The following is a 115,343-nucleotide window of genomic DNA, read 5'->3' as shown; positions in this document are numbered from 1 at the left end:
CGCGCGGCTTTCGACCTGCGAGCCGAGCGAGTGGACCCATACGTAATCGTCCGCCAGCGCAGCGCGCAGGAATGCCACGTCGCCGCTGCGCAGCGCTTCCTCGTACCGGCGGTCGTGGTCGACCAACGCGGCTGTGGGCTGGCAAGGTACTCCCAGCGCGGCGCATGGCAGCAGGCTGGCGAGGAGGGGCAGGAGACGTTTCATTGGCGTCCACGGTGCGGAAAAACGGGCCTCCAGTGTACGCCAATCGTCGCTCGCAGCGTCGCGGTCTACTCGGCCGCCGGCGCCGGCAGGAACAGCAAGACGATCAACGCGGCCAGCACGATCACGCCGCCGGCCCCGAAGATGCTGGCGATCGCATGCCGGTACACGGCCACCGCCGTGGCCTGCACCGCGGATGCCGCGAAGCCGCCATGCGGGTCGGCCGCACGGACGGCGGCGATGCCGTGCGCATGCAGCTGGCGCGCCAGGATCGCGCCGGAACCCGTCACACCCAGCAGGCCGCCCAGCGACCGGAAGAATGTCAGCATCGCCGTGCCGACGCCGCGGCGCGCCGGCGGCAGCGCGCCCTGCACGACAATCGTCATGTTCGGCATCACGAGCCCCAGGCCGAGGCCCAGCGTGAAGATCGGCGGCTCGATCACCGCATAGCCCATCCCCGCATCCATCGCCCACGCCAGCAGCGCGAACGACGCGGCGGCCAGCGCCAGGCCGGCGACCTGCGTGCGCTTGTAGTGGTGCGCCTGCCCCGCCAGCCGGCCGTTGACGGTGGACGACAGGATCATCCCCGCCATCATCGCCACCGTCATGAAGCCCGACTGCGCCGGCGAATTGCCCATCACGAGCTGGAAGAACAGCGGGAAGAACACGCTGGCGCCCATCAGGCCGACGAAGGTCAGCAGCATCACGGTGCTGGCGATGTTGAACACACGGTTGCGGAACAGGTCCGGCGGCAGCACCGGCTCGGCCGCACGGCGCACGTGCACGACGAGCCACGCGCCCAGCACGACGGCCAGCAGCGCGCACGCCTTGACCTCGATGCCATCCCAGGCCCACTCGGTGCCGCCCAGCGCGAGGATCAGCAGCAGCGCCACGATCGTGCCGGTCATCAGGATCGAGCCCAGGTAGTCGATGCGGTGCGCATGCGTGGCGGCGGGCTTGCGCAGCGAACGCGCCAGCGCGCGGAACGCGACGGCGCCCACCGGCAGGTTGATGAAGAAGATCCAGTGCCAGGACAGCAGGTCCGTGACGACGCCGCCCAGCACCGGCCCGAGTACGCTGGCGACGGCGTAGACGATCGCGATCGAGCCCTGGCGCTTGGCGCGCTCGGCGGGCGGCACCAGGTCGCCGATGATGATCTGCGCCAGCGGCATGAAGCCGCCCGCCCCCAGGCCCTGGATGGCGCGGAACACGATCAGCTGCGTCATGTCCTGCGCGAAGCCGCACAGCACGGAGCCGACGAGGAACGTGATCAACGCCGTGAACACCATGGGCCGCCGGCCGTACTGGTCGGCCAGCTTGCCGTACAGCGGCATCGTCGCCGTCGAGGCCAGCACGAAGGCCGTGACGACCCACGACAGATGGGCCATGCCGCCCAGGTCGGAGACGATGCGCGGCAGCGCCGTTGCCACGATGCTTTGCTCGAGCGCGCCCAGGCCGAGCATCGTCAGCAGCGCGAAGTAGACGGCACGGATCTCCTCGCGGGTGACGGGAGCGGCCGGATCGGTATGGATCGCGTGGTTCATGGTTGGGCAATGATGGTCAATGGTTCGATGGCCGCCTCCAGCGCTTCCAGCTGGGCGGGTGTCAGGCGGGCGACGCGCTGCGCCAGCCAGTCCAGTCGGCGGGCGCGGAGCTGGCGCAGCCGCGTGCGGCCGGCGGCGCTCACCTGCAGGCCGCTGCGGCGCCGGTCTTCCGCAAGGGGCGCCATGCGCTCGACGAAGCCGGCCTCCTCCAGCGCCTTCACCTGGCCACTGATCGTCGGCCCGCGCACGTTCTGCAGGCGCGCCAGCTCGGCCACGCCGATGCCGGGGTTTTCCTCGATGGTCCACAGCAGATGCGTCTGCACCATCGACAGGCCCGTGGTGTCGTCGGCCGCGTCGCGGCGCATTTCGCGCACCAGCAGCTTGAGCGCGGTGCGCAGCTCTTCCGACAGCGCCTCTACCCGCTGCGCGTCTGTTTTCCGGTCCGTCATCTCATCTTTCATATAGGTAGGCTACCTATCTATATTAGCGCGATCGGCGCGCGCCCGCAAGCGCGCGCCGACTGCTCATCCTGGTGAGCGAATGGCGGGTGGCGATGGCGGGCGGCACCGTTGCGCCTTACCATGAACGATCGCCACCGCCGTCGACTTGCCGCGCACCTGCCCATGCCCACCACTGCCCGCTTTCGCCCTGCCCCTTGGCGCCTTGCCCCTTGCCGCCTCCTCCCATTGCTGCTGGCCGCCATGCTGACGATGGCGGCCGCCGCGCCGATCGACCGCCAGGCCGTCGTCGCGCGCCACGATCCGCACCTCACCAGGCTCGATCCGATGGCGCCGCTATCGGTCGGCAACGGTCGCTTCGCGTTCACGGCCGACGTGACGGGCCTGCAGACGTTCGCCGACCATTACTGGAAGACGGGCACACCGACGGAAACCCAGGCGCGCTGGTCGTGGCACGAAAACGCCAACCCGCACGGCTATAAACTGGCCGACGCGAACCGCCCGTTCACGGCGCACGGCCGTACCCAGGGCTATCCGACCAATCAGGGAACGCCGGCCGGCCAGTGGCTGCGCGAGAACCCGCATACGCAGCCGCTGCCTCGGATCGCCTTCGTGCTGGCCGGGGCCGCGGCGCGTCCGCTCGAACCGGGCGACGCGACGGGCATCGACCAGCGCCTGGACCTGTGGCAGGGCCGCCTGTCCAGTCGCTGGCAGCTGCGCGGGCAACCGGTCAGCGTGACGAGCGCCGTCGCGCCGGACAGCGACACACTTGCATTGCGCATTCGCTCACCGCTGCTGGCGAACGGCACGCTGGCCGTGCGCATCGCGCTGCCACTCGGTTACGACCTGAAGGTGAAGCACAACCCGCCGCTGGACTGGTCGCAACCGAATCTGCATCGCACCACCGTGCTGGGCCAGGACGAGCGGCAGCTGGCCGTCGAACACGTGCGCGATGCGGCCCGCTATGCGATGACGGTGGCAGGCGCGGCGCCACTGAATATCGCACGGCCGGACACGCATACGTTCATCGTCACGCCGGCACGGGGCGAGACGCTCGACCTGACCGTGTCGTTCGCCCAGCAGGGCCGCGCCGCGGCGGCAGCCGCCGACGACGTGTTCGCGGCCAGCGCCGCGCACTGGCGGGCGTACTGGCAAAGCGGCGCCGCGATCGATTTCGCCGGCAGCACGGACCCGCGCGCGCCGGAACTGGAGCGGCGGGTCGTGCTGTCGCAATACCTGGCCGGCATCCAGCTGGGCGACACCTTGCCGGCGCAGGAAAGCGGACTGACGACGGCCACGTGGTACGGCAAGCACCACACGGAAATGGTGTGGTGGCACACGGCGCACTTCGCGCTGTGGGGCCGGCCCGAGTACACGGCGCGCACGCTGTCATGGTTTCAACGAACCCTGCCCAGCGCCCGCGCGGTGGCGGCGGAACGGGGCCTGCAGGGCGCGCGCTGGATGAAGATGACGGGCCCGGAGGGGCGCGAGAGCCCGGGCGGCAACCCACTCATTGCGTGGAACCAGCCGCACCCGATCCATCTCGCCGAGCTGCTGTACCGCGCCGACCCGTCGCGCGCCACGCTGGAGAAATACCGCGAGCTGGTGATGGAGACGGCGGCCGCGATGGCCTCGATGCTGCATTGGGACCCGCGCGGCGAGCGTTACGTGCTCGGCCCGCCGATGTGGATCGCGCAGGAGATCTATGACCAGTCGACCAGCATGAACCCCACCTATGAGCTGAGCTACTGGGCGCGCGGCCTGGAGATCGCCCAGCAGTGGCGCGAGCGCCTCGGCCTGCCGCGCGACCCCGACTGGGAGCAGCGCCGCACTCACCTGGCCGCGCTGCCGCAAAAGGACGGCAAGTACGTCGCCATCGAAAGCACGCCCGACACGTGGGACAACGTGGCGAGCCGCCACGACCACCCGTCGTTCCTGATGGCGTATGGGCAGCTGCCGGGCGACGGCGTCGATACCGCGACGATGCGCCGCACGCTGGACGCCGTGCTGAAGAACTGGGATTGGGAGACGAAGATCTGGGGCTGGGACTACCCGATGATCGCGATGACGGCCGCGCGCCTGGGCGCCACCGAGCAGGCGGTGGACGTGCTGCTGAAGTCCGATGGACCGAACAACGGCTACACGGCGGCCGGCCACAACCCGAACAAGGGCCTGCCCGTCTACCTGCCCGGCAACGGCGCGCTGCTGGCGGCTGTCGCGATGATGGCCGGCGGCTGGGACGGCGCGCCGAACCGCGCGGCGCCCGGGTTTCCGGACAACGGCAAGTGGGTCGTCAGGGCGGAGGGGTTCCGGAAGCTGCCGTAGCACCCAGCGGCAATATTTCCTAAAATTGGGGTCTGACCCCGATTTCAAGAAATATGGCTACCGAAAATATCGTCGATCACGTGCGCGGGGCGCTGCAGCCGCTGGCCGATCCTGAACAGGCGCGGCGGATGAGCGATTACCTGCGCGGCCAGTTCCCCTTCCTCGGCATCCCTACGCCGCAGCGCCGCGCCGCCATCGGCAAGATCGGTGCGGACCTCGACCAGCCGACGCTGCTCGACGCGGCCGAGCGCCTGTGGGACCTGCCCCAGCGCGAGTACAAATACGCGGCGGCCGATATGCTGGCCGGCGCGGCACGCCGGCTCGATGCCGATGCCCTCGCGCCGCTCATCGCGCTGGCACAGCGCGAGCCATGGTGGGACACGGTGGATGCGCTGGCCGGCGTGGTCGGCACCATCGTGCGCCGGCAGCGCGCTGCAGATCCGCGGGCCGTGCAGGCGATGGACGACGCCCTCCTCCACCCGTCGCTGTGGGTGCGCCGCATCGCCATGCTGCACCAGCGCGGCTGGCGGCTGGAGACGGATGAAGCGCGCCTGTTCCGCTACGCGCTTGCGCTGGCGAACGAAGAGGATTTCTTCCTCCGCAAGGCCATCGGCTGGGCGCTGCGCGATTACGCGCGCTGGAATCCGCCCGCCTTCGCCGCCTTCCTCGCCGAACATCGCGGCCGGTTTGCTCCGCTGACGGTGCGCGAGGCCAGCCGGCACATGGAGGCGGAAGACTAACGCACCGCCGCCGTCCGCGCCGCGCTCCACTTCGCGTATGCGGCCAGCGCCGTCGCAGGGCCGTTCCCGTACCAGCCATAGCCATCGCGCCGCTCGCGCGTCAGCTCGTTGACGTCCGTGTGGATCGTGCGATCGCGGTCGCCGAAGATCGGCTGCATCGTGCCGATGTCGTACATACGCGCCCACAGCGGGCCATTGCCCGGCTTCGGCACCAGGTGCCGCCCGTCCGCACCGTTCTTCGCGCCGTTCTTTGTATACTCGACGTCGTAGACGGCCACGCGCTTCAGCCATGCGATGCCGGCATCGACGGCGGCGACGACGCCAGGCGCCGGCCGCCGCAACCGCATCAGCATCGTCAACAGGCGCGACGTCTCGCTGCTCGACAGCGCCACCGGCTCGAAATTGCGCGCGCCGACGGGGGCGAGCGTCAACGCGTCGTGCTGCTGGCACCAGCCGGTGGGCACGCCGTTCACGCGGATCTGGCTGGCCAGGATCACGCCGATCGCGCGCTCGTGCGCCACGCCCGCGCGCTGCGCCAGGTCCGCCGGCACGAAGGCGTAGTCGCCCTGCCGCTGCGCCACCGTGTCCAACAGTTCGGTCACCTGCACCAGTGCGTTGTCATTGAACGTGATCGCGTCGTGGTAGCCGCCCTGCAGCGGATACACTTGCGGGAAGCCGCCGTTCGGATACTGGGCGCTGAGCAGGTAGCCCACGCCCTTCGCGAACGCGGCGCGGTAAGGTTCGCCCGCCGCACCTGGCAGCGCCGCCTGCACGCGGGCGAGGAAGCGCAGTTCCGTCGTCGTCGCATCGTTGTCGATGGTGCCCACATAGCTCCAGCCGTCCGTGCGCGTGACCACGCCGCCGCGCGGATCGTCGTCCACCGGCGCATAGTGCTCGCCGCGCTGGCGCAGCGGGCCGCTGCGGTCGACGTTCTTGCCCCATCCGCCGGCCGGCGTCTGGAAGCTGACGATGTTGTCGGCCACGTGCCGCGCCTGCGGCGACGCATACCAGGCGGCCGGCCGGTCCAGCGGCATGCCGGACTCGCCCTTCAGGTGCGCCGCCGCGCCACTCGTGGTGCCGCCGGCTGCCCGCTCGGCCGCCAGGGCCGCCTTGTCGCGTTCCATCAGCATGCGCGAGCGCTCCAGGTAGGCCCGCCATGCGGCCCGCTCCGCTTCCGGCAGCGCGGCCAGCCGCGCCTCCGTGACCGGCTGCGCCGGCGTCATCGTGCCGATCACCGTGGCCGTCGCCGGCAGCGCCACGCCCAGCGCCAGCGTAACCGCGGCACTCAGCAAAAAACGTTTCATCTCCACTCGCTCTCCTTCGTTCAACGCACGCGCACGATGCGCAGCGCCATGTACGGGCGGCCCGGCAGCGCGATGCCGCGGCCGTCCTTGTCCGCGTACGTGTAATCGTCGCGCTTCTTGATTTCAAACGTGCCGGGCACCGGCGTGACCGTCATGTTCCACGTGTCGATCACTTCGGCGCGGAAGTTCATGCCGTCCGCCAGCCCCGTCTTGAACAGCACGAACGGCCAGTTGGTCGGCCGCTCGCGGTTGAAGTAGCCCAGGTAGTACTCGCCGTGTTTGCCGGCGAACGGGTGGTCCTGCCATTTGTCGATCGGCTCCAGGCCCTCCAGCGGGCTGTCGGACAGGATCTTGCGGAAGAACGCCAGCCGCGCGGGGCTCTTGCCGCGCAACGTGCCGCCCTTCGCGAGCCACACCATGCCCTGCGGGTCCTGGTATGCCTCCCCGTGACCGACGTACGATCCCGCGATCGCGCCGTTCCAGAAGCGCAGGACCATCTCTTCCGGCGTCAGCTGGCCCCAGCGGCGCGTGAAGTCGCCTTCGTATTTCACTTCGTCGTACACGACGGGCTTCTCGTACACGTCGCGGTACAGCACCGCACGCTCCGGGTCGAGCGTGGCGGCGCCGTGCTGGATCGACACGTGCGTGACCCACGGCTTCGTGTGGTTGTACAGCCGGAACGCGTTGTGGATCGAGCGCAGGTGATCATACGGATCGGCGGCCTGCACGAGCTGGAAGTAATGGTCCCAGTCGTCCATCCGCTTTTCGGTCACGAAGTCGAACTCGTTCGCCATCGACCACCACACATTGCGATAAGCGGCAAGCCGCGCGACCGCATAGCGCAGGTAGCGGTCGTTGGCGGCCGCCGGCAGCCGGTCGAAGCCCCATTTGCCCTTGTCGTAAGGGTGGAACAGGATCAGGTCCGCTTCGATGCCCAGCGCGCGCAGCTGCGCGACGCGCTTGTCGAGGTTGCGCCAGAACGCCACGTCGAAGCGCTCCAGGTCCCAGTTGCGCGGTGGCGTGCCGGCGAACGGAAAGCGCAGCGTGCCGGCCTTGTCGTCGTTGTTCGGGAAGATCGCCATGCGGATCTTGTTGAAGGGCGCGCCGGCCAACGTGCGCAAGGTTTGCTCCTGCAGCGCGTCGCCCTGGTGGATCCACGCGTAGCTCGTCGTGCCCACCTGCCAGAACGGCGTGCCGTCGCCATACCCGAAGTGGAACTTGTTACGCACCGCGACGGGACCGTGGTTGCCCGGTGCCGGCTGCACCACCGTGAAGCTGCCCTGTTTACCATGCAGCGCGGGACGATTGCTGCGCGTCTCGTAGGTCCACTGGCCCACCGCATCGGGCATGAAGCGGATCTTGTAGTGGCCGTCGCCGTCGTAGAAGCCAGTTGCCGCAATGCTGCGCGCCCCCTGGCGGAACACGGCGGACAGTTCGACATCCACGAACGGGTTGCCGTCGCTCGGGCCGGCCAGCGCGACTTCCAGCGTGCCCCAGCGCTCGACCGGTGCAGCGGGGGGCGTGACGCCAAAGTCGTCGGCCGATGCCAGCGCGGCGCACAGTGCCAGCGCGCAGGCCAGCAACACTCTTACAAGCATGTTCATGCCTTACCCCGACAGCTTGCGATCGTAGCGCTTGCCGCCGATCGTCACATTGCTCAAGACGACGTCGCGCGCATTGTGCACGTACCACGGCGCATCGGCCCGCACCGGCGTGCCGAAGTCGCAGTCGCGGATCGTCACGTTGCGCACCGGGAGTACGGGCTTGCCCGCCGGCCCGTTGTAGCTGTTCGCGACGGGACCCAGCACGACGAACGCCTGGTAGCAGCCGAAGCTGCCTTCCGGCGTCTTCACGTTCGACACGGCGATACCGGAGATGTGCACGTCCGACACCTCCGGCGGCCTGTCGCGCACCAGGTCGAACGACGGCGTGTAGTCGCAATCGAACGTGATGACGGCACCGCCACCCGTCGGCACCGTCTTCGCGGGCACGGGCCCGCCGGGAATCGGCGTGTAGAAGCCGGGCTTGATCCGCACGCCGTTCGGCAGCTTCAGGTTGCGCACGTAGAAGTGGCGCAGGTACCCGCCCCGGTTCATATTCGTTTTCAGCCGCACGACGGTATTGAGCGGATCGGTGGCCCAGTGCTCGTTGCGCACGTCCAGGTTTTGCGCATACACGTGCTCGATGCCGGCCGACATCTCGCTGCCCAAGGTGACGGCGCCATGGCCGCTGTTCATCACCGAGTTCTGGATGACGACGTCGCGCGTGGGCCCATAACCCGTATCGCGGTTCTTGCCGGCCTTGATCGCGATGCAGTCGTCGCCCGTGTTGAACCAGCAGCCGTCGACCAGCACCGTGTCGCACGACTCGGGGTCGAAGCCGTCCGAATTCGGCCCGATCGACTCCATCCGCACCTTCGAGAACTGCACGTTGCGGCACTTGACGGGATGGTGGATCCAGAACGGCGCGTTGACGGCCAGGTAGCCCTGCATCAGCACGTTCTCGCAATCGACGAACTCGATCATCGACGGGCGCAGGTAGTGGCCCAGCCCGAACACCCGCTTGTCCGCCGGCACGCCGGCTTCGGACAGCGCCGGCAGATACTTCTCGTCGCTGCGCGCGTTCGGCCGGTCGCCCACGATGCGCGCCAGGGTCGCCGCGTCCAGGTGCGGCACGACGGCGGCCAGCGGCGCATTCGCGGGATTGTCGACGCCCTGGTGCAGCGCGCCGGGCAGCGCCGCCTTCTGGTTCATGCCCCACCATCCCGGCCCGCTGCCGTCCTCGAACGGCACGCCGGCCTGGCCATCGAGCACGCTGGTCCAGTCCTCGCCCGTCAGCGCGATGTTCTTCTGGCCGCGGGCGTACACGAGCGGCGAGAAATTCAGGCAGTCGTTGCCCTGCCAGCGCGACAGCACCAGCTTGCCGTTCGCGCCGCAATCGAACTCGCCGTCGCGCGCATAGTCGCGCGGGTTGGCGGAAAAGTACACGCGCGCGCCGGCCGCGAGGTGCACGCGCACGTTCGACAGCAAGGTGATCGGCCCCTTCAGGTACCAGTCGCCGGCCGGGATCAGCACGCGCCCGCCGCCCGCCTCGTGCGCCGCACGGACCGCGGCGCTCAAGCCCGGATGGCTGTCGTGCGTGCCCGGCACCGGCGTCGTGACGAGGCCCGGCTCGCGCACCTTCGGCTGCCCCTTCACCTGGTGCACCTTGCACGGCTTCGCGCCGTAGGCGGTGATGACGAAGTCCCGGTCCGGAATGGGCAGCGGCTTGTCGAACACGGCGGCGATGCGGCGGGCACGGTCCCACGGGTCGGGCGATTGCGCCAGCGCGGGCAAGGCTGGCAGCGCGGTCAGCGCAGCCGCACCCTTGAGCAGGATGCGCCGTTGCGCGAAGCTGGTATCTGTCATGTCGGTCCTCCGGTGATTGATTCAGGCGAGCCGCACGATGCGGATCGCCATGTAGGGGCGGCCGGGCAGCGCGATGGCGCGGCCGTCCTTGTCCGCGTACGTGTAGTCGTCGCGCTTCGTGATCTCGAATGTGTTGGCGAGCGGCGTCACGGTCATGTTCCACGTGTCGATCACGTCGGCGCGAAAGCGCATGCCGTCCGCCAGCGCCGTCTTGAACAGCACGAACGGCCAAGTGGTGGGCGCCGCCGTGCCGAAGTAGCCGAGATAGTACTGCCCGTGCTTGCCGGCGAACGGGTGGTCCTGCCACTTGTCGATCGGCTCCAGTCCCTCCGGCGGACCGTCCTCCAGGATGCGGCGGAACAACGCCAGCCGTGGCGGACTGCCGCCCTTCAGCGTGCCGCCGCGCGACCACCAGACGATCTCGTTCGGATCGAGGTAGGTTTCGCTGTGGCCCACGTAGGAGCCGGCGATGGCGCCCTGCCAGAAGCGCAGCACCATCTCCTCGGCGGACAGGTGGCCCCAGCGCTTCGGGAAGTCGCCCTCGTACTTCACCTCGTCGAACACGACCGGCTTTTCGTACGCATCGCGGTACAGCACGGCGCGTTCGAAGTCGGCCGTCGCATTGCCATGCTGGATACTCGCGTGCGTGACCCATGGCTTCGTGTGGTTGTACATCCGGAACGCGTTGTGGATCGAGCGCAGGTGGTCGTACGGGTCGGCCGCCTGCACGGTCCGGAACAGGCTGTCCCACTCGTCCTCGCCGCGGCCCTCGACAAAATCGTATTCGTTGGCCAGCGACCACCACACGTTGCGATAGGCCGCCAGCCGTGCCACCACGTAGCGCAGGTAGCGGTGGTTGACGTCCTGCGGCATGCGGTCGAAGCCCCAGTGCCCCTTGTCGTAGGGGTGGAACAGGATGATGTCTGCCTCGATGCCCAGGTCGCGCAGGGCCGCGACGCGCCGCTCCAGGTTGCGGAAGAAGGCGGGATTGAAGCGGCTGAAGTCCCATGCGCCGCGCCGCCCCTCGAAGGGGTACAGCGGTGGCTCGTCGCGGTTGTAGTCATACCACTTCGGGAACACGCACATGCGCAGCTTGTTGAACGGCGCGCCGGCCAGCGTGCGCAGCGTGCGCTGCTGCAGCTCCTCCTTCTGGTGCGTCCACGCGTAGCAGGTGGTGCCGACCTGCCGGTATGGCGTGCCGTCCTCATAGCCGAAATGGAAGCGGTTGCGCACCCGTACCGGCCCGTGGTTGCCCGGGCCCGCCGGCAGCACGTCGATGCGGCCGTGCCGGGCATCCAGCGCTGCCACATTGCTGCGGGTCTCGTAGTCCCACGTGCCGGCGCTGCCGGGCATGAAGCGCACCAGGTAGCGGCCGGCGCCGTCATAGAATCCGTCGACGCGCACGACCTGCCCACCCTGGCGGAACGTGGCGGACAGCGTCACGTCGACGAACGGGTTGCCGTCTTCCGGCCCGGCGAATGCCAGCTCGCACAGCCCCCAGCGCTCCACGCGGGCTGCGGCCGCCGCGCCGAACGACCATGGCGTGCCGGCGGCCAGCGCCAGTGCCGGCAGCGTGCGGAGGAATCGTCTTCTCATGCGTGGTCCTCGGGAACGCGGCAAAGCCGGCGCGCGGCCGGCTTTGCCATCGACTGCGGAGGGATCAGAACTTGTACTCGACAGACAGGCGGTAGACCCGGCCCATCATGTCGGCCATGCTCGTGATGTAGCCGCCGCTGTAGATCGAGTTGGCGGTCAACGGCGGCCATTCCTCCGTGATGTTGTTCACGCCCAGGCTGACGGTCGTGTTCTTGATGCCCGTGTAGCGCACGTTCACGTTGTACTGGCTGTACGAATCGACCTTCGTCAGCGTGGAGCCGGTGCGCGGCGTCAGGTCCGTCAGGCCAGTCTGGAAGCGCTGCGACAGCGTGGCCTTCCACGGGCCCAGTCCCCAGCCCAGCGACGCCGTGTACTTCCAGCGCGGGTTAATCTGCGGCATCCCGGCCAGGCCGGCATTCGGGCCCGCGCCGCCGTAGCGGCCGTCGTTCGTGATGATGCCGATATTGCTGTACCACGGGCCATCCTTCTCCGACTGGAACTCGTACTTGTGGTACCACGTCGCATCGATCTTCGCATCGACGGTGCCCCACGTCTGCGCCGGGAAGCGGTAGCTGGCGGAGATGTCGGCACCGCGCACCCGGCTCATGCCGCGGTTCGCCTGGCTGGCGACGATGTGGTCGATCGTGCCGTCGGCACGGCGCATGATGAACGAGGCGTACTTGGCCGGGTCCTGCTGGATCTCGGCGATCGTCACGGCGCCCAGCACGTCCTTGATCTTCAGGCCCCAGTAATCGACCGTCAGCGACAGGTTCTTGATCGGCTCGTAGCCGAAGCCGAACGAGAAGCCGCGCGACTTTTCCGGCTTCAGGAAGCTGTTGTCCGGCGTCTTGGTCCAGTATTCCGTGTTCACGTTGCAGACCTGGTCGGCCGTATAGCCGGGCACCGGCGTACCGGTGCCGGACACGGTGGGCTGCGCGCTGGGGCACAGTACCGGGTCGTCCATGTCGATCGTGCGCACCTCCGCCGTCGGGTTCTGCACGTCCATGATCGACGGCGCGCGGAAGCCCGTCGAGATCGAGCTGCGCAGCAGCAGACTGGGGATCGGCTGCCAGCGCGCGGCCAGCTTCGGGTTCCACGTCGTTTGCTTCAGGTCCTCGTAGTAGTCGCCGCGGATCGCGCCGTTCAGCAGGAACGTACTGGTGATCGGCGCATCCACCTCCGCCAGCAGCGAAGCGATGTCGCGGTGCAGCCGGCGCCCCACGCCCTGCGGTGTTTCGCCGACCAGGTCGTGCTGCAGCACGTTTCCGGCCGCATCGAGCTTGTACGAGCCGTCGGCGTTCTTGTACACGTAGTCGAGCGGCGCATCGTAGGTGCGCGCCGCATCGCGCCGCAGCTCGCCCGCCAGCGCCAGCGTGAGGTCGCCGCCGGGCAGCGTCCACAGGCCTTTCGACAGCGTCACGTCCACGCTCTTGTTGTAGGCCTTGTTCAGGCGGTACGTGTAATCGCGCGCCTCGATGCCGCGCAGGTATTCGAGGCCTGCTTCATCCTGCAGGCCGAACGGATTCAGGATGCCCTTGTCGAAGCCTTCCTGCGCCTTCGAGTACAGCAGGTAGCCGCCGCCAACGCGGGTATCGCGTTTGCTCATCCCCCAATTGAGGCCGGCGCGGTAGTCCCAGCCCAGCACCTCGCCTTCGGCCGTGACGACGATGCGGTCGTTGGTCTGCTCGTCGTTGCGGTAGGCCGGGCCCAGTTCGGCCGGGCCCCACTGGAAGTAGACCGTGCGGCCGTTCATGTTCAGGTTACTGACGGCGCCCGGTGTCTTCGTCGGATCGATGTACATCGTGGGCGTGTTCGAACCGGTATTGCTGCCGACGACCTGCACGGCCGGCGTGATGCCGTTGCCGGGGTAGAAGCGGCTCGATGCGGGCAGCGAATACGTCGTGAACGGGTTCGTCGTACCGGGCACCTGCATGCCGCGGAACTTCTGCACCGTGAAGTTCGAGTGCAGCACGTCGACGTCGATCTTGTGCCCGCCCGGCAGGTTGAAGCTGGCGCGGCCCGCGACGTTGGTGATCTTGCTGCCGTCCGTGACGGCGTTGTAGTAGAGCGGATTGCGGTAGCAGCCGGGCGCGTAGACGGGCGGGTTGTTGGCGCTCTGGTTGCCCAGCGTGGGGCGGGCATACGGCTCCAGGCAGCCGCTCGCGTACGTGGGGTTGTAGTTCGAGTTCGCGCTGCGCGTGAAGCCGAAGTTCGCCAACGGGCTGGCGTTGCGGGCATCCGGGAGCAGGCCGAGGCCCAGGGTGCGCAGCACGTCCGGGTCGTGCTGCTCGGGGCGGTCGGCCTGGAACAGCGCGGTCTTCTTCTGGTGATCGACGGCGATGTAGGCGTTCCAGCCGTCGCTGGCCAGGTTGCCCCAGCCGGCGATGGCGCCGAAGCTCTTCGTGTCGCCGCCGCCGCTCATCTCCGGCGTCGCGTATTCCGCCTTCAGCGAGATGCCCTTGTAGCCGCGCTTCGTCCAGAAGTTCTGCACGCCGCCGATCGCGTCGGCGCCGTAGATCGACGCGGCGCCGCCGGGCAGCGTCTCGACGCGGTCCAGCGCCATGCGGGGGATCACGTTGACGGACACGTACTGGTCCTGCAGCGGTTCGTTGGCGAGGCGGCGGCCGTTCAGCAACGTCAGCGTGCGCATCGGACCGAGGCCGCGCAGGTTCGTCATCGGCCCCGCCGCGCCGGAGTTCGTGCCGAGCGACAGCGACTGCGGCTGCTCCAGCACGAGGTCCTTCAACTCGGTATGGCCGCGCGATTCGAGCTCGGTGGCCTTGATCGTCATGAGCGGCGTCGCGCCCTCGTCAGCGACGCGCCGGATCAGCGAACCGGTGACGACGACCGACTGCACCGGCTCGGCCGGCGCGGCTTCCTGCGCATACGCCTGGCCGGCCATCTCGCTGACCGCGAGCGCCACGGCAAGCGGCATCAATGCCCGGCGCAACCGGGGCTGTCCAATGTGCTTCATGTGTCTCCTCCGCCTGTATTTTTAAAATTGGCTAGATCGGTTGTTTGCACTGGTAGACCAGTCTGATGAATTGGCCGGACCAGTTGAAGCGAGTATGCGCCGCGCCGGCGTGCTCGTCACTGGTAACATGCATCCGCGTTGTGAAATTGCATCAATGAGCAAAACGCTCACGAAGTTGAGCGCCGAAGCCCTTGACGCGACCAAACGTCGCACGTGCGCAACGCCTGCGGCATAGGGACTGTCCCTCGTTTCAGGAAATGTTTCCAAGATCGAGGGACAGTCCCCTGTCGTTGGCGCGCCACGAATTCGAGGGATGCGCGCGGGCCGCCACTCTGGAGCGGGCCGCGTTCCATGCCGCGGAGTCGCGCAAAAACCACGAGAGACTGTCCCTCAAATCAGGAAATATTTCCTGAAATGAGGGACAGTCCCTCGGATTTGGAAATTGTTTCCCGGACGGGGCAGACCGCTGCGGCGGACTGCCCGATTGCAGGAAACTCTGCGTGGAGGTGTGGCCGGTCAGGCCTTCAGCACGATGCGCCGCTTGTCGCGGGCCGATTGGTAGATCGCTTCGATGATGCGCAGGTCGCGCAGGCCTTCTTCGCCGGGGACGATCGGATCCTTGTTCTGCAGTACGCATTGCGACAGGTGATCGAGCTGGCCGGCCCATTGCGTGGCGCCCGGTCCCGGCGGCGGCGTGATTTCGTTCTCGCGGCCGTTGCCGACCCACAGGCGGTTGCCGCGGTACGACGTGCCCGGCTCCAGTTCGATGCGGCCCTTGTCGCCCATCAGCAGGATGTGGTTCTGGTTCGCGCTGTACATCGACATGCACGAGCCGATCACGCCGGACGGGAACTCCAGCTCGAACTCGATCATGTCTTCCACTTCCCGGAAGCGCGGGTCGTTCCTGTCGGTGGTCTCGTGCGCATACACGGCCACCGGTTCCTCGCCCGTCATGTAGCGCGCCGCGTTCAGCGCGTAGATGCCGATGTCCATCAGCGAGCCGCCGCCGGACATCGCCTTCTTCAGCCGCCACGCGTTCGGGTTGTTCGCCGTGAAGCCGTGCTCGGAGCGGAAGTAGCGCAGCTTGCCGATCTCGCCGGCGCGGGCGCGGCGGATCGCTTCCAGGTTGGTCGCCTCGAAGTGGCAGCGGTAGCCGATCATCAGCTTCTTGCCGGCCTGCCGGCACGCGGCGATCATCTGCTCGCACTCGGGCGACGACACCGCCATCGGCTTCTCGCACAGCACGTGCTTGCCCGCCTTCGCGGCGCGGATCGTGTACTCGGCATGCATCGATACGGGCAGGCACACGTAGACGATGTCGATGTCCGGGTTGTCGCGGATGCTGTCGTAGTTCTGGTAGTTGTAGATGTTTTTCTCGGGGACGCCATGTTCGGCCGCGACCCGCTTCGCCTTGGCCGGATCGCCGGACACCAGCGCCACCAGGCGGCTGTGCTGGCAGTTCTTGAACTGCGGGATGATGATGCCCAGGCCATAGCCGCCCAGCCCCACGACCGCATATCCCAGCTTGCGTCCGGCCGGTTGAGCCAGCGCGGGCCCTCCTACCGCCGTGGCCATCGCCGCCGCACTCGCGGCCAGCACGAAATCACGCCGATCGACCGTCATGTCATCTCCTTGGTGTTGTGGGAACGTTTTCAATCGGGCTAGTGTAATACGAAAGACAACTTTGTCGCGGCACGCGTCCGCGACTTGCGTTTGCTAAGTTGCCAATACCGGCCGCCACACGGTATCGTGCGTGCCTTCCCATTCTTCGGAGTCTTCCATGTCCTTCCGCACGCTCATCGCGGCCGTCGCCGTCATCGCCGTCACCACCGGTTGCACGATCAACCGTCCCACGTCCGACGACTATCGCCAGTACCTCGCCAACAACCAGGGCGCCGCGAAGCTGCCGGCCGCGAAGGTGGGCGAGCAGTACTACCTGACGCCCGCCACCCAGGCGCACCACTACGAGTTCCGCTCCGCGACGGCCGGCTATGCGAACGTGTGGACGGTCGATTTCGGCAAGGTGCTGGACGCCACGATGCAGTCGCCGGACGTCATCGCCGCGCTGGGCAACATCAAGAAGGCCAGTGACGACAAGGCCGCCAGCGGCAATACCATCGTGTTCGACCTGCAGAACTACACGTTCAAGGACCACGGCGCGCACGTCGAGCTGGCGATCGCCATCCGGAACGCGCAAGGGGAAGTGTTCCGCAAGGTGTACAAGGCGGACGGCGACACGCAGGGCGGGAAGATGTTCTTCGCCGGCGCGTTCGGCATGAAGAACGCCGTGCAGCAATCGACGAAGCTGGCCGTCGACAGCATCCTGACCCGCTTCCTCAACGACGTGAACAACACGCCGGCCCTGAGCGCGGCCAAGTAAGCCCTTCCCGCAGCATACCGCCGGCACGCATCGCAGCGGGCCGGCGGCGCGGCGTCAGTCGCCGCCCTGCCCCGGCCGCGCGTGCAGCCAGCGCGCATGCGCCGCCCTGGCCGCGTGGTCGAGCAGGTACCCCAGCATGCCGATCAGGACGATCCCCGCCATCAGCTCGGAATACGCCAGCCGGTCGCGCGTATCGAGAATGAAGTAGCCCAGCCCCGCCGACACGCCCAGCATCTCGGCCGGCACCAGCACGATCCAGATGATGCCGATCGCCAGCCGCACGCCAGTCAGGATGTGCGCCGTGATGCCCGGCAGGACGACCCGCCACACCAGTTCGAAACGCGTCGCGGACAGGCTGCGCGCCAGCAGCATCCAGTTCGGATCGAGCTGCGCCACGCCCGCCACCGTGTTCAGCATCAGCGGCCACGTGGCCGCGAACGCCAGCAGGAAGTAGACGGGCGCATCGCCGACGCCGAGCGCCATCACGGCCAGCGGCATCCACGACAGCGGCGACACCATCCGCAGCAGCTGGAACAGCGGCGTGCTGGCCTGCGCGAATGCGCGTGACATGCCGGCCAGGATCCCCAACGGCACGCCCACGGCGATCGCGCACGCCAGCCCGATCGCCACCCGTTTCAGGCTGACGGCCACGTGCAGCCAGATGTCCGGCCCGCGCACCAGCTCCACGAACGCATGCGCCGTGGCGAGCGGCGCGAACATCGCTGCGATCGGCGTGCGCGCCTCCAGCGCGGCGACGCCAAGCGCCCATGCCAGCACCGCCAGCGCGAGGCCGGCGGCCGGCAGCAACCAGCGCCCCATCAGACGGCCAAGGTTTCAGTGCGCAGCAGGTTCGCCGGCAGCCCGAACGCGCCGGGGCCACCCGCCGCGGCGATCGCCTTGCGCACGAAGCGGTCGTCGACGAGGTCGCGCGCGGCGAACTTCGGATCGAGCGTGGCGAGGAAGCGCGCGTCGCCCTCCACCTTCGTCTGCACCATGGCGCGCACCAGCTCCTCCGTGTACGACGCGAACGGGTAAGGCTGGAAGTCGATGCGGCGCTGCTGCCAGGCCGGGTGGGCGATGATGCCGCGCTTTTCATAGGCCGAGTAATCCGTCACGGCCAGCACCTTCGTCAGCGGTTGCAGCGCATGCGGCGTGTAGCGGTGCGAGTCGCTCGCGGAAAGCAGCTTGGCCGTCTCGGCCTGGTTCGAGCGGGCCCACAGCTGCGCATTGACGATCGCGTTCGTCACACGCTGCGACCATTCCGGCTTGTCGGCCAGGTCGCGCTCGGCGAGGAACGTCACGCAGCACGCATGGTTCTTCCACACGTCGCCGGAGAAGCGCAGGATCTTGCCGACGCCGGCCGTTTCGGCGGCCGCGTTGAACGGCTCGGCGACGATGAAGCCGGCAATCGATTTCGCCGCGAGTGCCGACACCATCTCGGCTGGCGCCAGCACGACGAGGTTGACTTCGTTCGGCTTGACGGCGTCGCCGCGGCCGCGCGTGACGACAGTGAGCTTGTGCGCCGCCAGGATCTTCTGCAGCAGGATGTTGTGGATCGAGTACCAGAACGGAATCGCGACGGTCTTGCCGCCCAGGTCCGCCACCGAATTGATCTCGTTCAGGACGGTGAGCGCCGAGCCGTTCACGTGGTTCCATGCCACCACCTTGGCCGGGAACTTGGAGCCGTAGCGCACCCACAAGGTCGCCGGCGACAGCAGGTGGATCACGTTGACCTGGCCGGAGACGAACGCCTCGACGATCTGCGCCCAGCTGCGGAACAGCCGCGGGGTCTCCGTCTTCAGGCCCTGCTCCTCGAACAGCTTGCGGCCGTGCGCGACGAGCAGCGGCGTGGCATCCGTGATCGGCAGGTAGCCGATCTTCACGGGCTGGTCGTCGCCCCTGTGCGCCTGGGCGCGCGCGTCGCCGGCAAACAGCAGCGGCGCCGCGGTGCTGGCGGTGGCCAGCGCGGACATGCGCAGGAAGTCGCGGCGCGTCATGCCGCAGTCGCAATCGGAGGAAACGCAGATGTGGACGTTGTTCTTCATATTCTCGGTGTGGGTGGAAATTCAGGCCGCGGCGCGCAGCGCGGCCACGATGTCGAGCCGCAGGCGCACGACGGCTTCGCCATGCTGCTCGCGCGGCCGCGGAATGTCGACGCGCCATTCGCGCACCAGCCGCCCCGGTGCGCCGGGCCGGCTGGCCAGCAGCAGGATGCGGTCGGCGACGAGGATCGCCTCGTCGATGTCGTGCGTGACGAGCAGCGCGGCCGTATGCCAGCGGTGCACCAGCTCGACCAGCAGCTCCTGCATGCCGGCGCGGGTCACGGCATCCAGTGCGGAAAACGGCTCGTCGGCAAACAGCAGTTCGGGCTCGCGCGCCAGCGCCCGGGCCAGCGCCACGCGCTGCGCCTGCCCGCCCGACAGCTGGGCCGGATACGCATGGGCGAACGGAGTCAGCCCGACAGCGTCGATCGCCTCGGCGATGCGGCGCGCGCGGGTGGCCTTGTCGGTGGCGGGCTGACGGGCGAAGTCGAGGCCGAAGCCGACGTTGGCCGTCACGTCCAGCCACGGCAGCAGGCTCGGTTGCTGGAACACGAGCGCGGCGCGCGGATGCGGTGCGCGCAGCGGCTGGCCCAGGAAGCTGACGGTGCCCTGCTGCGGCGCGGCCAGCCCGGCCAGCGTGCGCAGCAGCGTGGACTTGCCGCAGCCGCTGCCGCCCAGCAGGCAGACGATCTCGCGCCGGCCCACGGACAGCCCGACACCGTCGAACACGGCACGTTCGCCATAGCCGAAGCGCAGATCATGCGCTTCCAGCGCCGGCACCAGCGTGGCGGATACCGCCGCCGTCATGCGCCGCCCGCCGCGGCGCGCTTTTCGAGCTCGATCTGCAATTGCGTCAGGCTCGGCGTCACGATCGGCACGAACGCCGCTTCGCGCCAGCGGCGCGCGAAGTTCGGATCGTGATCCAGCAGGTAGGCGCGGCCGCCGCTGGCCTGCAGCTCCAGCAGCGCGGCATCCTGCACCAGTTCGGCCAGGCCGATGCGCAGGCGGAACAGCGGCGCCGCATCCTTGACGAAGCGGCCATCGATCGCGCCTTCGCGCAGCGCATGCGCATGCGACGCCAGCGCGTCCTGCAACGCGGTCGCGCGTGCGGCCAGGCCGCGCACGTCCGGCGCGCGCTGCTGCGCGGCGGCCAGGCTGGCGCGTGCCAGGCCGACCGACATCGCGCACTGCATGCCGAGGAAGGCCGGCCGCACTCCCGGCAGCCACGCCCGCGCATCCGGCGCGATCACGTCCGCCGCATCGAGACGGACATTTGCCAGCTGGACGGCCGCCGTGTTACTGCCCCGCAGCGCCAGCAGATTCAGGTCGGCGCTGCGCGTCACGCCCGCGCTGTCGCCGGCAAACGCCACCACGGCCGGCGGCGCACCGTCCGGCGCCGTCACCGCGGCCGCCGCGACAAACCCTTCCTTGCGCAGGTTCGTCACCCATGCCAGCCCGCCATCCAGGCGCCAGCCGCCGGCAGTGGCCGTCGCGTCGATCTGCAGCGCCTCGATGCCGGACAGGTACTTCATTGCATTCGACAAGCCGGTGGCGCCACCGCGCTCGCCGCGCAGCATGGCGCCGAGCCAGCGCTCGCGCACCGCCTCGTTCGGGCTCTTCAGCAGGTATTCGATGAACGTGCGGTGGCCCCAGAACACGAAGGCCGCCGTCAGCGACCGTTCCGCCACGGCGGCGATCGCATCGATCGCATCGCCCACGGTGCCGCCCCTGCCGCCCAGCTCCGCCGGCACGCCGCGGCCGAACAGCCCGGCCTGCGCCAGTTGCGGCACCACCTGCGCCGCCAGGTCGGCCGACGTGTCGAGCGCCTCGGCGTGGCGGTCCAGCCAGGACGCCAGCGCCTGCGGCAACGGGGTGCCTTGCCCGGTCGGCGACATCAGATCGCCCCAGGCGCGTAAGGTTGCAGTTCCGGGTTGATCGCGCTGCCGGCCAGCGTATTGGCGAAGTTGCACAGCGTGGCCAGGCTGATGCCCAGCACCACTTCGAGCGCCTGCCGGTCGTTGTAGCCCGCGCCGCGGAACGCCTGCAGCGCCGCGCCCGCGACAGCACCGCGCTGCGCGATCACCGCTTCGGCAAACACCTTGACGGCATCGAGCTTCGCATCGCCCGTGGCGCCGCCGTTCTGCAGCGCGCGCACCGCCTCCACCGGCAGCCCCGCCTTCTTCAGCGCCACGGCCGTGTGGCCTGCCACGCAGAAGTCGCAGCCATGAATGCGCGCGGCGGTGATCTGCACCACTTCGCGCTCGGCCAGCGTCAGACTGGTTTTCCCGTTGATGCCGGAAACGGTCATGTACGTTTCCAGCGCCTGCGGCGAATTGGCCAGCACGCCGATCAGGTTCGGCAGGAAGCCGTTGTTGGCGATGGCTTTCTCGACGTACGGACGGCTCTCTTCGGGCGCCGTGTCGGCGGTGTGCAGCGGAAGTCGGGACATGATGGCCTTTCGATATGCGGATGGCGCCGATTATATGCAGCCGGAGGCTGGACGAACAGTCGTAGACGTCGCATTTTTCTGCTCGATCGTCCACACTGCACCGCGCGTACCTCAGTTCGGGCGTGGCTCCTGGCGGCGCTGGCGGCGGAACGCTCCCGGGTGTTCGCCGATCACCTTGCGAAACGCCCGCGAGAACGCGGCATGCGAGCGGTAACCCACGTGCTCGGCGGCGCGCTCGATCGTCTCGCCGTGGTGCAGCCGCTGCGCCGCGATCTTCATCCTGAGCAGCAGCAGGAATTGTGCGGGCGGCTGGCCGCTTGCATCGATGAAGTGCTTGTAGAAGCTCGAGCGCGACATGTGCACGGCGCGCGCCATGTTATCGGTGGACCAGTCGTCGCCGGGCTCGCGCATCATGCGGTCCAGGAGCGCGGTGAATTCGGGCCGGCGCGCCAGCGCCAGCAAGCCGGAGAGCACCTGCTGGCGGCGCGCCACGTGCCGCGTCACGTAGAAGAACAGCAGTTCGGCGAGCCGCGAGATCAGCGGCGGCGGCGCATCGGGATCGGCACCCGCCTCGGCCAGCATCAGGTCGAACACGGTGCCGGCCGCGCGGATCGATTCGTCGTGCGCGCGCAGTTCCACGACGTCCGGGAACGAATCGACGATCAACGTGCTGAGCGCGCCGCGGAAGCGGAAGAAGCCGCATGCCAGCCCCGTCGTGTCGGCAGCGGGCGCGGACAGCGGCAGCATCGGCGTGGCCGGCATCGGCGCATCCGGATCGGGGTCGGGGCTGAGGAAGTGCGGCACGTCGCGCAGCAGGAACACGCCGTCGCGCGGGCCGAGCCGCAGCGGCGGGCGGCCACGCACGTGCAGCCAGCAGCCGCCATGCAGCACGAGGTGGAAACTGCCCAGGCCGCGGCCCGCGGTCGACGCGCGCCAGCGGCCGCAGTACTGGCCCACGTGAAAAGCGGCGGCATCGAGTTCGATGCTGTCGATCAGCCAGTGCACAAGGCGGTCGTCGGCGCCATCCATCGGTTCATCTTCGTTGTTGCAGACCCGCGATGATACTCCTCACGGCACCGGACCGCCACGAAGAAAACCGCATATCGACAGAAGGCGCCCGCGCCAAGGCGCTTACACCAGCCCCGTCATGTAGTACACAGCGATGACGAAGAACACGGCCAGCGTCTTGATGACCGTGATGCCGAAGATGTCGCGGTAGGACTGCTTGTGCGTCAGGCCCGTTACCGCCAGCAGCGTGATCACGGCGCCGTTGTGCGGCAAGGTGTCCATGCCGCCGCTGGCCATCGCTACCACGCGGTGCAGCACTTCCAGTGGAATGCCGGCCTGGTTGCACAATGCAATGAAGCTGTCCGCCATCGCCGCCAGCGCGATGCTCATGCCGCCGGACGCGGAACCCGTAATGCCGGCCAGCGTCGTCACCGAGATCGCCGCGTTCACCAGCGGGTCCGGAATGCTGCGCAGCGAATGGCTGACGGCGATGAAGCCGGGCAGCGCGGCAATGACGCCGCCGAAGCCGTATTCGGAGGCCGTGTTCATCGCGGCCAGCAGCGCGCCGCCGACGGCGGACTTGGTGCCTTCGGCGAACGACGCGCGGATGCGGTGGAACGCCGTGGCGCACACCAGCAGGATGCCGAGCAGCAGCGCGCCTTCGACGGCCCAGATGCCGACCACCGGCTTGATCGCCAGGTCGACGGGTTTCTGCAGGCCGGGCAGCAGGCTGCCGTCCAGCGTGTAGCTGGTGCCGTACCACTTCGTGATCGCGGCCGTCAGCGCGAAGTTGGCGACGCCGACCAGCACCAGCGGCGCCAGCGATAGGAGCGGATGCGGCAGCGCTTGCGGCGTACCTGGCGCCTGGCGCGGCTTGTCGTCGTCGACGCCATAGCCCTCCCCCTTCGCCATCACGCTGCGGCGGCGCCATTCGAGGTACACGAGGCCCGTGACGGCGGTGGCGATCGCGCCGACGATGGACAGCGAAGGCGCGGCCCAGCCGGTGGTCTGGAAGAACGTCGTCGGAATGATGTTCTGGATCTGCGGCGTGCCGGGCAAGGTATCCATCGTGAACGAGAACGCGCCCAGCGCGATCGCGCCCGGCATCAGCCGCTTCGGGATGCCGCTCTGGCGGTACAGCTCCGCGGCGAACGGGTACACGGCGAAGACGACGACGAACAGCGACACGCCGCCATACGTCAGCAGCGCGCACACGGCGACGATCACGGCGTTGGCGCGCGTGCGGCCGATATAGCGGATCGCGGCATGCACGATCGATTCGGAAAAACCGGCCAGTTCGACGAGCTTGCCGAACACGGCGCCGAGCAGGAACACGGGGAAGTACAGCTTGACGAAGCCGACCATCTTTTCCATGAAGATGCCGGAGAAAACGGGAGCGACGGCGCCTGGCTCCGTCAGCAGCACGGCGCCGAGCGCCGCGATCGGCGCGAACAGGATCACGCTGTAGCCGCGGTAGGCGGCAAGCATCAGGAAAGCCAGGGCGGCAAGGACGATCAGGAAGGACATGGCGAAGGTTGTCGAGTCAGCACGTCCAGCATGCTAACGAATTTACAACTTTCGCGCACGCGCTATTGTCGCTATCGCCCTAATGGAGGATACCGACCGCCAGCTCGGCCCACACCAGCAGCAGCACCAGCACGATGGCCGCGCAGGCCAGCAGGCGCGCGCGCCTGGTGCGCAGCGTTGCCAGCGCGAGTTCGATCGCCAGGCCGGCGCCGCCCAGCAGCACCGCCGCCACGGCAAAGTCGAAGCCGTCCCACGTGACTTCACGCGTGAAACGCATCGCCACGAGCGGGATGGCCAGCAGCGCGCCGGTGGCCAGCAGCACGCGCAGCGCGGCGCGGGACGAACGGCTTGGGGCACTCTTCATCGCTTCCTCCTGCGGTGGCGCGCGGCCATGCTATATGCCTTACTGCTTCGCCTTCTGCTGCTTCTCCCAATCCCGTTCGGCCGTGCCGGCCTTTTCCTTGCAGGCCTCGCGCTGGCTCCAGTCGGTCATGCGGTCGCATGCCAGCGTATCCTGTTCGAGCGGATAAGGGCCTTTGCAGGCACTGAGCATGGCGGCCGCGCACAGCGGCAGGATCATCTTCGTCATCGGGAACGGTCGGGGGCAGGCGACATTGCCTTGCCCATCATACCCGGCGCACCGGCGCAAGCAAACGGGCGGTGCCGTGTTGTAAATACCACATCGTCGTGCCCGCTTTGCCGCTGCGCACAATCTGATAGCGCTATCAGATTTTGACCGTCTTGCAGCGTATGTCACAGAGCAGCAGAGGCGCACCCCTATCCGCTATCGTCCGAGAGCGACGCGCTCGATGCTGCGCCGCAGCATAAAAATACCCTTTACTTGGTGGCCTACTTGCTGAACACTGCGGTGCGATGATAGCGCTAACTGAGGCGCGAATGACTTTGGAGACAGCAATGGCACTACCTCCCCACCCCGCAACGCCGGGCCGCTGGGTCGTGATGGGCGTCTGCGGATGCGGCAAGAGCACGGTCGGCGCCGCCCTCGCGCAGCTGCTCGCCGTGCCCTTCCTCGAGGGCGACAAATTCCACCCGGCCGCGAACGTCGCGAAGATGTCGGCCGGGATTCCGCTGGACGACGCGGACCGCGCCGGCTGGCTGCAGGCGCTGGCCGGCGAAATCGGCGCGGCGCGCGCACGGGGCGAAGGCCTCGTCGTGTCGTGCTCCGCGCTGAAGCGCCGCTACCGCGACCTGCTGCGCCAGGCCGACAGCGAACTGCGCTTCGTCCACCTGCACGGCGCGCGCGAGCTGATCGCCGAGCGGCTGCGCCAGCGCACCGACCACTACATGCCCCCCGCCCTGCTGGACAGCCAGCTGCGCGACCTGGAACCGCTGCAGGACGACGAAGCGGGCTTTCGTCTCGATATCGCGATGCCGCCGGCAGATCTGGTGGCGCGCATCACGGCGGAGCTGCGAGGAGCCGCGATGTAACGAGTAACACAGCAGTCGTTGTTGCAGTGCTGGCGGCGTCCGTGTCCGGGACGCGCCACTATCAAGAAAATGGAGACAAGCATGCGAACACCACTACCAAGGACCCTGATCAACCTGGCCGTCGCCAGCGCCTGCGCGCTGCTGGCAGTGCCCGGCCACGCCCAACAGGCACCGGCCGGCACGACGGCACCGGCGGACGATGCGCAAGCCGCAACGCCGGCGCAGGAATTGACGCAACCGGCGGTGCAGGCCGCGCCAGCCGATGCACAAGGCACCGCATCGACCGGGGCACAAGGCACGGCAGCGGCCGAGCCGCCGAGCGGCGCCGCCACGACGGTGGTGCGCATCTCCGGCTCGCGCATCGCGGCGCGCGGCTTCACGCAACCGACGCCGACGACGAGCCTCACCAGCGCGGACCTGGAAAAGGCCGCGAAGCCGAACCTGTTCAACACGCTGGCGGAACTGCCCGCACTGCAAGGCAGCACGGGCCGCACGACGAGCACGAACAGCACGTCCAGCGGCATCCAGGGCCTGTCGTCGCTGAGCCTGCGCGGCCTGGGCACGATCCGGACCCTGACCCTGCTGGACGGCCAGCGCGTCGTCGGCGCCAACGTCACCGGCGTCACCGACGTCAGCCAGTTCCCGCAGCTGCTCGTCAAGCGGGTGGACGTCGTCACCGGCGGCGCTTCCGCATCGTACGGCTCGGATGCGATCGGCGGCGCCGTCAACTTCATCACGGATAAGAAATTCACGGGCTTCAAGCTGAACGTCGAAGGGGGCCAGACCAAGTACCACGACGACGAACACGGCACGATCCAGGCCGCATGGGGCAAGGGCTTCCTGGACGATCGCCTGCACGTGACGCTGTCCGGCGAATTCATGAAGGAGAACGGCATCGACTCGCCGGGCTTCGGCGAAGTGGGCCCGAACGGCCGCACGTGGTTCAAGAACTCGGCCTACCAGATCCGCCCGCTGGCGCAGACGACGGACGGCCTGCCGCAGTACACGGTGATCCACCACGCGCAGCAATACCAGTACGCGAAGTATGGCCTGATCACGAGCGGCCCGCTGCAGGGCATCGGCTTTGGCGACGGCGGCGCACCGTACCGCTTCCAGTACGGCTCGAACGGCGTGCCGACCGGTACCGGCGCCGTGACGAATTGCGTGAATCCGTTCTGCGTGGGCGGCGACCTGTCCGGCAGCGTCGGCGCCGGCACCAACCTGGCGATGAACCTGAAGCGGCAAGTCGGCTACACGCGCGTGTCGTATGACCTGAACGACGACAACGAGGTGTATTTCACGGCCAATTGGGGCCAGGTGCAATCGCACTTCTCGCCGAACCCCGGCGCGGCGAAGAACGCCAACCTGACGATCCAGTGCGACAACCCGTTCCTGCCCGCGTCGATCGTGGCCGCCTGCGCCGCGAACAACATCACGAGCTTCCAGTACGGCACCGCGAACGCGATCTTCCCCGCCAATATCAACGTGCACCCGACGCGCACGCAGCGCCGCTTCGTCGTCGGCGCGGACGGCAAGATCAAGCTGATGGGCCGCGAATGGTCGTACGACACGTACGCGACGCGCGGCGAGAACACCACCAACATCAACGTGCATGACATCACGCTGAACGCGCGCTACAACGCGGCGATCGATGCGGTGCGCGCGGCGGACGGCCGTATCGTCTGCCGCAACCCGGTTGCCGCGGCATCGGGCTGCGTACCGCTGAACATCATCGGCAACAACCCGGTCGACCCGGCCGCCTGGGCTTACATCGCGCCGCCGAACGGGCCGCGCCAGTACACGAAGCAGAGCCAGGACGTGGCCAGCTTCAACATGAACGGCGACGCGTTCGAAGGCTGGGCCGGCCCCATCTCCGCCGCGTTCGGCGCCGAGTACCGCCGCGAGAAGTACACCGTGCGCGGCGATGCGTACGGCGCGGGCGTCGATGCGAACTCGCCCAACACGGCCGAGTACCCGGCCGACCCGCTGCTGAACAGCACTGTCGGCAACAACTGGTATGCGGGCAATTACCACAACGGGCAAGGCAGCTACAGCGTGCGCGAGGCGTACCTGGAGCTGAACATCCCGCTGGTGAAGTCGGGCACATGGGGCGAGGCGAACCTGAACCTGGCGGACCGGCCGATGAAGTACAGCACCGCCGGCTACATCAACACGTGGAAGGCCGGCGCCACGTGGAAGACGCCGATCGACGGCCTGCGCCTGCGCGGCGTGACGTCGAAGGACGTGCGGGCGCCGAACCTCTCCGAGCTGTATGCGGCACCGGTCGTGATCAACAACGTCGTGCAGTACCAGGGCAACACGATCACCGTGCAGCAGCGCACCGTCGGCAATACGAACCTGCGCCCGGAAGTGGCCCGCAACAACTCGTTCGGCATCGTGCTGACGCAGCCTTCATGGGCACCGGGCTTCTCGGCCTCGATCGACTACTTCGACATCAAGGTCACCGACGTGATCTCGGCGCTGACGGCGCAGCAGGAAGTGGACCTGTGCGTGGCGGGCAACCAGGAGATCTGTTCGGCACTGGTGCTGAACAACCCGGGCAATAACTACGTCACGCTGCAGAACTTCAACCTGGCCTCCTTGCACACGAAGGGCTTCGACATCGAGACATCGTACCGCAAGAACCTCGATGCGTTCGGCGTGCCGGGGCGCTTCACGTTCCGCGCGCTGGCCACGCGCAACCTGCACTTCATCACGGATTCGGGTGTGGTCGGCACGATTCCTTCCGAAGGGGCCGGCGCGAACCTGGGCGGCACGCCGAAGTGGAAGCTGCTGGCGAGCCAGTCGTGGGAAAACGACAAGCTGGCGTTGACGCTGACGGAACGCTGGTTCAGCGACGGCGTGTACAGCAACGAGTACATCGAGTGCCGGACCAACTGCCCGGTATCGACGATCACGCACCCGACGATCTACGACAACCAGATGAAGGGCGCGACGTACCTGGACTTCGGCGCCAGCTACAACGTCAACAAGAACCTGATGTTGTACTTCAAGATCGACAACCTGACGGACCGCGATCCGGAACCGGCGCCGCAGGCCAACGCCAGCTTCGCGATCAACCCCACGCTGTACGACGTGGTCGGGCGCACCTACCGGGCCGGCCTGCGCTACAACTTCTAAGCGGAGGCGCTCGTGTGGAACCTGCTTTCCGTGCTGCTGGCCGTCGGCCTGCTGACGGTGCTGATCGCGTGGGCGAAGGTGCAGCCGCTGATCGCCTTTGTCGTGGCGGCGATGGTGGCGGCCCTGCTGCTGGGGGTGCCGGCCGCGCGCATCCCCGGCGTGATCGAGAAAGGCATCGGCGACCTGCTTGGCTCGCTGGCGGTGATCATCTGCCTGGGCGCCATCTTCGGCAAGCTGATCGCCGACAGCGGCGCCGCGCGGCGGATCGCCACGTCGCTGATCGACACGCTGGGGCCGCGCCGGCTGCCGGTGGCGCTGACGATCACGGGCTTCGTCGTCGGCATCCCGCTGTACTACAACGTCGGCTTCGTGCTGCTCGTGCCGCTGATCTTCTCGCTGGTGTATCAATCGGGACGGCCGGCGGTGGCGCTGGCGATCCCGCTGCTGACGGGCCTGTCGATCGCGCACGGCTTCCTGCCGCCCCACCCGTCGCCGGTGGCGCTGGTGTCGGCCGTGCAGGCGGACATGGGCAAGACGCTGCTGTATGGCCTCGTCGTGGCGATCCCGACGCTGATCCTCGCCGGCCCCGTGTTCGCCATGAGCCTGCACCACATCCGCGCCGAGCCGGCGATGTTCCGCAATGCCGCCGCGGCACCTGAAGGCCAGCTGCCGGGCGCGTTCAACAGCTTCGCCACGGCGCTGCTGCCCGTCGTGCTGCTGGGCGCGACGACGCTCCTGACCATGCTGCGCCCCACGCTGGCGCAGCCGCTGGCCGTGCTGTCGAACCCGTTGATGGTGATGCTGCTGTGTTATGCCGTCGCCGTGGTCACGCTGGGTTTCGCGCAGGGCCGCAGCGTGGCGCAGGTGATGCAGGGGCCGGCCGAGGCGATGCGCGAGATCGCGCCGATCCTGATGATCATCGCCGGCGCCGGCGCGCTGAAACAGGTCTTCGTCGAATCTGGCGTCAGCACGCAACTGGGCGCCCTGCTGGCCGACCTGCCTGTCCCACCGCTGGTGCTGGGCTGGCTGGTGGCGGCCGTGATCCGCATCTGCCTGGGCCCCGCGACGGTCGCCGGCGTGACGGCGGCCGGCATCGTCGAACCGCTGGTGAAAAGCTCCGGCGTGGACCCGAACCTGATGGTCCTCGCCGTCGGCGCCGGCAGCCTGATGTGCAGCCACGTGAACGACTCGGGCTTCTGGATGTTCAAGGAATACTTCGGCCTGTCGCTGAAAGACACGTTCCGCTCGTGGACCTTGATGGAAACCCTGGTCGGCATCTTCGGGCTGATCTTTGTTTTGCTGCTGTCGGCTGTAATCGGCTGAGTTCGTGTCCTTCTGGGGTCAGACCCCAGAGGGACACGAGCTCGGCCGAAAAACTGCTGATGAGCCTGTGTCACTGGTGCCAGGCACCGTTGACACGAGCTCAGCTGCAAAAAAGCTGCTGCTGAGCTCGTGTCTCCTGGTGCCTGGCACGAGAGGACACGAACTCGGCTGTAAAAAAGCTGCTGATGAGCCCGTGTCCTGCTGGGGTCTGACCCCAGAAGGACACGAACTCGACAATAAAAGGAGACACATGAAACCCCATCTGCTACTCGCCGCCGCACTGGCGGCATCAAGCGCACAAGCTGCCTCGACGTCCGCTTACCAGACGATGCCGGACGACCAGCGCGCCGTCGTCGTGCGCGCCAGGGCGGACGGCAAGGCCGACGATACGGACGCCCTCCAGCAAGCCTTCGACCGCGCCGCCAACAACGAGCAAGGCGGCGTCGTGTTCCTGCCGTCCGGCCGCTACCGCATCACGCGCACCCTGCTGATCCCGCTCGCGGTGCGCGTCTACGGCGTCGGGCCGACGCGGCCCGTGTTCGTGCTGGCACCGAATACGCCCGGCTTCCAGAAGGGTGTCGCGAACATGGTGATCTTCACCGGCGGCGACCAGTACCGCGTCGGCAAGGTGCCGGTTCCCGTGCCCAGCGCCGTGCCGTTCGACCCAGCCGGCAAGCCCGTGCGCGACGCCAATTCGTCGACGTTCTATTCGGCGCTGTCGAACGTGGACTTCGAGATCGGCGCCGGCAATCCGGCCGCCGCCGTCCGGATGCACACGGCCCAGCATTCGAACCTGTCGCACATCGACTTCCACATCGGCTCCGGCCTGGCGGGCGTCTACCACGTCGGCAACGTCGGCTACAACCTGCGCTTCTACGGCGGCCGCTACGGCATCCTGGCCGAGAAGACGTCGCCCGCGTGGCAGTTCACGCTGCTGGATTCCACGTTCGAAGGCCAGCGCGACGCGGCGATCCGCGAGCACGAGGCGGGGCTGACGATGGTGAACGTCGACATTCGCAATACGCCCGTCGGCATCGACATCGACCGCGGCTACGGCGACTGGCTATGGGGGAAGGACGTGCGCTTCGAGAACGTGTCAAAGGCCGCCCTCGTCGTCAGCAACGAAAACAACGTCTACACGCAGGTCGGCTTCGAGAACGCCATCGCTCGCAACGTGCCCGTGTTCGCGCGCTTTCGCGACAGCGGCCGCACCGCCAACGGCAACGGCCGCAACTACCGCGTCAGCGCGTTCAACCACGGCCTGACGGTGCAAACGCTCGGTGAGCCGGGCCGCTTCGCGACGAACTTCAAGACGGAGTCGCTGCCCTCCTCCACCCCGGCCCCGTCGCGGGCCCTGCGTGCGCTGCCGCCAACGAAGGACTGGGCCAATGTGCGCACCTTCGGCGCGGTGGGCGACGGCGTCCACGACGACACGGCCGCGCTGCAGAAGGCCATCGACAGCCGCCGCGTCGTCTACCTGCCGCTGGGCTTCTACGTCGTCACCGACACGATCCGCATGAAGCCGGACACGGTACTCGTCGGCCTGCACCCCGGCCTCACGCAGCTGTTGATCCCGAACGGCGCATCGGCGTTTGCCGGCGTCGACACGCCGAAGGCGCTGCTCGAGAGTGCGCGCGGCGGCGATGCCATCGTGTCCGGCATCGGCCTCGCGACGGGCGAAGTCAATCCGCGCGCGGTGGCACTGTTGTGGCGTGCCGGCGCGCAGTCGCTCGTCGACGACGTGCGCATCCAGGGCGGCCACGGCACCCGGCTCTACGACGGCAGCCGCGCCGACCCGTACAAGAAGGATGCGAAGTTCGACACCACCGCGCACTGGGACCGGCAATACCCCAGCGTGTGGGTAACGGATGGCGGCGGCGGCACGTTCTCCGGCATCTGGTCGCCCAGCGGCTATGCGCAGGCGGGCTTTTACGTGTCGAACACGAAGACGCCGGGCCACGTCTACGAGCTGTCGGCCGAGCACCACGTGCGCGCCGAGATCGTGCTGGACGGCGTCGAGAACTGGGAATTCCTCGCCCCGCAGACGGAGGAGGAAGTGCGCGACGGCATGGACTCCACGTCGCTCGAGATCCGCAACTCGAAGAACCTGCTGTTCGCGAATTACCACGGCTACCGCGTCACCCGTTCGCTGAAATCCATGCCGGCCGCGGTGACGATCACGAATTCGTCCGACATCCGCTTCCGCAACGTGCACGTGAACGGCGAAAGCGGCATCGCCACCTGCGACGACGTTGGCTGCACGACCTTCCTGCGCGCGTCGAAGTACCCGTACGAGAACGCGATCCGCGACGTCACGCACCGCATCGACGTGCGCGAGCGCGAATTCGCCGTACTCGATTACACGGGCACGCAGAAGAGCGCTGCCGCCCCACAGGGCAAGGTGGACAAGCTGGAGACGGGCTTCTGGTCGATCGCCGGCGCCGCCGTCGATCGCGCCGGCAAGCTGTATTTCGTCGATCGCCACTGGCGCCGCATCTACAGCTATGGCGAGAACGACGGCCTGGCGGTGGTGCGCGACGCGCCGCTCGATCCCGTCAACCTGGCGATCGACGACAGCGGCAACGTGATGGTGCTGTCGTCCTACGGCCCGCAGGCTTCCGTGTACGCGTTCAAGCCCGGCAGCCCGGCCACCGAGGTGGCGATGATCAAGCCCACCGCCGTGGCGCCAGGCAAGCAGCGCATCGCGGTGCCCGTCAACTTCTGGCAGAACGGCGAGTTCCGCGACCAGCTGAACGTCGACACGTACGAATTCACGACGCTGGCAGAGATGTTCGCACGGGACGTCGCCCAGCCCAAGGCCCAACAATACGTGTCGCCGGACGGCAGCCTGGCGCTGCCCGCCTACCGGGTGCTGCGCCAGGGGCCGCCCGACCACCTGGGCTACCGCTGGTCCGATACGCTCAATACCCACGGTTTCGTCAGCGCCCGCGCCGGCGAACGCGTGGTGTTCACGAACGGTTCCGAGAACCGCACGTTCAGCGGCTTGCTGAACGCCGGCGGCGCCATCACGGACCTGCGCCAGGTAGCGGACCGCGGCGGCGAGAGCGCGGCCGTCGACGGGGTCGGCAACGTCTACGTGGCGAACGGCCAGGTATTCGTCTACGGCGCGGACGGCAAGGAAAAAGGCCGCATCGACGTACCGGAACGCCCGCTGCAGCTGATCTTCGGCGGCGCCGACCGCCGCACGCTGTACATCCTGACCCATCACAGCCTGTATGCGACGAGGATCTGACATGCGCAGCTGCCTCCCCCTCCTCCTTGCGCTGGCCTGCGCAGCGGCTGCGGCCCAGCAGGCGCTGCCCCTGTGGCCGGACGGCGCGCCGGGCTCGGAACGGCGCCGCGCCGAGCCGGAAAAAGTGGACGACGTCTACATCAGCAACGTGCACAACCCGTCGCTGACAGTGGCGCGCGCCGATTCGCGCCATGCGAACGGCGCCGCCGTCGTCGTCGTGCCGGGCGGCGGGCACCGGATGCTCGTGTTCCAGAATGAAGGCATGGTCGCGGCGAAGCACCTGAACCGCATCGGCGTGACGGCGTTCGTGCTGAAGTACCGGCTGGCGCGCGACAAGGGTTCGTCTTATACGATCGAGGGCGACGCCGCCACCGACCTGCGCCGCGCCGTGCGCTGGGTGCGCGCCCATGCCGACGACTACGGCATCGACCCGCGCCGCGTCGGCGTGATGGGCTTCTCGGCCGGCGGCGAACTGGTATCGCTGGTGGCGGACAACCCCGAGCCCGCGACGCAGGCCCGCGACGCGGTGGACCGCCAGAGCGCCCGGCCGGATTTCCAGGTGCTCGTCTATCCCGGCCCGCTCGGTCACCCGGCGCAGGCGGCAACGGGGGCGCCGCCAGCGTTCATCGTGGCCGGCTCGCGCGACAAATGCTGCATGCCGCCGGCGCTGGGGCTGTACCAGCAGCTCATCGCGGCGGGCGTTTCGTCCGAGCTGCACCTGTATGCGGATACGGATCACGCGTTCAACATGGGCCAGCGCGGCGAGCGGATATCATTGCTGCACTGGCCCGACCGGCTGTCCGACTGGCTGGCCGACGGCGGCTGGCTGATCCCGCGCGGCCAACGCGCACCCGAAGGAGTTCCCGCCCCATGAAGAACATCGTCATCGCCCTGGCCGTGCTGGCCGGGTCGGCCACCGCACCGGCCGCGCATGCGGACAGCCAGTACAAGCTGCTCGTGCTGGCCATGCCAGGCAAGTACCACTACGAATACATCCCGATCGCCCGCGACAGCCTGGAACAGCTGGCCAAGCTGCACGCCTTCGAGCTGACGTACACGAACAAGACGGCAGTGTTCGAGGGCGACCTGAAACAGTATGCGGCCGTCATGTTCCTGAACACGCCGGGCGAGGAACTGTCGCCGGCGCAGCGTGCGAAGTTCGAGGACTACATGCGCGGCGGCGGCAATGCGATCGTCGTGCACCGCGCGGCGATCACGCCACCGGACGCGTGGCCGTTCTACGAGAAGCTTGTGGGCCGGCGGGTCGGCGTGCATCCGATGCTGCAGACGGGCGTCGTCACCGTTGTCGACAAGACCTTCCCGGCCACGTACGGCCTGCCCGAACGGTGGATCTGGAGCGACGAGTTCTACGTCACCACCAACCCGTACCACGTGACGATCCACCCGGTGCTGAGCGTGGACGAGAGCAGCTACGACCCGGAAAAGATCTGGCCCGGCCAGGTCTCGAAAGGCATGGGCAAGGACCATCCGATCGCCTGGTACCACCACGTCGAGAAGGGGCGCGTGTTCGTCACCACGCTGGGGCATAACGGCGAGATGTATCGCGATCCGCAGTATCTGGGGCACCTGATGGGCGGGATTTACTGGACGGTGACGGGCAAGGGGCAGACCTCGAACAAATAGGGGTCCTATTTCTCACGTTGGATACGGCGCAAATGCGCGGTTTTTTGGGGCTTGCCATCTGCAATTGACGCGAAAACAACACACGGCAATTTTCTACAACATAAAGTAATCGTCAGTGATAGATTCGCTTACATACCGGTGCGCATTGCTATCCCGTTCTTATCATCCTATACGGAGGATATATGACTACGATCGTCGGAAAAACTTTAGGCGCACCGAGCGGCCCTTACTGGTATTGGATCACACTCGGCCCCCGCAACATCGATCTTACGGACACACATGCTGATATTCCGCCAGGCCGATATGAATTGAACTGGGATTTTCGCGGCATCAGCGGCGAAACACTCAAATTCGAAATATCCACCAAGGGCGGTGCAATTTTGATGACGGAATCGAGCACTATCCAGAAAGGGGAAGTGGACGACTGGGGCTCGAAGTACTTCACCGTGGCGGACGAGCAATGAGCACCGTATCGCTTCGCTATCTCGCGCCGGCGCTGACCGTGATTGCACTAATGCAGCCGTGTCACGGGCAGAATGCGTCAGAGCTCGAGAAACCTGACCTGCCAACCGCAGGTAAGGCCGGGATGGTCCAGTCCGCCGTATCTTCGCCTGGCGTGCAGATAACTGCCACTAACGATGCCTCAAACGTCGCACTGAAATTCTCGACTAAGCCAATAGCGAAAAACCCGATCGATAGCAATCAACCGGGCATGTCGACTTGGTACAGCTGGAGCGCAACAGCCGAAGCGCCGCTAAAGAAAGGCGAAAAACGGCACGACCTCCTGCACCAAGACGGCTGGGGAAATTCGACCGCTCTGGGTGTGAATTACACATACTTTTTCACACCTTATACACCCCGTCGGCAGAGTGATTTTGACGCATATTGCTCGACGCTGCGTGAAAAAATGTTCATTGAAGATAAGAAGAAACTTCCGGACTCAAGTAACACAGCGGACTTCGCCAAGCTGCGGGAAGAGATCAATGCCCGCGGCTGCAGAATGCTGGATTTCATGAATTACGCGCCAAGTTTGGAGGAGAAAGCGCGCGCCGCCCGTGGCGGTCCGGCGCGCGGCGGCTGGTTATTCGGTGCAACGGCAAAACTGGCGTTTCAGAACTCGGAGTTTTATACGCCCGATACGCTCACCAAACAGGACGAAGATCATCGACCGTGGTCGCTGGCTCTCACCGGGGGATGGAATCCCACCCTGCAGCCGAACCTGTTCCTACTAGTTCATGCCGAGCACCGGCGCAGCTACGAGGAGGCTGACGAGGCAACCCGCTGCCCGGTCGAAAACGCGGGCACGATCGTCACATGCGTCACTGGAGCGTTCGCGCCGCCTGCTCTCACAAAAAACAATATCGTGTCGTTGGAGGCACGCTATCTGTTGTCAAAGGTCGCTATTGCCGCCATTGTGTCGCGCAACCTGCGCAAGGACGTGACGACCGTTGAAGTACCGGTCTATTTCCTGGGAAATCCAGACACCCTGTTTAACGGCGGAGTAAGGATTGGTTGGGAAAGCAAGGAGAAAAAGGTAACCGCAGGCGTGTTCGTGGGCGCGCCGTTTGACTTCTACTGAACCGACATCGGGGTACCCGCCCGGTTCGCCGCCCTGCCTTGGTAATACTCCGCCAGCACCCCGAACGCCTCCTTCCTTACGCCCGTCTCCGACATCAACCCTTTCCGGTTCCACCCATTCTGGAACACCGGATGCTCGCGCCGCGGCGACTGGAAATCCTTCAGGATCCACGGCGACATGCCGCGCAGCGTGGGTATCCGCTCCGCCATCGCCAGCGTCTTGCGGTAATACTCGGCCTGGTATTCCTCGCCGAACTTGTGCATGCCGTGATGCCCCGCCAGCGCATCGGCACCGAATTCCGACAGGATCAGCGGCCGGTCGGCCGGTACCTGCCACGTCAGGCCCGGCAGCGCATCGAGCGTGTCGTCGCCGTACCAGCCGGCATAGGTGTTCACTGCCAGCACGTCGAGCTTGTCGATCAGCGGGTCGCGGATCGCCGTCACGCCGCCCTGCCGCTCGACCAGCAGCGCGGCGCTGATCAGGCGTGTGGGGTCGAGCTTGCGCACGTTGTCCGCCATCGCCGCGTGAAAGGCCGTGCGCGCCGGCGATACCGGCGTCTCGTTTCCCACGCTCCACAGCACGACGGATGCGCGGTTGCGGTCGCGGTAGATCGTCTCGGCCTGCATCGCGAGCGCCTTCTTCAGCACGGCCGGGTTCTCCCAGTCGACGGTCCAGTACACCGGAATCTCGCTCCACACCAGCAGGCCCATTTCGTCGGCCAGCCGCACCGTCACTTCCGAGTGCGGGTAATGCGACAGCCGGACGTAGTTCGCGTGCAGTCCGTGCTTGATCTCGTGCAGCAGCGCGCGCGCCGCCTGCGGCGTGATGTTGCGGGCCGGGTTCGGGCCGAACTCCTCCTCGTGCAGCGAGATCCCGCGCAGGAATATGCTCTGGCCATTCAACAGGATCTGGTTGCCGCGCACGGCGATCGTGCGAAAGCCGATGCGGTCGGCGATCGTGTCGCCGGCCGCCGCGAAGCGCACGTCGTACAGCTTCGGGTGTTCCGGCGACCACCGCTCCAGCCCGGGCGGCGCCTTGATGTCGATGACGGCGCGGCCGGCGGCATCCGTCGTGGCCGTCGCGCAGGCCAGCGCGCCGATCCTGACGGTCACGCGCTGGCCCGCCGCGACGGGGCCGTTCAGGCGCACTTCACCCGTGATGCGGCCGTCGCCTGTCAATGCCAGCGCAGCGTCGTCGATGAACGTGGCCGGTGTGCGGACGAGGCGCACGGGGCGCGTGATGCCGCCATACAGGTCCCAGTCGGTGATCTGCGTGGGGATCGATTGGGCATCGTGCGTCGAATCCACGCCGACCGTCAGCCAGTTTTCGCCTGCGCGCAGCACGTCCGTTACCTCCAGCACGAACGGCGTGAAACCGCCTTCGTGGCGGCCGATCTCCTTGCCGTTCAGGTACACGTAGGCGCGGTAGTTGACGGCTTCGAAGCGCAGGAAGGCGCGCCCGCCATCCGGCTGCGCATCGAACTTGCGCTGGAACCAGACCAGGCCATCGTAATAGCGCAGCGTGGGCGTGGCCGCGTTCCACGCGCCGGGGATCGCCATCCGCGGGCCGCGCTCCATGTCGAATTCGAAGAACGTGGTGCCGCCGCGCGCCTCCTCGGCCGCCACGTCGACGTCGCGGTAGCGCTGCATGCGCGACTTCGCGACCCAGCCGTTGATATCCGTCAGGCCCGTGCGGTACAGGTCCCTGGAATACGTCCACTGGCCGGACAGGTCGGCGCCCGCGCGCCCCTGCGCGCCCGTCAGCAGCAGTGGCGGGCGCAGGCCTTGCGCCGGCACGGCGGCGTGCAGCATGACGGTGGCGGCGAACAGCAAGGCGGCGAGGATGGGTCTCATGAGGTCTGGTCCGGTTGAACGTGCGCTCAGGTGCGCTCAGGTGCGCTCTGCGCTGATATATCAGCGGCTGCCATCGTAGCGCCGGGCCGGACCGGCAGTCCATCCATGCGCTGCAATCGATCAGTGGATTGATTGCCCCGCACGGCGGCGGTTGTCGCGAAATTGTCGACGGGCGCCGACAACCTCCCGACAATATCCGCACAAAAGCCGCCGCCGAAACTGCCCATACTGCATTCGAATGCTGTTCCGCGGCGGGCACGTCAGATGCCCGCCGGTACAGCGATGTGAACAACGCACGGGCATTCCGGGGTACCTGGAGGGATGGTCCGCCCGCCGGAGGACGAACGGCCCGCCGGCCACGACGAGGACCTTGTGCCCGTCCACCTGAACGCGCCGCAGAACGGGACGCGGGACGCAAAAACGGACGCCGGCACGTGCCGGCACCGTCAGGTCCAGCCGGTGCGCCGCCCGCGGCGCGCCGCCGCACGAAAGCCGGGTGCGCCCGGCCGACTGATATCGCACCACGGCCCCGCCGCCACTCACCGCTGTCATCCGAGTACCACATCATGAATATCGCTTCCGACCTGCGGCATCTGAGCCTGATCGACGTGCTGCAATCGCGCGCCGCCAGCGCCGCCCCCGCCTTCACGTTCATGGCCGACGGCGACAACGTCACCGCCGCGCTCTCGTTCAGCGAGCTCGATCGCAGGGCCCGCCACCTGGCCGCCCACCTGCAGCACCGCGCCCGGCCTCGCGACCGCATCCTGCTCGTGTACCCGCCGGGAATCGACTACATCGTCGCGTTCTTCGGCTGCGCCTATGCGGGGATGATCGCGGTGCCGGCGCTGCCGCCCGCCAATGCCCGCACGCTCCCGCGCCTGCTCGCGATCGCGCGCGACGCGCAGCCGGCACTCGCCCTCGCGCCGGCCGCGCTGGTCGCGAAGATGGAACGCATGCAGGCCGCCGGCGACGGCACGCTCGGGTGCCTCGACTGGTGCGCGGCGGACGGCCTGCCCGATGCGGCGGACGCCTGGCGCCATCCCGTGCCGCGGCCCGAGGACGTGCTGTTCCTGCAGTACACCTCCGGCTCGACCGGCACGCCGAAAGGCGTGATGGTCAGCCATGCGAACGTGCTCGCCAACCTGGCGCTGATGAATGGCGCATTCCCGATGACGAGCGACGACACGATCGTCTCGTGGCTGCCGCCGCACCACGACATGGGCCTCGTCAGCACCATCCTGTTGCCCGTCTGCGCCGGCAGCCATGCGGTGCAGTTCCCGCCGGCGGCGTTCGTGGCCCAGCCGCTGCGCTGGCTGAAGGCATTGTCCACCTGGCGCGCGCGTTTCAGCGCCGCGCCGAACCTCGCCTACGACCTGTGCGTGGAAAGGATCGGCGCCGAACACAAGGCCGGCCTCGACCTCTCCGCCTGGGCCCATGCCATCAACGGCGCCGAGCCCGTGCGTCCGCGCTCGCTGCGCCGCTTCGTCGAGGCCTTCGCGCCATGCGGCTTCCGCGCCGAGGCGCTGCGGCCCGCGTACGGCCTGGCCGAGTCGACGCTGTTCGTGTCGAGCGGCCGGGGTGCCGCCACGCTCGCCGTCGACAAGGCGGCGCTGGCGGCCGGCGACATCGTGCCCGCCACCGGCCCGCAAGAGCCGATCGAGCTCGTGCCGCTTGGCTCGCCGCGCGCGGCGGGCTACCGCTGGTCCATCGTCGATCCCGCGACCCGGGCACCGCTGGGGCCAGGCAAGGTCGGCGAGATCTGGGTTGCCGGTGCCAGCGTGGCGGCGGGCTACTGGCAGCGCAACGACGCGGCGTTCGGCGCCGTGACGGCCGACGGCAAGGGACCATGGCTGCGCACCGGCGACGCCGGTTTCGAGCACGGCGGCCAGCTGTACGTCTCGGGCCGCATCAAGGACGTGATGATCTTCGGCGGCCGCAACATCTACCCGCAGGACGTGGAGCACACGGTGGAGCGCGTGCATCCGGCATTTCGCCAGAACGGCTGCGCCGCGTTCGCGCTGGAGGACGATGGCCCCACCCGGCTCGTGCTGCTGCAGGAGGTGAGCGCGCGCCGCCACGTCGACCTGGCACACGTGATGGACAAGCTGCGCGCCGCGGTGCGCGAGCAGCACGGCATCGCGCGCATCGCCGCCGTGCTGCTGCTGCGGGTTGGCCACATCCCCCGCACCTCGAGCGGCAAGCTGGCGCGCCGGCGCTGCCGCCAGCTGTACCTGGACGGCGCCTTCGATCCGCTCGACGCGTGGCATGCCGGGACGAGCGACGCAGCGCCCTGCGCACCCGTGGCGCTGACCATCGACGCCGACGCGCCGTGCCAAGGCAAGCAGCGGCATGAAGACGTCGAGCCGGAAGCGTGCATCGGCCCGTCCGTCGACTACCCCCGCGAGGCCCTGCTGCACCAGCTGGTCGAGGCGCAGGCCGCGGCACGGCCGCTGGCGGTGGCCGCGCAGTACGAGGAGCGCACGCTGACCTACGGCGAGTTGAACCGCCGCGCCAACCACGTCGCGCACCGCTTGATCGCACAGGGCGTCGGACCGGACGACCTGGTGGCGCTCTGCGTCGAGCGCGGCCTGAAGATGGTCATCGGCGTGCTGGCGATCCTGAAGGCCGGCGCGGCGTGGGTGCCGATCGATCCCGCGCTGCCCGAGGAACGCATCGCGTTCATGCTGGAAGACTGCGCGCCGGCCGCCGTGCTGATGCGCGACACGCTGGTCGACGACAATGCCTGGCCCGACGAGAACCCCGCCGTGCCGGGCCTGACCGCGCGGCACCTGGCCTGCGTGCTCTACTCGCCGGGCGCGACGGGCCGGCCGCAAGGCGTGATGCTGCAGCACGACGGCATCGTCAACCGGCTGCTGTGGGCGCGCGACGCGTTCGACGTGGGCCGGGCCGACCGCGTGCTGCAGCAGACGCCGTTCGGCTTCGGCGCCGCCGTGTGGGAGATCTTCCTGCCGCTGCTGGCCGGCGGCCGGGTCGTGCTGGCGCGCCCCGACGGCCACCAGGACCCGGAGTACCTGGCGCGGCTGATGACCGCCACCAGCATCACGATCGCGCATTTCACACCGTCGATGCTGGCCCTGTTCCTCGAACTGGCCGGCGGCGCGCCCTGCCCGGCGCTGCGGCACGTGCTGTGCGGCGGCGCGCCGCTGCCTGGCGCGCTCCGGCAACGCTGCGCGGCGCTGCAGCCGGGCGCCGCGATGCACAACCTGTACGGCCCTGCCGAGGCATCGCTCGACGTGACTGCGTGGCGCTGCGACGGCGGTGCCGACGCGGAGGAGGAGCAGGCGCAGGAGCCACTTGGCCGGCCGATCGCCAACATGCGCATCCACCTGCTGGACGGGCAGTTGCGCCCCGTGCCGGTCGGCGCCACCGGCGAACTGCACATCGGCGGCATCGGCGTCGCGCGCGGCTACCTGCACCGCCCCGAGCTGACGGCGCGGCGCTTCATCGACAGTCCCCATGGCCGCCTGTTCAAGACGGGCGACCTGGGCCGCCGCCGGCCGGACGGGGCGCTCGAGTACGTGGGCCGCAACGATGCGCAGGTGACGATCCGCGGCGTACCCATCGAGCCGGCCGAGATCGAGGTATGCCTGGCCGCCTGTCCCGGCGTGCGCCAGGCCGTCGTGATCGCCCGTGAGCAGGCCGGCGGCGGCAAGCGGCTGATCGGCTACGTGCGCGCGGATGCCGCCGTGCAACCGCAGGCGCTGCGCGCGCGGCTCGCCGACCAGCTGCCGGACTACATGGTGCCAGCGGCGCTCGTCGTGCTGGACGCCTTTCCGCTGACACCGAACGGCCAGCCCGATCGCGGGCGTCTGCCCGACCCGCCGCGCGGCGGCGGCGTGCCGTTCGTGGCGCCACGGACCGAGACGGAGCACACGATCGCGCGGCTGTGGATGGACGTGTTGCACGTCGACGAAGCCGGGATCCACGACGACTTCCGCGCCGCCGGCGGCGATTCGCTGAGCGCGGCGCGCCTGTTGACCCAACTGCGCACCGCGCTGCCGGGCCGCCAGTTCGGCCTGCCGGACCTGTACCGCGCACCGACGATCGCCGCGCTGGCGGCGCTGGCCGATGGCGCGCCGCCACGCGAACATGCGCTGCTGGAGGCCCTGCTGCCGGCCGCCGACGATACGACGCCCACGCTCGTCTGCTGCCCCTATGCGGGCGCCGGTGCCGCGATGTACCGGCCGCTGGCCGACGCGCTGGCACGGGCCGGCGCCCGCGTGGCGCTGTACGCGGTGGCCGTGCCGGGCAATGAGCCGGGCGCGCGGCCGGGTACGGGGGCGGCCGCGCTGGACAGCATCGAAGCGCTGGCCGGCGCCTGCGTGCGCGCGATCCAGGCGCAGGTGCGCGGGCCCGTCGCGCTGTACGGCCACTGCATCGGCAGCAACCTGGCGCTGGAGATCACGCACCGGCTGGAGCTGGCGGGCCGGAAGGTGCACCTGCTGGCCGTCGGCGGCGCCCTGCCCGCCACGATGGAGGACAAGCTGCTGATGGAGCAGGACATCTGGGCCGGCGTGAACGATGCCGACATCCACGCGCTGATCCGTTCATGGAGCGGCGCGGCGGAACCGGTGCGGGCCGACGCGCTTGCATTCGTCATCGCGAACTTCAAGAAGGATGCGCGGATGGCGTCGCGCTACGAATACGGCCGCGGCGACTGGACGGTGCGCGCGCCGCTCCACGCGCTGTTCGGCTCGGCCGACCCGCTGACACCGGACTTCGAGACCCGCTACCTGCGCTGGCTGGAAGTGGCCGATGCCGTGCACCTGGGCGTCGTCGACGGCGGGCGCCATCACTTCGTCGGCGACCAGCCGGACGCCGTTGCCGACATCCTGCTGCGGGCGCTGGGTGCAACGGTCACGGAAGGCGCGGCGCCATGACGATCGGGGGCCTGGCCTCCCACGGCGGGGCCGACTTCGGCTATGCTGCCCCCATCGTCAAGCGGGCGGCCGGCGCGCCGCCCGACCTACCCGAACAGGATCACGATGCCTACTTTACCTTCGCTGCCGGGCCAGGCGCAGCCCCTCCGACCGCCGCAAGGCGATGCGCATGCCGCCATGCGGGTGCCCACGCCATGACGCCGTGGCGTTTCGACGACGTGGCCGCCGCGGCCACGCCGCAGCATGCCCTGCCCGCCGTGTGGCCGACGCGCACCGGCGCGCTGACGTTGCACATCGCCGCGGTGACGCCGCCGGCACGCTTCGATGCGGCCGCGTTCGCGCGGCACGGCATCGAGCTGCCGGACCGGATCGCGCGGGCGGTGCCGAAGCGCCAGGCCGAGTACCTGGCCGGCAGGCTGTGTGCCCGCGCCGCGTTGGCGGCGCTCGGCATGCCGGCCGCGCAGGTGGGCACGGCCGCGCTGTCGGCGCCCGCCTGGCCGGCCGGCACGACCGGCTCGATCAGCCATACCGGAACGCTGGCCGCCGCGGTCGCGCTGCCGCACGCCGACTGCCGCGGCATCGGCATCGACCTGGAAACCGTGCCCGACACGGACGGCCTGGCCGCGCTGCGCGCGGTCGCGCTGAACGACACGGAACGCGGGCTGCTGGCCGGCGCGGGCGGGCCCGGCGAGGACGTGCTGGCCACGCTCGTGTTTTCCGCGAAGGAGAGCTTTTTCAAGGCGGCCGCGGCGACCGTGGGCCGCTACTTCGACTTCACGGCGATCGAATGCGTCGACGTCGGCGCGGACACGCTGACGTGCATCGTGCGCGAGGCGCTGGCGCCGGACCTGCAGCCGGGCCTGCGCTGCCGCTTCGACGTCGCCTTTGCCGGGCGCTACGTGCTGACGTGCTTCCGGTGGTCACTGCCTTGCACATAGAAAGGATATGTCGGGTTTCTTTACACATGCGTCAACTAACGTTTTCGCCGCCATTTAAAAACAAGCACTTACGTCGCTGGCATTGATATTGCTCAGCTCGCCTCTACTCAACAATAAAGGGGTGGCGGCATGGGGAACGTACTGGATCGCTGCGCACGCGCGGCGCGTTTACTGCTTGCGGCCATCGCGGTCGCCCTGGCCGGCTTCGGCAGCGCGGGGGCGGCCATCATCAGCTACGACTTCGATACCTTTGCCGACAGCACCGCGCTGACGGACCAATACGCCGGGCTGCATTTCACACACGCGACCGTGCTGCGCGCCGGCGTCAGCCTGAACGAGGTTTCGTTCCCGCCCCGTTCGGGGGAAGGGGTCGTGTTCGACGATGGCGGCGGCATCGTCATCACATTCGATACGCTGGCCAGCACGGTTGCCGGCTACTTCACCTATTTCACCGATATCGGCGGCATCACGCTGTCCGCCTACGACAGCGCGGACAACCTGCTGGCCGTCGTCACCTCCACCCATACCGTCAACACGGCCGACGGCAGCGGCGATCCGGGCAGCGTGCCGAACGAGCTGCTGTCGGTCACCGCGCCCGGCGACCTGATCGCGCGCATCGTCGTCCGTGGCATGCCGGACGGCGGCTCGCTCGTGCTGGACGATCTCTCCGTCACGACCGCCGCGGTCGCGGTGCCGGAGCCCGGCACGCTGCCGCTGGTGCTGGGCGCGCTCGCCCTAGCGCTGCTGGTGCGCGGCCGCCGCAGCGGCAACCGCCACGCCTGACCCGACACGCCTCACCCATCAACCTGCGTCGCGCACCCGCGCGAAGGAGCCAGTATGCGAGCCTTTCGTATCGTGATGATGCTTGCCGGCCTGGCCGGCGCGCTGGCCGGCGGCCCGGCCGGCGCCGGCACGCTCGGCACGCCCGAACTCAGCCCGGCGACGATCGCCGCCGGCACGCCCGCGACGCTCCGCGTGCAGGTCGCGATCACCGACCCGAACTACCTGGCAGGCAGCGCCAACGTGCAGCGCCTGAAGGCCGACGGCACCGTGCAAAGCGTCGTCGGCACGCTGCGCGACGATGGCCAGCAAGGCGACGCGACGGCCGGCGACAAGCTCTATACGCTGGAATTCCCGCTGACCGAAACGGCGGCGGGAACCGTGTCGTTCCAGGTCTCCGCAGCGTACAGCCGCGAACTGAAACGCACGATCTCGGCGCCCGTCAGCGTGACCGTGACGCCGGCCACCGCCACGCCCGTCATCCGCGGCGCGGCATTCAGCGTGGCCAGCACGCCGGCCGGCCAGGCCGCGCTGGGACTGGCCACGGTGACGGTCGAAGCGGCCGCCGCGCCCACCACGATCGCGCTGCAAAAGCTCGATGCGAACGGCGCCGTGCTGGCCACGCTCGGCACGCTGCATGACGACGGCGCGGACGGCGATGCCGGCGCCGCGGACGGCATCTATTCGGTGCGCACAACGGTGCTGGAAAACGCGCCGGGCACGGTGCGCTACCGCGTTGCAGGGACGTTCCCCGGCTATCCGCAAACCGTCTATTCGGATGTGCTCAGCGTGGCGATCACGGGCACCGCGACGAGCGTTGAAATCACGGCGCCGGCCAGCGGCGCCTACCTGAACACGCCGGTGATCACGGTGTCGGGCAAGGTCGGCGACACGGCCGCCCGCGTCACGCTGAACGGCATCGCGGCGCCCCTCAGCGGCACGACGTTCAACGCGTCCGTGCCGTTGAATGAAGGCCCGAATACGATCACGGCGGTCGCCACGAACAGCGGCGGCAGCACGACAACGAGCAGCATCCTCGTGACGCTCGACACCACCGCGCCGAAGGTCGAGATCTATTCGCCGGCGGCGAACGGCAGCACGTCGTCCGCCACCGCCACCGTCAGCGGCATGGTCAACGACATCGTCGTCGGCACCGTCAACCCGCAGCAGGCCACCGTCACCGTCAACGGCATCGCGGCCGAAGTGCTGAACCGCAGCTTCGTCGCCCGCGACGTGCCGCTGCAGGTCGGGGCCAACACGCTGCAGGCCACCGCCACCGACCGCGCCGGCAACCGCGCCACCACCAGCGCGACGCTCACGCGCGTCGCCGCCGGCGGCCTGGCGGCCGTCTCCGGCAACAACCAGCGCGGCGCGGCCGGCGCACTGCTGGCCGCACCGCTCGTCGTCGCGCTGACCAATGCGCAAGGCGCACCGGTGCCGAACAAGCCCGTCGTGTTCCGCGTCGTCGGCCTGGATGGCACCGTGGCGGCCGACACCACGGGCGCGGCGCTGCCGGCGGTTGCCGTCAACACGGACAGCGAGGGCAAGGCGAAGGCCTACTACCGCCTGGGTACCCGCGCCGGCGCCGGCAACCTCGTCGAAGCCAGTGCCGCCGGTGCGCAGACGACGGTGGACTTCGTGGCGACCGGCACGCCGGGCGCCGCGCGGTTGATGGTCGTCGACTCCGGCAACAGCCAGACGGGCGTCGTCGGCCAGGCCCTGCCCTTCCCGTTGATCGCCATCGTCACGGATGCGAACAACAACCGGCTGGCCGGCATTCCCGTCACGTTCGCCGTGAAGGAAGGCGGCGGCGGCTTCGGCGCGACGCGCCAGAGCACCTTCCAGACCGCCAGCGACAGCGACGGCCGCGTGGCCGCCACCTTCGTCCTGGGCCCCGACCAGGGCGTCGGCAACAACGTCGTCGAAGCCAACTTCGCCGGCGGCACGGGCTTCGCGGCCGCGTTCTCGGCGAGCGGCCTGGTGCCCGGCCCCGCCGAGCAGACCCGCATCAGCGGCGTGGTGCTGGACAACAGCAACCAGCCGATCCCCGGCGTCACGATGCGCCTGCTGCAGATCACGCAGGGCAACCGCAGCAACATCCCGCAGGAGATGGCGGCGGCCGTGCGGACGGATGCGCAAGGCCAGTTCACGATGCAGCCGGTGCCCGTCGGCGTGTTCAAGCTGATGGCCGACGGCGGCACCGCGGCGCGCGACGGTGTGTGGCCGACACTGGACTTCGACATGATCACCGTGCCGGGCCAGAACAACACGCTGGGCATGCCCATCTTCCTGCCGGCGCTGAACCCGAACAACCGCGTGTGCGTCAACGAGACGACCGGCGGCACGTTGACCCTGCCCGAGGTGCCCGGCTTCGCGCTGACGATCGCGCCCGGCTCGGCCACGTTCCCCGGCGGCTCGCGCAGCGGCTGCGTGTCCGTCACGCCGGTCAACATGGACAAGGTGCCGATGGCGCCCGGCTTCGGCCAGCAGCCCCGCTTCGTCGTGACGATCCAGCCCGTCGGCACGCATTTCAGCCCGGCCGCGCGGATGACGATCCCGAACGTGGACGGCCTGGCCCCGCGCGCCGTCACGGAGATGTATTCGTACGACCACGACCTCGCAAGCTTCGTCGCGATCGGCAGCGCGACGGTCAGCGCCGACGGCTCGACGATCACGTCCGACCCGGGCGCGGGCGTCATCAAGGCCGGCTGGCATTGCGGCGGCAACCCGAACACGTCCGGCTCGGCCGGCACGTGCCCGACCTGCAAGAAGTGCCAGGGATCGAGCTGCGTGGCCGACAATGCGCAGACGCCACCGCAGGCATCGCCCACCGACTGCAAGGAGCAGTACTGCAACGGCGGCAGCGTGGCTTCGCGGAACAAGGACAGCGAGACACCGACCGACGTGTGCCTGGAATGCCAGGGCGGCCAGCCGAAACCCGTGATGAGCGAGATCCAGGGCGCCCAGTACGTGTGCCCCGGCACGACGTACCAGTACCAGGTGCAGGTCTACAGCACCACCGGCGCGCTGAGCTGGGGCGGCGCGGCGAACGCCAGCGGCCAGCTGTCGGTGCCGCCCACGGCCACGGACGGCAACACCTACACGATCACGGCCCGCGTCAAGTCCTGCAGCAAGTCGCTGACAGCGCACGCATCCGACGGCATGCCGGGCGATACCAGCGAAACGGCGAACTGCCTGTCGCAGCCGATCAACTGCTACAAGATCAACGGCCTGGGCGACGAGGCACTGGCGTGGGCGCAGAACAATATGTCCGCGCTGGGCGGCGGGATTTCCGGCGGCTGCGCGGACGCGGCACGGCACGCGTACTTCAATGCGATCGGCGCCATCGAAATCGGTGCGCAGGCAACCCAGGATTTCCTCGATGCGCACGAGTACTCGAACAACAACGGCTGCGAAGACAACAATATGGACCTGTCCAACAATGCCGTCGGCCGCGGCCTCGGGCAGTCGTGCGGCAGCAACCGCGCCTGCGTCCAGCGCGCGGTTGCCGATGCCCTCAAGCGTGGCGATCTCACCGTGTGGTCCGGCGGCCAGACCGGCAGCGGCACTCTGGTATCGTCCTCCGTTTGCAGGGTCACCTACTGATAAGGACGACACCATGTCTCAGTTTGCACATCAATCAGCTGCCCTGTCCCTTTGCCTGGCCTTGGCCGTCGCAGCACCTTGCGCGCCCGTGCACGCCCAGGCGCAAGGCACCGCTGCCATCGATGCGGCGGCGCTGATGCCGGAGAGCTTCGGCAACGTCAGCCTGGGCATGACCCAGGCCGACCTGTTGCGCGCACGGCCCGCGATCCGCCAGGACGGCTTCAAGGGCGACAACGCGGGCCATGCCAAGCTGCTCTTCGAAAAGGGCAAGTCCGACTTCATCGACCAGGCGATCTACCTGTTCGACGAAGCGAAGCCGGTACTGGTCGCCGTGGTGTTCACGCGGCAGCAGCCGGCCCTTCCCGCCAAACAGGCCGTACCGGCGTTTCGCAGCGCGGTGGCGGCGAAGTGGGGGGCGCCCGATCAGGTCGGGTATGCGCGTGCCGAAACGGGCGGCCGCGAAATCGGCATGGTCTGGCGGCGCCGCGACGCGGTGGTAATGGCCAACTACCCGGCCGACGGCAAGGCCGGCACGACGACCGTGCGGATCGGCGCTCCCGGGTCGATCGTCGAGGCATACGCGAACAAGCTGGACTCGATGGACAAGACGACACAGGAAAAGTTGAAACAGGAAATGCGCGACCAGCTGCGCAACACCCCCAACACCGCCAGGTACCAGTGACGGCGGCGCGTGCGATGGAACCGGAACGGCGGAGGTCTACATGAAGTCAGTCTCGAAACGCATGCGCGCCTGGCTGCCGGCGGCGCTGGCCTGCTGCGCCCTGCTGCTCGGCGCGGCGCAACCGGCGGCCGCCGCGGGCCTAAACGAAAACTGCGTCGTCAGCGTGTTGAACCGCAACGTGCAGGCGAAGGCGGACGGCACCTGGGTGCTGCCGAACCTGCCGGCCAACTTCGGCAGGGTGCGCGCCCGCGCCACCTGCGTGGAAGCCGGCGTGACGACCTACGGCCAGTCCGACGAGTTCACGATTCCCGCCAACGGCTCCGTCACGCTGCCGCCGATCGTGCTGGGGCCGACGACACCGATCCCCACGCACCTGCGCGTGGACGCCGGTGCGGGCCCGCTGACGGCGCCCGGCGCGACGACGCAGGTCCGCGCACTGGCCACCTACACTGGCGGCGAGCAGGTCGACGTGACGGCCACCGGCACCAGCTACAGCATCAGCAATCCGGACATCGCGACGATCACGCCGGCCGGCCTCGTGACGGCCGTGCGCAGCGGCACCGTCGTCATCCAGGGCATCAACGAGGGTACGACCGGCATCGCCCAGCTGCGCGTTGCATTGGCAGGCGCGGACAGCGACGGCGACGGCATTCCGGACGACGAGGAACTGCGCCTCGGCATGAACCCGAACAACGCGGCCGACGCGCTGCTCGACCTGGACCGCGACGGCCTGACCGCCGTCGACGAATACCGCGCCGGCACCGATCCGCGCAATCCCGACACGGACGGCGACGGCCTGCCCGACGGCGCCGAGGTGCAGTGCACGCGCGGCTTCTGCACCAGCCCCCTGCTGGCCGACACGGACGGCGACGGCGTGCGCGACGGCACCGAGATCCAGACGGGCAGCGACCCGACCAATGCGGCCAGCGTCAACTTCGCGCAAGCGCTGCGCGAGATCCGCGTAACGCCGGGCAGCTTCACGCTGATCGTCAACTCGCTGACGGGCAGCGCCAGCGTGCAGCTGACGGTGACGGGCACGATGATCGACGGCGTCGACATCAACCTGACGAACACGGCGCGCCAGACGACCTACGCCAGCAGCAACCTCGCGTCCTGCAACTTCGGCTCGCCGGACGGCCGCGTGTTCGCCAGCAGCGCCGGCACGTGCGAGATCACCGTCGCGAACAACGGCCACACCGCCGTGGTGCAGGGCACCGTGCAGGACTTCGCGCCGGGCGCGCTGTCGTTCGTCGCCCTGCCCGGCTTCGCCAACGGCGTCGCGGTCGGCGGCGACTACGCCTACATCGCCGCCGGCTCGGCGGGCCTGCACGTCGTCTCGCTCTCCAGCGACCGCCGCACGCCGTCGATCCTGGCCACGCTGAACCTGTCCGCCAGCGCCAACGACATTGCGCTGGCCGGCAATATCGCCTACCTGGCGACCAGCGGCGGCCTGAAGGTCGTCGACATCACGAATCCCGCTGCGCCGCGCCTGCTGGGCACCTTCGCCGGCGTCGGCAACGCGATGGGCGTGAAGGTGCGCGGCACCACCGCCTACGTGGTGGCGGGCGGCAGCCTGTACATCGTCAGCGTCGCCAACCCGGGCGCGATGATCCAGGCCGGCACGCTCAGCCTGGGCGGCACGGCATGGAACCTGGATCTCGACCCGACCCGCAACCTGGCGGCCGTCGCGATGGGTGGCGCGGGGCTGAAGCTGGTGGACGTCAGCAACCTGTCGGCACCGCTGCTGCGCGGCACCGCCGCCACCGGCGACGCGCGCGGCGTGGCCCTGCGCGGCAATACGGCGATCGTGGCCGATTACGCGAACAGCATGACGTCGGTGGACATCGCCGACCTGGCCGCCCCCGCCATCCTGTCGCGCACCCCGCAATCGCTGGGCGGGCTGCTGACCAACGTGATCCTGTCCGGGAACTTCGCGCTCGGCGCGGACGTGGTGTTCGTCAACGGCGTGCCGATCGTCGACATCAGCAATCCCGCCGCGCTGCAGCCGCGCGCGATCCTGAACTTCGCGAACCGCGACGACAACGGCATGGGCATCGCCGCCGACGACAGCTACATCTACCTGGCCGCCGACCGCAACAGCCTGGAACGGGGCGGCACGTCCGGCGACAGCCGCCTGTACATCGGCCAGTACCAGCCGCGCATCGACCTGGCCGGCGTGGCGCCCACCGCCGCGATCTCGGCGCCAGCGGGCGGCGCGCTGGTCTACGAAGGGGCACCGCTGACGATCGCGGTGGACGCGCAGGACGACATCACGGTGGCCGCCGTGCGCTTCCTCGTGAACGGCCAGGCCGTGTTCACCAGCACCAGCGCGCCCTACCAGTACACGTTCACGGTGCCGGCTGGCGTCTCCAGCCTGGAGCTGGGCGCCGTGGCGCGCGACCTGGGCGGCAACGAGGGCACGGCGGCGCCGGTGACCGTCAGCGTCGCGCCGGACCCGCTGACGCAGGCCGTCGGCCGCGTCGTCGATGCCGATGGCGCGCCGCTGGCCGGCGCCCTCGTCACGGCGCCGGGCGGGCGCACGGCCACGACGGCGGCCGACGGCAGCTTCGCGATCGCCGGCGTACCGACCGTTCTGGGCAACCTGGTGCTGCAGGCATCGTGGACGCCGCCCAGCGGCATCGTCCGGCACGGCGCCTCGGCACCGACGCCGCCGGCCGTCGGCGGCACCACGGACGTGGGCACGATCAGCGTCATCGACGTGCAGTTCGAAACCGACTACGGCACGCTGTGGACCACCTGCGACGACTGCTACACGCAACGCACGTTGCCGTTCGTGTTCCCGTTCTACGGCACCGACGAGAGCATCGCCTACGTGGGCTCGAACGGCTACATCACGTTCGGCGCGGGCGACTCCACCTATACGGAAAACGTGCCGGCGTTCTCGCAGCTGCGCCGCGTGTCGGCGTTCTTCGACGACCTGATCGGCGGCGGCGGTGTGCTGATCAACGACCGCCTGCCGGACCGCTTCATCGTCACCTACGACCGCACCCGCCAGTACAGCGAAGGCGGCAGCAACACGCTGCAGATCCAGCTGTTCCGCGATGGGCGCATCGTGTTCGCCTACAAGGGCATGACGGCGCTGAGGAGCGGCGCGATCACCGGCGTCACGCCCGGCCCGAACGCGCCGTTCCAGCAGGTCGACTACAGCGCCGCGCCGACGTTCGACGTGCCGGCCGGCAGCGCGGCCTACGAGTACTTCACGGCGGCCAGCCCGTTCGACCTGGACAACAGCTTCATCGTGTTCACGCCCGCATCGGGCGGCGGCTACAGCGTGCGCACGGTGCTGCCGCCGCCGGCCGCCCCCGTCGTCACGCTGGCTGGCACGGTCGGCACGACGGCGCAGGGGTCCGCGCCGGCGCAACTACGGGCGGCCGCGGTCACCACGGCGGCTGTGGCGCCTGCCCCGACCGCCGTCACGCTGGCCAACGCCGAAGTGCGCGTGACGTCTTCCGGCAACCCGCAATACGTCGGCATGACGAACACGGACGCGCAAGGCCGCTTCACCTTGGCCGGCGTGCCGCCGGGCGGCATCAACGTGGAGATCCGTCGCAACGGCGCGCTGCTGGCGCGGGGCACGGGCTTGTCCGTGGCCGGCGCGGCCGGCAGCGACACGCTGCAGGTCCAGCTGGTGTCGCCGGACGCGAAACAGAAGAACTGAAGGAGAGACGATGCGGCGCAAACTCACCGGACTGGCCCTGGCCGCGCTGGCACTCAGTGCCACCGCGGGCGGCGTGCTGATCGACGCTTCGCTGCGCAAGAACGAGGTCGGCCTCGAGCTGGGCCTGGCGGCGCACATGCAGGACGACGAGGAATACACGGCACCGCTGGACCGCCTGCTGGAGCACGGCCGGCGCGTGTTCTCTGCCAACTGGACGCGCGACGAAGGCGGCGGGCGGCCCCTCACGAAAGGCAACGGCCGCGCACTGGCCGACGCGTCGGCACCGCTCGTCGGCGGCCGCGCGTTCAACCGCATCTCCGGCCCGGACGCCAATTCCTGCATGGGCTGCCACAACCAGCCGTACGGCGTGGCGGGCGGCAGCGGCGACTTCGTCGCGAACGTGTTCGTGCAGGGCCAACGCTTCGACTTCGCCACGTTCGACCGCAACGACGCGGTGCCCACCCGCGGCGCCGTCGACGAACAGGGCCAGCCGGTCACGCTGGCCACGATCGGCAACTCGCGCCACACGCCTGGCATGTTCGGCGCCGGCTACATCGAGATGCTGGCCCGCGAGATCACGATGGACCTGCAGAAGATCCGCGACGGCATGCGCCGCGGCGAGACGCGCGCACTGGTGGCGAAAGGGATCGACTTCGGCAAGCTGACGCGCCGCGCGGACGGCCTGTGGGACGTCAGCGCCGTCACCGGCCTGCCGCGCCTGTCCCTGATCACGGCGACGCCAATCGACCCGCCGTCGCTGGTGGTGCGGCCATGGCACCAGGCCGGTAATTCCGTGTCGCTGCGCGACTTCACGAACACGTCGTTCAACCACCACCACGGCATCCAGTCGACCGAACGCTTCGGCGCGAACACGGACCCGGACGGCGACCATTTCAGCAACGAACTGACGCGCGCCGACGTGACGGCCGCCTCGATCTTCCAGGCCGCGATGGCGGTGCCTGGCCAGGTGATCCCGAACGACCCGAACATCGAGCGGGCGATCCTGCGCGGCCAGCGCAACTTCAACACATTCGGCTGCGCCGCCTGCCACGTGCCCACGCTGCCGCTGAGCCGCGAAGGCTGGACTTATTCGGAACCCGGCCCGTTCAACCCGGCCGGCAACCTGCGCGCCGGCGATGCGAAAACGGTCAAGGTGAACCTCAACGACCCGGCGCTGCCCCAGCCCCGGCTGGCGCCGGAACATCCGGACGACCTGGTGATGCTGGTGCCGGCCTACACGGACTTCAAGCTGCACGACATCTGCGACCCGGCCGATCCGATGCCGCTGGAATCGCTGGACATGAACTGGCCCGTATGGGCACCGAAGTTCCCGGCCGGGAACCGCCGCTTCCTGACGCGGCGGCTGTGGGGCATCGCCAACTCGGGCCCCTACTTCCACCACGGCATGTACAGCACGATGCGCGAGGCGGTGCTGGGCCATTCAGGCGAAGCGCTCGCATCGCGCAAGGCATTCCAGGCCGCCGGCTCCGACGAGCAGGCCGCGCTGATCGAATTCCTGAAGTCGCTGCAGGTGCTGCCGCCGGGGACGACGAGCCTCGTCGTCGACGAGCATTACCGGCCGAAGAAGGTCGATGCGGCGGCCATCGCCGCAGCCCCCGCGCCCGCCGTTGCCGCGGTCCCGCAGCGGCGCCGCTGACAGTCTTTCCGCAGTCCCCGGCCGTCCCGCCCCATGGCGGCGACGGCCCCGCCTCCCATCCGGCTGCGCGCTGCTGGGCGCTCTCGTCTACCGCTTCATCGCGAAAGCGGAGTAAGCACAGCGGAGCCGTTCCGGCAGCGCGGGCCGGCTTACTGGCGCCGGCCGCGCAAGCCGTCGATCTCGGCACGCAGCGCGCTGCGCTCGGCGTTGGCCGTTTTCAGCTGGGAGCGCAACGTCTCCAGCTCGGACGCGAAATTGTCGCGTGCCGTCACGGCGCCGACCAGCTCCATCTCGGCAGCCAGCCGCGCATCCGCGTCCGACGACGACGACGCCACGCTGCGCTCCAGCTGGGCACGCAGGTCGGCCAGCTGGCGGTCCTTGCCGTCGATCGCCAGCTGGTCCTTGGCCTTGCCGACCAGCGCATCGGTGGCGACTTGGCGCGCATCGCGCAGCTCGACCGTCAGGCGCTCGATCTGTTCGGCCTGCTCTTCCGTCAACGTCGTCAGGCTCGACACGCGGGCCAGCAGCGCGTCACGCTCCGACTCCAGTTCCTCGCCGGTGCGCAGCAGCGTATCGATATCGCTCTCGGACTGCGCCGCCGTATCGCGCGCACCCGCCGCCGCTTCGGCGAATTCCTGCGCCCACGTCCGCAGCGCGGTCGCTACGGCTTCCGGAATCTCGGCGGACAACGGCGCCGGCTTCGGCGCATGCTCGGCGCGCCATGCGGTCAGGTGCTTGCCGATCGTCGTCGGCGAACCGGTGCCGAGCGCGTCGTGCACGGCTTCGATGGTGACGGGCTTGCCGTCGTTTTGCAGGCCGTCGGCAACGGCGGCGACTTCTTCGAAGGTCGGAGTTTGGTCCAGCATGTTCTTGTTCCTGGTTACGAGGGCCGGCAGGCCTGTCGCTTGTTAATGCCGCAACGGGGCGGGCTTTGTTGTTTGGATTCAGCGTGAAACTGAGAGGGAGGAAGCTTACTACAGATGGAGCGGCGGGCGTGATCTTTGTGCCTTGGGGCAATGATTTTGGTGCCGATGTTTGCTACTATGCCAAGTCCTGGCGGCAGCGCTTCGACCATTTCACGGACAGATAGATGGACGCGATTAAAGTACTCAGAAACGAGTATCCCGGCGTCCAGGCCTGGCGCCGCTTTGCCGAGGTTTTTCTTCCCGACTGGGAACAGTGGCCGGAGAAACAGCTGGCCCAGTCGCGGCTGGTCGATGCGGAGATTGCCGCCGTGCTGACATCCTATATGGGGACCGGCGCTTATGCGTGGTTCGAAAAACCGATCGGCGCGTTGGACATGCGCTCGGCCCGCGATGTGCTGAACAATGAGACGGACGGACTGGACATCATCCGATCGCTGTTGATGCGGATGCCGTGCTGATTGCGTATGGCACACCGGTGCAAGCCGTATTCGGCGAGTTCGCTGGCCGATTGGCGGGAGACCTTGTTCAAGACTTCGAGACGAATCGACTCGCATCGTTGAATATCCGGCCTAATGGAACGAACCTATCTAACGCAACCATCCGCGTCCGAAAATGATAAGACTTGTATTTCCTTTTGTAGTAATTCTATGTGCATTGGGCGCATTGGCCGCTGCTTGCCATACCATGAGTTACGAAAAACAGCTCTATGAATTCCCACTTGGCGGCTCAGAGTATAGGGTTACGTTACTTCGATCGGGTGCAGAGCTTACTCTTCTGTCCGTACGACCACGCTACAAGCTGCGCATCGCGCGTAAACTGGGGGCGACTGGACATGAACTGGATGTGCCCATCTTCGATTTCGATGATGACGTCATCGCTTACCTGAACCGCAGCCAGATTACAGAGAGCGGTGAAGGGATCACATTCAATCAACCGAGCGGGCACACGCTGTTTGTTCCGAAGCGATGGTATGAGGCTGGACGCTAGATCAAGGCGTCGACCACTCCACATGCACAACCTTGTACCCACCCTCCTTCAGCGCCCTTAGCAATGTGGGCAGCGCGGCCGCCGTCTGATCCTGCCCATCGTGCATCAGGATGATGCCGCCCTTCGTCCCCTTCAGCCGCTCCAGCATCCGCGCCGTGAGCATTGCCGGCGTCTGGTCCGCCAGCCAGTCGTCGATCGCCAGGTCGACGGACATCACGGTGATGCCCTGCTCGCGCAGTTTGTCCAGCAGCACCGGCGTCTGTTCGAGGAACGGGAAGCGGAAGGCCGGCGCTCGCTGGCCGAACTGGCGCGCATACGCGTCTTCCACCAGCGCCAGGTCGGCCAGTTGGGCGCTCGCATCGAGCTGCCCGTAGTGCGGGTGTTCGTAGCCGTGCATGCCGACGGAATGGCCGGCGCGCGCGACGGCGGCGGCTAGGTCCGGGTACTGCTGCATCGGTTTGCCGTTCATGAAGAAGGTGGCGCGCACGCATTGCGCGGCCAGCGCGTCGAGCACACCGTTCGTCGAGCCGGGGCGCGGGCCGTCGTCGAACGTCAGCACCACTTCGCCGGGCGCCAGCGGCAGCGGCGGGTGCTGCACGGTGCCGTAGGCGGCGCCCTCGCGCTTTAACGTCAACGTGCGGGACATGCCCAGCGCATCGGGCGGGCACGCGGCCTGCGCCAGTGCGCCCAGCAGCAGGCCGGCGATGCCGGCGGCGTGTTTCAGCATGGTGCTCCTCATGGTCGGGCTGCGCGGACGGCGCGGCACACAGTATGCAATTCGCCAACTGGACTGGTCAAACGTTTTCAGCCGAGGCCGGAAGCGTAGCGAACGGGCAACAATCGGGGCCGGAATCTCTGCAAGTCTTATTTCCATACTGACACAATACGTATCAACAAGTAATCTATAGGCCATCGCCATCCACCGTCCTGACTCATGCACAAGCCTCTTCTTTCCCTGCTCGCCGCGCTGGCGTTCGCGTTACCCGCCCAGGCGCAATACGCACCGCCGGCGCCAAAGGAAGCGCCTGTCCAGCGCACGCATGCCGAACCCAACGAACAGGACTTGCAGCAGCACGGCCATTACCGCAACAGCAAAGGCGACGACGTGCATTCACCCGCCGCATCGAAGTCGGGCAAGGTGCCCGATGGCGCGAGCGCGCAGTGCCGCGACGGTACCTACAGCTTCAGCCGCAGCCGGCGCGGCACTTGTTCACACCATGGCGGCGTGGCCACCTGGCTGTGATGCAATCGCACTTCGACCGGCCTTGCGCGCCGCGTCGCCCCAGGCACGGTGCTCTGAATTGGATCGCGCGAGTTGAAACAGGAAGACAGGATGATGAATATACGGTTTTGCGACCTGGAACCCGCCGGGTACATTGCCGGACTGGAAACCGGCGCTTCTCCACTGTCGTCCTGGTACGGACAAATTCGCGAGCGGCCAATTTGCGAACTCGACGTCGGAGACATATGCCGTGCGGTTCGGCAGCGGCTATTCTTGACTCAGATACTTCCCATAGCGTTTCAATTCTTGCGCGAAGACCTGCGGGCGGGAGACACGTATGACGGGCAACTTCTCGCCGCGCTGGCGCACGTTACGCCAGAGAGCTGTCAAGCGTTAGCAAGTATCGAGGAAATCCGGGATTATCTGGCGGCGCAGAGCAACGGTAGCGCAAGCCTTGCCCCCGAGCTGAATGACGATTTGCGGAAGTTGATAGCAGTGCTCAAGCAAGCCAACTAGAACTGCGACACCGTCAGTCTCCTCCTTGAAAATCAGGAGACGGAATGCGATAGGTCGAGCCCTTTGTGCGGACAAGCCGATGTTGGCGTGGCCGTCTGGCTGCGAAGGGAGCGGCTAAAACGCCATAAATTGGCTCAGCGGCGCGGCGCCGTCAGCCGCCGCATCAATGCTTCCACCGGCCCTTGCGCGACGCGCCGGCTCCACGCCCATGCCGCGCACGTGCCGACGACAAGGAATACGCCAGCGGCCAGTGCCACGTCCGCATCGCTGCCGTGCAAGGCACCAAAGGCTTCAAGCACGCCCATGCCGAGGAAGATGTGCGCAAGGTACAGCGTCAGTGTCATGCGCCCGGCCGGCAGCACGCGCTGCCATGGCCCGTCCGGCCACCGCGCCGCGGCCAGCAGGCAGGTGCCGACAACGAGTGCCGCTGTTCCCATCCCCATCAGAAGGTAGGCGGGCCCCGGCGGCAGCGGCCCGGTGCCCAGCAGCTCGCCGACCGGCGTGCCGGCCGACGCACGGGCCAGCAGCGCGGCGGCGATGACCGCGCCGATGCCGCCCAGCGCGAGCCGGGATTGCGTCGCACGCGCGGTCAGGTCCAGGCGGGCCAGCAGCATCCCGAACAGGAAGAATGCGAGCCATGGCAGCAGCGGATGAAAGCCGTTGAACACGAGGTTGCGCACGAAGCCCGGCGGTGTCCACAGGTCCGTGTAATGCAGCGCGGTCCAGTCCCAGCCCTGGCTGTAATCGAAGTGCATCAGCGCCCACGCCGAGATGCCCGCGACAGCGCCGACGCCGGCCGCCAGCCACAACGCCGACGCGCGGCGCCACGGCAGCGCGCACAGGAAGTAGACGGCGTAGTAGTGGATGATATCGGCGGGGAAGACGAGCAGGTTCAACGTCCCGACCACCAGCAGGAACAGCGCGCGGCGCACCGTCCATCCTGGCACGATGGCCGGCGGTAGCGAGCGTGTCGCCAGCACGTAGCCGATCCCGGCCAGCACGACGAACGTGGAGGAGGCCTTCCCTTCCAGCAGGTGGAACAGGCCGCGCAGCCAGCCGTCGCCCTCGCCGGCCGGCGCCATCGCCAGGCGGAAGTTCACGCAGACCATGCCGGCCAGCGCCAGCCAGCGAGCCAGGTCAAGTCCCGCCAGGCGTTCCCGCGGCGCCTGCGCCGGACCGGAAGGCGCCAGCCGGTGTGCCGGTTTGTTCTTCATTGGCGCCGTCCTCGACGTGCGCTTGTGGCCCGCTCCGTGGCGGCGTTCGGCCCGCACGGCTGCAGGCCGGCACTGGCTGCCGGATTTTCCGGAGTGGTCAGGCGCGCGGCAGGGGGAAGGATTCGTCTCGTCATTGTGGTGATCCTGTTTGCGGCGGTCGGCGCAGCACTGCGGCGCATGCCCCAGCGGGCCGACGCGGCGGACAGTATCGCGTTCGACAGGAACGAGGTCAACCTGCGGCCGGGCGCGCAGGATTTAATTTTTTGGCATACCGGTCGCCTTCACGATATAAGCACTGGCTTGACCGGTTCACCCACATTGAATTTGCATTATTTGCATGCTTAGTTTGCGCTCCAACTCCGCTGCCCTCGACGCAACCAACGCGCTATCGAACGCGAGCCGCGCGCAATCGCAGGCCGCGACGCGCCTCGGCACCGGTTACCGCGTCAATCACGCGTCCGACGACGCCGCGGGCCTGCAGATCGCCACGCGGCTGGCTACCCAGGCGTCCGGCACGCAGGTCGCGATGCGCAACATCCAGAACGGCATTTCGCTGATGCAGGCCGCCGACGGCATCGCCGAGGGCATGGTCACCGCGTTCAGCCGGATGAACGACCTGGCAGTGCAGGCGGCGGACGGCTCGACGACGCTGGCGGACCGCACCGCCCTGCAGGAGGAATTCAAGACGCTGGCCCAGCATGTCTGGGACCAGCTGAGCATCAAGTACAACGGCGAGCGGCTGTTCATCGGCTCCTACAACGACGAATACGGCAAGTTCGTTACGCCGTTCGCGCTGCAGATCGGTGCGGACAGCAGCGAGGCGATGATGGTTGATGTCTACAACCACATCGATACGTCGAGCGGCTTCGGCTGGGGGAGCGCGGAGCTGGAAACCGTGCTGACGGAGAACGCCAGTGCCACCATCGAAACCACCCGCGACGCGATCAACGCATGGGCGGCCGTGCGCAGCTCCATCGGCGCCATCAGCAACCGGCTGGAACACGCGTACGCCAACGCAACGAACCTGCTGACCAATACCCGCGCGGCGCGCGGGCGCATCATGGATACCGACTACGCCGGCGAGATGGCCGAGCAGACTACCCAGCAGATGCTGATGCAGTCGAGCAGCGCGATGCTCAAGCAGACCCACAGCCTGGCGCAGTTGACGCTGTCGCTGGTCGCTTCCTAGGGCGGCGCTCCTCCCCTGCAGCGCGCCGCGGGCGCCCCTCCCCTTGCAGCTCGCCGTGGGCGCGCCGCCATGTCACTCCATCGGTCCCGCGGCCGTCACTGGCCGGCGGCGTCAGCGCGCGTTGCGATACGCCGCCGATCCACCGGCCGCGCCGGGTTGTGCATTCCGTCAGCGCTTCGGCCGGCGTGATGTCCGTCATGCGCTTCCCCTGCATCAGCCAGCCTCACGGTACAGCACCAAGCCCGCGTGGTACAGCACGCCGTCGCGCAAGTCGCCATCGGCCGTGAAGCCCCGCCGTCCTGCCCGATCGTCCCCGTATTCCATATGATCGCCCTCGTTCCAGCAGCGCCCGATCTTCCGCGCTTCTTGCACGATCCTCCGAGCCCCTGCCCTCAAGCGAAGACCGGCAGTGCGCGGATCTTCTCGATGTCGCGCTTCGGCGGCAGGCCGAAGCGGCGCGCATACTCGCGGGAGAACTGCGACGGACTCTCGTACCCCACCTGGAACCCGGCCGTGGCCGCGTCCAGCGCCTGCGCCAGCATCAGCCGGCGCGCTTCCTGCAGCCGGATCTGCTTCTGGTACTGCAAGGGGCTCATCGAGGTAACGGTGCGGAAGTGCTCGTGGAAGCTCGATGTGCTCATGTTGACCTGCGCCGCCATCTCCTCGACCCGGAGCGTGCGCGCGTAATTGGACTTGATCCACACGATGGCCCGGTTGATGCGCGCCAGCTTGCTGTCGGCGTACGCGATCTGGCGCAGCCGGTCGGACTGTTCGCCCATCAGCAGCCGGTACAGGATTTCGCGTTCGGCCGGCGGCGCGAGGAAGCGGCGCTCGCCTTCCGAAGCGTCCAGCAGCCCGGCCAGCCGCACGACGGCATCGAGCAGTTGCGGTGGCGCAGAGCTGACCGCCACCCCGACTGCCGGTGCGTCATCGGCGCTGGCATTCGGTGCGGCATCCTCGATCACGGTGGCGATCGTCGCCGGGTCCAGGTCCAGCCGCAGGCACAGGTAGGGCGCCGCGGCGGACGCATCGAGCACCTGCCCCGTGATCGGCAGCTCGGCGCTGACGATCAGGAACTGGCGCGGCGCATACAGCCAGGCCTGTTCGCCGAGCATCGTCTGCTTGCGGCCTTGGGCGATGAAGCAGACGGCTGGTTGGTGGATGACGGGAATCGGCTCGGTCGGCGTAACGGAGCGCAGCACGTGCACCCGCGACAGCGCGGTAGCGTGCGCGCCATCGTGGGGCGCATGGCGTTTCAGAATGTCGGCAAGTTTGTCGATCATCGCAAGCCTCATCAGGGATGCCGGCCATCCTTGGCCGGCCGCGGAACTCCGGGCCGGATTGTAGCGTGAAACTCCGGCCGCCGCGCGATGCCGTGACCGTCACGGATCGATGCGATGGGTTTTACCATAACCGATCTCCCTGGACATTCACACCACCGCGGCACTGACCGACTCGGGCCGCCGGGCAAGCAGGTCGGACAGCCGCTCGAGCCCCGCCTGCAGGCGTCCACGGTCCCGGATGCTGCCCAGACAGATCCGAATGGCGTTCACGGCGCCGCCACCAGTGGCGAATGCCTCCGCCGGCGTGACCGCGATGCCCGCGCTGTCGGCGGCACGTGCCAGCTGCGACGAATTCCAGTACGCCGGCAGCTCGAGCCATGCATGCAGGCCGTCCCCGGCGCCGCCGTAGCGCCCCGCCAGGATAGCGCGCGCCATACGGTGGCGCAGGCGCGTCTCGTTGCGCACCCCCTCCAACAATCTTCCAGCCGAACCGTCGAGGATCCACTGCGTGGCCAGTGCGGCCGACAGCGGAGCGACCATCAGTGCGAACGACCGCAGCGCAACGAGGAACCGTTCACGCTCCTGCGGATCGGGTATCAGCACGAAGGCGACGCGCAAGCCGGGCGTCAGGCATTTCGACAAGGTCGCGATGTAGTACACCTGTTCCGGGGCAAACGTGGTGATCGGAGGTGGCGGGGCATCGGCAAGGAGCCAGTAGGGATCGTCCTCGACGATGCGTACGTTGCAGCGTTTTGCGATGCCGGCCAGCTCCCTGCGCCGGCGTGCCGGCATGGTGACGGCGGTCGGGTTCTGCAATGTGGGATTGAGGTACACCAGCACCGGCTTGTGCTGACGGCACGCTTCCTCGAACAGTTCGGGCTGCATGCCGTGGGTGTCCGCCTGCACCGGCACGATGTGCCGGCCGAATTGCGTCGCCGCGGCTCGCAAGCCGGGATAACTCATCGGCTCTGCCAGGATGACGTCGCCCGGCTTCGTCAGCGCAAGCATCAACGCGGCGATCGCAGCTTGCGCACCCGGACAGACAACCACCTGCCCGGCATCCGGCTGGCCGAACATCGGCTCGATCCATCTGGCGCCGGCCTGGCGGTCGGCATCGCTTCCTCCACCCAGGTGGTAAGTCATCAGCAACTCGTTATCCGCCCGCATCAGGACTTGGGAGAGCCCTTGTTGCAACATGTCGTCGAAGTCCACGCCATCCGGCGGTGGTGGGGTATTCATGCTCAGGTCGAGGATCGGCGTCAATTCGACCTTCGGCGCCGCGACATACGTGCCGCGCGCGCCACGGCCTTCCAGCAGGTGGCGGCGCCTCGCTTCGTCATAGGCGCGCGTGACCGTCGTCAGGTCGACGTCCAGCTGCGCCGCCAGGTGGCGTTGCGGCGGCAGGCGGTCGCCCGGTTTCAGCGATCCGTTTGCCACCGCCGCCTGCAACGCATCCGCGATCTGTAGAAAACGCGGCCCGCCGTGCACGGCCAGGCGCGGCAGCCAGCCCGGCAACTCCGCATCTTGTATGGTTTTCAACTGGGACATTTTGTCTCAATGTATGGAAATTGCTTTGAAGTAGTATGCCTCAGCGCGTGCAGGCACACCATCTTGCATGACAGTCGCCGGCGAAGCCGAAGCAGCGTCTCGTGTTCGTGCCCGTCGCGATGGACAGAGTCAAACAATAGCCAGGAAATACGCAAGCATGGATTGGGTCCCGATAGTCTTCGTCACGTTCAAGGTTCTCGTGTTAGGCACGGGCATGTTCTTCGCCATCAAATGGCATTACGATCAAGGGAAGAAAGACAAGGACAAGGAGAAGGAAAAACGCGCGGTGTTGCGCGCAGCCGGCCAGGTGGCCGTGGTCTTCGTGCTGGCACTCGCGGGCCTGGGCGTGTTCGCCTTCGCCCTTCTCAGGACGCTCGGTAACGACTTGCCGCTGCCATGATGGCAAAGCGTCGCCGGCCGATAGCCGTCGAATGCTTGAAACAACCGTGGACGCGCGGCGCACGTCCGTGACACACCGGTTTGGCGGCGTGCCGCCATGGTCGCCGGCTAGCGGCCAGCCCGCAGGCGCAACGCGTTGGCAATCACCGACACGGAACTGAGGCTCATCGCCAGCGCCGCCAGCATCGGCGACAGCAGTTGCCCCGTGAACGGATACAGCACGCCGGCGGCAACGGGAATGCCCAGCGCGTTGTAGACGAAGGCAAACGCCAGGTTCTGCCGCATATTGCGCACCGTCGCCACCGAGATCGCCCGCGCCGCCGCGATGCCGCGCAGGTCGCCCTTCACGAGCGCCAGGTGGGCGCTGCTGATCGCCACGTCCGTGCCGGTGCCCATCGCGATGCCGACGTCCGCCTTGGCCAGCGCCGGGGCGTCGTTGATGCCGTCGCCCGCCATCGCCACGACCTTGCCACCCCGCTGCAGCTGCTCGACAAGCGCCAGCTTGTCCCGCGGTTTCACTTCGCCGTGGACTTCGTCGATGCCCAGCCGTGCGGCCACCGAGCGGGCCGTCGTGACGCCGTCGCCGGTCGCCATCACGACGCGCAAGCCGTCTTCGCGCAGCGCCGTCAACGCTTCCGGCGTCGTCGCCTTGACGGGGTCCGCCACGGCCAGCAGGCCGGCGATGCGGCCATCGACGGCCAGGTACATCACGCTCGCGCCTTCTCCGCGCAGCCGCTCCGCATCCGTCGCCAGCACGCGCCAGTCGACGCCGTCGGCATCCATCAATGCCGTGTTGCCCAGTGCGATGCGCTGGCCCTGGATGCTGCCGCGCACGCCGATGCCGCTGGCCGATTCGAACGCTTCCGGTTTTGCCAGCGCGAGGGCGCGCTCCTGCGCCTCGCGCACGATCGCATGTGCCAGTGGGTGTTCGCTGCCCTGGTCGATGCTTGCGGCGAGGCGCAGCACGTCGTCCGCACCGAAGCCCGGGGCGGCGGCGACGTCTCGAAACGCGGGCTTGCCTTCGGTGAGCGTGCCCGTCTTGTCGACAATCAGCGTGTCGACCTTGCGCAGCCCCTCGATCGCCGCGGCATCGCGGAACAGGATGCCGCGGGTGGCGGCCTGCCCGGTGGCGGCCATGATCGACATCGGCGTGGCCAGGCCCAGCGCGCACGGGCAGGCGATGATCAGCACGGCCACGGCGTTGACGAAGCCATACACCCAGCTCGGTTCCGGCCCGTACACGCCCCAGGCCAGCAGCGTCGCCACGGCGATCGCGACGACGGCGGCGACGAAGTAGCCGGCCACGACGTCGGCCAGGCGCTGCATCGGTGCGCGCGAGCGCTGCGCCTGCGCGACCATCTGCACGATCTGCGCCAGCATCGTGTCGCTGCCGACCTTCTCGGCCCGGATCACCAGGCTGCCGCTCGTGTTGATCGTGGCGCCGATCACCCGGTCGCCCGGCCGCTTCGCGACGGGCAGCGGCTCGCCCGTCAGCATCGATTCGTCCACCGAGCTGTCGCCTTCCGTCACGAGGCCGTCGACGGGCACCTTCTCGCCCGGCCGCACGCGCAGCGCGTCGCCGATGTGCACGTGCGCCAGCGGCACGTCTTCCTCGCGCCCATCGGCATCGATGCGGCGTGCCGTCTTCGGCGCGAGGCCCAGCAGCGCCTTGATCGCGGACGACGTCTGCGAGCGCGCGCGCAATTCCAGGATCTGGCCCAGCAATGTCAGCGACACGATCACGGCGGCCGCCTCGAAGTAGACGGCGATGCGGCCATGTGCCGCGAACGCCTGCGGGAACAGGCCGGGGGCCAGCGTGGCAGCCACGCTGTAGACCCAGGCGGCCAGCACGCCGGAGCCGATCAGCGTCCACATGTTCGGGCGCAGGTGCAGCAGCGACTGGCCCCAGCGCACGAAGAACGGCCAGCCGGCCCACAGCACCACGGGCGTGCTGAGGGCCAGCTCGACGAGGCTCTGGTGCGGCACGCCGCCCGGGAACAGCAGGTGGCCGAACATCGCCAGCGCGAATACGAGCACCGTCAGCGGCAAGGTCCAGCGGAAGCGCCGTCTGAAGTCCGCCAGTTCCGGGTTTTCGTCCTCGTCCAGCGCCGGCAGCACGGGCTCCAGCGCCATGCCGCAGATCGGGCACGCACCGGGCCGCGGCTGGCGGATCTGCGGGTGCATCGGACAGGTGTAGACAGTGCCTTCGGCCGCCGGCTGGGCTGCCGGTGCGTGCATTGCATGATGGTCGTGCCGATGTGGTTCACTGCCGTGCATGATGCGCCTCCTGTCCGATGAGGGTTGCCGTTCACATGGCTGCCGGCGGCTGCTGCACGGTCAGCAGCGCCGCCGCGGCCACTGCGCCCAGCAGCAAGACGGATTCGATGCGCAGCACGCGGCGTACGGTGCCGATGCCCGCGGCCGTCGGGCTTGCCGCCGGCAGGCCGAAGTACTTGTTCCACGCACCGAGCGCCAGCGCCACGGCCACCAGCGCGACCTTTGCCAGCAAGGTCCAGCCATACGCCGTGTGTACCAGCGGGGCCGCGCCGCCGAGCCGCTGCCAGGCGCTGTAGACGCCTGTCGCGCCCAGCGCCACGACCGCCAGGGTGGCACCCAGCGACATGCGTTCCAGGTAGCCCTGCGCCGCTTGCGGCACCATGCCGGGAGCCAGCACGTGCCAGCCGGAGACGAGCACGACGCCCGTCCAGACGGCGATCGCCAGCAGGTGGACCGTTTCCGCCACGTGCGGCACCGTCCCGTAGCCCCCTTCGCCGGCATGGCCCATCGAGGCGCGCACGGCGGCAAAGGCAAGCAGCAACGCGAGGACGACCGCGTCGCCGCGGCCGGTCCACCGCACCGCCAGCAGCAGCAACAGCAAAAGCAGCAGCACGCAGCCGGCGTGGCCGTGCGCCGTCGACGTCAGCATCGTCCACAACATGCTGCCCGCCTCGGCCAGCGGCAGGCCGCCCATCATCGCCGTGGCCGTCCACATTGCCGCCAGCGTGGCGGCGAGCGCCAGCACGGCGGCCGCCATGTCGGCGTGGCGCAGGCCGGCCGGTACCGCGCCGGCCGCCAGCCAGCGGCGCGCGCACCACGATCCCGCCAGCCAGCTGAACGCCAACGTCAGCAGCGCGGCGGCCCCCGCCTGCAGCAATGCGGCGTCATCCAACTCACTGCACCGTGAACGTGAACGAGCCGGTGCGGCGGTGGCCGTCGCGGCCGGCGACCGCCCACTTGACCGTGTAGGCACCGCTGCGCAGCGCGGGCGTTTCGAGCCGCACGATGGCCGGTTGCGCGGCGTCCACCCGGGCCTTGCCCGCCACGGCGCTCTTGCCGGCGGCATCCAGCACCGTCACGGACGAAAACGCCGGCTCGAGCGCTTCGTTGAACGTCAGCGCGACCTGCGCGGGCGGTGCCGCCAGCGTGGCACCTGCCGCCGGGTCGGAGCTCTTCAGCACCGCATGGGCACCGGCAGCGGAACTGGCCAGCAGCGCAACGGCGGCGATGGCGATCCGGAATGGGCGCATCGTGGCGCTCCTCACTCTGCCTTCTCGATCGCCGTCACGGCCAGCGCGCCATCGACGCGCTCGGCGCGGAAGCGCACCTTATCGCCTTGCCGCACCTTGTCGAGCATGGCGCGGTCGCGCACGCGGAACACCATCGTCATCGCCGGCATGCCCAGGTTCCGGAGCTCGCCGTGCTGGATCGTGACCTTGCCCGCCTCCTTGTCGACCTTCTTGATTTCGCCACCGGTCAGCGCGGTGTCGGCGGCCGGTGCCGATGCAGCCTGCTGCGCGTGCGCGGCCGGGCCCTGCACGGTCGCGGACAAGCCGATCAGCGCGGCGGCGAGGTAGTGGTGGGTCTTGCTCATGGGTTCCTCTGACGTAGTTGATGGATGGCGCCCACGTTACACCTTCCCACGGGAGGAAGGTCAAGAGGTGCCTGCAAATGCGTGCTACGCCTTATGAACTACTATCGGTCCGGCCGGACTTTCACTACACTAGCGCCATGCGCCGCACCTTTCCATCCCTGTTCCGCTGGCTCGCCATCGTGCTGCTCGTGACGTTCACGAACGCCGCGCTGGCGATGGCCGCCTATGTATGCCCCGAGCAGACGGTGGGCGCGCGGATGATGGCGGACATGCCGTGCGCCGGCATGGATATGGAAAAGCCCGTGCACTGCGCCGAGCACAAGGCCGGCACGAAGGCCGCGCCCGAACAGGGCGGCGCACCCGTGCTGGTACCGGCGGCCCTCGCGTTCGCGATCCCGCTGCCGCGCCCGCGCGTGGCAGGTACCGACGTCATCGCCCATGCGGCAACGCCGCTCGATGCCGGCACCGATCCCCCTTACCTGCGCACCCTCCGGCTCAGGATCTGACACTTCCCTTCCCGTTTCGCCGGCAGGCATCGCGCCTGTGCCGGTGCTCGTCCATTCTTTTGGGGGAAGTATGTTCACCATCGTTACACCGCGCCTGCGCTTGACCGCGCTCGCGCTGCTCATTGTTGCGCCGTGGCCGGCGCATACCCAGCCCGGGCCAACGTTTGCCCAGGCGCTGCGGCGCGCCGCCCACGTCTCGGCAGCCACCCAGGCCGCGCAGGCCGCCGAGGACGCGGCCGCGCAAACCGCCGCCCGCGCCGGCCAGCTGCCCGATCCGATGCTGAAGATCGGCATCGACAACCTGCCCGTCTCGGGCCCGGACCGTTTCACGACGAGCGGCGAACCGATGACGATGCGCCGCATCGGCATCGAACAGCAGTGGGTCTCGGCCGACAAGCGCCAGGCCCGCGCCACGCGCGCCACCCGCGCGGTGGCGGCCGAGCAGGCCGCGACGCGGCAAACGGCAGCGCAGGTGCGCGAGGAAGCCGGCAAGGCCTGGCTGGACCTGTTCCATGCGCAGCGCGCGGCCGAACTGGCCAGCCAGCTGGCCGACGAGATGCGGCGCGACCTGGCCGGCGTGCAGGCCGCGCACCGCGGCGCGAAAGCCGGCGCCGCCGACGTGCTGCAGGCGCGCATGGCGCTGGCGCAGGCCGAGGACGATGCGGCCGGCGCCGAGCAGGAACGCCGCACCGCCGCCGTGCGGCTGGCGCGCTGGCTGCAAGAACCTGTCGATACGGTCGACGGCGCGCCGCCCGCCTACACCGCCGCGCCGGCCGCTGCCGGCACGGCACTGCAACGCCCGGCCGTGCTGGCCGCCCGCCGTGCGATCGACCTGGCCGATGCCGACACCGCCGTCGCCACCCGCGAACGCCACCCCGACTGGACCTTCGAAGCGGGCTTCGGCCAGCGTTCCAGCCGCTACGGCAATATGGTTTCCTTCGGCATCAGCGTGCCGCTGACGGTCGATCGCGCCCAGCGCCAGGACCGCGACGTGGCCGAGAAATCGGCGCTCGGCACGCGCGCCCGCCTGCTGTACGACGACACGCTGCAGGCGCAAGAAGCGCAGGTGCGCCAATTGAGCGAGGAACTGGACAGCCTGAACACGCGCATCGCCCGGCTGGAGGCCGGGCTGCTGCCCGCCGCCGCCGAACAGGTGGAGCTGGCCGTCGCAGCATATCGCAGCGGTGCCGGCAGCCTGTCCGCCGTGTTCCAGGCCCGCCGCGCGCTGCTGGAAAAGCGCCTGCAGATCAACATGCTGGCACGCCAGGCCGGTGCCACGTGGGCGGCCCTGGTGCTGCCGGCAAACGATGAAGGAGACGCGCAATGAACCGGATCATGTGGATCGCCGCGGCGCTCGCCGCCGGGGCCGCGCTGGCCACCGGCGGCTATTGGGCCGGCACCCGGCACACTGCGCAACCGGCCACCGCGCCGGTATCGAAGACGGAACGCAAGGTGCTGTACTGGCACGACCCGATGGTGCCCGGCACCCGCTTCGACAAGCCGGGCAAGAGCCCGTTCATGGACATGCAGCTGGTGCCCGTGTATGCCGACGAGGCGCAAGCCGCCGGCGTGGCGATCGACCCGCGCCAGCGCCAGAACCTGGGCATCCGCTACGCCACCGTGCGCCGCGCGGCGGTGGCCGATGCGCTGAAACTGGTCGGCACGACGCAGTTCGACGAACGCCTCGCCGCCGTCGTGCAAAGCCGCGTCACCGGTTATGTCGAGCGCCTGGAAGCGGATGCGCCGCTGCAGCGCGTGCGCCGCGGCGCGCCCGTCGCCACGCTGTTCGTGCCGGACTGGCTGGCACCGCAGGAGGAATACCTGGCGCTGCGCCGCGCCGGCGACGACGCGCTGGCCGCTGCGGCACGCGAGCGGATGCGCGCGCTGTCGATACCCGATGCGCTCGTGGAACAGGCTGTCCGCACGGGCAAGCCGCAGAGCCGCCTCGTGCTGACGGCACCGGCATCCGGTGTCGTTACCGAACTGGCGGTACGCGCCGGTGCGCAGGTGGCGCCGGGGATGACGCTGGCGAAGATCGCCGGCACCGGCAAGCTGTGGCTGCTGGCGGAAGTGCCGGAAGCGCTGCTCGGCACCGTGCGGCCCGGCATGGCGGTGACGGCCACGGCCGGGACTGCCACCGCGGGCGACCCGGCACGCCGCTACACCGGCAAGGTCGCCGAGATCCTGCCCGGCGTCAGCACGGCGACGCGCACGGCGCAGGCGCGCCTGGAGCTGGACAACGCCGATGGCACACTGGTACCGGGCCAGCTGATGCGCGTGCAGGTCGGCGCCGCGGCACCGGCCGCGCGGCTTGTCGTGCCGGCCGAAGCGGTGATCGACAGCGGCAAGCGCTCCGTCGTGCTGGTTGTCGGGGACGGCGACCGGATTTCGCCGGTAGCCGTCACGACGGGCCGCCAGTTCGGCGACGACATCGAGATCGTCGCCGGCCTGTCCGAAGGCCAGAAGGTGGTCGCTTCCGGCCAGTTCCTGATCGATTCGGAGGCGAACCTGAAGTCGGCGCTGAACCGCCTCGGCCCCACGGCGCCACCGGCGCTCGAGGGCACCGGCGTCGTCGAGGACGTGAGCGCGGAGGCGCTGATGCTGTCGCACGGGCCGATCGCCGCATTGCAATGGCCGGCGATGACGATGGAATTCGCCAAGCCGGCACCGGGCGCGTTCGCCGATGTGAAACCCGGCCAGCGCGTGACGTTCACGTTCCACCAGGAGAAGAGCGGTTACGTGCTCGACAGCGTGACGCCGGTCGCGGGAGCTGCCAAATGATCGCGCGTCTGATCCGGGCGGCGATCGCGCACCGCGTGTGGGTACTGGTCGGGGCGCTCGTGCTGGCCGGCTGGGGTGCGCTGTCGTTGCGCGACACGCCGCTGGACGCGCTGCCCGACCTGTCCGACACGCAGGTGATCATCCGCGCCCAGTACCCGGGCAAGGCGCCGCAGCTGGTGGAGGACCAGGTGACGTATCCGCTCACCAGCGCCCTGCTCGCCGTGCCGGGCGCGAAGACGGTGCGCGGCTATTCGTTCTTCGGCGACTCCTTCGTCTACGTGCTGTTCGACGATGCGACGGACCTGTACTGGGCCCGCTCGCGCGTGCTGGAAGCGCTGGGCCAGGTGCAGGCGCGGCTGCCGGCCGGCGTGCGCGCCGAGCTGGGGCCGGACGGCACCGGCGTCGGCTGGATCTACGAATACGCGCTGGTCGACCGCACGGGCCGGCACGACCTGGGCCAGCTGCGCGCGCTGAACGACTGGTTCCTGCGCTTCGAGCTGAAGACGGTGCAGGACGTGGCGGAAGTGGCCAGCGTCGGCGGCATGGTGCGCCAGTACCAGGTGGTGCTCGACCCGGCGCGGCTGCGCGCATTCGGCATGTCGCATGCGGCCGTGCTGGACGCGCTCGCGAAGGCCAACCAGGAATCGGGCGGCGGCGTGGTCGAGATGGCGGAGACGGAATTCATGGTGCGCTCGCACGGCTACCTGCGTACGCTGGAGGACTTCCGCAACGTCGTGCTGTCCGCATCAAGCACGGGCACGCCGGTGCTGCTGCGCGACGTGGCCACGGTGCGCATCGGCCCGGAGATGCGGCGCGGGATCGCGGAACTGAATGGCGAAGGCGAAGTGGCCGGCGGCATCGTCGTCATGCGCTCGGGGAAGAACGCGCTGGCGACGATCCGCGCCGTCAAGGAGAAACTGGCCGCGCTGGAGGCCGCGCTGCCCGAGGGTGTGCAGGTCGTCACCACGTACGACCGCTCGACGTTGATCGAGGCCTCGGTGGCCAACCTGCGCAACAAGCTGGTCGAGGAATTCGTCGTCGTCGCGATCGTCTGCGCCGTGTTCCTGTTCCACGTGCGCAGCGCGCTGGTGGCGATCGTGTCGCTGCCGCTCGCCGTGCTGGCGGCGTTCGTCGTGATGCGCTGGCAAGGCGTCAACGCGAACATCATGTCGCTGGGCGGCATCGCGATCGCCGTCGGCGCCGCCACCGATGCGGCGCTGGTGCTGATCGAGAACGCCCACAAGCACCTGGAGGCGCATGCGCACACCCACGACGGCGCGCCGCCTTCCGCCGCCGAACGGTGGGAGATCATCGCCACGTCGGCGGCCGAGGTGGGCCCGGCGCTGTTCTTCTCGCTGCTGATCGTCACGCTGTCGTTCATTCCCGTGTTCGGTCTCGAAGCGCAGGAAGGCAAGCTGTTCGCCCCGCTGGCGTACACGAAGACATACACGCTGGCCGCCGCCGCCGCGCTGGCCGTCACCCTGGTGCCCGTGCTGATGGGCTACCTGATCCGCGGCCGCATTCCCGGCGAGGACGCCAACCCGATCAACCGCCTGCTGGTGCGCGGCTACCGCCCGCTGCTGGAAGCGACGCTGCGCCATCCGCGCACGACGCTGGCGATCGCCGGCGCGACACTGGCGCTGACGGCGATTCCGATCTCCCGGCTGGGCGGCGAGTTCCTGCCGCCGCTGGACGAAGGCGACTTGCTGTACATGCCGTCCGCGCTGCCCGGCTTGTCCGCGGCGAAGGCGGCCGAGCTGCTGCAGCAGACCGACCGCCTGATCAAGACGGTGCCGGAAGTGGCGCAGGTGTTCGGCAAGGCGGGCCGCGCCGAATCGGCCACCGATCCCGCGCCGCTCGAGATGTTCGAAACGACGATCCGGTTCAAGCCGCGCGACCAGTGGCGCGCCGGCATGACGCCGGCCAGGCTGGTCGAGGAGCTGGACCGCGTCGTCAAGGTGCCGGGCCTGTCGAACGTGTGGGTGCCGCCGATCCGCAACCGCATCGACATGCTGTCCACCGGGATCAAGACGCCCGTCGGCATCAAGATCGCCGGCCCGCGGCTGGACGAGATCGACCGCATCGCCGCGCAGGTCGAGGCGGCCGTGAAGACGGTGCCGGGCGTGACGTCCGCGCTGGCCGAGCGGCTGCAGGGCGGCCGCTACCTCGACATCGACATCGACCGCGTCGCCGCCGCCCGCTACGGCCTGGCGATCGCCGACGTGCAATCGGTCGTGGCGGCGGCGATCGGCGGCGACAACGTGGGCGAAGTGATCGACGGCCGCCAGCGTTTCCCGATCAGCGTGCGCTATCCGCGCGACTTCCGCGATTCGGTGCAGGGGCTGCGCGAGCTGCCGGTGGTCACGCCGCGCGGCGCGCAGATCCGGCTAGCCGACGTGGCGCGCGTGACGGTGGCCGACGGCCCGCCGATGATCCGCAGCGAGAACGCCAGGCTGTCCGGCTGGGTGTACGTGGACGTGCGCGGCGTCGACCTTGCCACCGCCGTGCGGGCGATGCAGCGCAAGGTGGCCGAACAGGTGCGGCCGCCCGCCGGCTACGCGATCGCGTGGTCCGGGCAGTTCGAATACCTGGAGCGCGCCAGCGCCAAGCTGCGCACCGTGGTGCCGCTGACGTTGCTGGTGATCTTCCTGCTGCTGTACCTGGCGTTCCGCTCGGCCGCCGAGGCGGCGCTGCTGATGCTGACGGTGCCGTTCGCGCTGGTGGGCGGCTTCTGGTTCGTGTGGCTGCTGGGCCACGCCGTGTCGGTGGCCACCGCCGTCGGGTTCATCGCGCTGGCCGGGGTAGCGGCGGAATTCGGCGTCGTGATGATGGTGTATCTGCGCAACGCGCTGGATGCCCGGCTGGCGGCGGGCGGGGCGCCGTCGCCCGCCCTGATCGCCGCGGCAATCCGCGAAGGCGCCGTGCTGCGCGTGCGGCCGAAGGCGATGACGGTGGCCGTGATCCTGGCCGGGCTGCTGCCGATGCTGTTCGGGACGGGTGCGGGCAGCGAGGCGATCGCCCGGATCGCCGCGCCGATGGTGGGCGGCATGGTGACGGCGCCGCTGCTGTCGCTGTTCGTGCTGCCGGCCGCGTGGGGGATGCTGCAGGAGCGCCGGCTCCGGTCGCACACGCGCGCCGGGGCGGCGTGACTTGCCACATGCAAGACGAGGCGCTTGCATGCAGAGACCCGATAGTAACCTTACAGGAAGGCGTGCACGATTACCAACAAAAAATTAAAATATGGTTAATATAATTATTGCAAGCGACACTCAACAGGGGGTACATTGAAAGGGCTTCAGCGCTGAAACAAACCTCCACAAGAAGTCTTCCTTAACCACCGCTACAGGAGCCTTATCGTGCGTATGATGCCTCTCTCAGTGAAGTCCGCAATCGCCTCTGCCGTCCTGCTGCTCGCCGCCTCCGCGGCCCACGCTGAACTCACCACCTATACGAGCCAGGCCGCCTACCTGGCCGCCGTCGGCACGACCGGGGTCGACGATTACGACGACCTGATCGTCGATTCGTTCGAGACCCCGATCGTCCGTTCCGCCGGCGCGATCAGCTACACCGCGAGCGCCGGGCCGGAGTCCACGCTGGCCTATGGCGCGTCCGACGACGAAGTCGATTTCTGGTTCACGACGAACAATCGCCGCGACACGATCACATTCGACCAGTTCAGCAGGAACATCGCCGGCGCCGGCGGCTTCTTCTTCGGCTCCGACCTGTTCGGCTTCTCGACGCCGGCCGATTCGATCACCATCACGGCAACGGACAGCACCGGCGCCTCATTGACCTACACGATCTCCAATCCGGGCCTGAGCTCGTTTGTCGGCTTCGTGTCGAGCGCGAACCTCACTTCACTGTCCTTCAACGTGGGCGACCAGCCGGGCGTGTGGCCCACGGTGAACGACCTGCACCTGTCGGTGGCAGCCGTGCCGGAACCTGAGACGTACGGCATGATGCTGGGCGGCCTGGGCATCCTCGGCTTCCTGGCGCGCCGCCGCCAGCGCAAGGGCTGATCCGGCGCACCGCGGCGCGGCCCCTGGCCGCGCCGTGACACCCGCAACGGGCACCGCGAACCGGTGCCCGTTTTGCGCTGGTTGCTCCCAGCGCAGCCGATTCGATCGCCCCGCGATCGGCAGTCGATCGCACACAGCGGATTCTCATCCGCACCGCCCCTCCCTATGATGCCGCCATCGTCAACGACTGGAGCATCATCATGTTCATCGAAACCCGCGGCACCCGCATCCACGTCACGCTACAAGGCACGGCAGAGCCGGCGCTCGTGTTCCTGCACTACTGGGGCGGCTCGTCGCGCACCTGGGACGGCGTGGCCGGCGCGCTGGCGCAACGCTACCGCACCGTCGCCATCGACCATCGCGGCTGGGGCGAATCCGGCGCACCGGCACAAGGCTATGCCATCGCCGACCTGGCGGACGACGCGCAAGCAGTGATCGCCGCGCTCGCGCCGCGGCGCTACGTCCTGGTGGGCCACTCGATGGGCGGCAAGACGGCCCAGTTGCTGGCGGCGCGCCGCCCGGCCGGGCTGGCCGGCCTGGTGCTGGTCGCGCCATCGCCACCGTTGCCGATGACGTTGCCGCCCGCGCAGCGCGCGGCGATGGCCACCGCGTACGACAGCCCCGCCGCCGTCGAATGGGTGCTCGACAACGTGCTGACGGCGACCCCACTGCTGCCGGCGCTGCGCGCCCAGGTCATCGCCGACAGCCTGCGCGGCGCACCGCAGGCCAAGGCGGCATGGCCCAACGGGGGCATGCTGGAAGACATCACGGCGGATGTCGGGGCCATCGACGTGCCGGTGCTGGTCGTCGCCGGGGAGCGCGACCAGGTCGACCGTGTGGAAACGCTGCAACAGGAACTGCTACCCCGGATCGCCGGGGCCCGCCTGGAAGTGCTGCCCGGCGTCGGCCACCTGTCCCCGCTCGAAGCCCCCGCCGCCGTGGCGGACGCGATCGGGCGCTTTGTCGCCCAGCTGGCGGTCCCATGACGGCATGTCGCCCCATTGCGCGGCCAGGTGGCCGAGCAGGTGCCGCAGCTTGAGCGGCAGATGCCGCGCGCTGGGGAACACGGCCTGGATGGCAAGGTCGGGCGCGCGGTACTCCGGCAGCAGCGCCACGAGGCTGCCGCGCGCGATGGACTCGCCGAACACGAAGGTGGGGCCGTAAGCGATGCCGGCGCCGGCCAGCGCCGCCGCCAGCAACAGCTGTGTGTTGTTGGCGGTGAGCCGGCTTGGCCCCGCGATCACGTGCGTGGCGCCCTGCGCATCGCATAGCGTCCAGTCGCCGGGCGACACGGCTTCGCTGAACGCAAGCCGGGGCGCGTCGCGCAAGTCCTCCGGCCGGCGCGGCATGCCGTGGCGCGCCACATAAGCGGGTGCCGCGCACAGCACCATCCGGCACGGTGCCAGGCGGCGCGCGATCAAGCCCGAATCGGGCAGCCGGCCGATGCGCAGCGCCACGTCGACACCCGTCTCGAGCAGGTCGACATAGCGGTCCGACAGCGTCACCTCGGCGCGCACGTGCGGATGCGCGTCCAGGTAGCCGGCCAGCACGCCGCCGAGATGCAGCGCGCCGAACGTCACGGGGGCGGCGATCCGCAGCACGCCGCGCGCCGTCCCCTGCGCATCGGCCGCTTCGCGCTGCGCCTCGTCCCACGCTTCCAGGATGCGCTTGCAGCGCTCGTAGTACACCTGCCCGATGTCCGTCAGGCTGAGGCGCCGCGTGGTGCGCTGGAGCAGCCGGGCATTCACCTCCGCCTCGACGGCGCCGACATACTTGCCGGCCATCGCCGGCGACAGCCCGAAGCGCCGCGCCGCGCCGGCAAGGCTGCCCTCTTCCACTGCCGCGACAAAGACGGCGATGCCTGTCAACCGATCCATGCTTGCTCCGCTGTCGAAGCGCGCATTATACGGCCCGGCCGCCGTGCTTCGTTCGCGCTGGCGTTGCACGCCGCTTTGAATTACGATCATAATACAAACAACACGAAGCACGCCGGCGCGGCGACCGCACCGTATTGCCCCAACCATCCATCGAAGGAGCCTCACCATGTCGAAAAGCGAAATAGTCCTGTGCGCGCCCGTGCGCACCGCGATCGGTACATTCAACGGGTCGCTGAAGAACGTCACGGCGGTCGACCTGGGCGCCACGGCGATCCGCGCCGCCATCGCCTGCGCCGGCATCGCCCCGGAACGGATCGACGCCGTCCTGATGGGGAACGTCGTCCAGGCCGGCAACCGGATGAATCCCGCGCGGCAGGCGGCGGTACACGGCGGCATTCCCGTTGAAGTGCCGGCGATGACCTTGAACCGCGTGTGCGGCTCCGGCGCGCAAGCCATCGCGTCGGCCGCCGGCGAGATCCTGGCCGGCGAATCGCAAGTCGTGCTGGCCGGCGGCATGGAAAACATGGACCAGGCGCCGTACCTGATGCCGCAGGCCCGCTGGGGCGCGCGCATGGGCGATGCCCAACTGCTCGACAGCCTGTTGCGCGACGGCCTCGCCGATGCGTTCTCGTCCGAGCATTCGGGCTGGCATACGGAAGACCTGGCGCAGGAGGCCGACATCAGCCGGCAGGCCCAGGACCGCTGGGCCGCACGCTCGCAACAGCGCTTCGCCGCCGCGCAGGCGGCGGGCCTGTTCCGCGACGAGATCGTCGGCGTCGACATCCCCGACAAGCGCGGCGTGCGCACGTTCGATACGGACGAGGCGAACCGGCCCGACACGACGGAAGAAACGCTTGCCCGGCTGCGACCCGCGTTCCGGCCGGACGGCACGATCACGGCGGGGAACTCGCCGGGCCTGAACAGCGGCGCGGCCGCGCTGATCGTGGCCGAGCGCGGCGCGGCCGAGCGGCTGGGCCTTGCGCCGGTGGCGCGGCTCGTGGCGTCCGGCGTTGCGGGCGTCGAGCCGGGGCTGTTCGGGCTGGGGCCCGTACCCGCCGTGCGCAAGGCGCTGGACCGCGCCGGCTGGACGCTGGCGGACGTGGACCGCTACGAGATCAATGAAGCGTTCGCCGTCGTGCCGCTGGCCGTCGCCCGCCACCTGTCGCTGCCGGAAGACGTGATCAACGTGGAAGGTGGCGCCGTCGCCCACGGCCATCCGATCGGCGCCACGGGCGCGATCCTTGCGGTGCGGCTGCTGCACGCGATGCGCCGCGGCCAGGCACGGCGCGGTGTCGTCACGCTGTGCATCGGCGGCGGGCAAGGCATCGCGCTGGCGCTCGAGCGGATCTGACGCGCGGCGCGGCGGGGGCCGTGGGCGCGCCGCAACAACTACGGGATTGCAAGCGCCCCCCTTGCCCCTGGATGCCTGTCGAGCTAGGAAAAACACACAATTTAGAGACAGTTTTTGATGACCGATGGTGGGAGTATTCCGGGACTTTGTCGCCCCCAAAACTCCCACGAGAGGTATGCATGAAACTGTCGACCTGTACGCTCGCGCGCGCTCTGGCGCTTGCCCTCGCACTGCCCGCCGCCTGCCCCGCGGCGCCCCGCGACCCACTGCCGGCGCTGGCTGCCAGGCCCGACGCCACGTCGGTCTCCGGCCTGTCGTCCGGCGCGTTCATGGCCGTGCAATACCAGGTGGCGTATTCGTCGTCCGTCACGGGCGCGGGCATCGTGGCCGGCGGGCCGTACTACTGCGCCGCGGGCATGCTGTTCACGTACGTGGCCAACTGCATGGGCGTGCCGATGACGATGCTCGTCACCAGCCCGATGGCGATGGCGGCGCGCAATTTCGCCACGATCGGCGTCATCGATTCGCTGGACAACCTGAAGAAGGCGCGCGTGTACATTTTCAGCGGCACCAACGACACGGTGGTCTACCAGCCCGCCGTGGATGCGGCAGTGACGCTGTTCGAGGAACTGGGCGTGAAGAGCGAGAACCTGCGCTACGTGAACACGACGCCGGCCGGCCACGCGCTGCTGACGCCGGGCTTCGGCAACAGCTGCGAAGTCAACGAGACGCCGTACATCAGCCAGTGCCAGCAGGACGACGTGGCATACGACCAGCCGGGCGCGATCCTGGCCCACATCTACGGCCCCCTGAACCCGCCGACCAGCCGGCGCACCGGGCGCCTGCTGGCGTTCGACCAGCGCGAATTCGCCGCGGAGTCGACCAGCATGGCCGACGAGGCCTATGCCTACGTGCCGCAGCGCTGCACGGATGGCGCGGCGTGCCGCGTCCACGTGGCTTTCCACGGCTGCCTGCAGTCGCAGAAATTCGTGCAGGACGACTTCTACAATCGGACCAGCTACAACGACTGGGCCGATACGAACGACATCATCGTGCTGTACCCGCAGGTGAACGATTCGCAGCCGTGGAACCAGAACGGCTGCTGGGACTGGATCGGCTACACGGGCCCCGGCTATGCGTTCAAGGGCGCCCCGCAGATGAAGGCCATCCGCGCGATGATCGCCCGGCTCACGGCGCCGCGCGGCGCCGCGCCGGTGGCGCTGAACTCCGGTGCGGTGCGCCTGAGCCGGCGCGACTGACCGGGCACACCGCGGGCGCGCTACGGGCTCACTCCAGCGCGCGGTGGCGCGACTCGACGTCCACGCACAGCACCGCGAGCGCGGCGGCCAGCAGGAAGCCGGCCAGCATCACGAGGGCCAGCGTGAAATGCGCGGCGATCACCGGCGCCACCAGCGCCGGCGCGAACAGGCCGCCGAAGCGCGCCACCGCGCCGGCCGTGCCCATGCCGCTGGCGCGCAGGTCCGTCGGATACACCTCGGGCGTGAACGCGTACAGGCCGGCCCACGTGCCCAGCAGCGCAAAGCTCATCAACAGCGTCGAGCCGACGACGACGGCCGGCGCGCTGCCCAGGCTGTAGCACAGGCAGCCCGCCGCGCTCAGCACGAGAAAGCCGACCAGCGTGGGCTTGCGTCCCCAGCGCTCCACGCCGTATGCCGCCAGCGCGAAGCCCGGCAACTGCACCAGCGCCAGCACGATCAGGAACACCTGGCCGCGCATGAAGGCGAATCCTTCGGCCGCCAGCTTCACAGGCAGGTAGACGAACACGCCGTAATAGGCGATCGACACGAGTCCCCATGCGATGCACAGTGCCACGCTGCGGCGCCGCAACCGGCTGGAAAACAGCGCGGCCAGCGAGCGGCGCGTGGCCGGGTCTTCCCGCAACGGCGGGATCCGCACGGTGCGGCCATTGGTGCGCGCGACTCTTTCAAGGACCGCGCGGGCCTGCTGGGGCTGACCGCTGCGGTTCAGGTACATCGGCGACTCCGGCACGTACAGGCGCAGCGCGACGCCGACCAGCGCCGGCAGCCCCGTGACGAGGAAGATCACGCGCCATGCATCGTCGCCCCAACGCGCCGCCAGCAACGCCAGCACCGCGAGGACGATCGTGCCGACGGCCCAGAACGATTCGAGCATCACGAGCCAGCGGCCGCGCCGGTCGCTGGGCAGAAATTCCGCCATCATCGTGTAGTCGACGGGCAGCGTGCCGCCGACGCCGAAGCCCGTCAGCAGGCGCAGCGCCAGCAGCCACGCGAACTCCGGCGCGAAGGCCGAGGCGACGCCGCAGCACGCATCGATGACGACGGCGGTGAGCAGCACGCGGCGCCGCCCGATGCGATCCGCCAGCCTGCCCATGATGAAGGCGCCCAGCAGCATGCCGATGAAGAATGCGGTGCCGGTCTGCAGCGCCTGCGGCAGCGCGATGCCGAACGTGGCCGCGATGGACGGCGCGGAAAAGCCGATCGACAGCACCTGCATCGCATCGGCCATCCACACGAGGCCGAAGATCACGAACAGCCGGTACTGGAACTTGCCGACGCCGGCCACCTCGATTCCCTGCTCCACCGTCGCGGGTAATGCGGACATGTGTCTCCCCGAATGTCATGGCAACGCCAGCATTATCGCAGCGTACGGGAGCACGCGCTCGGCGTGGTGGCGTGGTCTCATCCCCGCCGGATGGGAGATGCCGGCTTCACAGCAGGAAGTTGCGGCCGGCGTCGGCGGCCAGCGCGGGCGTGGCCTGCGTTTCGTCCTTCAGCGCCACGCCCGTCAACCGGCGCCGGCGCGCCTCCGTCAGCAGGTAGTGCAGCCGGGCCGCGGCATCGTCGTAGCGCAGGCCGGCGGGGCGCACGTTCGAGATGCAGTTGCGGCGCTCGTCGGTCAGGCCCACGCGGGGCGCCCACGTGATGTACAGGCCCATGCTGTCCGGCGCGCTGAGGCCCGGCCGTTCGCCGATCAGCACGACGACGAGCCGTGCGCCCAGCAGCTCGCAGACCTCGTCGCCGATCGCCACGCGGCCCTGCAGCACGATGGCCGGCGGCGCCACCGACCATGAATCCGCCGCCAGGCGTGCCCGCAACGCGGCCAGCAGCGGGGCGGCATGCCGGGCGACGGCGCAGGACGACAGGCCGTCCGCGATCACGAGCGCCAGGTCGTAGTCCCGCCCCTGGTGCGCGGCCAGTGCGGCGCGCGACGGCGCGGCGAGGCGGCGGCCCAGGTCCGGCCGCTGCAGATAGGTGGTCCGGTCTGCGGCCATGCTGTGCAAGGTGAAGCACGGGCCAGCCTTGGGCCATGCGGCTTCGATCGCGTCCTGCAATGCCGCGGCATCGAGCGGCGTGTGCACCGCATCGCGGGCGCGGGCATGGGCCAGCTGGAAGTCGAGCTGCGCAGCAGTCCGCTGGCTGATGCCCGCGCGGCCCAGTGCGATGCGCGCCGCCGTGAACCGGCGCAACGCCTGCCAGGGATCGGGCGTGTCGATCGGATCGCTCATGTACCCCCCTTCATGCCAGCCGCGCCAGCGCCTGCGCAAACGGCGCCGGCAGCGTACTGCCCAGGCGCACATCGCCGTCGCCCGTGAAGATGCCCATATTGCGCAGCCACGCATCGAACTCCGGCGCCGGCCGCAGCCCCAGCACGCGGCGCGCATACAGCGCATCGTGGAACGACGTGGTCTGGTAGTTCAGCATGATGTCGTCCGCGCCGGGAATGCCCATCACATAGGTGCAGCCGGCCGTGCCGAGCATCGTCAGCAGCACGTCCATGTCGTCCTGGTCCGCCTCGGCGTGGTTGGTGTAGCACACGTCGCAACCCATCGGCAACCCAAGCAGCTTGCCGCAGAAATGGTCTTCCAGGCCGGCGCGGATGATCTGCTTGCCGTCGTACAGGTACTCCGGCCCGATGAAGCCGACCACCGTGTTGACCAGCAGCGGGCGGAACCTGCGCGCCACCGCATACGCGCGCGCCTCGCACGTCTGCTGGTCGAGGCCATGGTGGGCACGCGCCGACAGCGCGCTGCCCTGCCCCGTCTCGAAATACATCACGTTGTCGCCCACCGTGCCGCGGCCCAGCGACAGCGCGGCCGCCTGCGCTTCGTGCAGCAATCGCAGGTCGATGCCGAAGCTGGCGTTGGCCGCCTCGGTGCCGGCGATCGACTGGAACACCAGGTCCACCGGGGCGCCCTGCTCGATCGCGGCGATGGTGCTCGTCACGTGAGTCAGCACGCACGACTGCGTGGGAATCGCGTAGCGGGCGATGATCTCGTCCAGCATGCCGATCAGGCGGATCACCTGCGGGACGTTGTCGGTAGCGGGATTGATGCCGATGACGGCATCGCCGCTGCCGTACAGCAGGCCGTCGAAGATGCTGGCGGCGATGCCGAGCGGGTCGTCCGTCGGATGGTTCGGCTGCAGGCGAGTGGACAGCGTGCCGGGCAGCCCGATCGTATTGCGAAAGCGCGTCACCGGGCGGCACTTGCGGGCGACCAGCACCAGGTCCTGGATGCGCATGATCTTCGATACGGCGGCCGCCATCTCCGGCGTGATGCCGGGCGCCACCGCCGTCAGCGCGGCCGTGCCGGCGGCGTCGCCCAGCAGCCAGTTGCGGAAGTCGCCCACCGTCAGATGGCGCACCGGCGCGAACGCCACGTTGTCGTGGCCGTCGACGATCAGGCGGGTCACCTCGTCCGTTTCATATGGCACCACAGCTTCGCTGAGGAAGGCCGTCAGCGGCAGTTCGGCCAGCGCCATCTGCGCCGCCACCCGCTCCTCGGCGCTGCCCGCCGCGACGCCGGCCAGATGGTCGCCGGAGCGCGCGGGCGTCGCCTTCGCCAGCAGCTCGCGCAGGCTGGCAAAGGCGTAGGTGCGGGGGCCGACGGTGTGGGTGATCCGGCTCATGGGCATCTCCAGGGTCGTGGCGATCATGCTGCCACAGTTTGGCCCGTTGTGCGCTCCCCCACGTACGGCGCCGGCCCCTGCGTTAGCCTATTTCATCCACACCGCATAGTTATTGCCCGACGTCTGCAACACCCAGCCGCTGCCCGGGCTCCAGCTGTTCGGCCCGATCTTCATCGCCAGCTGCCGCGCCGACCCCGTGATGATCGCCGCGTACAGGCCCTGGGTCGCCTGCTGGATCGCCACGGCGGACGTCGAATGCACGCCGGCCGCCTTGCGGGCGCTGATCAATGCGGCGATCGGCGTGCGCAGGTTCCAGTCGTACACGTGCGGGTAGTACACGGTGGGGATGCCCGGGTGCGACAGGATGTACGCATAGCCTTCCATCACGCTGCCGCACGGCACAGGCCAATGGTTTTGGCCCGTGCCGCAGCTCTCCGACGGGCCCGTGTCGTGGTTGTCGACGAACGTCACCGACATCGCCGGCCACCAGCCGAGCGCGCCCTGCGGCTTGCCGGCGCTGTCCTTCAGGCGCCAGTAGTTGCCGTTCGCGAGCGCGTCGTTCAGGATCGCCTTCGTCGTGAAGTCGAACGCGCCGCACGAAGCGCCGGTGCCGTCGATCCAGTTCATGATCGCCTGGCGGTGCGCGTTCATGTCGTTCGGATTGAAGTCGCCCCACAGTTCGCCCACGCAGAAGTCCGGCGCGAATGCGTTCGCATACTTGCCCGCGTACGCGGGGGAAAAGCCCTTCACGTAGTCGAAGCGCAGGCCCGTGAAGCCGGCCGGCTTGATCGTGCCGGTCAGCCAGTTGACGATGCCGTTCTGGACTTCGCCCGTATTGGTGTGATCGAGGTCGCGCCCGGCACTGAAACCGTCGCCCGTGTCGCCGGCGCCCTGCCCGCAATTGCACTCGTCGCCGCTGACGACGGCTGCGGTGCTCCACGTGGGGTTCGTGAAATCGGCCCAGCTGGTGGTGCCGACCCGATGGTTGACGACGATGTCGGCGATCGACTGGATGCCGCGGCTACGGAACGCGCTGACGACGCTTGTGAGTTCCGCCTGGCTGCCGTAGGCGGACGTCAGCGAATTGAGCTGGCGCGGCAGGTAGCCTTCCTTCGCCGCCGAGTCGGAAGCGGGCGGGAACCACACGTGCGTGATGCCCAGCGCGGCCAGGTCGTCGGCACGGTCTAGCATCGTGTTGTACCAGTCCGGGCGGGTGTAGCTGGACGAATTCCAGTGGAAGCCCTGCAGCAGGATCGCCTTGCTGCCGCCGGCCTGCTGGGCAGGTGTGGCCGCGTAGGCGTTTGCAAAGGCCGACAGGATGCCTGCCGCCAGCATGGCGGCCATCGTTTGTTTCTTCATGTACTCCTCCAAGGATAGTCTATCGATGCATGATGCGCGGTGCACGATGCAAGTAGTTTGACTACAGACCGCATGTAGTCGCCTGGGGCGATCTTGTATCTGCGGTAAACAGATTCTTGGATATCCCAGCGAGGCTGTCAAACGAATTCAGCTTTACCGATGTAGTTTACATACACACTTTACGTTATCCAAGCATCGCGCCCAGTTCTTCCGGCTCACCGCGCGGAAACGCTTCCTTCAGATAGGCGAGGAACGCCGACACCCGGGCGCTCAGCAACCGGCGCGACGGATACAGCGCCCACAGCTCGATCGGCGGCCCGCCGGCATCGCCCCACGCCACCAGCGTGCCTTCCGCCAGGTCGCGGCCGACCAGCGACACGGGCAGCCGCGCGACGCCCACGCCCATCCGCACCGCGTCGCGCACCATCACGAGCGAGGACAGCGCGAGGACGGGGTCGACCGCGATCCGGCCGTTGCCGTCCCGCCCCAGCACGTCCCACTCGGCGCGCCGCGCGGCCGTGCCCCGCACCACAGCCGGCACCACGCCATCCGCCGCCGGCCGCTGGAAGGACGGACTGGCCACGACGACGAGCCGGTCGCGCAGGAACACCCGTCCCACCAGGCTTTCGTCCGGGTCGGGGTTGACGCGGATGACGAGGTCGTAGCCCTCTTCGACCATGTCGACCGGGCGGTCTTCCGCCGTCACGTCGAGCCGCACCTCCGGGTACCGCAGCGCGAAGCCGGCGGCCAGCTTACCCATCGCCGTCTGCGCGAACAGCAGCGGCGCGCTGATGCGCAGGGTGCCGCGCGGGCGCTCGCCGCCGGACGCGAGCGCGGCCGCCGTCTCGTCGATTTCCGTCAGCAAGGCGGCCGTGCGCTCGTGCAGCGCACGCCCCTCCTGCGTCAGCTTCAGCACGCGCGCGCCCCGCTCGAGCAGGCGCAGGCCCAGGTCGGCCTCCAGTTCCGCCACGCGGCGCGACAACGTCGCCTTCGGGCGGCCGGTCGCGCGGGCGGCACGGCCAAAGCCGCCGTGGCGGGCGACGAGATTGAAATCGGCAAGGGCGAGCAAGTCCATGTGTTCCACCAGTGAGACAGGATGTCCAACTATACAGGCTATCGGTCCAGAGATGAAACTCCTACGATGTGAAGCGTCAACCGACACAACACTCACTTAAAAGGATACATCATGACCATCCTCGTTACCGGTGCCACCGGCACCATCGGCCGCCACGTCGTCCAGCAACTCGCCCAGCGCGGCGCCAATGTGCGTGCCCTGGTGCGCGATCCCGCCAAGGCCGACTTCCCTGCCGGTGTGGCCGTCGTGCAGGGCGACCTGCTGGATCCGGATGCGCTGCGCGCCGCACTGTCGGGCGTGTCGTCGCTGTTCCTGCTGAACGCCGTCGTGCCGGACGAATTCACGCAGGCCCTCGTCACCTTGAACCTGGCGAAGGAAGCGGGCATCAAGCACGTCGTCTACCTGTCGGTGATGAATGCGGACCGCTACGTCAACGTGCCCCACTTCGCCGGCAAGCTCGGTGTCGAACGGATGCTCGAGCAAATGGGCTTTTCGGCGACGATCCTGCGGCCCGCCTACTTCATCGGCAACGACGTGCAGATCCGCGCCGCGGTGCTCGAAGCAGGCGTGTACCCGATGCCGGTCGGCCCGTTGGGCCTGGCGATGGTGGACGCGGCCGATATCGGCGAAGTCGCCGCACTGGAACTGCTGCGCCGCGACGCTTCGCCCACCGCGCTGCCGATCGAGCGCATCAACGTGGTGGGGCCGGACACGCTGACCGGCACCAAGGTCGCGGCGATCTGGTCCGACGTGCTGGGGCGCCCCGTCGCGTACGTGGGCGGCGACACCGCCGCGTTCGAGCAGAACCTTCGTTATGCGATGCCGGCCTGGATGGCCTACGACATGCGCCTGATGGCCGAGCGCTTCCACACGGACGGCATGGTCCCGGATGCCGGCGACGTCGAGCGCCTGACCGCCCTGCTGGGCCGTCCGCTGCGCTCGTATCGCGACTTCGCCGCCGCCATCGCGCGAGCCTGACCCTCACCCAAACAAGACAAGGAGCACATCATGATCTATTCGACCGCCACCGTTCCCGTCAACCCGCCAGGGGTGACGCCGCTGACCCGCGCCCAGGCATGGGCCGGGCTGGTACTGAAGGCCCGCGACGCGCGCCTGTTCCTGCCGCCGGGGCTGTGCACGCGCTGCGACGTCACCTTCGACAGCGCGACGCACATCGTGCGCGAAGCCACCATTGGCGGCAACGACGTGCGCGAGCTGATCGCCTTCGAGCCGGAACACAAGGTGACGTTCTTCCAGGCCGGCGGCCCGCGCGAAGGCGCGATCATCAACGAGCTGTTCGAGGATGACGCGGGCGCGCTGCAGCTGCGCTTCTACTGCTACCTGGGCTTGCGCGGCAAGGCGCCGGGCGGGCCGGAAGAACGCGAGGAACAGGCGTGGATGGATGGCGACAAGGGCTACCGCGGCGCGCTGCTGTCGACGTTGCAGCGGACCCGCGCGCTGGTGGCCGAGGGGCGCATCTGACATTCCCCTCGCCACGGCTCACGCATGGCCGATGCCCGCCGCGCCGTAGGCATGTTCGAACTCGTCGATCGGCATCGGCCGGCCCAGCAGGTAGCCCTGCATCGACGAGCAGCCGCCGTCGACAAGGAAGTCGCGCTGGGCCTCGTACTCGACACCCTCGGCGACGATCTCGAGCTTGAAGTTGCGCGCCAGCGCGATGATCGCCTCGACGATCGACGCCGAGCCGGGATCGACGCCGAGGTCGCGCACGAACGAGCGGTCGATCTTCAGCGCCGACAGCGGGAAGCGCTTCAGGTACGCCAGCGACGAATAGCCGGTGCCGAAATCGTCCAGCGAAAAGCAGATGCCGTGCGAACGCAGTTCGTGCATGCGCTGGGTGATCTCGTGCATGTCTTCGGCAAACACGCTTTCGGTCAGTTCCAGGTACAGCCGTTCCGGCGGCGCACCCGTGCCGTCCAGGATGTTCGCCACCGATGCGGGAAAGCCGGGGTCGCGCATCTGGTGCACGCTGACGTTGACGGCCAGCTTCAGCCGCCCCAGCTGCGGATCGAGATGCCAGCGCGCCAGCGCGCGGCAGCTTTCCTTCAGCACGTGCTCGCCCAGCTGCAGGATCAGGCCCGACTCTTCGGCGAAACCGATGAACTGGTCGGGGCCGATCAGGTCATGCTCGCCGCGCTGCCAGCGCACCAGCACTTCCGCCCCGACCGCCCTGCCCGCGCCGTCGAACTGCGGCTGGCAGAACAGGCGGAACTGGCCCAGCGACAGGCCGTTGCGCATCGCCGCCTCGAACGCGGCGCGGCGGTCCGCCGCATCCTGCATGCCGGGGTCGAAGAAGCGCGCGACATTGCGCCCGTCCGCCTTGGCACGGTACATCGCCAGGTCGGCTTGCTTGAGCAGCGTTTCGATGCTGATGCCGTCGCCGTGGAACAGCGCGATGCCGATGCTGGGCGTCGTCTTGAACAGCAGCGCGCCAAGCTGGCAGGGCTGCCCGACCGCCGCGAGGATCTTCGCGACGACCCGGCCCGCTTCCGCCGCCGCGTCGCGCTGCATCGGCGCCAGGTCTTCCAGCACGACGACGAATTCGTCGCCGCCCAGCCGCGCCAGCTGGTCGCTGTGGCGCACCGTGCAGCGCAGCCGCTGGGCCGTCTGGCGCAGCAGCATGTCGCCCAGGTCGTGCCCCATCGTGTCGTTGAGCAGCTTGAAGTTGTCCAGGTCCAGGTACAGCAGCGCGCCATAGTGCCCGGAACGGCGAGCGCGCGCCAGCACGTGGTCCAGTTCCTCGATCAGGAAGCGGCGGTTCGGCAACCCGGTCAGGTGGTCGAAGTAAGCCAGTTCGTAGATCCGCCGTTCGGTGCGCTTGCGCTCCGTCAGATCGGTGTTCACGCCGGAGATCCGCAGTGCCTTGCCGGACGCATCGCGCAGCACGTAACCGCGCGAGAGCACCGGCACGTAATGCCCGTCGCGGTGCCGCAGCCGGAACTCCAGGCTGTAGCCTTCGCGCGTGCTGGGCAGCAGTTCGGCAAGGTAGTCGGCGATCATCCCGTCGTCGTCCGGATGCAGCATGCGGCGCCAGGCGCCCGAGTCGTCCAGCCCTTCGCCGCTGGGGTAGCCCAGCATGTTCCACCACCGCTCGGAGTAGTACACTGCCCCCGTCACCAGGTCCCAGTCCCACGGCGCATCGGTGGAGCCTTTCAGCACGAGGCGCAGGCGCTCTTCCGACTTCGCCTGCAGCCGCTCGGTATTCTTGAGGTCCGTGCAATCGGTGAAGCAGACGACCACTTGCCGCACCCGCCCCGCCTCGTCGTATTCCGGATAGGCGTTGCAGAGCAGCCAGCTGGTCGCGTCAGGGCCGACGACGCCGGCCACGAGACCTGACAGTTTGCGCCCCGTCGCCAGCACGACCTTGGCGGGAAACTCCTCCGCGCTCATCGGCGTGCCGTCCGCGCGCACGAAGCGCCACTCGTCCGGCTGCGTGCCCAGCCCCAGCAACTGGGCTTCGGTACGGCGCAGCAGTTCCTGGGCCAGCCGGTTGGCGTAGACGATGCGGCCGTCGGCGGCGTGCACGACGATACCCGCCGGCAGGTTTTCATGCAGCGAGTGAAGGGAACTCAGTACTTCCGCCGGGGATGTGGGCCGCATGGCGTTCTGACGTGGGAGTCGGCAAGCGATGAAACCATGCTAGCAGTTCCATTGCGGCCGGGCGCGCGCTTGAAGCCGTGGCACCACGTGGCCTGACGGATCACGCGGCCGCGGCCGCTCGGATGCGCGGCGCGGCGGTCAGTACCCGACCTGCCCCGCGTAGGCCAGCAACTGCTTGCCGTACTCGCCCGCCCACTGGTAGCCATAGCGCCGCTCCGGTTCCACCAGCATAATGTCGTACTGCTTGCCGGTGCCGGGCGGGTTGTCGGTCGGCAGGCGGCCGCTGAAGAAGCCGGTGTCCTGGTCCAGGTCATAGAAGCGGTACCACAGCGGCGGCGCGCCCACCTTCGGCACGAACGGCGACGTGTTGGTGGCCTTTGAATTGACCCGCTCGTAGATCATGTCCGCGATCTGCGTGGCCGGATCGCGATACCAGTCGATCGCCGCGCGCGCGGCCGCCTCGACCTGCGCGGTCTGCGGCCGCGTCATCAGGAACTGCACGACGCGGGCCGATTCCGCGCCGCTCTTCGACGGCAGCTCGTAAGAGCGGGCGCCGCGCGGCTCATAGGTCACCGGATCGTGCTGGGCACACCACACCGTCCGGACGCCGCCCTGCACGATCTGGGCTTTCAGGATGAAGTCCACCGCCCTGGCGAGCGCCGGCGCCAGGCGCGCCAGTTGCTCGTCGCTGAACACGTTGCCGTCCAGGGGCGCCGTGCGCTTCTGTGCCCGGTCGAGCAGCATCAGCACGCGCACCATCGCATCGTCGTTGAACGTCACGTGGTTCGAATAGCTGTTCGGGCGCGCCGGATGGACTTGCGGGAAGCCGCCGGATGGGTACTGCATGTTCAGCAGGAAGTCCAATGCCTTGCGCGCACTCTTGCGGTACTGCGACTTGCCGGAACGGCGGTACACGTCCGCCAGGAACATGATTTCCGTGACCGTCGCCTGGTTGTCGATCGTGCCCAGTTCGACGCCGTCGGCGCCGAACCAGCCGGAGCGCTTGGCCGTGCCGTCCCACGGTGCCGCATACCACGCCGGGTCCTTCCAGAAGCCGCCGTGCGGCATCTGCCACGAGATGATGTTGTCGGCCTTCGCGCGGTCGGCCGCCAGCGCCGCGGCGGGGTCGGATGCCTTGCTGAGCCAGCTCGTATAGTTGTTGACGATCGCGTACACGGGGTTGCCGGCCTGGTCCAGCAGCGCTGGCGCGCGCCCCGCTTCCAGGGGTCCCACGCCCGCGCCACGCGCGCCCGCAAGGGGCAGCAACGTGGACAGGGTGAGCAGCAACATCGTGTCGCGGCGTTTGTTCCGGCTCTTCATGTGATCCCCCATGGTTGGTTGTCTCCGGGGCTGATGCTACAGCCAAGGCAAGCCGAAAGGTATGCCTTGCCGCGATCGCTCACGCACTTGATCGATCGTCGCCGTCGACGCGCGCGCGGCACCCGCACCTCGCTGTGCGGGCGCCGCGCTCCGCGCCGGGCCCCGCTCTACGCGCCGCCGCCCGATGCCGAAGCGATCGCTCCCGACGACACCATCACGGAATGGTGCTGCGTATCAGCCGGTGCCTCCACCTCCGGCGTGTCGTGCGGGGCGGTTTCGGCCTGCGCTTCATTGACCGAGCGCCCGATGGCATGGCCAAGGGCCGTCATCATGTCCGGGTCCTGCGCCACCACGAGCGCGCGGTCCGTGCCCCCATCCCCCTGGAAGAAAGTGGACACCACCAGCTGCTGCGCCGGGCTCAGGACGCCGCGCGCGACCATGCTGTTGAAGCGGGCCGCATCGTCCATCAGCGCCGTGATCGCCAGCGGTCGCTCGGACGGCACCCCTTCGGACAGGGGTGGCGCGCCGCGCCGGTTCTGCGCCCGTTCCCCTCCGCCCAGCGCGGCCAGGTCGCCGGGATCGATCTCCAGCCGGCCGCTGGCCCCCGCATGCATCAACTGCAGCAGCCCGGCCGTGTCGATACCCGGTTGCGACAGCAGCTGACGGCGTTCGGTCTCGTCCAGCGCGACCCGCTGCCAGTGGTTGCCCACCACCTGGGATTGCAAGGTCAGCTCGCCGTCCGCCAGCGCCAGGTGCGGTGCGGGGATCGGTTCGCGCAGCAGCTGGTCCCGCAGCTCCCGCAGTCCCGCCGCGTCGGCGCCGTTCGGCGGCAGTGCCGCGAGGCGGCGGCGCGGACCGTTGCGCGGTTCGTCGAGGATGCCGTACACGACTTGCATCGTGTCCGGATGGGCCAGCGTGTCGAGCTGGTCGAACTGCGGTTCGCCCCCGCCGTTGGTCAGCGGCCCGCGCACAGTGGACCCCAGCGGCCTGGCCTCGGCGCCGTCGCTGTCGTCGTACGTGATGTCGATCAGCGCCAGGTTGACCTGGTGCGTGTTGCTTGCGTGGCTCTTGTAGCGGCCGGCGCTGGCACCGACGACGAGCGCCGTGTTGTATTGTTCGCCGGCGCTGACCACCAGCCTGGCGGGACGCCAGCTGTCGCGATGCTCCACCAGCGCGCTGAGGTCCTGCGCCATGGCCGGATCGATGTGGCCATCCGGGTCGGGACGGACGCCGTTCAGTGCGGCCAGCGCGGCCGGGACCAGTTCCATCTCCACGCTGACGGTCAATCCCTGGGCGCGCGCCTTTTCCGCCGCGCTGCGCAGATTGTCCGCCGTTTCCGGGCTGTGCCGGACCAGGTCGTCCCAGTGGGCCAGCGCCTCGAAGTTGAATTCCTTGCTCGTGCTGACGTTGTAGGAGAGCTTCGTGAAGGTGCCGTCCGCGGCCTCGTGGGCGGTCGGTGCATCGTACAGCCCGCCCTGTGGAATGAGCTCCATGACCTGCAGGTCGATCCACGTCGGCACCTTGTGTTCCATCTCGTAGCCGTCGCCGATGATGATGCCCTTGGTCTTGCCGATCAGCGTGCTGAAGGCCGGCAGCGCCTTCAGCCACGAGCCCTGGATTTCCGTCACGTTGATGATCTTCCGGTTCAGCCCCGCGAGCGCACTCCACAGCGTCCTGCTGGTGGTGATGCCGCTGGCATCCTGCGTGCGCGACTCGTCCTTGCTGAAGGTCAGGTTCGCTGTCCATTGCTCGACGATCGCTGCGACGATCTTCAGCCGCTCGTCCAGCTTCAGTTTCGGCGTGAAGATGCCGACCGCCGCAAAGAGGCCCTGGATGTCCAGCGTATTGGTCCACTTGGTGCTCTGCTTGCGGGTATAGGATACGGCCGCCGCGGCATCGAGCAGCTGCTCGGGCGTGATCTGGCCCGACAGCAGGCGCTCGACGACGCTGCCGACCGTGCCGTTCTCGTCGTTGTTGAGGCTGAGCTTGATGCTCTGGTCCGAGCCCTTGCCGAACACCAGCGCCGCCGGCACCACTTCGAGGCCGAGGAATCCCAGGCCCAGCACGGAGCGCGACTCCTTGCCGTCCGCCGTCATGCGCTTGTTGGCGCCGTACTCGCCCGCCCCCCACTTGATCTTCGCGCACAGCAGCTTCACTTCGCTTTCGTAGGCTTTGCTGAACGAGATGTCGATGCCGTCGGTACGCTTGGTGATCGTCATCGAGCGGATGTGCGCCACGCTGGCCGCGGGCACGGGCAGGATGTTCGGCACGATGTTCATCGGGATGTTGAAGCGCCCTTTCAGCTCGGCGGGCGTCTTCACGTCCGGGTGCGCGCCTTCCTTGAAGCGGTCGGCGGGCGTGTAGTTGTGGCTCCAGCCGTCGCCGTCCACACCCGCCTGCACCGTGTATTTGAGCTCGATGCTGTTGCCTGGCTCCAGTTCCTCCACCTGGCGTACATAGTCCTTCTCGTGATCCTCCCCCAGCATGCCCTGGAAGCGGGCGGCGCGATTGAGCACGTGGTGCGACTGGCCGAAGCCGGCCAGGATGCTGCGCATGCTGTCGAACACCGCCTCGGCACGGGAATCCCAGATTTCCTGCTTGAAGCGCCGCGTGATCAGGTTGCCGTCTTCGCCCGTCAGCCGAGCCAGGTCGGCCGCGACGTGCGCCTCTGTCGTGGCATCGCGCTGCACCGCCTTTTCGAAATGCAGCTGGTCGTGCACCAGCTTGCCGACGAGGATATCCAGGCCCTGCGTCTCCGGCTTGCCGATCGACCTGAGCGCATCGGATGCGGAGTCGCGCATCAAGGCAGGCACGGCCCGGTAACCGTGCGCGGTGCGTGGCGCATGGGCCGGCAGCGGCCGCTGCAGGTGAACGCCGGCATCGACCAGGCGCTGCAGGCGTTGCGTGGTGCGCGCGGCGCCCGGATCGGCACCGCGGCTGCCGTCGGCCGGCATGAACGAGTTACGCCGCTGCAGCAGCGCGTACAGCATGTTGTCGTCCGTATTCGCCCGTTCGTGCCGCGCCGCGCGCACTGCCTTCGAATTCGTCCAGTTCGGGTTTTCGTTGCCGTCCGCGTCCGTGATGCCCAGTGCCCGTTCGAGCCGGTCCAGCACCATCTCCGCGTTCGTGTGCATCGCTTCGGCCACCCTGGGGTCGACCGGCGTGCGCGGTGGCGTCGTCGGCGGCAGCGCCAGCAGCGCGGTGAATTCCTCGCGCAGTTGCTTGTCCGGCGACTGCTGCGTGGGCGCGGGCAGCGAGGGGCCGGGCAGGTAATGGGCCATGAAGTAGTTCAGGTAACGGCCCATCCGGTCGGCCGTCACGTTATCGGCCAGCGCGGCGCCGTCGCGCGGCACGAGTTGCTGCGTGATTTCCGTGCCGAGTACGGCGAGCTTGCTCTGCCACCAGGACAGGCCGATCTTGTCGCTGCGCGCCGAGCCCGGCGTGAATGGCGAGCCGAGCGTGGCGTTCGTGAATTTCTGCTGACTGTAGCGGAGCTGGCCATACGTGCGCTGCAGGCCGGTGGGCGCGTTGTCGGGCAGCGGCGTCCACGTGCCGTTCTTTTCCAGCTGGTGGCGCTGCGTGCCGTCCGGCCCGCATACGCCGACCTCCTTCGACTTCTCCAGCGTGAACAGCGACGTGGCCGTCAGCCCCGCCGGTCCGGGCACCTCGCGCCACGGTGGCGTGTCGGTGTCGGGCTGCTGCGCCGGGTGGGTCTGCCACAGCCGGCCATCGCTGGTCAGCAGGTGCAGGTCGCCGTTATTCGAGTAGGCGAGCGCACGGACGTCCGGGTTCCCGGGCGGCAGGGGCAGCGTCGTGTGCACGGGCGCACCACCGCCTTCGGGCGGACGCGTCAGGCGTATCGTCGCCGGGCCATCTTCGGCGGGCGCGACGGAAGTGATCCGCCCGCTCGGCGATACGTTGAAGATGGGCCCGGCGGTGAGGCCGCCGATGCGCTCCACTTCGGCGCCGTCCAGGCGCAGCAGCTCGTTTTCTGCAGTGCATGCATAGCCGCGCCCATCCGCCCCCAGCCGGATCGCCACGACGTTTTCCGGCGCCAGCAGGTTCCAGGTGCCCTTGCCTTTACTCCACGACAGGATGCGACCGTTGGTGAGCGCGAAGCCGCCGCCGTCGCTCGTCCTGACGCGGTTGTCCGGATGGCGGTGCTGCGCAACCGGCCCGAATTCGGTCATTTCATGCTCTTCGATCGCGGCGGAACTCGCGGCGGCCGACGCCGGCAACATCGTGCGCACCGCATGCTCGAAGCTGCTGCGCAGGCTGCGCGTGGGCAGGCTGGGCCGCCGCGAGCCCCCGGCGACCGGGGTCCGCGTGCCGTCGTCGACCGCCGTCAGGAACGAAGCGGTGCTGGCGGAGGCCGACGGGACGTGCACGCTGGCCGAGGCGATGGTGTCGACGGACGCCGTACTGGCCGAAGCCAGCCGCGCCGTGTGGAACGACGCCGTGCTGGCCGAAGGCGACGGGCCGTGCCGGTGGGCCGGATCGATCGTGTCGAGGCTCGTCGTATCGGCCGGCTCCGAAAACGCCGTGTGGAACGACGTGGTGCTCTCCGCCGCCGGCAAGGCCGGGTAAGGCCGGCGGGGAAGCTCCTGCATCTCGTATTCCTCGCCCCCCGGGGCACCCGATCTACCCGGCACCGTCCCGCGCACCGCGTGCTCCAGACTACTGCGGTGGTTGCGGCGGTGCACTTCCGACGGCGGCCGATTCGACTGCGGCTGGGTCGGCGGGCCGCTGGTCGACGGCTGGCTGGTTTGGTTGGATGGGTTGGCCGCCGGCGTATTCAGATCGGGAACGGTGGCGTGGCCCTGGCCGGGGCCGGAGGTATTTCTCAGCATGGCATCTCCATTGGTTTTTTATGCCAGGCGGGCGTGAGGAATTGCCGCCTGAACGGTTGGGTTCTAATCCCGGGACGATCGTGCATAAGTCGGCGGCAAATAAGGAAGCGTTCCCGTATTTTCCAAATTTTGATGAGCGGCTTTCATGTTCGAATCGCGTGCGAGCGTGCAACCCGGCTGGACAGCGTCTACCGCACAGCAGCAAATTACACCTTGGAACGGTCCCTTCTTGGCAGGGAAATCAGGGTCGGCAAGGCCTTGGTAGTTGCATTAAAAAAAGCATTGACATCGATATCATTGTTGACGTTTAATCGTTCACAACCGCTGGAAACCATTCCCCTTGCCGCATCGGCCCCGCCATCAATGCCTTCCGGCAATCCTAGCGGACCGAAATGATATCGATGTCATTGCTGCCGGGATTGGCCATTTGTGGACATAAAACAGGAGACGCACCATGAACCGCAATCACCTCGCCCCCGGCCCCATGCATTAATTCCCGCGCCCTGGGAATATCGATCGCCGAGTATCCGGTATTAATGGCCGGAGGCTCCCGGTTTAAACCTGCCACTGGAAGATTTATGAAAGACGATGTCTTTGTATCTGTCGTGCTGCCGGTCTATAACGAAGAAAAACGTATCGACCAGGTATTGCTTTCGCTGCTCGAGCAACGCATGCATTACGGCGTGCTGAGCCAGGAAAATATCGAAATCATCATCGTGGACAATAACTCCACGGACGATTCGGTCGGCAAGGTCGAGGATTTCAAGGCGCGCCATCCGGCCCTCGACATCCACGTGATCCGCGAGACGACGCAGGGCGTATCGTCGGCCCGCAAACGGGGCATGGATTACGCGTCGCTGCGTTCGAAGGCGCGCGACAGCCGCCTGGGGCTCCACCGCAAGCACTACATCGTGTCCGCCGATGCCGACTGCACCGTCGATCCCGACTGGCTGCAGGCATTGGTCAAGACGATGGTCGAGCAGGACGGCGACCTGGGCACCTGCAACTACTACTACGACGAAGCCGCGTTTGCGCGCCGGCCGCACCTGTTCCGCGAGATCCAGAAGACGCTGCGCTGCCGCGACATGTCGTTCTCCCTGTTCGGCGGCTTCCCGGACGGCAAAGGCTTCGCCGTCGAGCGCACGATGTACGACCGGGTCGGCGGCATCGAGATCTTCTACCAGCTGCAGAACGGCCGCTTCGTCGAGCACCTGTCCGACGACTGGGACTTCGGCATCCGCGTCATCGCGTTCGGCGGCAAGCCCGTGTACGCGCGCGATTCGCGCGTGCAGATCAACAGCCGGCGAGTCGACACGATCCGGGAAGACGTGATCACCGGCGTCGCGTACGGCCAGGACGGCATCATCACGATGAAGGACGTGCGGCCCGAAGGCAATGAGCCGGCGTACCGCGACACGACGCTGGAACAGTCGCAGCAGGCGTGGTTCTACTCGATCAAGGATTACGTGCCGAAGAACCTCGTGCTGCCGATCCTGCTCAATCCCCACCTGCTGCAGGAGAGCGCACCGGTGCGCGACTTCTTCACGGGCCCGGTGGCGGATCGCCTGTACCGGCGGGTGCACGAGATCAAGGTCGAATCGCGGATGATCGACTTCAGGCCGATCCACTCGTACAAGACGCCCGCGTTCCGGCTCTACTTCGAGTTCCGCCACGAGCTGTTCGCCGCGCTGCGCCGCGCCGTGGGCGAGGACATCGGCCACCCGCCGCCGCTGCCGTCGTGCTTCGACGGCATCAAGCCGGAAGACTTCCAGCGCTTCGTCCACTACTACTGCGAGGACCGCGAGTCCGGCGAGGCGCACAACTATTTCGCCAACGGAGGGGTGTTCTGATGACCAGCGCCGCATTGCAATCGTTGCAGGAGATCGACCCGCACTATCCGGTGCCGCGCGTGCTGGAGTTCCTGTCCGCGCCGGACAACGCGGCCTTCCTCGAATACGTGCACAACGATCCGTTCGGCTGCCACGTGTTCCCCGGCGATATCCCGAACCATCCGCTCGATGCGTTCCTCGCCGATATGGACGAAGGCATCCGCCAGGCGCCGCGGATCCACCTGTGGTCGTACATTCCGACGTGCCGCTACCGCTGCCACTTCTGCCAGTACCCGACGATCATCCTGAACCCGCAGTCCGCTTCGTCGCAGGTCGTGTTCCGCGACCTGGTCGACTACAACATCAAGGAAGCGAAGATGTGGCTGGCGCGGGTGCCGTCGCTGGCGCAGGCCGAGGTGGGCGAATTCAACATCTTCGGCGGCACCCCTTCCCTGCTGCCGGAACCGGAGCTGCGCCGCCTGATGGCGTTCTACACGAGCCACTTCAACTTCGGCGCGGCGACGATGCGCTTCGAAGGCGAGCCGGGCACCTTGACGAAGGATTACCTGGCGCTGCTGAAGGAACTGGGCTTCACGAAGATCAGCTTCGGCGCGCAGTCGTTCGACGACCGCATCATCGCCGCGTGCGGCCGCATGCACTCGGCCGACGAATGCGTGGAGACGATCCACAACGCCCGCGCACTGGGCTTCGACTGGGTCAGTGTGGACCTGATCTACGGCATGCTGGGCCAGGAAGTGGACGACGTCCGATACGATATGGAGAAGACGCTGGAGCTGGAACTGTCGCACGTCGTCTGCACCAAGCTGCACATGGAGGAATTCATGAAGCGGCGCACCGGCGTCTCCGGCGTGCGCGAAAGCCTGTGGCAGAAGAAGGGCCTGGTCGACAAGAACGACATGCGCTTCCCTGGCCTCGGCAAGCAGTACCAGATGCGCGAGCTCGTCGAGCTGTACCTCGCCGACGGCTACCGCGAGCATCCGACGATGTACTTCCACCGGCAGGGCCAGCCGGCCGAGAAATGGAAGGCGCTGATCACGGACCTGGACAAGCAATACCCGGAAGTGGCGATCGGCCTGGGCGGCAGCTCCAAATGCATCGGCGCCGAAGCGATCAATATCACCAGCTACCCGCTGTACAAGCAGGCGCTCGACGAAAACCGCCTGCCGATCGACGAGACGCGCGGCATGTCGCCCATGCAGCGGGAACTCAATGCCTTCAAGATGGCGCTGTCCACGTTGATCCCCGTGGACGACCGCGTGTATCAAAGGCGCTTCAACGGCAAGAGCTTCTTCGCCAACCCCGTCATCGACAGCGCGCTGGCGACGCTGACGCGCAAGGGCCTCGTCACCGTCGACAACCACGTCGTGATGCTGACGCCGAATGGCGTGACGCTCGTCGAAGCCATCATCAACACGCAGTTCCCAACCTCGCAGTTCCCCACCGCGCAAGCCTGAGGACCGCCATGACCGACCAACCAGTCTTCACTTTCCAGTACGTTGCCGTCGATACCGAGGCGGGCGTGACGGCCGAAGCGTTCGAGCGGTTCGTGCGCGAGCAAGGCGCGCACCTGCCCTGCTACCCCGGCTGGCGCTGGACCTTGCTGCGCGGGCTGCGTGGCGAACGCACGGGCCAGCACCTGATGCTGTTCGAGATCGACAGCGCCGCGCAGCGCGACCGCTACGTCGGCCCGGACGGCAACCAGACGGCGCTGGCCCGCCAGTTCTGGCGCGACCATCCGCATGCGCAGGAGACGATCGCCGCGTGGAAGCGCCATGCGTCGTTCTGGGAACTGCCGACGATCTTCACGGACTACCGGCTGCTGGCGGAGAACGAGCGCAGTACCGTGCAGCCGGGCCCACGCTACCGCGACCGGCCCGGCGAGCCGCCGGTGGCGCGGATCATCGGCATCCACAACCTGGCGCTGCGGGCGGACGTGCAACCGGAGACGTTCGAGCGCTTCATCGCGGAGAATCACCACCGCATCGAGGACTACCCGGACTGGAAATTCCGCCTGCTCAAGGGCGAGCGGGGCAACCGGCTGGACCAGTACGTGGTGCTGATGGAAATCGCCAGCCTGGCCGCGCTGGAGACGTTCTACCCCGAGCCGGACATCGGCACCGACGAAGCGGCGCAGTTCGCCAAGGCGCACCGCGACACAAAGCAGATGTACGAGGAGTGGAAGCGCCTGGCGTCGTTCTCCGGCTCGCCGCAACTCTACACCGACTACATCGCCGTGGCGGAAAGCACGGGCGGCTGAGCCCTTCCCGTCCCTCCTCTTCCCCATCCACACAAGGACGCCCGTGGAACTCCAACTCTCGCGCCGCGCCGCCACGCCGAACGCCGCGGCGCAGCGCGCCACCCGCAGGATTTTCCTCGTCGCGGGCCTGGGCATGGCCGCGTGGGCGCCGCTGATCCCGTTCTCGAAAAGCCGTCTCGGCATCGACGACGGCACGCTGGGCCTGCTGCTGTTCTGCATCGCCGCCGGCTCGATGCTGCTGATGCCGTTTAGCGGCCGCCTGATCGCGCGCTTCGGCTGCCGGGCATTGATCGTCGCCTGCGTCGCCACGCTGTGCGCCGACCTGCCGGCGATCGTAGCCGCCACGTCGCTGCCGGTGATGGCGGCAGCGCTCTTCGTGTTCGGCGCGGCCAACGGCTTGCTGGACGTGGCGATGAATGCGCAGGCCGTCGTCGTCGAGCGGGAAAGCGGGCAGCCGCGGATGTCCGGCTTTCACGGCCTGTACAGCATCGGCAGCATCGCCGGCGCGGGCGGCGTCAGCGTGCTGCTGGCCGCCGGCGTGGCGCCGCTGCACGCGGTGCTTGCCGTCGTGCTGGTCATCGCCATCGCCGCGCTGCCTGCCGCCGGCGACCTGCTGCCGCGGCGTGCACCGGAAGGCGAGCGTCCTGCCGGCACGTTCAAGGCGCTGCTGCATCCGGGCCTGCTGCCGATCGCGCTGCTGTGCTTCCTGATGTTCCTGATCGAGGGCGCGATGCTGGACTGGTCAGCCGTCTTCCTGCATACGGAACGGGGCGTGGACCAGCGCCACGCGGGCTTCGGCTTCACGCTGTATTCGATCGTCGTCGCGCTGGGGCGGATGGTGGGCGACCGCATCGTCGACGGCATCGGCTCGCGCCGCACGCTGGTGCTGGGCAGCCTGGCCGCCGCGGCCGGCCTGCTGCTGATCGTGACGGTGGACCGCGCCGGCGCCGCGCTGGCCGGCTTCATGCTGGCCGGCGCGGGGCTGGCGAACATCGTGCCCGTGCTGTTCACACGGGCCGGCAACCAGCCGGACGTGCCGTCCGCCGCCGCGCTGCCGGCCGTGACCCTGCTGGGCTATGCGGGCTTGCTGTGCGGCCCCGCCCTGATCGGCCAGGTAGCCCGCCAGTTCAACCTGACGGCGGCATTTGCCGCCGCCGCGGTGGCCGTGCTGGCGGTCGCCCTGCTCGCGCCGCGGATCACGCGCTGACACCTATTCGTGACACTCATTGATGGAGCAACCATGTCGATCTTCAGCCTGCACTACATCGGCCTGAACCTGAAAAAAGGCGTCACCGCCGGCGACTTCGAACAGTTCGCCCGCAGCGGCGGCCGCGACATCCCCGCCTACCCAGGCTGGCAGTGGACACTGCTGAAGGGCTTGCGCGGCGAACGTACGGACCAGTACCTGATGCTGTACGAAGCGCCCGACGCAGCGCAGTACGCACGCTACGTCGACGAGCATGGCGAGCGGACCGCGGCGGCGCGCGAATTCTGGCAACAGCACCCGGCGGCGCTGGAGCGCATCGCGGAGTGGCGGACATATGCCACGTTCGCCGAGCCGTCGACGCTGTTCTCGTCGTTCGCGCTGATCGCGGAAAACACCCGCAGCACGTTGCCGGAAGGGCCGAACTTCCGGGGCGGCAACGACGGCGACCCGGTTGCCCGCGTCGTCGGCATCCACCACCTGGCGCTGCGCCCGGGCGTGGCGCCGGAGAGGTTCGAAGGCTTCATTCGCGACAACATCCACCGGCTGGAAGACTACCCGGGCTGGAAGCTGCACGTGTTGCGGGGCACGGGCGGCACTCGCCGCGAACCCTATGCGGTGCTGCTGGAGATCGAGAGCCTCGCCGCGCTGAACGCGTATCACCCGGAGCTGGACGTCTCCACCGACAAGGCGCTGGAGTTCGTGCGCACGCACCAGGACTGCGAGCGTGTCAACGAAGCGTGGCGCGAGCTGGCGTCGTTCCCCGGTGCACCGCAGCTGTACACCGACTACCTGGCGATCGCGGGTGGCCGAAGCTGACCGACAGGCATGGAATCTGACCGATGCGAAAACAAACAAGTGCGATATTCATCTCCTTCGATGCCGTGGCCGTGTCGGGCATCACGGTGGAGGCGTCCAAGATTGCGCGGCAGCTCGCGGCCAAGGGCATCCGCTGCTACCTCGACCTGGGTTACGACATCAAGGTGGACAAGGGCCGCTTCGGCCAGCCGTACGACGCCGAGCGCGAGATCTACGACGGCGTGTTCACGCTGGTGCGCATCGCCGACATCGCGTCGATCCCCGACTACAACGTGGGCTTCATCGACTACGCCCACCAGGTGCTGATCGGCGGCACGGTGCCGGCCGCGCCGGCCGAACAGCAAGCCATCCTGCTGGCGATCGAGCGCGCCGCCGGCCGGCTGACCGAACGGCTGCTGCAGCAGTGGGAGCGGCTCGGCATCGGCTACGTGTTCGTCGAAAACGGTACGCTGCCCGAGAACATCATCTACACGAAGGCGCTGTACCTGGCCATTGCCACCTACGGCAAGCGCCATGCGAAAGGCAACTTCGTGATCTGGCGCGACCACGACCTGATGTGGAACAGCGAGCAGACGGCAACGAAATACGGGCTGCCGCCCTACCGCCATGCCGTCAAGCCGGTGCGCTCGCCGTACATCACCTACGTGACGCTGAACCATCACCTGAAGCACAAGCTCGAGGAATGGTGCGACAACGGCGTCGTCGTGACGGTGAAGAAGAACACCTACGATTTCAGCAAGGGCCAGCGGCGCCGCGACATGAGGAAGACGCTGGGCATCCGCGAGCAGGACGTGCTGGTCGCGCGTACCACCCGCATCATCCCGCAAAAACGGCTGGACCGCGACATCGCGCTGGTGCACCGGCTGAACGCGCTGTACCGGCGCGACGGCGTGGACCGCAATGTGTATCTGGTGGTGGCGGGCGATCCCGGCGAGCACCCCGGCTGCTACGACGGCCTGCGCGCGCTGGCCGATGCGCTGGGCGTGCAGCCGTTCGTCAAGTTCGTCGGCGCGCTGCAGCACTCGTTCATGCCGGGCCAGGAACACGTGGACACGATCGAGGACCTGTACCACTCGTGCGACCTGGTGTCGTTCCTGACCGCGTGGGATTACGACAGCTACGGCAATCCGATCGGCGAGGCGATCAGCGCCGAACGGTGCTACATCACCAGCAGCTACGAATTCTATTGGGAGGTGTATGGGCGCTACGGCTTTGCCGCGCCGGTGATGCGCACGTCGGCCGAGCAGGACGGCCTGCCGGACGACGGCTTCGTGTCCGAGGTCCACAAGCTGCTGGGCGACCGCGCGGCGATGCGGGAGATCGCGCAGAAGAACTACCGGATCGGCCGCAGCGTGCTGGCCGATAACGTCGTCAACATCCTCGACCTGCATGCGGAGCCGGTGGAACGGGAAGCCGCGCAACCCCGGCGCCACTTCCCGGCCTTCCCCGGCCCGCTGCTGCAGCCGCGGAACAACTAGAAAACGTGCGCACCGCCCGGGGTTGGATCGGCAGACATCCGGTGAGGAGACCATGAAGATCGCATGCTGTATTGCCAATGCGGCCGTTTCCGCCAACATCAGGACGATACTCGCGGGCGCGAACCACGAGGCGACGCTCGTCGACAGCGAGGCGGCGCTGCTGCGCACGATCAGGAGAACCAGCTTCGACATGATCCTCGTCGACATCGGCGCGCACCCGCGCGACGACAACGGCATTCTCGCCTGGCTGAAGCTGCGCACGGGCGACCGCACGCCCGTCATCATCCTGTCCGCGCTGCACAGCCCCGAGCTGGCCGCGCTGATGCTCGACAGCGGTGCTGACGATTTCATCCCCCGCCCCGTCGAAGCGGTGGAACTGACGGCCCGCATCGCCGCGCTGCAGCGCCGCTGCGCGCCGGCCAATGCGCACCGCATCATCCGCTTCGCCGGCTACCATCTCGACCGCGACAGTGCCCATTGCACGTTCGACGGCCAGCCGGTGGACCTGACGCCGCGCGAGTTCGCGATGGCCTGGCTGTTCTTCTCGTCGCCCGGCATCTACATTTCGCGCGAGACGATCGGCGCGGTGATCTGGAGCGCGGACAGCGAGGTGGCCGGCCGCACGATCGAGCAGCACGTCTACAAGCTGCGCAAGAAGCTGCTGGCCGAGGGGCGGCGCACGGTGATGATCCGCACCGCCTACTCGCAGGGGTATCGGCTGGAGCGCTGCGACCCGGAGTGAAGCCGCCCCGCCCTGCGCTCTCGTCAGCGCGCCGTGATCGTCACCGGCACCGTCGCGGTGGCGCTGACGCCGTTGCCGTTGGTGGCGACGACCTTCAGCTGGTAACTGCCCGTTTTCGGGGCCGCCCACACGACCGACACGGCCGAGCCGCTGGCCGAGAACGTCATGCCCAGCGGCGCCCCGGTGATCGACACGGAGATCGCCTTGCTGCCGCTGTCCGTGATGCCGATCGTGCCCGTCAGCTTGCGGTTCGCCACGCCCGTCAGCGCACTGGCCGTGATCACGGGGCCGCTGCCGGTGGTGACCGGCGTGCCGGTCGACGACGAGGAAATCACGACGGTGTACACGGCCTGCCCCGTCAGGCCGTTGACGCTGTCCTTCGCCGTCACGGTCACGCCGTACGTACCGGCCACCGGCGACGCCCAGCTGACGACGCCGTCGCTGGCGATGCTCATGCCGGCCGGCGCACCGAACAGCGCGTACGTCACGGCATTGGCCGCCGTCGCCGCCACCGTGAAGGACAACGCGGTGCCCACCTTGCCGTTGATCGTGGCCGCCGTCAGCACGGGCGCCGTCTGCACGGTGAGACCGGACACGGTGCTCAGCAGCGCACTCACGTTCGGCGTGCCGAGGCCCGTGACGACGTCGTGGCCCGTCTTCGCGCCGCACGCGGAACAGGTGCCGTTGCTGCCGGCCGTGATGTCGGTGAACACGCTGGCGTAGCTGCCCGGCACGGTGGCGATCTGCGTGTACAGCGCCGCATGCGGAGCGCCCAGCGCCGCCTTGCTGTTCTGCGCCCGCAGCGCATTGGCCACGGCGATCAGGCCGGCCCATTGCGGCGTGGCCAGGCTGGTGCCGCCGATACTGGTCCATTTGACGGTGCTGCTGCCGGACGCGATCACGGCCACGTACTGGCCGCTGTTCGGATCCGCGTTGAACGCCACGTCAGCCACGGTGCGGCGCGCGGCAGAGCCCATGCCCGGCACGGCACTGGTCTGGTAGCTGGGTGTCGCGACATAGGCGCTGACGCCGCCGCCGGTGCTCGACCACGCCACTTCCGAGCGGGTGCCGCCCGTGTACGTCAGCGTCGTGCCGCCGACGGCCAGCACCTTCGACGACACGGAAGGCCACGACACGCCGTAGCCGGAGTCGCCGGTAGCCGCCACATAGGTCATGCCGGCGGCCGCGAAGGTGGCGTCGGCGGAGCTGGTGGTGCTGCTCTCGGCACCGCCAAAGCTCATCGACACGATGCCTGGCCCCATATTGTTGGCCAGCTTGACGCCGCCCAGCAGGTTCGCATAGGTGGAGCTGTTCGCTTCGATCAGCACGATGCGCGCCAGCGGCGCCGTGGCGTGCGCCCACTGCACGTCCAGCGCGATCTCGGTGGCCCAGCCGGAGTCGTACGACGGCGCGGTGCTCGTCATCCCGCCCGTCGACGTGCTGTACACCACCGAGAATTCGCAAGCCGTGCCGGAAGCGGTGGACAGCGGCAGGCTGGCGTTCGTCGCGATGGTCTTCGTCGTGCACGTGGGCAGGCCGAACTTGCTGTTGAAGGCCGCCAGTTCGGCGGCGACGTTCGGATCGTGCTGCGCATCGACGATGTAGATCGTCTGGCCGGCGCCCAGTGCGGCGGCCTGCGCGGCCGTCAGGTTCGTGAAGCTGGACGGCAGGGCCGGCAGCCCGTACGCGGCGCGGATCTGCGCCGGCGTGTAGGTGGCGACCGTCGTGCTGCTGGCGGACGGCGTGGCGCTCGTCTCGTCCGGCGCCAGGCGGCCTGCTTGCACGAGCCCCAGCTTCTCAACGGTCAGGTGTTTCGGGTTCATGCCGCGGAACAGCGTGGGCACGGTCTGCGTATGCACGGTGGCCGGCGCTGCCTGCCCTGGCGCGGCATCGGCCGGCGCATCGAGCAGCACCGGCGCCATGTGGAATGTGGGCTCGGCCAGCTGCTGCGCATCGAGCTCGCCCAGGTTGCCGGGATCGAGTTCCAGCACGACGGTGCCGGTCGACAGCAGCGCGCTGGCTTGCGCTTCGGTGGAAGTTTCGGTGGCGGTGTCGCCGCCGCACGCGCTGAGCAGCGCGGCGAGGCAGGTCATCGGAAGGAGGGTCTGGCGCATGGTGATGGATTGCCTGATGCAGGCGTCGGTTGACGATACGGGATCGTAGCCGAGAATTCCCTCAGGGAAACATCAAGCCGTGTAAAACCATGTTAAGAAATGTCGCTGAATCTATGCGGTCGCCGCCTCCGGCACTTCCGCCGGCGCCAGGAAGCCATTGAGCTGCTCGAGGCTCCAGCCGCAATCGTCCACCAGGTACGCGGCGAACTTCCAGTACCGCACCCGGTCCGCCCGCAGCGGCCCGTAGTTTTTCACATACATCGCCAGCGCCGCGAGCTTTTCTTCCACATCCTGTTCCGGCGGCACCGCTTCGTCGCCGCCGCAGCGCAGGTAGACGTTCGACGTGTGATGGATGAAGCTGCGCCCCTGCAGCAGGCCGCACAGGCGCTGGTATTCCTGGGTCTCGAGGATCCACAGGTGCCAGATGTCGTCGATGTCGCGCGTCACGGGGATATTGCCCGTGCAGTACACGGCGATGTTCAGGAACTTCAGCGTTTCCTCGATGCGGGCAATCAGCTCGGCCGGGTCGAGGTGCGGCAGCTTGTGGGCGAAATAGCACGCCATCCGCGGCGTCAGGAACGCCGCGCGCAAGCGTTCGTTCGTGATGACCATCGCGTCACTTCGCGTTCGGGCAGCAGGTGCCGCCGTCCGGCTTGCAGCAGCCTTCCGGCATCATCTCCGGCGCATCCGCCGCCCTGCGCGCCTTGAACATGCCCATCTTGCGCAGGTGCTCCATCGCCTGCGGGGTGACGAGCATCGCTTTCTTGAGGCGCGCCCGCTGCGCGGCGGTGAGCGGTTGGGTCGGCAATGCGCCGGACTGCACGTTATCTGGTCCCATGCTGTTCTCCTTTGTTGGTGGTGGGTGATAGCGTGGCCAGTGTGCACCCCGGCGAGCGGGCACAAGTACAAAAATTGTCGTGCGATTGTCGCAGGAAGTCTTCGCGTGCGGACAGGCCGTCAACTCGCCGGCTGCTTGCTGAACATGCGCGACTCGGCCGCCAGCGCCAGCAAGTTCGCATCCTTCTCGCGCGAGCGCGGCAGCAGCAACGTGATGACCTGGTGCGACACGTATGGTGCCGCCAGCGGGATCAGTTCGATGCGCGCGCTGTAGGCCGCCACGCGGGCAGGCAACAGGCTGTAGCCCATGCCGCTGCCGACCAGGTTGATCAGCGAGAAGATGTCGCTGACCTGCAGCGTTGTCTCCGGCACGAAGCCGGCCTGGCGGAACGCGTGGTTGAAGCTGTCGGCCGTGACGAAGCCGTCGCCCAACGTGAGGAACTGCTCGTGGCGCAGGTCCTTCAGGTCGACGCGCGGCGTGCCGGCATACGGGGAACCAAGGGGCGCGGCCAGGCGGACCTCGTCCTCGAACAGCGGCACCGCGAGCAGCTGCGGGTTGTGGTGCGGCGCCTGCAGGCCGATCACCACCGCGTCCAGCTGGCCGTTGGCGAGGCGCTGCAGCAGGTCCTTGTTCGAGCCGAGCGTCAGGTCCACGTGCAGCTCCGGGCGGCGCAACTTCAGGCCCATCAACAGGTGCGGGATGCAGTGCAGGGTCAGCGAATACAGCGAGCCGATACGCAGCCGGTTGCTGTTGAAGCCCGCCAGCTCGCGCACCTTGCGGATGCCCTCCTCCGTTTCCGCCACGGCCCGCTGCGCGTGGCTGGCGAATGCGAAGGCGGCCGGCAAGGCGGTGAGCTTGCGGCCTTCGCGCTGGAACAGGGGGCAGCGCAAGCCCTCTTCCAGCGAGTGCAGCGCGCGGTGCACGCTGACGGCGCTCTGCCCTACCTCGTCCGAGACCCGCGCCAGGCTGTTCAAGCGCATGAAGGCCAGGAAGATTTCCAGTTTCTTTAATGTAATTTCTTCATCGATCATCGCGCCGCCTCCTTTGGACGAGGATAGCCGATCATTAACCTCAGAGTAAACGTCGGAACGGTTGGATTGATTGAACGGCAAGCAGGCGCTGCTTATGCTGGGCCACATCCGATACGTTTTCAACAGGAGACAGCATGAACGGTACTCCCCCACGCCAGTGGGATACCCGGCGCCAGGAAAAGCGCCGGCGCCTGGACGCGGTGCGCCACCTGTGCGACGGCCGCGTGCTCGGCACCGGCGCCATCGTCGAGGCCTTGCAGCTGCTGGTGGCCAGCGGCGACCGCGTGGTCCTCGAAGGGAACAACCAGAAGCAGGCCGACTTCCTGGCCCGCGCGCTGGTGCAGGTCGATCCGAACAAGGTCAGCGGCCTGCACCTGATCATGCCGAGCGTGAGCCTGCCGCAGCACCTCGACCTGTTCGAGCGCGGCATCGCCAGCAAGCTCGATTTCGCGTTTGCCGGCGCGCAGAGCCTGCGCATCTCGCAGCTGCTGCAGGAAGGCGCGCTGCAGGTGGGCGCGCTGCACACGTACGTGGAACTGTATGCGCGGCTGTACGTGGACCTGGTGCCGAACGTCGTGCTGGTGGCCGGCTACAAGGCCGACCGCGACGGCAACCTGTACACGGGCCCCAGCACCGAGGATACGCCGGCGCTGGTCGAAGCGGCCGCCTTCCGCGACGGCATCGTCATCGCGCAGGTCAACGAGATCGTCGACGATCCGGCCGGCCTGCCGCGGGTGGACGTTCCCGGCTCGTGGATCGACTTCGTCGTGCAGGCCGACAAGCCGTTCTACATCGAGCCGCTGTTCACCCGCGACCCGCGGCTGATCAAGCCCGTGCACGTGCTGATGGCGATGATGGCGATCCGCGGCGTGTACGAACGCCACAACGTGCAGTCGCTGAATCACGGCATCGGCTTCAACACGGCGGCGATCGAACTGCTGCTGCCGACCTATGGCGAGCAGCTGGGCCTGAAGGGCAAGATCTGCCGCAACTGGACGCTCAATCCCCACCCCACGCTGATCCCGGCCATCGAAAGCGGCTGGGTCGACAGCGTGCACTGCTTCGGCGCGGAGCTGGGCATGGAAGCCTACACGGCGGCCCGCCCCGATATCTTCTTCACGGGCGCGGACGGCTCGTTGCGTTCGAACCGCCTGCTGTGCCAGATGGCGGGCCAGTACGCGGTGGACCTGTTCATCGGCGCCACGTTGCAGATGGATGGCGCAGGCAATTCGTCGACCGTCACGCACGGCCGCCTGACGGGCTTTGGCGGCGCGCCGAACATGGGCCACGATCCGCATGGCCGGCGCCATCCGACGCCGGCCTGGCTCGACCTGATCGAAGGCGACGACCCGCTGTCGCGCGGGCGCAAGCTGGTGGTACAGATGGTCGAGACGTTCCAGGACGGCAGCCAGCCGACGATCGTCGAATCGCTAGACGCCGTCGACGTCGGCAAGGCGTCCGGCATGCCGCTGGCGCCGGTGATGATCTATGGCGACGACGTCACTCACGTGCTCACGGAGGAAGGCATCGCCTACCTGTACAAGGCCCGCTCCCTCGAAGAGCGCAAGGCGATGCTGGCGGCGGTGGCCGGCGTGACCCCGGTGGGCCTGTGCCACGACCCGCAACAGACCGCGCGCATGCGCCGCGACGGCCTGATCGCGCTGCCCGAAGACATCGGCGTGCAGCGTAACCAGGCCACCCGCTCGCTGCTGGCGGCAAAAAGCATCGCCGACCTGGTCGACTGGTCCGGCGGCCTGTACGACCCGCCCGCCAAGTTCAGGAGCTGGTGATGAAGGCCCTGAAACTACTCGACAGCCGAGCCTGTGCAGTAACCGCCGGCGCCTGGCCCGACCGGCTTGCCGACCTCGCCGTGGCCGCGCTGATCGACGAAGCCATGCTGACGCCGAAGCCCGGCCTCGTCGACCTGCGCGGCAGCGGCGCCCATCGCGACCTGCACTGGCTGCTGATGTGCCATTCGGCGCACGCGTTGCGGCCTTCGTTTGCCGCGATGGCGCAGGCGGGCGGCGATATCGACCACCTGCCCACACTGCGCACGCGCATCGGTGCCATCGGCCGCACGGCGGAAAGCGCGATGATGGCGGCCACCAACGGCGTCAACACGCATCGCGGTGCGATCTGGGCGCTGGGCCTGATCGTCACGGCCGCCGCGAACGGGGATGCGGCGCCCGCGCAAGTCGCGGCCCGCGCCGGCGCACTGGCCCGGCTGCGCGACCCCGGTGCGCCGGCGGTCACCGGCAACAAGGGCGAGGCGGCGCGCATGACCTACGGTGTCGGCGGCGCGCGCGGCCAGGCCGAGGCAGGCTTCCCGCACGTGGTCGACGTCGCGCTGCCGATGCTGCGAGCGTCGCGCGGCCGGGGCAATGACGAAAGCACGGCGCGGATCGATGCGCTGGTGGCCGTCATCGCCAGCCTGGACGACACGTGCCTGCTGGCGCGCGGCGGCCCGGCGGCACTGAGCGCGGCCAGGCGCGGTGCGCAGGCGGTGCTGGACGCGGGCGGCACCGGCACGCCGGGCGGCCGACGCGCCCTGCACGCGCTGGAAACGGACATGCTGGCGCGCGGCGTCTCGCCCGGCGGCGCGGCGGACCTGCTGGCGGCCGCGCTGCTGCTGGACGCGATCGAACAAACCCAACACACGGAGTGGCAACATGGAGAAATTGCAGTTTGAATTCGCTGCCGGCCAGACCGCCGCGTCGCGCGTCGTCGCCGGTGTAGTCGCTTCCGGCGACCTGGAAGTGCTGCTGGAACCTGCCGCGCCGGGCCGGACGACGATCGCCGTGCAGACGTCGGTCGACGGTTACGGCGCCACGTGGAAGGCGCTGCTGGAACGCGTGTTCGCCGCCGGCGCACTGCCTGCGGCGGCCATCGAGATCAACGACAACGGCGCCACGCCCGGCGTGGTGCGCATGCGCATCGAGCAGGCCTTCGAGGATGCGGCGCAGGGAGGGCAACCATGAGCATCGACCATTTGCTGCAGCGGGACAGCTTCATCGAACGGGGCGCGCGCAGCCGCGCCAAGGCCCTGCTCGACGCGGGCTCGATGCGTGAGCTCGTCGGCCCGTTCGACCGCGTCACCTCGCCATGGCTCGCGCAGCAGAACCTCGTCACCCAGGCGGACGACGGCGTCATCGTCGCCAAGGGCCTGCTCGACGGCGTGGCCACGGTGGTGCTGGCCATCGAGGGCGCGTTCCAGGGCGGCAGCATGGGCGAAGTGGGCGGCGCCAAGATCGCCGGCGCGCTGGAACTGGCGGCCGACGACAACCGCGCCGGCATCCCGACCCAGGCCGTGATCCTGTTCGAGACGGGCGGCGTGCGGCTGCAGGAAGCGAACCTGGGCCTGGCCGCCATTGCCGAGATACAGGCGGCGATCGTCGACCTGCGGCGCTACCGGCCCGTGATCGGCGTCAGCGCCGGCACCGTGGGCTGCTATGGCGGCATGTCGATCGCCGCCGGCCTGTGCTCCTACCTCGTGCTGACGCGCGAGGCCCGCCTTGGCCTGAACGGGCCGCAGGTGATCGAGCAGGAAGCGGGCCTCGCGGAATTCGATTCGCGCAACCGCGCATTGATCTGGCACCTGACGGGCGGCGAGCAGCGCGTCGCCACGCACCTGGCCGACGTGCTGGTGGACGACGATACGGCCGCGGTGCGCGCGACCGTCACGCGGCTGTTCCAGGCCGGCGTGCCGGCCGTCCATCGCAGCGAGCGTTACGCGGACTTCCTCGCCGCGCTCGGGCAGGTGGACACCGCCCAGCAGGCAGTGGCACCGGACGTGCGCACGATCTACGGGAAAGGACTGGCATGAACGAGCAAACAACCTCCGCCCGCGGCGCCACGTGGCTGGCCGCGCTGGCCGGCGGCACCGCGCTGTACGACTGGCCTGCGGTGCGCGCGCATGACGGCGTGCTGGCGGGCGAGCCGGCCCGCTTCATCGCCGTGGTGCCCGATCCGGGCAATCGCTTCCCCCGCGCCCGCAACGGCGAAGTGGGCCTCGTCGAAGGCTGGCAGCTGGCCCAGGCCGTGCAGCGGACGATCGCGCAGGACGTGGATGCCGAGCGCAAGCGCCCCATCGTCGCGATCGTCGACGTGGCCAGCCAGGCTTACGGCCGCCGCGAGGAAGCGTATGGCATCCACCAGGCATTGGCCGGTGCCGCGGGCGCGTATGCGCAGGCGCGGCTGGCGGGCCATCCGGTGATAGCGCTGCTGGTGGGCCCGGCGATGTCCGGCGCCTTCCTGGCGCACGGCTACCAGGCCAACCGGCTGATCGCGCTGGACGATCCCGGCGTGATGGTGCACGCGATGGGCAAGGCATCCGCCGCGCGCATCACGCTGCGCTCCGTCGAGGCATTGGAAGCACTGGCGCAAAGCGTGCCGCCGATGGCCTACGACATCGGCAACTACGCTACGCTGGGGCTGTTGTGGAAAGTGCTGCGGCCGGAGAACGCGGGTTCGCCTTCTGCCGCGGACGTGGCGCTGGTACGCGCCGCGCTCGAGGAAGCACTGATCGACATCGCGCATGACGCGGCGCGCGATCTCGCCAGCCGCCACGGCGGCGCGCACCGCACTGCCTCGCGGCGCGTGCGCCAGTTGCTGCGCGAGCAGTGGAAAGGAGGCAGCTGACAGCACCACCGCACGACCGGCCGCACGCATAATAAAACTAACGCGGCGGCCGCTTATCCTGAAGCGAACTTGAACACGGAGACATTCAAGATGGTCATTTACGGAACCGCACTACTGGCCCTGTGCCACCTGCTGGGCATTTTCCTCGGCGACCTGCTGGGCACCCTGCTCGGCGCCCGCACCAACGTCGGCGGCGTCGGCATCGCGATGCTGCTGCTGATCGCCGCCCGCCTCTGGCTGCACAAGCGCGGCTGGATGCCGCAGCCGACCGAGATGGGCGTGGCGTTCTGGGGCGCGATGTACATCCCCGTCGTGGTGGCGATGGCGGCGCAGCAGAACGTCGTCACCGCGCTGCGCGGCGGCCCGATCGCGCTGCTGGCCGCGGTGGGCAGCGTCTTTGTGTGCGGCTGCTGCATCGCGCTGATCAACCGTGGCGAGAAGCCGGCCACGGTGCCGCACCACGCCGCCACCGCCGTCTGAGGAGAACGCGATGATCGAACTGCTTGAGAAGACGTTCCAGCACAACGGCCTGGTGCTGGCGTTCACGCTGGTTGGGTTGGTGATGTGGGTGGCGATGCAGCTGTCGCAGCGCCTGACGATGGGCCGCGTGCACGGCTCGGCGATCGCGATCCTGATCGGCCTGGGCCTCGCGTACTGGGGCGGCCTGGAGACGGGCGGCACGAAGGGCCTGGCGGACGTGAAGCTGTTTGCCGGCGTCGGCCTGATGGGCGGCGCGATGCTGCGCGACTTCGCCATCGTCGCCACCGCGTTCGAGGTGCAGGTGGTGGAAGCCCGCAAGGCCGGCATGGTGGGCGTCGTGGCACTGCTGCTCGGCACCTTCCTGCCGTTCATCGTGGGCGCCTGCGTGGCCTATGCGTTCGGCTACCGCGATGCCGTCAGCATCACGACGATCGGCGCCGGTGCGGTGACGTACATCGTCGGCCCCGTGACCGGCGCGGCGATCGGCGCCAGCTCGGACGTGATGGCACTCAGCATCGCCGCAGGCCTGATCAAGGCCATCGTCGTGATGGTCGGCACGCCGGCCGCCGCCGGCTTCCTGCGCCTGCGCACGCCCCGTTCGGCGATGGTGTTCGGCGGCCTGGCCGGCACCGTCAGCGGCGTCTCCGCGGGCCTTGCCGCCACGGACCGCAAGCTGGTGCCGTATGGCGCGCTCGTCGCCACGTTCCACACGGGCCTCGGGTGCCTGCTCGGCCCTTCGCTGCTGTACTTCGCCACGCGCGCGCTGGTGGAATGATGGCACCGCGGCCGCATGACCTGCTGTTCCTGCACGCGCTGGAGCGCTTCGAGCCGGCCGGCGCCTGGCCGGCATGGCTGGATGCGGCGTGGCACGCCCGCGCACCGCTGGTGGTGCGGCGCGAAGCGGTTGCGGACGGGCGCGTGCCCGCCGGCGCGCGCGGCCGAACGCGCAGCGAGCGTTGCAAGGGCTATGTACAGGCGGCCTCCGTGGCACGGATCGTCACGCCGGAGATGCTGGCACGGCAGGCCGGCACGGGCGACCCGGCCATGCCGGCGCTGCAAGTGCTGGCCGCGCTGGCGCCGCGGCTGGACGAACTGGGTGTCGCGTGGGGCCCGGCCGGCGGCGCCGGCTTCCAGCTGGCCTGCGGCCTGCCCGTGCTGCGCGCGGACAGCGACCTGGATCTGCTGGTGCGCTCCCCCGCTCCGCTGGCCACGGCCACGCTGGAGCAACTGCTGCGCATGCAGGCCGATGCTGCGGTGCGTGTGGACATCCAGGTCGACACGGGAACCGGCGGCTTCGCGCTGGCCGACTATGCGCGCGGCGGCCGCGTGCTGGTGAAGACGGCGCACGGGCCTGTGCTCGTGTCCGACCCGTGGCACCAAGCAGTGGCGGCATGACCGTGCTGTTTACCTTCCCCGGCCAGGGCGCGCAGCGGCCCGGCATGCTGCACGACCTGCCCGACTGCGCCGAGACGGCGGCCACGCTGGCGCAAGCCGCCGCCGCGCTGGGCCACGATCCGCTGAAACTCGACACGGCCGATGCGCTGCGCTCGACGGTGGCGACGCAACTGTCCCTGCTGATTTGCGGCGTGGCGACGGCACGCCGCCTCGCCACGTTGGGCGCGGTGCCGGACATCGTTGCCGGCCTGTCGATCGGCGCGTATCCCGCCGCCGTCACCGCGGGCGTATTGGATTTCGAGGATGCGGTGCGCATGGTCGCGCTGCGGGGCCGGTTGATGGAGGAAGCCTACCCATCCGGCTACGGCATGACGGCGGTCAGCGGCTTGCCGGTCGCGCAGCTGGAAGCGCTGGTCGCACGGGTCCACCGTGCCGGAAGCCCCGTGTACGTGGCGAACCTGAACGGCCCGCGCCAGCAAGTGATCGCCGGCGCGGACGACGCGCTGGCCGCGGTGGCCGAACTGGTGCGGGACAGCGGCCTTGGCGCGAAGGCGGAACGGCTTGCCGTCAGCGTGCCGTCGCACTGCGAGCTGTTCGCCGCGCAGGCGGCCGCGCTGGCCGACTCGATGGCCAGCGTGCCGTTCCAGGCGCCCCACATCACGTACGTCAGCGGCAGCCTGGGACGGGCGCTGTTCGACGGCGCGCGCATCCGCGCCGACCTGGCCGGCAATATGGCCCGCCAAGTGCGCTGGGACGACGCGCTGCGCCACGCCTGGGAACGGGGCGCCCGGCTGGCCATCGAAATGCCCACCGGGAGCGTGCTGACGAAACTGGCGCAACCCATGTTCGGCAACCTGGCGGTCGCCTGCGACGGCATGGCGCTGGCCGACGTCGTCAGCCTGGTGCGGCAGTACCGTGCCTGACCATGGCGCGCCCGTCGGGCTGCGCCGCCAGCGTGTCACTTCAAGGCACGGCCGTGCCCGACCGCCTGGCCTGCAAGCGCTTCTCCAGATACGCGGCGACGGCCGGATCGATGCGGGAAAGATCGAAGTTCCCCTGGTCGATCAGGCCGGCGTTCGCACCACACACGAATGCCTTGCCGGCCCATCCGCGCGAGGAATCCGGCGGCACCATCTTCTTGTAATCCGCGTCGATCTGCCGGACGACCTGCACGTTCAGCACATCGTCGAGTGTCGCCTTCAGCCCTGCCGGCGCGCCGGGCGCGGCCGCCTC

Annotated in this window: 93 protein-coding genes and 1 pseudogene (2 of these 94 running past the window's edge); 51 read left to right on the top strand and 43 right to left on the bottom strand. The window is 68.5% G+C overall.

Going from position 1 to position 115,343, the window contains the following annotated elements:
* The 3 genes from IP92_RS20745 to IP92_RS20735 all read right to left on the bottom strand — a co-directional run.
* On the bottom strand, nt 1-204 hold the 5' end (the start) of the coding sequence (locus IP92_RS20745; RefSeq protein ID WP_145878616.1) for a nuclear transport factor 2 family protein. It extends 249 nt beyond the left edge of the window; only the first 204 of its 453 coding nucleotides appear in the window; its start codon is at nt 202-204; its stop codon lies beyond the left edge, outside the window.
* A 65-nt stretch (nt 205-269) separates the two neighbouring features.
* The gene (locus tag IP92_RS20740) at nt 270-1,745 is read right to left on the bottom strand and encodes an MDR family MFS transporter (protein ID WP_145878614.1); all 1,476 of its coding nucleotides are present in this window, start codon (nt 1,743-1,745) and stop codon (nt 270-272) included.
* Complete coding sequence (locus IP92_RS20735; RefSeq protein ID WP_145878612.1) at nt 1,742-2,194, bottom strand: MarR family winged helix-turn-helix transcriptional regulator; 453 nt, start codon at nt 2,192-2,194, stop codon at nt 1,742-1,744. Before IP92_RS20735 ends, IP92_RS20740 begins: the two co-directional genes overlap by 4 nt.
* Before the next feature lie 252 nt (nt 2,195-2,446).
* On the opposite strand from IP92_RS20735, the gene IP92_RS20730 reads away from it, so the two are divergent.
* Both IP92_RS20730 and IP92_RS20725 read left to right on the top strand, forming a co-directional pair.
* Nucleotides 2,447-4,528: a hypothetical protein gene (locus IP92_RS20730; protein ID WP_229418888.1), complete on the top strand. Its 2,082-nt coding sequence runs from the start codon at nt 2,447-2,449 to the stop codon at nt 4,526-4,528.
* A gap of 53 nt (nt 4,529-4,581) precedes the next feature.
* Nucleotides 4,582-5,268, top strand: coding sequence for a DNA alkylation repair protein (locus tag IP92_RS20725; RefSeq protein WP_145878608.1), 687 nt, complete (start codon nt 4,582-4,584; stop codon nt 5,266-5,268).
* Here IP92_RS20725 and pelA (IP92_RS20720) read toward each other — a convergent pair.
* The 6 genes from pelA (IP92_RS20720) to IP92_RS20695 form a co-directional block, all read right to left on the bottom strand.
* Nucleotides 5,265-6,572: a pectate lyase gene (gene pelA, locus IP92_RS20720; protein WP_229418887.1), complete on the bottom strand. Its 1,308-nt coding sequence runs from the start codon at nt 6,570-6,572 to the stop codon at nt 5,265-5,267. The genes IP92_RS20725 and pelA (IP92_RS20720) overlap by 4 nt on opposite strands.
* 20 nt (nt 6,573-6,592) lie before the next feature.
* The gene (locus IP92_RS20715; protein ID WP_145878606.1) at nt 6,593-8,170 is read right to left on the bottom strand and encodes a DUF5060 domain-containing protein; all 1,578 of its coding nucleotides are present in this window, start codon (nt 8,168-8,170) and stop codon (nt 6,593-6,595) included.
* Between the two features lie 9 nt (nt 8,171-8,179).
* Nucleotides 8,180-9,979 (bottom strand): glycoside hydrolase family 28 protein, encoded by a 1,800-nt coding sequence (locus tag IP92_RS20710; RefSeq protein ID WP_199271855.1) that lies wholly within the window; start codon nt 9,977-9,979, stop codon nt 8,180-8,182.
* A gap of 21 nt (nt 9,980-10,000) precedes the next feature.
* Nucleotides 10,001-11,575 (bottom strand): DUF5060 domain-containing protein, encoded by a 1,575-nt coding sequence (locus IP92_RS20705; protein ID WP_145878604.1) that lies wholly within the window; start codon nt 11,573-11,575, stop codon nt 10,001-10,003.
* Between the two features lie 64 nt (nt 11,576-11,639).
* Entirely contained in the window at nt 11,640-14,549 is a 2,910-nt protein-coding gene (locus IP92_RS20700) for a TonB-dependent receptor domain-containing protein (protein WP_145878602.1), read from the bottom strand.
* Between the two features lie 516 nt (nt 14,550-15,065).
* Nucleotides 15,066-16,172, bottom strand: coding sequence for a Gfo/Idh/MocA family protein (locus IP92_RS20695; protein WP_145878600.1), 1,107 nt, complete (start codon nt 16,170-16,172; stop codon nt 15,066-15,068).
* A 157-nt stretch (nt 16,173-16,329) separates the two neighbouring features.
* Between IP92_RS20695 and IP92_RS20690 the strand changes: the two genes are divergently transcribed.
* On the top strand, nt 16,330-16,929 hold the full coding sequence (locus IP92_RS20690; protein WP_145878598.1) for a hypothetical protein: 600 nt from the start codon (nt 16,330-16,332) through the stop codon (nt 16,927-16,929).
* Nucleotides 16,930-16,983: 54 nt separating this feature from the next.
* Here the strand turns inward: IP92_RS20690 and IP92_RS20685 are convergent, their stop codons facing one another.
* From IP92_RS20685 to IP92_RS20645, 9 genes are all read right to left on the bottom strand, one after another.
* Nucleotides 16,984-17,748: an ABC transporter permease gene (locus IP92_RS20685; protein ID WP_145878595.1), complete on the bottom strand. Its 765-nt coding sequence runs from the start codon at nt 17,746-17,748 to the stop codon at nt 16,984-16,986.
* Entirely contained in the window at nt 17,748-18,974 is a 1,227-nt protein-coding gene (locus IP92_RS20680; protein ID WP_145878593.1) for an ABC transporter substrate-binding protein, read from the bottom strand. Before IP92_RS20680 ends, IP92_RS20685 begins: the two co-directional genes overlap by 1 nt.
* Before the next feature lie 21 nt (nt 18,975-18,995).
* Nucleotides 18,996-19,778 carry an ABC transporter ATP-binding protein gene (locus tag IP92_RS20675; protein WP_145878591.1) on the bottom strand — a complete coding sequence of 261 codons (783 nt, stop codon included), beginning with the start codon at nt 19,776-19,778 and terminating at the stop codon, nt 18,996-18,998.
* Nucleotides 19,775-20,866 (bottom strand): acyl-CoA dehydrogenase family protein, encoded by a 1,092-nt coding sequence (locus tag IP92_RS20670; protein ID WP_145878589.1) that lies wholly within the window; start codon nt 20,864-20,866, stop codon nt 19,775-19,777. Before IP92_RS20670 ends, IP92_RS20675 begins: the two co-directional genes overlap by 4 nt.
* On the bottom strand, nt 20,866-21,420 hold the full coding sequence (locus IP92_RS20665; RefSeq protein WP_145878586.1) for a carboxymuconolactone decarboxylase family protein: 555 nt from the start codon (nt 21,418-21,420) through the stop codon (nt 20,866-20,868). Before IP92_RS20665 ends, IP92_RS20670 begins: the two co-directional genes overlap by 1 nt.
* A gap of 111 nt (nt 21,421-21,531) precedes the next feature.
* Nucleotides 21,532-22,449 carry an AraC family transcriptional regulator gene (locus IP92_RS20660; RefSeq protein WP_145878584.1) on the bottom strand — a complete coding sequence of 306 codons (918 nt, stop codon included), beginning with the start codon at nt 22,447-22,449 and terminating at the stop codon, nt 21,532-21,534.
* A 102-nt stretch (nt 22,450-22,551) separates the two neighbouring features.
* Nucleotides 22,552-23,955: a GntP family permease gene (locus IP92_RS20655; protein WP_145878582.1), complete on the bottom strand. Its 1,404-nt coding sequence runs from the start codon at nt 23,953-23,955 to the stop codon at nt 22,552-22,554.
* 79 nt (nt 23,956-24,034) lie between these two features.
* On the bottom strand, nt 24,035-24,319 hold the full coding sequence (locus IP92_RS20650; protein WP_145878579.1) for a hypothetical protein: 285 nt from the start codon (nt 24,317-24,319) through the stop codon (nt 24,035-24,037).
* Nucleotides 24,320-24,358: 39 nt separating this feature from the next.
* Nucleotides 24,359-24,544, bottom strand: coding sequence for a hypothetical protein (locus IP92_RS20645; protein WP_145878577.1), 186 nt, complete (start codon nt 24,542-24,544; stop codon nt 24,359-24,361).
* A 326-nt stretch (nt 24,545-24,870) separates the two neighbouring features.
* Between IP92_RS20645 and IP92_RS20640 the strand changes: the two genes are divergently transcribed.
* The 8 genes from IP92_RS20640 (at nt 24,871) to IP92_RS20605 (ending at nt 36,344) form a co-directional block, all read left to right on the top strand.
* The gene (locus IP92_RS20640) at nt 24,871-25,404 is read left to right on the top strand and encodes a gluconokinase (protein ID WP_229418886.1); all 534 of its coding nucleotides are present in this window, start codon (nt 24,871-24,873) and stop codon (nt 25,402-25,404) included.
* An 81-nt stretch (nt 25,405-25,485) separates the two neighbouring features.
* Entirely contained in the window at nt 25,486-28,545 is a 3,060-nt protein-coding gene (locus tag IP92_RS20635) for a TonB-dependent receptor domain-containing protein (protein WP_145878575.1), read from the top strand.
* Between the two features lie 12 nt (nt 28,546-28,557).
* Nucleotides 28,558-29,868, top strand: coding sequence for a gluconate:H+ symporter (locus tag IP92_RS20630; RefSeq protein ID WP_229418885.1), 1,311 nt, complete (start codon nt 28,558-28,560; stop codon nt 29,866-29,868).
* Nucleotides 29,869-30,118: 250 nt separating this feature from the next.
* Nucleotides 30,119-33,121: a glycosyl hydrolase family 28-related protein gene (locus IP92_RS20625; protein WP_145878573.1), complete on the top strand. Its 3,003-nt coding sequence runs from the start codon at nt 30,119-30,121 to the stop codon at nt 33,119-33,121.
* A 1-nt stretch (nt 33,122) separates the two neighbouring features.
* Nucleotides 33,123-33,995, top strand: a complete 873-nt coding sequence (locus IP92_RS20620; RefSeq protein ID WP_145878571.1) for an alpha/beta hydrolase — start codon at nt 33,123-33,125, stop codon at nt 33,993-33,995.
* On the top strand, nt 33,992-34,765 hold the full coding sequence (locus tag IP92_RS20615; protein WP_145878568.1) for a ThuA domain-containing protein: 774 nt from the start codon (nt 33,992-33,994) through the stop codon (nt 34,763-34,765). The genes IP92_RS20620 and IP92_RS20615 overlap by 4 nt, the downstream gene beginning before the upstream one ends.
* A 182-nt stretch (nt 34,766-34,947) precedes the next feature.
* Nucleotides 34,948-35,229, top strand: coding sequence for a hypothetical protein (locus IP92_RS20610; protein WP_145878565.1), 282 nt, complete (start codon nt 34,948-34,950; stop codon nt 35,227-35,229).
* The gene (locus IP92_RS20605) at nt 35,226-36,344 is read left to right on the top strand and encodes a hypothetical protein (RefSeq protein ID WP_145878564.1); all 1,119 of its coding nucleotides are present in this window, start codon (nt 35,226-35,228) and stop codon (nt 36,342-36,344) included. The genes IP92_RS20610 and IP92_RS20605 overlap by 4 nt, the downstream gene beginning before the upstream one ends.
* Here IP92_RS20605 and IP92_RS20600 read toward each other — a convergent pair.
* Nucleotides 36,338-38,197 carry a glycoside hydrolase family 2 protein gene (locus tag IP92_RS20600; protein ID WP_145878562.1) on the bottom strand — a complete coding sequence of 620 codons (1,860 nt, stop codon included), beginning with the start codon at nt 38,195-38,197 and terminating at the stop codon, nt 36,338-36,340. The genes IP92_RS20605 and IP92_RS20600 overlap by 7 nt on opposite strands.
* 566 nt (nt 38,198-38,763) lie before the next feature.
* Between IP92_RS20600 and IP92_RS20595 the strand changes: the two genes are divergently transcribed.
* The 7 genes from IP92_RS20595 (at nt 38,764) to IP92_RS20565 (ending at nt 54,440) form a co-directional block, all read left to right on the top strand.
* On the top strand, nt 38,764-43,098 hold the full coding sequence (locus IP92_RS20595) for an amino acid adenylation domain-containing protein (protein WP_145878560.1): 4,335 nt from the start codon (nt 38,764-38,766) through the stop codon (nt 43,096-43,098).
* Nucleotides 43,095-44,036, top strand: coding sequence for a 4'-phosphopantetheinyl transferase family protein (locus tag IP92_RS20590; protein ID WP_145878558.1), 942 nt, complete (start codon nt 43,095-43,097; stop codon nt 44,034-44,036). Before IP92_RS20595 ends, IP92_RS20590 begins: the two co-directional genes overlap by 4 nt.
* A gap of 129 nt (nt 44,037-44,165) precedes the next feature.
* The gene (locus IP92_RS20585) at nt 44,166-44,819 is read left to right on the top strand and encodes a PEP-CTERM sorting domain-containing protein (RefSeq protein ID WP_145878555.1); all 654 of its coding nucleotides are present in this window, start codon (nt 44,166-44,168) and stop codon (nt 44,817-44,819) included.
* Between the two features lie 54 nt (nt 44,820-44,873).
* Complete coding sequence (locus IP92_RS20580; RefSeq protein WP_145878553.1) at nt 44,874-48,422, top strand: DUF6973 domain-containing protein; 3,549 nt, start codon at nt 44,874-44,876, stop codon at nt 48,420-48,422.
* A 13-nt stretch (nt 48,423-48,435) separates the two neighbouring features.
* Nucleotides 48,436-49,104, top strand: coding sequence for a hypothetical protein (locus tag IP92_RS20575; RefSeq protein ID WP_145878550.1), 669 nt, complete (start codon nt 48,436-48,438; stop codon nt 49,102-49,104).
* A 40-nt stretch (nt 49,105-49,144) separates the two neighbouring features.
* Entirely contained in the window at nt 49,145-52,783 is a 3,639-nt protein-coding gene (locus tag IP92_RS20570) for an Ig-like domain-containing protein (protein ID WP_145878547.1), read from the top strand.
* 10 nt (nt 52,784-52,793) lie between these two features.
* On the top strand, nt 52,794-54,440 hold the full coding sequence (locus IP92_RS20565) for a di-heme oxidoredictase family protein (RefSeq protein WP_145878544.1): 1,647 nt from the start codon (nt 52,794-52,796) through the stop codon (nt 54,438-54,440).
* A 149-nt stretch (nt 54,441-54,589) separates the two neighbouring features.
* Here IP92_RS20565 and IP92_RS20560 read toward each other — a convergent pair whose 3' ends face one another.
* Complete coding sequence (locus IP92_RS20560) at nt 54,590-55,306, bottom strand: DNA-binding protein (RefSeq protein ID WP_145878542.1); 717 nt, start codon at nt 55,304-55,306, stop codon at nt 54,590-54,592.
* A gap of 224 nt (nt 55,307-55,530) precedes the next feature.
* Between IP92_RS20560 and IP92_RS20555 the strand changes: the two genes are divergently transcribed.
* Nucleotides 55,531-55,824, top strand: a complete 294-nt coding sequence (locus IP92_RS20555; protein WP_145878539.1) for a hypothetical protein — start codon at nt 55,531-55,533, stop codon at nt 55,822-55,824.
* 226 nt (nt 55,825-56,050) lie between these two features.
* The gene (locus tag IP92_RS20550; RefSeq protein ID WP_145878536.1) at nt 56,051-56,353 is read left to right on the top strand and encodes a hypothetical protein; all 303 of its coding nucleotides are present in this window, start codon (nt 56,051-56,053) and stop codon (nt 56,351-56,353) included.
* 1 nt (nt 56,354) lies between these two features.
* On the opposite strand, the gene IP92_RS20545 is transcribed toward IP92_RS20550, so the two are convergent.
* Nucleotides 56,355-57,080, bottom strand: coding sequence for a polysaccharide deacetylase family protein (locus IP92_RS20545; protein ID WP_158206850.1), 726 nt, complete (start codon nt 57,078-57,080; stop codon nt 56,355-56,357).
* A gap of 207 nt (nt 57,081-57,287) precedes the next feature.
* Between IP92_RS20545 and IP92_RS20540 the strand changes: the two genes are divergently transcribed.
* Complete coding sequence (locus IP92_RS20540) at nt 57,288-57,596, top strand: DUF3761 domain-containing protein (RefSeq protein WP_145878531.1); 309 nt, start codon at nt 57,288-57,290, stop codon at nt 57,594-57,596.
* A gap of 90 nt (nt 57,597-57,686) precedes the next feature.
* Nucleotides 57,687-58,091, top strand: coding sequence for a contact-dependent growth inhibition system immunity protein (locus tag IP92_RS20535; RefSeq protein ID WP_145878529.1), 405 nt, complete (start codon nt 57,687-57,689; stop codon nt 58,089-58,091).
* Between the two features lie 134 nt (nt 58,092-58,225).
* On the opposite strand, the gene IP92_RS20530 is transcribed toward IP92_RS20535, so the two are convergent.
* Nucleotides 58,226-59,305 carry a DUF418 domain-containing protein gene (locus IP92_RS20530; RefSeq protein ID WP_145878526.1) on the bottom strand — a complete coding sequence of 360 codons (1,080 nt, stop codon included), beginning with the start codon at nt 59,303-59,305 and terminating at the stop codon, nt 58,226-58,228.
* A gap of 36 nt (nt 59,306-59,341) precedes the next feature.
* On the opposite strand from IP92_RS20530, the gene IP92_RS29965 reads away from it, so the two are divergent.
* Both IP92_RS29965 and IP92_RS20525 read left to right on the top strand, forming a co-directional pair.
* Nucleotides 59,342-59,650, top strand: coding sequence for a hypothetical protein (locus IP92_RS29965; RefSeq protein WP_158206849.1), 309 nt, complete (start codon nt 59,342-59,344; stop codon nt 59,648-59,650).
* Nucleotides 59,643-60,494: a flagellin N-terminal helical domain-containing protein gene (locus tag IP92_RS20525; protein WP_145878523.1), complete on the top strand. Its 852-nt coding sequence runs from the start codon at nt 59,643-59,645 to the stop codon at nt 60,492-60,494. The genes IP92_RS29965 and IP92_RS20525 overlap by 8 nt, the downstream gene beginning before the upstream one ends.
* 213 nt (nt 60,495-60,707) lie before the next feature.
* Here IP92_RS20525 and IP92_RS20520 read toward each other — a convergent pair whose 3' ends face one another.
* From IP92_RS20520 to IP92_RS20510, 3 genes are all read right to left on the bottom strand, one after another.
* Nucleotides 60,708-60,866: an Atu4866 domain-containing protein gene (locus IP92_RS20520; RefSeq protein ID WP_199271853.1), complete on the bottom strand. Its 159-nt coding sequence runs from the start codon at nt 60,864-60,866 to the stop codon at nt 60,708-60,710.
* Between the two features lie 20 nt (nt 60,867-60,886).
* The gene (locus tag IP92_RS20515; RefSeq protein ID WP_145878519.1) at nt 60,887-61,777 is read right to left on the bottom strand and encodes an AraC family transcriptional regulator; all 891 of its coding nucleotides are present in this window, start codon (nt 61,775-61,777) and stop codon (nt 60,887-60,889) included.
* 147 nt (nt 61,778-61,924) lie between these two features.
* Nucleotides 61,925-63,325: an aminotransferase-like domain-containing protein gene (locus tag IP92_RS20510; protein ID WP_199271851.1), complete on the bottom strand. Its 1,401-nt coding sequence runs from the start codon at nt 63,323-63,325 to the stop codon at nt 61,925-61,927.
* A gap of 214 nt (nt 63,326-63,539) precedes the next feature.
* On the opposite strand from IP92_RS20510, the gene IP92_RS20505 reads away from it, so the two are divergent.
* On the top strand, nt 63,540-63,725 hold the full coding sequence (locus IP92_RS20505; protein ID WP_371860948.1) for a hypothetical protein: 186 nt from the start codon (nt 63,540-63,542) through the stop codon (nt 63,723-63,725).
* A gap of 107 nt (nt 63,726-63,832) precedes the next feature.
* Here IP92_RS20505 and IP92_RS20500 read toward each other — a convergent pair whose 3' ends face one another.
* Genes IP92_RS20500 through IP92_RS20485 form a run of 4 tightly spaced genes read right to left on the bottom strand, consistent with a single transcriptional unit; the run spans nt 63,833 to nt 67,595 of the window.
* Nucleotides 63,833-66,001 (bottom strand): copper-transporting P-type ATPase, encoded by a 2,169-nt coding sequence (locus IP92_RS20500; RefSeq protein ID WP_145878515.1) that lies wholly within the window; start codon nt 65,999-66,001, stop codon nt 63,833-63,835.
* Between the two features lie 31 nt (nt 66,002-66,032).
* Nucleotides 66,033-66,893, bottom strand: a complete 861-nt coding sequence (locus tag IP92_RS20495) for a CopD family protein (protein ID WP_145878513.1) — start codon at nt 66,891-66,893, stop codon at nt 66,033-66,035.
* Nucleotide 66,894: 1 nt separating this feature from the next.
* A complete protein-coding gene (locus IP92_RS20490; RefSeq protein WP_145878511.1) occupies nt 66,895-67,251 on the bottom strand; it encodes a copper resistance CopC family protein in 357 nt (118 codons plus the stop codon).
* 11 nt (nt 67,252-67,262) lie between these two features.
* Nucleotides 67,263-67,595 carry a copper-binding protein gene (locus tag IP92_RS20485; RefSeq protein ID WP_145878508.1) on the bottom strand — a complete coding sequence of 111 codons (333 nt, stop codon included), beginning with the start codon at nt 67,593-67,595 and terminating at the stop codon, nt 67,263-67,265.
* Between the two features lie 137 nt (nt 67,596-67,732).
* On the opposite strand from IP92_RS20485, the gene IP92_RS20480 reads away from it, so the two are divergent.
* From IP92_RS20480 to IP92_RS20455, 6 genes and pseudogenes are all read left to right on the top strand, one after another.
* Nucleotides 67,733-68,101, top strand: coding sequence for a hypothetical protein (locus tag IP92_RS20480; RefSeq protein ID WP_145878506.1), 369 nt, complete (start codon nt 67,733-67,735; stop codon nt 68,099-68,101).
* 70 nt (nt 68,102-68,171) lie between these two features.
* Complete coding sequence (locus IP92_RS20475) at nt 68,172-69,428, top strand: TolC family protein (protein WP_158206848.1); 1,257 nt, start codon at nt 68,172-68,174, stop codon at nt 69,426-69,428.
* Entirely contained in the window at nt 69,425-70,882 is a 1,458-nt protein-coding gene (locus IP92_RS20470) for an efflux RND transporter periplasmic adaptor subunit (RefSeq protein WP_145878501.1), read from the top strand. The genes IP92_RS20475 and IP92_RS20470 overlap by 4 nt, the downstream gene beginning before the upstream one ends.
* Nucleotides 70,879-74,031 carry an efflux RND transporter permease subunit gene (locus IP92_RS20465; protein WP_145878499.1) on the top strand — a complete coding sequence of 1,051 codons (3,153 nt, stop codon included), beginning with the start codon at nt 70,879-70,881 and terminating at the stop codon, nt 74,029-74,031. The genes IP92_RS20470 and IP92_RS20465 overlap by 4 nt, the downstream gene beginning before the upstream one ends.
* Nucleotides 74,032-74,244: 213 nt before the next feature.
* A complete protein-coding gene (locus IP92_RS20460) occupies nt 74,245-74,901 on the top strand; it encodes an FxDxF family PEP-CTERM protein (RefSeq protein ID WP_229418882.1) in 657 nt (218 codons plus the stop codon).
* A gap of 200 nt (nt 74,902-75,101) precedes the next feature.
* Nucleotides 75,102-75,875, top strand: a pseudogene (locus IP92_RS20455) (alpha/beta fold hydrolase); the annotation flags it as partial.
* Here the strand turns inward: IP92_RS20455 and IP92_RS20450 are convergent.
* Nucleotides 75,762-76,778, bottom strand: a complete 1,017-nt coding sequence (locus IP92_RS20450) for a LysR family transcriptional regulator (protein WP_229418881.1) — start codon at nt 76,776-76,778, stop codon at nt 75,762-75,764. The pseudogene IP92_RS20455 and the gene IP92_RS20450 overlap by 114 nt on opposite strands.
* 166 nt (nt 76,779-76,944) lie before the next feature.
* Here IP92_RS20450 and IP92_RS20445 point away from each other — a divergent pair, with 166 nt between their 5' ends.
* Both IP92_RS20445 and IP92_RS20440 read left to right on the top strand, forming a co-directional pair.
* Complete coding sequence (locus IP92_RS20445; protein ID WP_145878495.1) at nt 76,945-78,129, top strand: thiolase family protein; 1,185 nt, start codon at nt 76,945-76,947, stop codon at nt 78,127-78,129.
* 179 nt (nt 78,130-78,308) lie between these two features.
* Nucleotides 78,309-79,388, top strand: a complete 1,080-nt coding sequence (locus tag IP92_RS20440) for an extracellular catalytic domain type 2 short-chain-length polyhydroxyalkanoate depolymerase (RefSeq protein ID WP_145878491.1) — start codon at nt 78,309-78,311, stop codon at nt 79,386-79,388.
* 28 nt (nt 79,389-79,416) lie between these two features.
* Here IP92_RS20440 and IP92_RS20435 read toward each other — a convergent pair whose 3' ends face one another.
* The 5 genes from IP92_RS20435 to IP92_RS20415 all read right to left on the bottom strand — a co-directional run bounded on the left by IP92_RS20435 (nt 79,417) and on the right by IP92_RS20415 (nt 85,473).
* On the bottom strand, nt 79,417-80,733 hold the full coding sequence (locus IP92_RS20435) for an MFS transporter (protein WP_145878490.1): 1,317 nt from the start codon (nt 80,731-80,733) through the stop codon (nt 79,417-79,419).
* 106 nt (nt 80,734-80,839) lie between these two features.
* Nucleotides 80,840-81,637: an ethanolamine ammonia-lyase subunit EutC gene (gene eutC, locus IP92_RS20430; protein ID WP_145878488.1), complete on the bottom strand. Its 798-nt coding sequence runs from the start codon at nt 81,635-81,637 to the stop codon at nt 80,840-80,842.
* A 10-nt stretch (nt 81,638-81,647) separates the two neighbouring features.
* Nucleotides 81,648-83,039, bottom strand: a complete 1,392-nt coding sequence (locus tag IP92_RS20425; RefSeq protein WP_145878486.1) for an ethanolamine ammonia-lyase subunit EutB — start codon at nt 83,037-83,039, stop codon at nt 81,648-81,650.
* Nucleotides 83,040-83,126: 87 nt separating this feature from the next.
* Complete coding sequence (locus IP92_RS20420; protein WP_145878485.1) at nt 83,127-84,398, bottom strand: glucan 1,4-alpha-maltotetraohydrolase domain-containing protein; 1,272 nt, start codon at nt 84,396-84,398, stop codon at nt 83,127-83,129.
* Nucleotides 84,399-84,582: 184 nt separating this feature from the next.
* Nucleotides 84,583-85,473: a LysR family transcriptional regulator gene (locus IP92_RS20415; protein ID WP_145878483.1), complete on the bottom strand. Its 891-nt coding sequence runs from the start codon at nt 85,471-85,473 to the stop codon at nt 84,583-84,585.
* A gap of 111 nt (nt 85,474-85,584) precedes the next feature.
* Here IP92_RS20415 and IP92_RS20410 point away from each other — a divergent pair, with 111 nt between their 5' ends.
* Both IP92_RS20410 and IP92_RS20405 read left to right on the top strand, forming a co-directional pair.
* Complete coding sequence (locus tag IP92_RS20410; RefSeq protein ID WP_145878481.1) at nt 85,585-86,451, top strand: SDR family oxidoreductase; 867 nt, start codon at nt 85,585-85,587, stop codon at nt 86,449-86,451.
* A 30-nt stretch (nt 86,452-86,481) separates the two neighbouring features.
* Nucleotides 86,482-86,955: an AtaL-like protein gene (locus IP92_RS20405; protein WP_145878479.1), complete on the top strand. Its 474-nt coding sequence runs from the start codon at nt 86,482-86,484 to the stop codon at nt 86,953-86,955.
* A gap of 18 nt (nt 86,956-86,973) precedes the next feature.
* Here the strand turns inward: IP92_RS20405 and IP92_RS20400 are convergent, their stop codons facing one another.
* From IP92_RS20400 to IP92_RS20390, 3 genes are all read right to left on the bottom strand, one after another.
* Nucleotides 86,974-89,094 (bottom strand): putative bifunctional diguanylate cyclase/phosphodiesterase, encoded by a 2,121-nt coding sequence (locus IP92_RS20400; RefSeq protein ID WP_145878477.1) that lies wholly within the window; start codon nt 89,092-89,094, stop codon nt 86,974-86,976.
* A gap of 138 nt (nt 89,095-89,232) precedes the next feature.
* Nucleotides 89,233-90,414, bottom strand: coding sequence for a pectate lyase (pelA, locus tag IP92_RS20395; RefSeq protein WP_145878475.1), 1,182 nt, complete (start codon nt 90,412-90,414; stop codon nt 89,233-89,235).
* Nucleotides 90,415-90,581: 167 nt separating this feature from the next.
* A complete protein-coding gene (locus tag IP92_RS20390) occupies nt 90,582-95,264 on the bottom strand; it encodes a hypothetical protein (RefSeq protein WP_145878473.1) in 4,683 nt (1,560 codons plus the stop codon).
* Between the two features lie 578 nt (nt 95,265-95,842).
* Between IP92_RS20390 and IP92_RS20385 the strand changes: the two genes are divergently transcribed.
* Genes IP92_RS20385 through IP92_RS20355 form a run of 7 tightly spaced genes read left to right on the top strand, consistent with a single transcriptional unit; the run spans nt 95,843 to nt 103,614 of the window.
* Nucleotides 95,843-97,114, top strand: a complete 1,272-nt coding sequence (locus IP92_RS20385; protein ID WP_145878471.1) for a glycosyltransferase family 2 protein — start codon at nt 95,843-95,845, stop codon at nt 97,112-97,114.
* Nucleotides 97,114-98,568: a radical SAM protein gene (locus IP92_RS20380; protein ID WP_145878469.1), complete on the top strand. Its 1,455-nt coding sequence runs from the start codon at nt 97,114-97,116 to the stop codon at nt 98,566-98,568. Before IP92_RS20385 ends, IP92_RS20380 begins: the two co-directional genes overlap by 1 nt.
* An 8-nt stretch (nt 98,569-98,576) precedes the next feature.
* A complete protein-coding gene (locus tag IP92_RS20375) occupies nt 98,577-99,371 on the top strand; it encodes a hypothetical protein (protein ID WP_145878467.1) in 795 nt (264 codons plus the stop codon).
* Nucleotides 99,372-99,414: 43 nt separating this feature from the next.
* The gene (locus IP92_RS20370) at nt 99,415-100,578 is read left to right on the top strand and encodes an MFS transporter (RefSeq protein ID WP_229418880.1); all 1,164 of its coding nucleotides are present in this window, start codon (nt 99,415-99,417) and stop codon (nt 100,576-100,578) included.
* A 33-nt stretch (nt 100,579-100,611) separates the two neighbouring features.
* On the top strand, nt 100,612-101,394 hold the full coding sequence (locus IP92_RS20365; protein ID WP_199271849.1) for a hypothetical protein: 783 nt from the start codon (nt 100,612-100,614) through the stop codon (nt 101,392-101,394).
* A 23-nt stretch (nt 101,395-101,417) separates the two neighbouring features.
* Complete coding sequence (locus IP92_RS20360) at nt 101,418-102,872, top strand: glycosyltransferase family protein (protein WP_199271848.1); 1,455 nt, start codon at nt 101,418-101,420, stop codon at nt 102,870-102,872.
* Between the two features lie 52 nt (nt 102,873-102,924).
* Complete coding sequence (locus tag IP92_RS20355) at nt 102,925-103,614, top strand: response regulator transcription factor (RefSeq protein ID WP_145878465.1); 690 nt, start codon at nt 102,925-102,927, stop codon at nt 103,612-103,614.
* A 23-nt stretch (nt 103,615-103,637) separates the two neighbouring features.
* On the opposite strand, the gene IP92_RS20350 is transcribed toward IP92_RS20355, so the two are convergent.
* From IP92_RS20350 to IP92_RS20335, 4 genes are all read right to left on the bottom strand, one after another.
* A complete protein-coding gene (locus tag IP92_RS20350) occupies nt 103,638-105,728 on the bottom strand; it encodes a S53 family peptidase (protein WP_229418879.1) in 2,091 nt (696 codons plus the stop codon).
* Nucleotides 105,729-105,839: 111 nt separating this feature from the next.
* Nucleotides 105,840-106,340 carry a hypothetical protein gene (locus IP92_RS20345; RefSeq protein ID WP_145878463.1) on the bottom strand — a complete coding sequence of 167 codons (501 nt, stop codon included), beginning with the start codon at nt 106,338-106,340 and terminating at the stop codon, nt 105,840-105,842.
* Between the two features lie 4 nt (nt 106,341-106,344).
* Entirely contained in the window at nt 106,345-106,566 is a 222-nt protein-coding gene (locus IP92_RS20340) for a hypothetical protein (protein WP_145878461.1), read from the bottom strand.
* Between the two features lie 119 nt (nt 106,567-106,685).
* Entirely contained in the window at nt 106,686-107,597 is a 912-nt protein-coding gene (locus IP92_RS20335; RefSeq protein WP_145878459.1) for a LysR family transcriptional regulator, read from the bottom strand.
* Between the two features lie 134 nt (nt 107,598-107,731).
* Between IP92_RS20335 and mdcA the strand changes: the two genes are divergently transcribed.
* The 9 genes from mdcA (at nt 107,732) to mdcH (ending at nt 115,033) form a co-directional block, all read left to right on the top strand.
* Nucleotides 107,732-109,387, top strand: a complete 1,656-nt coding sequence (gene mdcA, locus IP92_RS20330) for a malonate decarboxylase subunit alpha (RefSeq protein WP_145878457.1) — start codon at nt 107,732-107,734, stop codon at nt 109,385-109,387.
* Entirely contained in the window at nt 109,387-110,286 is a 900-nt protein-coding gene (locus tag IP92_RS20325) for a triphosphoribosyl-dephospho-CoA synthase (RefSeq protein WP_145878454.1), read from the top strand. Before mdcA ends, IP92_RS20325 begins: the two co-directional genes overlap by 1 nt.
* A complete protein-coding gene (locus IP92_RS20320; RefSeq protein WP_145878452.1) occupies nt 110,267-110,575 on the top strand; it encodes a malonate decarboxylase subunit delta in 309 nt (102 codons plus the stop codon). The genes IP92_RS20325 and IP92_RS20320 overlap by 20 nt, the downstream gene beginning before the upstream one ends.
* Nucleotides 110,572-111,420: a biotin-independent malonate decarboxylase subunit beta gene (locus tag IP92_RS20315; RefSeq protein WP_145878450.1), complete on the top strand. Its 849-nt coding sequence runs from the start codon at nt 110,572-110,574 to the stop codon at nt 111,418-111,420. The genes IP92_RS20320 and IP92_RS20315 overlap by 4 nt, the downstream gene beginning before the upstream one ends.
* On the top strand, nt 111,417-112,235 hold the full coding sequence (mdcE, locus tag IP92_RS20310; RefSeq protein WP_145878448.1) for a biotin-independent malonate decarboxylase subunit gamma: 819 nt from the start codon (nt 111,417-111,419) through the stop codon (nt 112,233-112,235). The genes IP92_RS20315 and mdcE overlap by 4 nt, the downstream gene beginning before the upstream one ends.
* A gap of 90 nt (nt 112,236-112,325) precedes the next feature.
* Nucleotides 112,326-112,715 carry a malonate transporter subunit MadL gene (gene madL / locus IP92_RS20305; protein WP_145878446.1) on the top strand — a complete coding sequence of 130 codons (390 nt, stop codon included), beginning with the start codon at nt 112,326-112,328 and terminating at the stop codon, nt 112,713-112,715.
* Nucleotides 112,716-112,725: 10 nt separating this feature from the next.
* Nucleotides 112,726-113,490: a malonate transporter subunit MadM gene (madM, locus tag IP92_RS20300; RefSeq protein WP_145878444.1), complete on the top strand. Its 765-nt coding sequence runs from the start codon at nt 112,726-112,728 to the stop codon at nt 113,488-113,490.
* Nucleotides 113,487-114,110 carry a malonate decarboxylase holo-ACP synthase gene (locus tag IP92_RS20295; protein ID WP_229418878.1) on the top strand — a complete coding sequence of 208 codons (624 nt, stop codon included), beginning with the start codon at nt 113,487-113,489 and terminating at the stop codon, nt 114,108-114,110. The genes madM and IP92_RS20295 overlap by 4 nt, the downstream gene beginning before the upstream one ends.
* Nucleotides 114,107-115,033, top strand: coding sequence for a malonate decarboxylase subunit epsilon (gene mdcH, locus IP92_RS20290; RefSeq protein WP_145878442.1), 927 nt, complete (start codon nt 114,107-114,109; stop codon nt 115,031-115,033). Before IP92_RS20295 ends, mdcH begins: the two co-directional genes overlap by 4 nt.
* A gap of 40 nt (nt 115,034-115,073) precedes the next feature.
* On the opposite strand, the gene IP92_RS20285 is transcribed toward mdcH, so the two are convergent.
* Nucleotides 115,074-115,343 carry the 3' portion of a hypothetical protein gene (locus IP92_RS20285; RefSeq protein WP_145878440.1) on the bottom strand. The gene runs 270 nt beyond the window's last position, so only the last 270 of its 540 coding nucleotides appear in the window; its start codon lies beyond the right edge, outside the window; its stop codon occupies nt 115,074-115,076.

This window comes from Pseudoduganella flava (assembly GCF_007830495.1).
Lineage (GTDB): Bacteria > Pseudomonadota > Gammaproteobacteria > Burkholderiales > Burkholderiaceae_D > Rugamonas > Rugamonas flava.
Note: the sequence above shows the minus strand (reverse complement) of the source record. Positions and strands in the feature narration are given on the sequence as shown.

Bases quoted from the DNA above. Each gene is read 5' to 3' on its own strand.
- IP92_RS20740 (WP_145878614.1), bottom strand. From the start codon at position 1,745: ATGAACCACGCGATCCATACCGATCCGGCCGCTCCCGTCACCCGCGAG.
- IP92_RS20735 (WP_145878612.1), bottom strand. From the start codon at position 2,194: ATGACGGACCGGAAAACAGACGCGCAGCGGGTAGAGGCGCTGTCGGAA.
- IP92_RS20730 (WP_229418888.1), top strand. From the start codon at position 2,447: ATGCTGACGATGGCGGCCGCCGCGCCGATCGACCGCCAGGCCGTCGTC.
- IP92_RS20725 (WP_145878608.1), top strand. From the start codon at position 4,582: ATGGCTACCGAAAATATCGTCGATCACGTGCGCGGGGCGCTGCAGCCG.
- pelA (WP_229418887.1), bottom strand. From the start codon at position 6,572: ATGAAACGTTTTTTGCTGAGTGCCGCGGTTACGCTGGCGCTGGGCGTG.
- IP92_RS20715 (WP_145878606.1), bottom strand. From the start codon at position 8,170: ATGCTTGTAAGAGTGTTGCTGGCCTGCGCGCTGGCACTGTGCGCCGCG.
- IP92_RS20710 (WP_199271855.1), bottom strand. From the start codon at position 9,979: ATGACAGATACCAGCTTCGCGCAACGGCGCATCCTGCTCAAGGGTGCG.
- IP92_RS20705 (WP_145878604.1), bottom strand. From the start codon at position 11,575: ATGAGAAGACGATTCCTCCGCACGCTGCCGGCACTGGCGCTGGCCGCC.
- IP92_RS20700 (WP_145878602.1), bottom strand. From the start codon at position 14,549: ATGAAGCACATTGGACAGCCCCGGTTGCGCCGGGCATTGATGCCGCTT.
- IP92_RS20695 (WP_145878600.1), bottom strand. From the start codon at position 16,172: ATGACGGTCGATCGGCGTGATTTCGTGCTGGCCGCGAGTGCGGCGGCG.
- IP92_RS20690 (WP_145878598.1), top strand. From the start codon at position 16,330: ATGTCCTTCCGCACGCTCATCGCGGCCGTCGCCGTCATCGCCGTCACC.
- IP92_RS20685 (WP_145878595.1), bottom strand. From the start codon at position 17,748: ATGGGGCGCTGGTTGCTGCCGGCCGCCGGCCTCGCGCTGGCGGTGCTG.
- IP92_RS20680 (WP_145878593.1), bottom strand. From the start codon at position 18,974: ATGAAGAACAACGTCCACATCTGCGTTTCCTCCGATTGCGACTGCGGC.
- IP92_RS20675 (WP_145878591.1), bottom strand. From the start codon at position 19,778: ATGACGGCGGCGGTATCCGCCACGCTGGTGCCGGCGCTGGAAGCGCAT.
- IP92_RS20670 (WP_145878589.1), bottom strand. From the start codon at position 20,866: ATGTCGCCGACCGGGCAAGGCACCCCGTTGCCGCAGGCGCTGGCGTCC.
- IP92_RS20665 (WP_145878586.1), bottom strand. From the start codon at position 21,420: ATGTCCCGACTTCCGCTGCACACCGCCGACACGGCGCCCGAAGAGAGC.
- IP92_RS20660 (WP_145878584.1), bottom strand. From the start codon at position 22,449: ATGGATGGCGCCGACGACCGCCTTGTGCACTGGCTGATCGACAGCATC.
- IP92_RS20655 (WP_145878582.1), bottom strand. From the start codon at position 23,955: ATGTCCTTCCTGATCGTCCTTGCCGCCCTGGCTTTCCTGATGCTTGCC.
- IP92_RS20650 (WP_145878579.1), bottom strand. From the start codon at position 24,319: ATGAAGAGTGCCCCAAGCCGTTCGTCCCGCGCCGCGCTGCGCGTGCTG.
- IP92_RS20645 (WP_145878577.1), bottom strand. From the start codon at position 24,544: ATGACGAAGATGATCCTGCCGCTGTGCGCGGCCGCCATGCTCAGTGCC.
- IP92_RS20640 (WP_229418886.1), top strand. From the start codon at position 24,871: ATGGCACTACCTCCCCACCCCGCAACGCCGGGCCGCTGGGTCGTGATG.
- IP92_RS20635 (WP_145878575.1), top strand. From the start codon at position 25,486: ATGCGAACACCACTACCAAGGACCCTGATCAACCTGGCCGTCGCCAGC.
- IP92_RS20625 (WP_145878573.1), top strand. From the start codon at position 30,119: ATGAAACCCCATCTGCTACTCGCCGCCGCACTGGCGGCATCAAGCGCA.
- IP92_RS20620 (WP_145878571.1), top strand. From the start codon at position 33,123: ATGCGCAGCTGCCTCCCCCTCCTCCTTGCGCTGGCCTGCGCAGCGGCT.
- IP92_RS20615 (WP_145878568.1), top strand. From the start codon at position 33,992: ATGAAGAACATCGTCATCGCCCTGGCCGTGCTGGCCGGGTCGGCCACC.
- IP92_RS20610 (WP_145878565.1), top strand. From the start codon at position 34,948: ATGACTACGATCGTCGGAAAAACTTTAGGCGCACCGAGCGGCCCTTAC.
- IP92_RS20605 (WP_145878564.1), top strand. From the start codon at position 35,226: ATGAGCACCGTATCGCTTCGCTATCTCGCGCCGGCGCTGACCGTGATT.
- IP92_RS20600 (WP_145878562.1), bottom strand. From the start codon at position 38,197: ATGAGACCCATCCTCGCCGCCTTGCTGTTCGCCGCCACCGTCATGCTG.
- IP92_RS20595 (WP_145878560.1), top strand. From the start codon at position 38,764: ATGAATATCGCTTCCGACCTGCGGCATCTGAGCCTGATCGACGTGCTG.
- IP92_RS20590 (WP_145878558.1), top strand. From the start codon at position 43,095: ATGACGATCGGGGGCCTGGCCTCCCACGGCGGGGCCGACTTCGGCTAT.
- IP92_RS20585 (WP_145878555.1), top strand. From the start codon at position 44,166: ATGGGGAACGTACTGGATCGCTGCGCACGCGCGGCGCGTTTACTGCTT.
- IP92_RS20580 (WP_145878553.1), top strand. From the start codon at position 44,874: ATGCGAGCCTTTCGTATCGTGATGATGCTTGCCGGCCTGGCCGGCGCG.
- IP92_RS20575 (WP_145878550.1), top strand. From the start codon at position 48,436: ATGTCTCAGTTTGCACATCAATCAGCTGCCCTGTCCCTTTGCCTGGCC.
- IP92_RS20570 (WP_145878547.1), top strand. From the start codon at position 49,145: ATGAAGTCAGTCTCGAAACGCATGCGCGCCTGGCTGCCGGCGGCGCTG.
- IP92_RS20565 (WP_145878544.1), top strand. From the start codon at position 52,794: ATGCGGCGCAAACTCACCGGACTGGCCCTGGCCGCGCTGGCACTCAGT.
- IP92_RS20560 (WP_145878542.1), bottom strand. From the start codon at position 55,306: ATGCTGGACCAAACTCCGACCTTCGAAGAAGTCGCCGCCGTTGCCGAC.
- IP92_RS20555 (WP_145878539.1), top strand. From the start codon at position 55,531: ATGGACGCGATTAAAGTACTCAGAAACGAGTATCCCGGCGTCCAGGCC.
- IP92_RS20550 (WP_145878536.1), top strand. From the start codon at position 56,051: ATGAGTTACGAAAAACAGCTCTATGAATTCCCACTTGGCGGCTCAGAG.
- IP92_RS20545 (WP_158206850.1), bottom strand. From the start codon at position 57,080: ATGCTGAAACACGCCGCCGGCATCGCCGGCCTGCTGCTGGGCGCACTG.
- IP92_RS20540 (WP_145878531.1), top strand. From the start codon at position 57,288: ATGCACAAGCCTCTTCTTTCCCTGCTCGCCGCGCTGGCGTTCGCGTTA.
- IP92_RS20535 (WP_145878529.1), top strand. From the start codon at position 57,687: ATGATGAATATACGGTTTTGCGACCTGGAACCCGCCGGGTACATTGCC.
- IP92_RS20530 (WP_145878526.1), bottom strand. From the start codon at position 59,305: ATGAAGAACAAACCGGCACACCGGCTGGCGCCTTCCGGTCCGGCGCAG.
- IP92_RS20525 (WP_145878523.1), top strand. From the start codon at position 59,643: ATGCTTAGTTTGCGCTCCAACTCCGCTGCCCTCGACGCAACCAACGCG.
- IP92_RS20515 (WP_145878519.1), bottom strand. From the start codon at position 61,777: ATGATCGACAAACTTGCCGACATTCTGAAACGCCATGCGCCCCACGAT.
- IP92_RS20510 (WP_199271851.1), bottom strand. From the start codon at position 63,325: ATGTCCCAGTTGAAAACCATACAAGATGCGGAGTTGCCGGGCTGGCTG.
- IP92_RS20505 (WP_371860948.1), top strand. From the start codon at position 63,540: ATGTTCTTCGCCATCAAATGGCATTACGATCAAGGGAAGAAAGACAAG.
- IP92_RS20500 (WP_145878515.1), bottom strand. From the start codon at position 66,001: ATGCACGGCAGTGAACCACATCGGCACGACCATCATGCAATGCACGCA.
- IP92_RS20490 (WP_145878511.1), bottom strand. From the start codon at position 67,251: ATGCGCCCATTCCGGATCGCCATCGCCGCCGTTGCGCTGCTGGCCAGT.
- IP92_RS20485 (WP_145878508.1), bottom strand. From the start codon at position 67,595: ATGAGCAAGACCCACCACTACCTCGCCGCCGCGCTGATCGGCTTGTCC.
- IP92_RS20480 (WP_145878506.1), top strand. From the start codon at position 67,733: ATGCGCCGCACCTTTCCATCCCTGTTCCGCTGGCTCGCCATCGTGCTG.
- IP92_RS20475 (WP_158206848.1), top strand. From the start codon at position 68,172: ATGTTCACCATCGTTACACCGCGCCTGCGCTTGACCGCGCTCGCGCTG.
- IP92_RS20470 (WP_145878501.1), top strand. From the start codon at position 69,425: ATGAACCGGATCATGTGGATCGCCGCGGCGCTCGCCGCCGGGGCCGCG.
- IP92_RS20465 (WP_145878499.1), top strand. From the start codon at position 70,879: ATGATCGCGCGTCTGATCCGGGCGGCGATCGCGCACCGCGTGTGGGTA.
- IP92_RS20460 (WP_229418882.1), top strand. From the start codon at position 74,245: ATGATGCCTCTCTCAGTGAAGTCCGCAATCGCCTCTGCCGTCCTGCTG.
- IP92_RS20450 (WP_229418881.1), bottom strand. From the start codon at position 76,778: ATGGATCGGTTGACAGGCATCGCCGTCTTTGTCGCGGCAGTGGAAGAG.
- IP92_RS20445 (WP_145878495.1), top strand. From the start codon at position 76,945: ATGTCGAAAAGCGAAATAGTCCTGTGCGCGCCCGTGCGCACCGCGATC.
- IP92_RS20440 (WP_145878491.1), top strand. From the start codon at position 78,309: ATGAAACTGTCGACCTGTACGCTCGCGCGCGCTCTGGCGCTTGCCCTC.
- IP92_RS20435 (WP_145878490.1), bottom strand. From the start codon at position 80,733: ATGTCCGCATTACCCGCGACGGTGGAGCAGGGAATCGAGGTGGCCGGC.
- eutC (WP_145878488.1), bottom strand. From the start codon at position 81,637: ATGAGCGATCCGATCGACACGCCCGATCCCTGGCAGGCGTTGCGCCGG.
- IP92_RS20425 (WP_145878486.1), bottom strand. From the start codon at position 83,039: ATGAGCCGGATCACCCACACCGTCGGCCCCCGCACCTACGCCTTTGCC.
- IP92_RS20420 (WP_145878485.1), bottom strand. From the start codon at position 84,398: ATGAAGAAACAAACGATGGCCGCCATGCTGGCGGCAGGCATCCTGTCG.
- IP92_RS20415 (WP_145878483.1), bottom strand. From the start codon at position 85,473: ATGGACTTGCTCGCCCTTGCCGATTTCAATCTCGTCGCCCGCCACGGC.
- IP92_RS20410 (WP_145878481.1), top strand. From the start codon at position 85,585: ATGACCATCCTCGTTACCGGTGCCACCGGCACCATCGGCCGCCACGTC.
- IP92_RS20405 (WP_145878479.1), top strand. From the start codon at position 86,482: ATGATCTATTCGACCGCCACCGTTCCCGTCAACCCGCCAGGGGTGACG.
- IP92_RS20400 (WP_145878477.1), bottom strand. From the start codon at position 89,094: ATGCGGCCCACATCCCCGGCGGAAGTACTGAGTTCCCTTCACTCGCTG.
- pelA (WP_145878475.1), bottom strand. From the start codon at position 90,414: ATGAAGAGCCGGAACAAACGCCGCGACACGATGTTGCTGCTCACCCTG.
- IP92_RS20390 (WP_145878473.1), bottom strand. From the start codon at position 95,264: ATGCTGAGAAATACCTCCGGCCCCGGCCAGGGCCACGCCACCGTTCCC.
- IP92_RS20385 (WP_145878471.1), top strand. From the start codon at position 95,843: ATGAAAGACGATGTCTTTGTATCTGTCGTGCTGCCGGTCTATAACGAA.
- IP92_RS20380 (WP_145878469.1), top strand. From the start codon at position 97,114: ATGACCAGCGCCGCATTGCAATCGTTGCAGGAGATCGACCCGCACTAT.
- IP92_RS20375 (WP_145878467.1), top strand. From the start codon at position 98,577: ATGACCGACCAACCAGTCTTCACTTTCCAGTACGTTGCCGTCGATACC.
- IP92_RS20365 (WP_199271849.1), top strand. From the start codon at position 100,612: ATGTCGATCTTCAGCCTGCACTACATCGGCCTGAACCTGAAAAAAGGC.
- IP92_RS20360 (WP_199271848.1), top strand. From the start codon at position 101,418: ATGCGAAAACAAACAAGTGCGATATTCATCTCCTTCGATGCCGTGGCC.
- IP92_RS20355 (WP_145878465.1), top strand. From the start codon at position 102,925: ATGAAGATCGCATGCTGTATTGCCAATGCGGCCGTTTCCGCCAACATC.
- IP92_RS20350 (WP_229418879.1), bottom strand. From the start codon at position 105,728: ATGCGCCAGACCCTCCTTCCGATGACCTGCCTCGCCGCGCTGCTCAGC.
- IP92_RS20345 (WP_145878463.1), bottom strand. From the start codon at position 106,340: ATGGTCATCACGAACGAACGCTTGCGCGCGGCGTTCCTGACGCCGCGG.
- IP92_RS20340 (WP_145878461.1), bottom strand. From the start codon at position 106,566: ATGGGACCAGATAACGTGCAGTCCGGCGCATTGCCGACCCAACCGCTC.
- IP92_RS20335 (WP_145878459.1), bottom strand. From the start codon at position 107,597: ATGATCGATGAAGAAATTACATTAAAGAAACTGGAAATCTTCCTGGCC.
- mdcA (WP_145878457.1), top strand. From the start codon at position 107,732: ATGAACGGTACTCCCCCACGCCAGTGGGATACCCGGCGCCAGGAAAAG.
- IP92_RS20325 (WP_145878454.1), top strand. From the start codon at position 109,387: ATGAAGGCCCTGAAACTACTCGACAGCCGAGCCTGTGCAGTAACCGCC.
- IP92_RS20320 (WP_145878452.1), top strand. From the start codon at position 110,267: ATGGAGAAATTGCAGTTTGAATTCGCTGCCGGCCAGACCGCCGCGTCG.
- IP92_RS20315 (WP_145878450.1), top strand. From the start codon at position 110,572: ATGAGCATCGACCATTTGCTGCAGCGGGACAGCTTCATCGAACGGGGC.
- mdcE (WP_145878448.1), top strand. From the start codon at position 111,417: ATGAACGAGCAAACAACCTCCGCCCGCGGCGCCACGTGGCTGGCCGCG.
- madL (WP_145878446.1), top strand. From the start codon at position 112,326: ATGGTCATTTACGGAACCGCACTACTGGCCCTGTGCCACCTGCTGGGC.
- madM (WP_145878444.1), top strand. From the start codon at position 112,726: ATGATCGAACTGCTTGAGAAGACGTTCCAGCACAACGGCCTGGTGCTG.
- IP92_RS20295 (WP_229418878.1), top strand. From the start codon at position 113,487: ATGATGGCACCGCGGCCGCATGACCTGCTGTTCCTGCACGCGCTGGAG.
- mdcH (WP_145878442.1), top strand. From the start codon at position 114,107: ATGACCGTGCTGTTTACCTTCCCCGGCCAGGGCGCGCAGCGGCCCGGC.